General features: G+C 63.1%; 95 protein-coding genes and 2 pseudogenes (1 of these 97 cut by a window edge). 63 read left to right on the top strand and 34 right to left on the bottom strand.

Features of this window, described 5'->3' with window-relative positions; genetic code table 11:
* From AC3WPZ_RS00740 to AC3WPZ_RS00725, 4 genes are all read right to left on the bottom strand, one after another.
* Window positions 1–387, bottom strand: a 387-nt coding sequence (locus tag AC3WPZ_RS00740) for a non-canonical purine NTP pyrophosphatase (RefSeq protein ID WP_492437749.1), incomplete at its 3' end; no start/stop codon positions are given.
* Window positions 384–1064: a ribonuclease PH gene (rph, locus tag AC3WPZ_RS00735; protein ID WP_382325701.1), complete on the bottom strand. Its 681-nt coding sequence runs from the start codon at window positions 1062–1064 to the stop codon at window positions 384–386. The genes rph and AC3WPZ_RS00740, both read right to left, overlap by 4 nt.
* Before the next feature lie 67 nt (window positions 1065–1131).
* Window positions 1132–2031: a PP2C family protein-serine/threonine phosphatase gene (locus tag AC3WPZ_RS00730; RefSeq protein WP_204733641.1), complete on the bottom strand. Its 900-nt coding sequence runs from the start codon at window positions 2029–2031 to the stop codon at window positions 1132–1134.
* On the bottom strand, window positions 2028–3035 hold the full coding sequence (locus AC3WPZ_RS00725; RefSeq protein ID WP_066268004.1) for a serine/threonine protein kinase: 1008 nt from the start codon (window positions 3033–3035) through the stop codon (window positions 2028–2030). Before AC3WPZ_RS00725 ends, AC3WPZ_RS00730 begins: the two co-directional genes overlap by 4 nt.
* Before the next feature lie 60 nt (window positions 3036–3095).
* Between AC3WPZ_RS00725 and AC3WPZ_RS00720 the strand changes: the two genes are divergently transcribed.
* From AC3WPZ_RS00720 to AC3WPZ_RS00705, 4 genes are all read left to right on the top strand, one after another.
* Complete coding sequence (locus tag AC3WPZ_RS00720; RefSeq protein WP_492437747.1) at window positions 3096–4031, top strand: YicC/YloC family endoribonuclease; 936 nt, start codon at window positions 3096–3098, stop codon at window positions 4029–4031.
* 103 nt (window positions 4032–4134) lie between these two features.
* A complete protein-coding gene (gene gmk / locus AC3WPZ_RS00715) occupies window positions 4135–4755 on the top strand; it encodes a guanylate kinase (protein WP_382155690.1) in 621 nt (206 codons plus the stop codon).
* A gap of 28 nt (window positions 4756–4783) precedes the next feature.
* Window positions 4784–4987, top strand: a complete 204-nt coding sequence (rpoZ, locus tag AC3WPZ_RS00710; protein ID WP_066268010.1) for a DNA-directed RNA polymerase subunit omega — start codon at window positions 4784–4786, stop codon at window positions 4985–4987.
* A gap of 137 nt (window positions 4988–5124) precedes the next feature.
* Window positions 5125–7374: a RelA/SpoT family protein gene (locus AC3WPZ_RS00705; RefSeq protein WP_444687500.1), complete on the top strand. Its 2250-nt coding sequence runs from the start codon at window positions 5125–5127 to the stop codon at window positions 7372–7374.
* Between the two features lie 2 nt (window positions 7375–7376).
* Here the strand turns inward: AC3WPZ_RS00705 and greB are convergent, their stop codons facing one another.
* On the bottom strand, window positions 7377–7940 hold the full coding sequence (gene greB, locus AC3WPZ_RS00700; protein ID WP_382155687.1) for a transcription elongation factor GreB: 564 nt from the start codon (window positions 7938–7940) through the stop codon (window positions 7377–7379).
* A gap of 408 nt (window positions 7941–8348) precedes the next feature.
* Between greB and AC3WPZ_RS00695 the strand changes: the two genes are divergently transcribed.
* Window positions 8349–8501, top strand: coding sequence for a DNA-binding protein (locus tag AC3WPZ_RS00695; protein ID WP_159604300.1), 153 nt, complete (start codon window positions 8349–8351; stop codon window positions 8499–8501).
* A gap of 154 nt (window positions 8502–8655) precedes the next feature.
* On the opposite strand, the gene AC3WPZ_RS00690 is transcribed toward AC3WPZ_RS00695, so the two are convergent.
* Entirely contained in the window at window positions 8656–9426 is a 771-nt protein-coding gene (locus tag AC3WPZ_RS00690; RefSeq protein WP_056272060.1) for an IclR family transcriptional regulator domain-containing protein, read from the bottom strand.
* A 152-nt stretch (window positions 9427–9578) separates the two neighbouring features.
* Here AC3WPZ_RS00690 and AC3WPZ_RS00685 point away from each other — a divergent pair, with 152 nt between their 5' ends.
* The 10 genes from AC3WPZ_RS00685 to AC3WPZ_RS00640 all read left to right on the top strand — a co-directional run bounded on the left by AC3WPZ_RS00685 (window position 9579) and on the right by AC3WPZ_RS00640 (window position 19482).
* Window positions 9579–10838 (top strand): aromatic ring-hydroxylating oxygenase subunit alpha, encoded by a 1260-nt coding sequence (locus tag AC3WPZ_RS00685; protein WP_056272063.1) that lies wholly within the window; start codon window positions 9579–9581, stop codon window positions 10836–10838.
* Entirely contained in the window at window positions 10835–11311 is a 477-nt protein-coding gene (locus AC3WPZ_RS00680) for an aromatic-ring-hydroxylating dioxygenase subunit beta (protein ID WP_056272065.1), read from the top strand. The genes AC3WPZ_RS00685 and AC3WPZ_RS00680 overlap by 4 nt, the downstream gene beginning before the upstream one ends.
* 7 nt (window positions 11312–11318) lie before the next feature.
* Window positions 11319–12353: a 2Fe-2S iron-sulfur cluster-binding protein gene (locus tag AC3WPZ_RS00675; RefSeq protein ID WP_492437743.1), complete on the top strand. Its 1035-nt coding sequence runs from the start codon at window positions 11319–11321 to the stop codon at window positions 12351–12353.
* Between the two features lie 25 nt (window positions 12354–12378).
* Window positions 12379–13599, top strand: coding sequence for a cytochrome P450 (locus tag AC3WPZ_RS00670; protein WP_056272071.1), 1221 nt, complete (start codon window positions 12379–12381; stop codon window positions 13597–13599).
* A gap of 38 nt (window positions 13600–13637) precedes the next feature.
* Complete coding sequence (locus AC3WPZ_RS00665) at window positions 13638–13961, top strand: 2Fe-2S iron-sulfur cluster-binding protein (protein WP_056272074.1); 324 nt, start codon at window positions 13638–13640, stop codon at window positions 13959–13961.
* Complete coding sequence (locus AC3WPZ_RS00660; RefSeq protein ID WP_492437741.1) at window positions 13961–15136, top strand: NAD(P)/FAD-dependent oxidoreductase; 1176 nt, start codon at window positions 13961–13963, stop codon at window positions 15134–15136. The genes AC3WPZ_RS00665 and AC3WPZ_RS00660 overlap by 1 nt, the downstream gene beginning before the upstream one ends.
* A 52-nt stretch (window positions 15137–15188) precedes the next feature.
* Complete coding sequence (locus AC3WPZ_RS00655; protein WP_056272082.1) at window positions 15189–15944, top strand: SDR family NAD(P)-dependent oxidoreductase; 756 nt, start codon at window positions 15189–15191, stop codon at window positions 15942–15944.
* 14 nt (window positions 15945–15958) lie between these two features.
* Window positions 15959–17407 carry an NAD-dependent succinate-semialdehyde dehydrogenase gene (locus AC3WPZ_RS00650; RefSeq protein ID WP_492437740.1) on the top strand — a complete coding sequence of 483 codons (1449 nt, stop codon included), beginning with the start codon at window positions 15959–15961 and terminating at the stop codon, window positions 17405–17407.
* Between the two features lie 75 nt (window positions 17408–17482).
* The gene (locus AC3WPZ_RS00645; protein ID WP_056272088.1) at window positions 17483–18535 is read left to right on the top strand and encodes a TRAP transporter substrate-binding protein; all 1053 of its coding nucleotides are present in this window, start codon (window positions 17483–17485) and stop codon (window positions 18533–18535) included.
* Complete coding sequence (locus tag AC3WPZ_RS00640; protein WP_056272090.1) at window positions 18532–19482, top strand: PdxA family dehydrogenase; 951 nt, start codon at window positions 18532–18534, stop codon at window positions 19480–19482. Before AC3WPZ_RS00645 ends, AC3WPZ_RS00640 begins: the two co-directional genes overlap by 4 nt.
* A 45-nt stretch (window positions 19483–19527) precedes the next feature.
* On the opposite strand, the pseudogene AC3WPZ_RS00635 reads toward AC3WPZ_RS00640, so the two are convergent.
* Window positions 19528–19830 (bottom strand): annotated as a pseudogene (locus tag AC3WPZ_RS00635) (ATP-binding protein); the annotation flags it as partial.
* Between the two features lie 217 nt (window positions 19831–20047).
* On the opposite strand from AC3WPZ_RS00635, the gene AC3WPZ_RS00630 reads away from it, so the two are divergent.
* The 9 genes from AC3WPZ_RS00630 to AC3WPZ_RS00590 all read left to right on the top strand — a co-directional run bounded on the left by AC3WPZ_RS00630 (window position 20048) and on the right by AC3WPZ_RS00590 (window position 29185).
* Complete coding sequence (locus AC3WPZ_RS00630; RefSeq protein ID WP_492437737.1) at window positions 20048–21193, top strand: TRAP transporter substrate-binding protein; 1146 nt, start codon at window positions 20048–20050, stop codon at window positions 21191–21193.
* Window positions 21194–21202: 9 nt separating this feature from the next.
* Window positions 21203–21985, top strand: coding sequence for an SDR family NAD(P)-dependent oxidoreductase (locus AC3WPZ_RS00625; protein ID WP_056272093.1), 783 nt, complete (start codon window positions 21203–21205; stop codon window positions 21983–21985).
* 8 nt (window positions 21986–21993) lie between these two features.
* Window positions 21994–23460, top strand: a complete 1467-nt coding sequence (locus AC3WPZ_RS00620; RefSeq protein ID WP_492437735.1) for an aldehyde dehydrogenase family protein — start codon at window positions 21994–21996, stop codon at window positions 23458–23460.
* A 48-nt stretch (window positions 23461–23508) separates the two neighbouring features.
* On the top strand, window positions 23509–24543 hold the full coding sequence (locus AC3WPZ_RS00615) for an aromatic ring-hydroxylating dioxygenase subunit alpha (RefSeq protein WP_056272099.1): 1035 nt from the start codon (window positions 23509–23511) through the stop codon (window positions 24541–24543).
* A gap of 34 nt (window positions 24544–24577) precedes the next feature.
* The gene (locus AC3WPZ_RS00610) at window positions 24578–25765 is read left to right on the top strand and encodes an ABC transporter substrate-binding protein (RefSeq protein WP_056272102.1); all 1188 of its coding nucleotides are present in this window, start codon (window positions 24578–24580) and stop codon (window positions 25763–25765) included.
* 87 nt (window positions 25766–25852) lie between these two features.
* Window positions 25853–26716 carry a branched-chain amino acid ABC transporter permease gene (locus tag AC3WPZ_RS00605; protein ID WP_297397042.1) on the top strand — a complete coding sequence of 288 codons (864 nt, stop codon included), beginning with the start codon at window positions 25853–25855 and terminating at the stop codon, window positions 26714–26716.
* The gene (locus tag AC3WPZ_RS00600) at window positions 26713–27705 is read left to right on the top strand and encodes a branched-chain amino acid ABC transporter permease (RefSeq protein ID WP_056272109.1); all 993 of its coding nucleotides are present in this window, start codon (window positions 26713–26715) and stop codon (window positions 27703–27705) included. The genes AC3WPZ_RS00605 and AC3WPZ_RS00600 overlap by 4 nt, the downstream gene beginning before the upstream one ends.
* The gene (locus AC3WPZ_RS00595; protein WP_492437731.1) at window positions 27702–28463 is read left to right on the top strand and encodes an ABC transporter ATP-binding protein; all 762 of its coding nucleotides are present in this window, start codon (window positions 27702–27704) and stop codon (window positions 28461–28463) included. The genes AC3WPZ_RS00600 and AC3WPZ_RS00595 overlap by 4 nt, the downstream gene beginning before the upstream one ends.
* Window positions 28463–29185: an ABC transporter ATP-binding protein gene (locus AC3WPZ_RS00590; protein WP_492437729.1), complete on the top strand. Its 723-nt coding sequence runs from the start codon at window positions 28463–28465 to the stop codon at window positions 29183–29185. The genes AC3WPZ_RS00595 and AC3WPZ_RS00590 overlap by 1 nt, the downstream gene beginning before the upstream one ends.
* A gap of 36 nt (window positions 29186–29221) precedes the next feature.
* On the opposite strand, the gene AC3WPZ_RS00585 is transcribed toward AC3WPZ_RS00590, so the two are convergent.
* Window positions 29222–29971 carry an IclR family transcriptional regulator gene (locus AC3WPZ_RS00585; protein ID WP_056272116.1) on the bottom strand — a complete coding sequence of 250 codons (750 nt, stop codon included), beginning with the start codon at window positions 29969–29971 and terminating at the stop codon, window positions 29222–29224.
* A gap of 152 nt (window positions 29972–30123) precedes the next feature.
* On the opposite strand from AC3WPZ_RS00585, the gene AC3WPZ_RS00580 reads away from it, so the two are divergent.
* From AC3WPZ_RS00580 to AC3WPZ_RS00565, 4 genes are read left to right on the top strand one after another with little or no spacing between them, the layout of a single operon-like run.
* Window positions 30124–31398: an aromatic ring-hydroxylating oxygenase subunit alpha gene (locus AC3WPZ_RS00580; protein WP_056272119.1), complete on the top strand. Its 1275-nt coding sequence runs from the start codon at window positions 30124–30126 to the stop codon at window positions 31396–31398.
* A gap of 46 nt (window positions 31399–31444) precedes the next feature.
* Window positions 31445–32425 carry a Bug family tripartite tricarboxylate transporter substrate binding protein gene (locus AC3WPZ_RS00575; RefSeq protein WP_069047274.1) on the top strand — a complete coding sequence of 327 codons (981 nt, stop codon included), beginning with the start codon at window positions 31445–31447 and terminating at the stop codon, window positions 32423–32425.
* Window positions 32426–32431: 6 nt separating this feature from the next.
* Window positions 32432–33211 carry an SDR family NAD(P)-dependent oxidoreductase gene (locus AC3WPZ_RS00570; protein WP_056272130.1) on the top strand — a complete coding sequence of 260 codons (780 nt, stop codon included), beginning with the start codon at window positions 32432–32434 and terminating at the stop codon, window positions 33209–33211.
* A gap of 44 nt (window positions 33212–33255) precedes the next feature.
* The gene (locus AC3WPZ_RS00565; protein WP_492437751.1) at window positions 33256–34227 is read left to right on the top strand and encodes a PDR/VanB family oxidoreductase; all 972 of its coding nucleotides are present in this window, start codon (window positions 33256–33258) and stop codon (window positions 34225–34227) included.
* A gap of 319 nt (window positions 34228–34546) precedes the next feature.
* On the opposite strand, the gene AC3WPZ_RS00560 is transcribed toward AC3WPZ_RS00565, so the two are convergent.
* Together AC3WPZ_RS00560 and AC3WPZ_RS00555 are read right to left on the bottom strand one after the other, a co-directional pair.
* Window positions 34547–34672, bottom strand: coding sequence for a hypothetical protein (locus AC3WPZ_RS00560; RefSeq protein WP_256926968.1), 126 nt, complete (start codon window positions 34670–34672; stop codon window positions 34547–34549).
* A gap of 107 nt (window positions 34673–34779) precedes the next feature.
* Window positions 34780–36027, bottom strand: a complete 1248-nt coding sequence (locus tag AC3WPZ_RS00555) for a CaiB/BaiF CoA transferase family protein (RefSeq protein WP_069047275.1) — start codon at window positions 36025–36027, stop codon at window positions 34780–34782.
* A 143-nt stretch (window positions 36028–36170) separates the two neighbouring features.
* On the opposite strand from AC3WPZ_RS00555, the gene AC3WPZ_RS00550 reads away from it, so the two are divergent.
* From AC3WPZ_RS00550 to AC3WPZ_RS00540, 3 genes are read left to right on the top strand one after another with little or no spacing between them, the layout of a single operon-like run.
* Window positions 36171–37046, top strand: a complete 876-nt coding sequence (locus AC3WPZ_RS00550; protein WP_235501286.1) for an IclR family transcriptional regulator — start codon at window positions 36171–36173, stop codon at window positions 37044–37046.
* Window positions 37047–37076: 30 nt separating this feature from the next.
* Complete coding sequence (locus tag AC3WPZ_RS00545) at window positions 37077–37838, top strand: enoyl-CoA hydratase-related protein (protein WP_492437724.1); 762 nt, start codon at window positions 37077–37079, stop codon at window positions 37836–37838.
* Window positions 37839–37845: 7 nt separating this feature from the next.
* A complete protein-coding gene (locus AC3WPZ_RS00540) occupies window positions 37846–39252 on the top strand; it encodes an MmgE/PrpD family protein (protein WP_177134583.1) in 1407 nt (468 codons plus the stop codon).
* 59 nt (window positions 39253–39311) lie between these two features.
* Here the strand turns inward: AC3WPZ_RS00540 and AC3WPZ_RS00535 are convergent, their stop codons facing one another.
* From AC3WPZ_RS00535 to AC3WPZ_RS00515, 5 genes are all read right to left on the bottom strand, one after another.
* Window positions 39312–40139, bottom strand: a complete 828-nt coding sequence (locus AC3WPZ_RS00535; protein ID WP_082586005.1) for an alpha/beta fold hydrolase — start codon at window positions 40137–40139, stop codon at window positions 39312–39314.
* 44 nt (window positions 40140–40183) lie between these two features.
* Window positions 40184–41416 (bottom strand): acyl-CoA dehydrogenase family protein, encoded by a 1233-nt coding sequence (locus AC3WPZ_RS00530; RefSeq protein ID WP_056278144.1) that lies wholly within the window; start codon window positions 41414–41416, stop codon window positions 40184–40186.
* Between the two features lie 16 nt (window positions 41417–41432).
* Complete coding sequence (locus tag AC3WPZ_RS00525) at window positions 41433–41834, bottom strand: Zn-ribbon domain-containing OB-fold protein (RefSeq protein WP_034694630.1); 402 nt, start codon at window positions 41832–41834, stop codon at window positions 41433–41435.
* Window positions 41835–41839: 5 nt separating this feature from the next.
* Window positions 41840–43009, bottom strand: a complete 1170-nt coding sequence (locus AC3WPZ_RS00520; RefSeq protein WP_056278147.1) for an acetyl-CoA acetyltransferase — start codon at window positions 43007–43009, stop codon at window positions 41840–41842.
* A gap of 122 nt (window positions 43010–43131) precedes the next feature.
* Window positions 43132–43614: a MaoC family dehydratase gene (locus AC3WPZ_RS00515; protein WP_056278151.1), complete on the bottom strand. Its 483-nt coding sequence runs from the start codon at window positions 43612–43614 to the stop codon at window positions 43132–43134.
* A gap of 130 nt (window positions 43615–43744) precedes the next feature.
* Between AC3WPZ_RS00515 and AC3WPZ_RS00510 the strand changes: the two genes are divergently transcribed.
* On the top strand, window positions 43745–44554 hold the full coding sequence (locus AC3WPZ_RS00510; RefSeq protein ID WP_056278154.1) for an SDR family NAD(P)-dependent oxidoreductase: 810 nt from the start codon (window positions 43745–43747) through the stop codon (window positions 44552–44554).
* A gap of 8 nt (window positions 44555–44562) precedes the next feature.
* Here AC3WPZ_RS00510 and AC3WPZ_RS00505 read toward each other — a convergent pair whose 3' ends face one another.
* The 18 genes from AC3WPZ_RS00505 to AC3WPZ_RS00420 all read right to left on the bottom strand — a co-directional run bounded on the left by AC3WPZ_RS00505 (window position 44563) and on the right by AC3WPZ_RS00420 (window position 63422).
* Complete coding sequence (locus AC3WPZ_RS00505) at window positions 44563–46077, bottom strand: AMP-binding protein (protein ID WP_492437719.1); 1515 nt, start codon at window positions 46075–46077, stop codon at window positions 44563–44565.
* A gap of 14 nt (window positions 46078–46091) precedes the next feature.
* Window positions 46092–46958, bottom strand: a complete 867-nt coding sequence (locus AC3WPZ_RS00500) for an alpha/beta fold hydrolase (RefSeq protein WP_056278160.1) — start codon at window positions 46956–46958, stop codon at window positions 46092–46094.
* Window positions 46955–47650 (bottom strand): transglutaminase-like domain-containing protein, encoded by a 696-nt coding sequence (locus AC3WPZ_RS00495; RefSeq protein ID WP_235501454.1) that lies wholly within the window; start codon window positions 47648–47650, stop codon window positions 46955–46957. Before AC3WPZ_RS00495 ends, AC3WPZ_RS00500 begins: the two co-directional genes overlap by 4 nt.
* Window positions 47651–47663: 13 nt before the next feature.
* On the bottom strand, window positions 47664–48545 hold the full coding sequence (locus tag AC3WPZ_RS00490) for an SDR family oxidoreductase (RefSeq protein WP_056278584.1): 882 nt from the start codon (window positions 48543–48545) through the stop codon (window positions 47664–47666).
* A 24-nt stretch (window positions 48546–48569) separates the two neighbouring features.
* Entirely contained in the window at window positions 48570–49004 is a 435-nt protein-coding gene (locus AC3WPZ_RS00485; protein WP_056278166.1) for a PaaI family thioesterase, read from the bottom strand.
* Window positions 49001–49477: a PaaI family thioesterase gene (locus tag AC3WPZ_RS00480; protein WP_056278169.1), complete on the bottom strand. Its 477-nt coding sequence runs from the start codon at window positions 49475–49477 to the stop codon at window positions 49001–49003. Before AC3WPZ_RS00480 ends, AC3WPZ_RS00485 begins: the two co-directional genes overlap by 4 nt.
* A complete protein-coding gene (locus AC3WPZ_RS00475) occupies window positions 49474–50535 on the bottom strand; it encodes an MBL fold metallo-hydrolase (protein WP_056278172.1) in 1062 nt (353 codons plus the stop codon). Before AC3WPZ_RS00475 ends, AC3WPZ_RS00480 begins: the two co-directional genes overlap by 4 nt.
* A 2-nt stretch (window positions 50536–50537) precedes the next feature.
* Window positions 50538–51683, bottom strand: a complete 1146-nt coding sequence (locus AC3WPZ_RS00470; RefSeq protein WP_056278176.1) for an acyl-CoA dehydrogenase family protein — start codon at window positions 51681–51683, stop codon at window positions 50538–50540.
* Window positions 51680–53704 carry an ATP-binding protein gene (locus tag AC3WPZ_RS00465; RefSeq protein ID WP_056278178.1) on the bottom strand — a complete coding sequence of 675 codons (2025 nt, stop codon included), beginning with the start codon at window positions 53702–53704 and terminating at the stop codon, window positions 51680–51682. Before AC3WPZ_RS00465 ends, AC3WPZ_RS00470 begins: the two co-directional genes overlap by 4 nt.
* Window positions 53705–53729: 25 nt before the next feature.
* Complete coding sequence (locus tag AC3WPZ_RS00460) at window positions 53730–54527, bottom strand: crotonase/enoyl-CoA hydratase family protein (protein ID WP_069047281.1); 798 nt, start codon at window positions 54525–54527, stop codon at window positions 53730–53732.
* Window positions 54528–54537: 10 nt separating this feature from the next.
* Window positions 54538–56133: an acyl-CoA carboxylase subunit beta gene (locus tag AC3WPZ_RS00455; RefSeq protein ID WP_056278183.1), complete on the bottom strand. Its 1596-nt coding sequence runs from the start codon at window positions 56131–56133 to the stop codon at window positions 54538–54540.
* A gap of 82 nt (window positions 56134–56215) precedes the next feature.
* Window positions 56216–56413 (bottom strand): SDR family oxidoreductase, encoded by a 198-nt coding sequence (locus tag AC3WPZ_RS00450; RefSeq protein WP_056278186.1) that lies wholly within the window; start codon window positions 56411–56413, stop codon window positions 56216–56218.
* Between the two features lie 50 nt (window positions 56414–56463).
* On the bottom strand, window positions 56464–56577 hold the full coding sequence (locus tag AC3WPZ_RS00445; protein WP_250637255.1) for a hypothetical protein: 114 nt from the start codon (window positions 56575–56577) through the stop codon (window positions 56464–56466).
* Between the two features lie 173 nt (window positions 56578–56750).
* Window positions 56751–57740: a hydroxymethylglutaryl-CoA lyase gene (locus AC3WPZ_RS00440; RefSeq protein ID WP_056278190.1), complete on the bottom strand. Its 990-nt coding sequence runs from the start codon at window positions 57738–57740 to the stop codon at window positions 56751–56753.
* 18 nt (window positions 57741–57758) lie between these two features.
* Complete coding sequence (locus tag AC3WPZ_RS00435) at window positions 57759–59756, bottom strand: acetyl/propionyl/methylcrotonyl-CoA carboxylase subunit alpha (protein ID WP_056278193.1); 1998 nt, start codon at window positions 59754–59756, stop codon at window positions 57759–57761.
* Between the two features lie 66 nt (window positions 59757–59822).
* Window positions 59823–61430 carry a carboxyl transferase domain-containing protein gene (locus tag AC3WPZ_RS00430; RefSeq protein WP_056278196.1) on the bottom strand — a complete coding sequence of 536 codons (1608 nt, stop codon included), beginning with the start codon at window positions 61428–61430 and terminating at the stop codon, window positions 59823–59825.
* Window positions 61431–61470: 40 nt separating this feature from the next.
* Window positions 61471–62259, bottom strand: coding sequence for an enoyl-CoA hydratase/isomerase family protein (locus AC3WPZ_RS00425; RefSeq protein WP_056278198.1), 789 nt, complete (start codon window positions 62257–62259; stop codon window positions 61471–61473).
* Entirely contained in the window at window positions 62256–63422 is a 1167-nt protein-coding gene (locus AC3WPZ_RS00420) for an acyl-CoA dehydrogenase family protein (protein WP_056278202.1), read from the bottom strand. The genes AC3WPZ_RS00425 and AC3WPZ_RS00420 overlap by 4 nt, the downstream gene beginning before the upstream one ends.
* 156 nt (window positions 63423–63578) lie before the next feature.
* Here AC3WPZ_RS00420 and AC3WPZ_RS00415 point away from each other — a divergent pair, with 156 nt between their 5' ends.
* The 23 genes from AC3WPZ_RS00415 (at window position 63579) to AC3WPZ_RS00305 (ending at window position 89496) form a co-directional block, all read left to right on the top strand.
* Window positions 63579–65633: an NADPH-dependent 2,4-dienoyl-CoA reductase gene (locus tag AC3WPZ_RS00415; RefSeq protein WP_069047284.1), complete on the top strand. Its 2055-nt coding sequence runs from the start codon at window positions 63579–63581 to the stop codon at window positions 65631–65633.
* An 18-nt stretch (window positions 65634–65651) separates the two neighbouring features.
* A complete protein-coding gene (locus AC3WPZ_RS00410; RefSeq protein ID WP_056278207.1) occupies window positions 65652–66818 on the top strand; it encodes an acyl-CoA dehydrogenase family protein in 1167 nt (388 codons plus the stop codon).
* An 81-nt stretch (window positions 66819–66899) separates the two neighbouring features.
* Window positions 66900–68066, top strand: coding sequence for an acyl-CoA dehydrogenase family protein (locus AC3WPZ_RS00405; RefSeq protein WP_056278211.1), 1167 nt, complete (start codon window positions 66900–66902; stop codon window positions 68064–68066).
* On the top strand, window positions 68063–69232 hold the full coding sequence (locus tag AC3WPZ_RS00400; RefSeq protein WP_056278213.1) for an acyl-CoA dehydrogenase family protein: 1170 nt from the start codon (window positions 68063–68065) through the stop codon (window positions 69230–69232). The genes AC3WPZ_RS00405 and AC3WPZ_RS00400 overlap by 4 nt, the downstream gene beginning before the upstream one ends.
* Entirely contained in the window at window positions 69229–69636 is a 408-nt protein-coding gene (locus AC3WPZ_RS00395) for a Zn-ribbon domain-containing OB-fold protein (protein ID WP_056278216.1), read from the top strand. Before AC3WPZ_RS00400 ends, AC3WPZ_RS00395 begins: the two co-directional genes overlap by 4 nt.
* Before the next feature lie 61 nt (window positions 69637–69697).
* The gene (locus AC3WPZ_RS00390) at window positions 69698–70855 is read left to right on the top strand and encodes a thiolase family protein (protein WP_056278218.1); all 1158 of its coding nucleotides are present in this window, start codon (window positions 69698–69700) and stop codon (window positions 70853–70855) included.
* Between the two features lie 30 nt (window positions 70856–70885).
* Window positions 70886–71806, top strand: coding sequence for an SDR family oxidoreductase (locus AC3WPZ_RS00385; protein WP_297393868.1), 921 nt, complete (start codon window positions 70886–70888; stop codon window positions 71804–71806).
* 11 nt (window positions 71807–71817) lie between these two features.
* A complete protein-coding gene (locus AC3WPZ_RS00380) occupies window positions 71818–72675 on the top strand; it encodes a MaoC/PaaZ C-terminal domain-containing protein (protein WP_008905466.1) in 858 nt (285 codons plus the stop codon).
* 51 nt (window positions 72676–72726) lie between these two features.
* Entirely contained in the window at window positions 72727–73530 is an 804-nt protein-coding gene (locus AC3WPZ_RS00375) for an enoyl-CoA hydratase/isomerase family protein (RefSeq protein WP_056278228.1), read from the top strand.
* Between the two features lie 66 nt (window positions 73531–73596).
* A complete protein-coding gene (locus AC3WPZ_RS00370; RefSeq protein WP_056278231.1) occupies window positions 73597–74763 on the top strand; it encodes an acyl-CoA dehydrogenase family protein in 1167 nt (388 codons plus the stop codon).
* Window positions 74764–74772: 9 nt separating this feature from the next.
* Window positions 74773–75990 (top strand): CaiB/BaiF CoA transferase family protein, encoded by a 1218-nt coding sequence (locus AC3WPZ_RS00365; protein ID WP_297393880.1) that lies wholly within the window; start codon window positions 74773–74775, stop codon window positions 75988–75990.
* Window positions 75991–76178: 188 nt separating this feature from the next.
* Complete coding sequence (locus tag AC3WPZ_RS00360; protein WP_008905462.1) at window positions 76179–76976, top strand: ABC transporter ATP-binding protein; 798 nt, start codon at window positions 76179–76181, stop codon at window positions 76974–76976.
* A complete protein-coding gene (locus AC3WPZ_RS00355) occupies window positions 76963–78906 on the top strand; it encodes an AMP-dependent synthetase/ligase (protein ID WP_086124709.1) in 1944 nt (647 codons plus the stop codon). Before AC3WPZ_RS00360 ends, AC3WPZ_RS00355 begins: the two co-directional genes overlap by 14 nt.
* Window positions 78907–78909: 3 nt before the next feature.
* Window positions 78910–79797: a branched-chain amino acid ABC transporter permease gene (locus AC3WPZ_RS00350; RefSeq protein ID WP_056278238.1), complete on the top strand. Its 888-nt coding sequence runs from the start codon at window positions 78910–78912 to the stop codon at window positions 79795–79797.
* A 5-nt stretch (window positions 79798–79802) separates the two neighbouring features.
* The gene (locus tag AC3WPZ_RS00345; RefSeq protein ID WP_034694558.1) at window positions 79803–80876 is read left to right on the top strand and encodes a branched-chain amino acid ABC transporter permease; all 1074 of its coding nucleotides are present in this window, start codon (window positions 79803–79805) and stop codon (window positions 80874–80876) included.
* Between the two features lie 10 nt (window positions 80877–80886).
* Window positions 80887–81738 (top strand): ABC transporter ATP-binding protein, encoded by an 852-nt coding sequence (locus AC3WPZ_RS00340; protein ID WP_082586007.1) that lies wholly within the window; start codon window positions 80887–80889, stop codon window positions 81736–81738.
* Between the two features lie 126 nt (window positions 81739–81864).
* Window positions 81865–83121, top strand: a complete 1257-nt coding sequence (locus tag AC3WPZ_RS00335) for an ABC transporter substrate-binding protein (protein WP_297393893.1) — start codon at window positions 81865–81867, stop codon at window positions 83119–83121.
* A gap of 93 nt (window positions 83122–83214) precedes the next feature.
* Entirely contained in the window at window positions 83215–84471 is a 1257-nt protein-coding gene (locus AC3WPZ_RS00330; RefSeq protein WP_056278244.1) for an ABC transporter substrate-binding protein, read from the top strand.
* A 248-nt stretch (window positions 84472–84719) separates the two neighbouring features.
* Window positions 84720–85517 (top strand): SDR family NAD(P)-dependent oxidoreductase, encoded by a 798-nt coding sequence (locus AC3WPZ_RS00325; protein WP_008905455.1) that lies wholly within the window; start codon window positions 84720–84722, stop codon window positions 85515–85517.
* Window positions 85518–85576: 59 nt separating this feature from the next.
* Window positions 85577–86368, top strand: coding sequence for a 2-ketocyclohexanecarboxyl-CoA hydrolase (gene badI, locus AC3WPZ_RS00320; protein ID WP_056278247.1), 792 nt, complete (start codon window positions 85577–85579; stop codon window positions 86366–86368).
* Window positions 86369–86389: 21 nt separating this feature from the next.
* On the top strand, window positions 86390–87094 hold the full coding sequence (locus AC3WPZ_RS00315) for a TetR/AcrR family transcriptional regulator (RefSeq protein WP_492437704.1): 705 nt from the start codon (window positions 86390–86392) through the stop codon (window positions 87092–87094).
* 144 nt (window positions 87095–87238) lie between these two features.
* Complete coding sequence (locus tag AC3WPZ_RS00310; RefSeq protein ID WP_056278252.1) at window positions 87239–87748, top strand: MaoC family dehydratase; 510 nt, start codon at window positions 87239–87241, stop codon at window positions 87746–87748.
* Window positions 87749–87810: 62 nt separating this feature from the next.
* Window positions 87811–89496: an electron transfer flavoprotein-ubiquinone oxidoreductase gene (locus AC3WPZ_RS00305; RefSeq protein WP_069047294.1), complete on the top strand. Its 1686-nt coding sequence runs from the start codon at window positions 87811–87813 to the stop codon at window positions 89494–89496.
* Between the two features lie 120 nt (window positions 89497–89616).
* Here the strand turns inward: AC3WPZ_RS00305 and AC3WPZ_RS00300 are convergent.
* Window positions 89617–90082 (bottom strand): annotated as a pseudogene (locus tag AC3WPZ_RS00300) (IS30 family transposase); the annotation flags it as partial.
* A gap of 627 nt (window positions 90083–90709) precedes the next feature.
* Between AC3WPZ_RS00300 and AC3WPZ_RS00295 the strand changes: the two are divergent.
* The 8 genes in view from AC3WPZ_RS00295 to AC3WPZ_RS00260 are tightly spaced (at most 55 nt apart) and all read left to right on the top strand, a layout consistent with a single transcriptional unit that may run on beyond the window.
* Window positions 90710–91501, top strand: coding sequence for an ABC transporter ATP-binding protein (locus AC3WPZ_RS00295; protein WP_056278262.1), 792 nt, complete (start codon window positions 90710–90712; stop codon window positions 91499–91501).
* A gap of 10 nt (window positions 91502–91511) precedes the next feature.
* Window positions 91512–92294, top strand: a complete 783-nt coding sequence (locus AC3WPZ_RS00290) for an ABC transporter ATP-binding protein (RefSeq protein WP_056278265.1) — start codon at window positions 91512–91514, stop codon at window positions 92292–92294.
* Window positions 92291–94159 carry an AMP-dependent synthetase/ligase gene (locus AC3WPZ_RS00285; protein ID WP_056278268.1) on the top strand — a complete coding sequence of 623 codons (1869 nt, stop codon included), beginning with the start codon at window positions 92291–92293 and terminating at the stop codon, window positions 94157–94159. Before AC3WPZ_RS00290 ends, AC3WPZ_RS00285 begins: the two co-directional genes overlap by 4 nt.
* A complete protein-coding gene (locus AC3WPZ_RS00280; protein ID WP_056278272.1) occupies window positions 94159–95031 on the top strand; it encodes a branched-chain amino acid ABC transporter permease in 873 nt (290 codons plus the stop codon). The genes AC3WPZ_RS00285 and AC3WPZ_RS00280 overlap by 1 nt, the downstream gene beginning before the upstream one ends.
* Window positions 95031–96077 (top strand): branched-chain amino acid ABC transporter permease, encoded by a 1047-nt coding sequence (locus tag AC3WPZ_RS00275; protein ID WP_056278277.1) that lies wholly within the window; start codon window positions 95031–95033, stop codon window positions 96075–96077. Before AC3WPZ_RS00280 ends, AC3WPZ_RS00275 begins: the two co-directional genes overlap by 1 nt.
* 41 nt (window positions 96078–96118) lie before the next feature.
* On the top strand, window positions 96119–97321 hold the full coding sequence (locus tag AC3WPZ_RS00270; RefSeq protein ID WP_069047296.1) for an ABC transporter substrate-binding protein: 1203 nt from the start codon (window positions 96119–96121) through the stop codon (window positions 97319–97321).
* Between the two features lie 55 nt (window positions 97322–97376).
* Window positions 97377–98585, top strand: a complete 1209-nt coding sequence (locus AC3WPZ_RS00265; protein ID WP_056278283.1) for an ABC transporter substrate-binding protein — start codon at window positions 97377–97379, stop codon at window positions 98583–98585.
* A gap of 43 nt (window positions 98586–98628) precedes the next feature.
* Window positions 98629–98755: the 5' end (the start) of an acetyl-CoA carboxylase biotin carboxylase subunit gene (locus AC3WPZ_RS00260; protein ID WP_086124712.1), read on the top strand. 1343 nt of this gene lie beyond the right edge of the window; only the first 127 of its 1470 coding nucleotides appear in the window; its start codon is at window positions 98629–98631; the stop codon falls past the right edge of the window.

Raw genomic sequence — 98755 nt, 5'->3', positions numbered from 1 at the left:
GGCGGCGCTGCGCAGCGCCACCAGCGTGCTGACGAGGGCCGCGCGGCGGTCGGTCACGTTCGCCATTTGCTCGAGCAGCGCGCGCACGTTGTTGCCGTCGCCCTTGGCGTAGCCGAATTGCGTGGCGTAGTACGCCGTGTCCACGCCGGGCAGGCCACCGAAGGCCTCGACGCACAGGCCCGCATCGTCGGCCAGCGCGGGCAAGCCGCTCTCGCGCGCGGCATGGCGCGCCTTGGCCAGCGCATTCTCGATGAAGGTGCGGTGCGGCTCGGGCGCTTCCGGGATGTTGAGGTCGGCCTGGCGCACCAGTTCCACGCCCAGCGGCGCGAACAACGCCTGCAGCTCGGCGAGCTTGCCGTTGTTGTTGGACGCCAGCACCAGCTTCATGCCAGCCCCAGCGCCTCGCGCTGCGCCGCCACCAGGTCGGCGATGCCTTTTTCGGCCAGGGCCAGCAGCGTGTTCATCTCGTCGCGCGTGAAGGCCGCGCCCTCGGCCGTGCCCTGCACTTCCACGAAGTGCCCGGCGCCGGTCATGACGACGTTCATGTCGGTGTCGCAGGCCGCGTCTTCCACGTACTCCAGGTCGAGCAGCGGCTTGCCGCGCAGGATGCCGACCGAGATCGCCGCCACCTGGTCGCGGATCGGCGACACGGGCAGCTTGCCTTGCGCCATCAGCTTGGCCACCGCGTCGTGCGCGGCCACGTAGGCGCCCGTGATGCTCGCGGTGCGCGTGCCGCCGTCGGCCTGGATCACGTCGCAGTCCAGCGAGATGGTGCGCTCGCCCAGCGCCTTCAGGTCGAACACGGCGCGCAGCGAACGGCCGATCAGGCGCTGGATCTCCTGCGTGCGCCCGCTCTGCTTGCCCTTGGCCGCCTCGCGGTCGCTGCGGGTGTGGGTGGCGCGCGGCAACATGCCGTACTCGGCCGTCAACCAGCCCTCACCACTGCCGCGTTTGTGCGACGGCACTTTTTCTTCCACCGACGCGGTGCACAGCACCTTGGTGTTGCCGAACTCGATCAGCACCGAGCCCTCGGCGTGGATGGTGTAATGGCGCGTGATGCGCACCGGGCGCAACGCATCGGCGGCCCGTTGGCCGGGTCGGGTCATATCGCTCATGGGAAACCTCGGGAGTTCAGGAATTGCGCTCGGCCGTGCGGCGGATCGCGGCATTGATCTCGGCGATCGAGCGTTCGATCGCCGCGTCGTCCATGTCTTCGATGGAAGGGTCGGGAATGCCCGACTGGATGGTGGAAGCAAACACGCCGTCGTCGATGTCCTCGGTGGAGACGCGGGTGGACTGGAATTCGTCCGCCGTCTCCCACTCCATCGCCAGAACGGTCACATTGTCGCAGCGCGGGCCGCCGCGCTTGAGCGCCATCTCCACCAGCTCGGGCACGGCCTGCTCCAGCGGCCGCTTGGACAGCTCGGACGTGATTTCCTCGTCGCTGACCGTGCCCCACAGGCCGTCCGAGCACAGCAGCACGCGGTCGCCCTGCATCAGGTGGACCGGGCCGGAGAGGTCGAACACCGGCTTGGCGGGTGAGCCCAGGCAGGTGAAGAGGATGTTGCGGTTGATGTGGTCGGTGGCGCGGCCCAGGTGCTGCTGCTGCTCCATGTAGGAGTGGTCGCGCGTGCGCGTGAGCATCTCGCCGTGGCGCACGACGTACAGCCGCGAATCGCCGCAATGCACCCAGTGCACGTGGTTGCGCTCCATCACGGCCGCCACCAGCGTGGTGCGCGGGGTGTCGAGCATGCCTTTTTCGGCGGCGTAGCGGATGATCTGGTGGTGCGCCGCCATCAGGGCGCTGGAGAGGAACTCCGGCACTTCCCGCACCGTGGGGTTGGCGGCCTTCTGGAAATACGCCGAGAAAGTCTGCAGCGCGAGCTGTGCCGCCATCGCACCTTCGGGGTGGCCACCCATGCCGTCGGCCAGCACGAACAGACCCGACTCCCGGGTGTAGGCATAGCCCATTCGGTCTTCGTTGCGCTCCCGGCCCCCTTGGCGGCTGATCTGGTAGACCGAAAACTTCATCGAAACTTGGTCGCGGCGTTGGTGGACTTGCGCAGGGACTTCTTGTTGTCCGACACGATGTTGTCGAACTGCAGCCGCATCTTCTCGGCCACGGTGAGTTTGGTGTAGCTGCGCTCGGTCTCGCGGCTCAGCTCCTTTTGCAGCGCGAACACCGATTGCGGGCGCGACAAGGGGTCCAGCGACATGCACCACTCGACCACCTCGATGAGGTTGTCGGAGTACACGCCGCGCAGGCGCGAGAGCGCCAGCGAAAGGCGGTCCTTCTCCAGCCGCTGCGGCGCGTCGTTGGGCGGGTAGCCCTGCATGCTGGCGTAGATGCAGGCGCCGATCGCGTAGATGTCGGTCCACGGGCCCATGGAAGAGTCGCGCCGGTACATCTCGGGCGCGGCAAAGCCCGGCGTGTACATCGGGCGGATGAAATTGCCTTCCTTGCTCAACACCTCGCGGGCGGCGCCGAAGTCGATCAGCACCGAGCGGTTGTCGTCCGTCACGAAGATGTTGGCCGGCTTGATGTCCAGGTGCAGCATCTTGTGCTGGTGCACGATGCGCAGACCGCGCAGCACCTCGTCGTACAGCGAGCGGATGGTCGATTCGCGGAACACCTTCTGCTTCTTGAGCTCGCGCGCCGTGATGATGAATTCCTGCAGGGACGCGCCCTCCAGGAAGTTCATGACCATGTAGACGGTCTCGTTCTCGCGAAAGAAATTGAGCACGCTCACCACCGACTGGTGGGAGATCTGGGCCAGGGCCCGGCCCTCTTCGAAGAAGCTCTTGAGGCCCAGCCGGTACAGCGACAGCTTTTCCGGCTGCACCTGGGGCAGCAGCTCGCCGGGGCCGCGCGAAGCCAGCGACGAGGGCAGGTATTCCTTGACGGCGACCTGCTGGCCTTCCGTGTCCACGGCCAGGTACACCACGCCAAAACCACCGGCCGCCAGCTTGCGGACAATGCGGTAACCACCGATCACGGTGTCCGGCGGCAGCGGTGCGGGTTTGACCTTTGACATAATTCGGATGGTTTCCGGAACGCCTCGTTTTGGACCACTCACCCTGATGGGCAAAGTTCAATGGCAGTTTACAGCATGACCGGCTACGCCTCGGCCCACTCGGGCGGGTCTGCGGCCCCGGCCAGCGCCGAGTCCAGCCGCGAGTCCCAGGCCGGTGTGGGCGTCGAAATCCGCTCCGTCAACAGCCGCTTTCTCGACCTCACTTTCAAGCTGCCGGACGACCTGCGCGCCACCGAACCCGCGCTGCGCGAACTGCTGGACGCACGCCTCAAACGCGGCAAGGTGGAGGTGCGGGCCTGGATCGAAGGCCGCTCCGACACTGTGCCGCGCACGCCCAGCGCGCTCGACCTGCAGAAACTCGTGGGCCTGCAGGACAACGTGCGCGCCTGGCTGCCCACGGCCTCGCCCCTGTCGGTGGCCGAGGTGCTGCAGCTCACCTCGCGCCAACAGGGCAACCCCGGCGAGTTGAACGAGGCCCTGGTCACCCTCGCACAAACCGCGCTGGACGGCCTTACCAGCGCCCGTGAACGCGAAGGCAAACGCCTGGCCACCATGCTGCTCGACCGCCTGGGTCAGCTGCGCCAGCTTGCCAAGGACGCGCAACCCCTGATCCCGCAACTGGTCGCGCAGCAGCGCCAACGCTTCATCGACCGCTGGAACGAGGCCCTGGGCGCGGGTGCATCCGCCACGGCGCAAGGCAGCGCCATCACCTCCGACATGGCGCAGGACCGGGCCCTCACGGAAGCCACCGCCTTCGCCATCCGCATCGACGTGGCCGAAGAATTGACCCGGCTCGACTCCCACCTGACCGAGATCGAGCGCCTGTTGAAGAAGGGCGCCGAGGTCGGCAAGCGGCTCGATTTCCTGATCCAGGAACTGCACCGCGAGGCCAACACCCTGGGTTCGAAGTCGTCCAACCTCGAACTCACCCGCATCTCGGTGGACATGAAGGTGCTCATCGAACAGATGCGCGAGCAGGTCCAGAACATCGAATGACATACGGCCCCCACGCTCCACCGCTGCGCGGGTCGCTGCCCCCCAAGGGGGCGCGTTTCGCCTTGGGGCGGCCCGGCGGCGAAACCCAACTTCTTGTCTCGTAATGGAATACCCTGGAAACCTGTTTGTCGTCGCGGCCCCCAGCGGGGCCGGCAAGTCCAGCCTGGTCAAGGCCTTGATGGAGCTCGATTCGCGCGTCGTGCCCTCGGTCTCGCACACCACGCGCCCGCCCAGGGGCCAGGAGCTGCATGGCCGGGAGTACTACTTTGTAAGCAAAGAAACCTTCGACCAGATGGTCATCCAGGGGGCCTTCCTGGAGTGGGCCATGGTGCATGGGAATCGCTACGGCACCTCGAAAATGGCCATCGAGCAGCGCATCAACCAGGGCGCCGACGTGGTGCTGGAGATCGATTTCCAGGGGGCTATTCAGGTCAAGCGCATCTTTCCCAACGCCGTGCTGATCTTCATCCTGCCGCCAAGCTGGGAGGAATTGCGCTCGCGGCTGGAGCGCCGGGCGGAAGATACCGCCGAGGTGATCGAATTGCGCCTGCAGAACGCCGCCACCGAGATGGCCCATGCCAGGGAATTCGACTTCGTTATAATCAACGAGTTGTTCGAGCGGGCCTTGTTTGACCTCAAGGCCATCGTCCATGCCCAGCGGCTCAAGTTTTCCGCTCAGCGTATCGCCCGCGGCGATACCTTCCAAGCGCTCAACATCCTCTGATTCACCGCCCATTTCCCGGAGCCCGCCCATGGCACGCATCACCGTCGAAGACTGTCTGGAAAAGATCCCCAACCGCTTTCAGCTCGTGCTAGCCGCGACCTACCGCGCCCGCATGCTGAGCCAGGGCCATGCGCCCAAGATCGAGAGCAAGAACAAGCCCGGCGTGACCGCCCTGCGCGAGATCGCCGACGGCAAGGTCGGCCTGGAAATGCTCAAGAAAGTGCCCCTCTGAGGCCTTTCAGGTCCTTCGAAAGAAAACACCGCGCTGCGGTGTTTTTTTTCGCCCCTGCTCCGGACGTATTCATGCGCCTTGCACAGACTCTGTGCATGGACTCAGCGGGATCCATCGTCTCGCGCTAAAGTATGCAGATGATCACCGAGGCCGACAACGGCACCCTTCAGTCCCCAGCCGAGCAGGCGCATCCGGCCGCGAGCGCCGCTGCGGCGAGCTTTGCCGCGCTGCTGGGCAAGTTGGATTACCTCGGTCCGACCGACATTGAAAGCATCCGCCAGGCCTACCGGTTCGCCGACGAGGCCCACCTGGGCCAGTTGCGCAAGAACGGTGACCCGTACATCACCCACCCGATCGCGGTGGCCGCCCAGTGCGCCGAATGGAAGCTGGACGCCCAGGCGCTGATGGCGGCGCTGATGCACGACGCCATTGAAGACTGCGGCGTGACCAAGGAAGAACTGGTGGAGCGCTTCGGCGCGCCCGTGGCCGAGCTGGTGGACGGCCTCACCAAGCTGGAGAAGCTGGAATTCGACACGCGTGAGCAGAACCAGGCGGAGTCGTTCCGCAAAATGCTGCTGGCCATGGCCAAGGACGTGCGGGTCATCCTGATCAAGCTTGCCGACCGCACCCACAACATGCGCACCATGGGCGACATGCCGCGCTCGAAGTGGCAGCGCATCAGCAGCGAAACCCTGGAAATCTACGCACCCATCGCGCACCGGCTGGGCCTGAACTTCACCTATCGCGAACTGCAGGACCTGGCGTTCCGTTTCCTGCATCCCTGGCGCTACGAGGTGCTCTCCAAGGCCCTCAATAAATCGCGCAACCGCCGCCGCGACCTGATCGCCCGCGTCCAGCGCGAGGTGGAAGCAGACTTCGTGCGGCACGGCATGAGCGTGCGCATCATGGGTCGGGAGAAGACGCTGTATTCGGTCTACCGCAAGATGGACAACAAGCACCTGTCGTTCTCGCAGGTCACCGACATCTACGGCTTTCGCATCATCGTCCCCGAGCTGACCGACTGTTACACCGGGCTGGGCGTGCTGCACCAGCTCTACAAGCCGCTGCCGGGCAAGTTCCGCGACTACGTGGCCATTCCCAAGGTCAACGGCTACCAGTCGCTGCACACCACGCTGATCGGCCCCTTCGGCACCAACATCGAGTTCCAGCTGCGCACGCACGCCATGGACGTGGTGGCCGAATCGGGGGTGGCCGCGCATTGGCTCTACAAGGCCAGCGAACCCAACAGCGACACTTCGCAACGGCTGGGCACGCAATGGCTGCAGTCCTTGCTGGACATCCAGCAGGAAACGCGCGATGCGGCGGAGTTCTGGGACCACATCAAGATCGACCTCTTCCCCGATGCGGTCTATGTGTTCACACCCAAGAGCAAGATCATGGCGCTGCCGCGCGGCGCCACCGTGATGGACTTCGCCTACGCCATCCACAGCGACGTGGGCAACCACACGGTGTCGGCGCGCATCAACGGCGAGCAGCGACCGCTGCGCACCGAGTTGGCGAATGGCGACGTCGTCGAGATCGTCACGGCCGAGAAGGCCGAGCCCAACCCGACCTGGCTGTCCTTCGTCAAGACCGGCCGGGCGCGCTCGAAGATCCGGCACCACCTCAAGACGGTGGCACAGGAGAAGTCACACGAGCTGGGCGAACGCATGCTCGGCCAGGCCCTGCGCTCCGAAGGCATCGCGACCCTGCCGTCCGAAGTGGGCCCACACCACGCGACCTGGGAAAAACTGCTGCGCTTCACCGGGAACAAGTCGCGTGCGGAGCTGCTGTCGGACATCGGCATGGGCAAGCGCATCGCCAGCATGGTGGGCAAGAAGCTGGCCGTGCTGCTGGCCGAAACCGGCCTCAAGCCCGACGCCCTGCTGATCAGCACCGAGCGCTACGCCAGCGGCCGGGACGAATCGGTCTCGCAAGGTGTGGTCACGCTCGACGGCAGCGAGGGCCTGTCGGTGCAGTACGCGCCCTGCTGCAAGCCGATCCCGGGCGACCGCATCGTCGGTTACCTCGGTCGTGGCGAGGGCCTCGTGGTGCACGCGGACGACTGTCCCACCGGCAAACGCCTGCTCTTGCGCGATGGCGAACGCTTCCTGGAAGTCGAGTGGGCCGACGAACCCGTGCGCTCGTTCGACACCACGGTGATCGTGACCGTCACGAATGGCAAGGGGGTGCTCGCGCGCGTGGCGTCCAGCATCGCAGCGGCCGAAGCCGACATCACCCATGTGGACATGGGCGATGAACCCGCCCAGACCGCGACGGACATCCGTTTCTCGGTGGCAGTGCGCGACCGCCAGCACCTGGCCGATGTGTTGCGCAGCCTCAAACGCACCACCTCGGTCATCAAGGCGCAGCGCTACAAGCCCTGACTTCAGGCGCCCTCGCCTGGCGCCGGATACCGCACGCTCAGCACTTCGAGCTCCTGCACGCCGCCAGGCACCACGAGCTTCACCACATCGCCCACCCGCGCCTTGAGCAGGGAACGCGCCACGGGAGAGATCCAGCTGACCTGGGCCTGAGCGCTGTCGGCTTCGTCCACGCCCCGGATCGTCACGGTGGTCTCCTGCCCGTTGTCGTCGGCGTAGGTCACGGTGGCACCGAAGAACACCTGATCGCCACCAAAGTGCAGCGAAGCGTCGACGACTTCGGCGATCTCGAGCCGGCGGGTCAGGAAGCGGATGCGCCGGTCAATCTCGCGCAGGCGCTTCTTGCCGTAGAGGTAGTCACCGTTCTCCGAGCGGTCGCCATTGCTGGCCGCCCAGTGAACGATGTCCACGATCTTGGGACGTTCGTCGTCGATCAGCGAGAACAGTTCGGCGCGCAACCGGTCGTAGCCGGCGCGGGTGATGTAGTTCTTGCCACCGGGCACGGGCGCCGCGGCCGGCAGATCGTCTTCATCGTCCGAATCGGTTTCGCGGGTGAAGGCCTTGCTCATGGTGGGCGATTCCCAGGCAAAAAATGAAAAAGCCCGCAGCTTTTGGCTGCGGGCTTCCATATGGTGCGGCTGGCAGGAATTGAACCCACGACCCCTTGGTTCGTAGCTACCAGATCATCTGTAAGTTGTTGATTTATATAGATTCTGTGACCGCTCATTGTACCAAAACTACCCTGTTTAGACATGTATTTCAGAGCCCAGTCCCGCAAAAGTCCCGCAGAGAAATTGCGTGCGAAGTAGCATCGATCAGTTTCTGAGACCGGGGCGCAAACTTTTTCTGTAGCGTGAGCAGGCGCCCGGTGAGTGTTGTGAAGCGACAAAACTGCGCCCGCTCCTTCGGAGCTGTCAGGGAGATAGGTGTCGATAAATATATCTTATCGTGAGTAATTTACAGCACGGAGCAGGGCGATGCCAACGAAAAGTACGAGAGCCTCCCGGGGCGTCCAAGTCGATGACGTTTGGGCCGTGGCCGACGGCGTGCTCGCCCAACGCGAGCGGCCCACGATCGAGCGCGTGCGCACGCACCTCGGTCGCGGATCCGCGCCGGCGCCGCCACCTTGAAGACTTCACCATTCACGTGCCGCAAGGTCGGTCAGAGCCCCTTTCTGCGCAAGTTGATCATTCCATTTGGACGATCTGGATACGTCGTGTTGAGTTCGACTGATCTCTGCCGCTCTACAGGGCGTCAGTTTTCAACGGAAGCCAACAGGCGGCTCTACAACTGCAGTGCAAACGTCCTTCGTGCCACTTCAAGTTCTGGCATCAACTTGTTCACGACATCGTCGCGTGACATGCGCGAAGTGGCCACGGAAAGACTCATAGCCCCCAGCAACTCACCCTTTCCATTGCGCACCGGCACGGCAATGGAACGCAAGCCAATTTCCAGCTCTTCGTCACTCATCGAATAACCGCACTCGCGCGCAGCCTGCACCTCCTTCATCAGTGCCGCCACGTCAGTCTTTGTTTTCGGCGTAATCGCCTGGCGACTCATTCGCTGAAGGCGGAATTCAACCTCCTCGTCTGACATACCCGCGAGAAGCACTCGCCCGGTTGCAGAACAATAGGCGGGCAATCGCGCGCCGATACCGAGACCGAAAGACAAGCTGCGCCGCTGAGTTGAGCGTGCAACGAAAACGACAAACTGCGAGTCCAGCACCGCCAGCGACGCGGACTCGCGCGTGCGCTCACTCGTGATCTCCAGGATGGGCTGCGCCACCTTGGTCAGGGGCGTAGAGTTCACGTAGGCGTGCACCAGCCGCAAGGTGCGCGGCTCGAGAAAAAAATGCCGCCCCGATGCTCGCGCGTAGCCTAGCTTGACGAGGGTAAGCAGGGCGCGGCGAGTCGAGGCCTTGCTGTGGCCTGTGATATCGGCCGCTTCAGTCAGCGTCAGAGGCGAATTGCTGACGCCGAAGGCCTCGATCAGGAGTAGGCCCTTCTCCAGACCCATGACGTATTCCTTGTCAACTGCACGCGCTTCATCGTCCATTTGCGGCCCCACTCGAAGTTGAATAAGTTCGGTATTCGAACATTTTGCCGGATTTTGTTGTCCTTCATCAACTCAAAAAATACAGTCGCGGTTCACCAAACGGTCAAAAGTTCGTTATCCGAATTCTTCCAAGGCAAGAACCCCACTGCATCATGAGCGTCACCGCCCCTGCGAATAGCGCACCCCTCACCTTCTGGCCACCTGGGAACCTCACCCGCGTGCCATACCACCTGTACCAGGAACCGGCCGTGCTCGACGCCGAGCAACAGCGCATCTTCGAAGGCGCGACCTGGAACTACCTGTGTCTCGAAGCCGAGTTGCCACAACCCGGCGGCTACCGCACGACGTTCCTCGGCCGCATGCCGGTGGTGGTGGCGCGCGACAGCGACGGCGAGGTGTACGCGTTCGAGAACCGCTGCTCGCACCGCGGCGCACTGATCGTCCTGGACGACGGCGGCACCGCGCGTGACTTCCAGTGCGTGTACCACGCATGGCGTTATGACCGCCAGGGCAACCTCAAGGGCATCGCGTTCCAGAACGGCGTAAACGGAGAAGGCGGCATGGACCCTGCTTTCTGCATGAAGAGTCATGGTCCGCGCAAATTGAGAACGAGTGTGTTTTGTGGCCTGGTATTTGGCAGCCTGAGCGACGACGTGCCCGACCTGGAGGACTACCTCGGCCCGGAAATCGCACGCGGCATCTCGCGCGTGCTGCACAAGCCGGTGCAGATCCTCGGCCGCTTCAAGCAGACGCTGCCCAACAACTGGAAGCTCTACGTGGAGAACGTGCGCGACACGTACCACGCGAGCCTGCTGCACGTGTTCTTCACCACGTTCCGGCTCAACCGCCTTTCGCAGAAGGGCGGCGTGGTGGTGAGCGAATGTGGCGGCAACCACATCAGCTTCTCCGCCATCGACCCCATCGCCGAAAATAGCGAGGACTACAAGACCGAGGAACTGCGTTCGGAGAAGGACGACTTCAAGCTCGAGGACGCCACGCTGTTGAAAGGAATAGACGAGTTCGGCGATGGCGTGACGCTGCAGATCCTCTCGGTATTTCCGGGCTTCGTGCTGGCGCAGATACAGAACACCATCGCGGTACGCCAGGTGCTGCCCGAAGGCCTGGAGACCACCGCCCTGAATTGGGTGTACCTCGGCTTCCAGGACGACACACCCGAGCTGCGCACCATGCGTCACAAGCAGTCCAACCTGATCGGGCCGGCCGGCTTCGTATCGATGGAGGACGGCGCTGTGGGCGGCTTTGTGCAACGCGGCATTGCCTCCGCTGGCGCGCAGGAAGCCATCGTCGAGATGGGCGGCGACAGCGTGCGCTCGCAGAGCAGCCGCACCACGGAAGCGTCCGTGCGCGGCTTCTGGAAAGCCTACCGCCTGCACATGGGAGCGGATGCATGAACGCGGTGATCGACACCGCGAGCGCGTTGGCGCTCAACGCGCATTGCGCGCGCTGCATCGACAACGACGAGCTCGAAGCCTGGACGCAGTTCTTCACCGAACACTGCCTCTACCGCGTGACCACCGCCGACAACCATGCGCAAGGCATGGAAGCCAGCCTGATCTACGCCGACTCGCGCGCCATGCTCAACGACCGCGTGCTCTCACTGCGCACCGCCAACGTCTACGAGAAACAACGTTACCGCCACCTGGTGGGCCTGCCCTCCCTGCTGGAGGACACGCCGCGCGGGCGCCGCAGCGAAACCCCGTTTGTGGTGGTGCGCATCATGCGTGGCGGCGAGACCAGCCTCTTCGCCACCGGGCGCTACCTCGACGAGCTGGTGATCGATGGAGGCGATACCCTGCGCCTGGCCAGCCGTGTGGTGGTCTGCGACAGCCACAACATCGACACGCTGCTGGCCATTCCCCTGTGAGCAAGCCGTGAGCACCCCGCACCTCATACGCATCGCCGGGATGGCCACCGCCATCCCCTGCGCCGCTGGTCAGACAGTGCTCGACGCAGTGCGACAGGCCGGCTACGAGATGCCGTTCTCGTGCAACTCGGGCGTGTGCGCGAGCTGCAAGGGCCGCGTCGTCTCGGGCCGGGTGAACCCCGGCGCGGCGGGTGAGCATACGCTCACGGCGGACGAGATCGCGCACGGACAGGTGCTGTTCTGCCAGGCGCGCCCGCTCACCGACATCGAGATCGAACCGCGCCAGATCGAGAAAACCGATCCGAACGCGCGCCGCCAGCTCGCCGCCAGGGTCATGCGCATCGACTTTCTGGCCAGCGACGTGGCGCGCCTCAAGCTGCGTTTTCCGGCGGGCGAGAAGGTGAAGTTCAAGGCCGGCCAGTACCTGCAGGTGCTGCTGCCCGACGGCCAGCGCCGCAGCTTCTCCATGGCCAACCCGCCGCACCAGAACGATGGCGCCGAGCTGCATATCCGCATGCTGGAAGGCGGCGCGTTCTCGCATTGGCTCGCGCACGACCTCAAGGTGGGTGACCACCTCCGGGTCGAACTGCCGCATGGCGACTTTCACCTGCGCGAGGGCAGCACCGCGCCCATCGTGATGCTCGCCAGCGGCACCGGCTTCGCACCCATCAAGTCGATGGTCGAGGACGGCCTGCGCCGGGGCCAGGCACGCGAGATCGCACTCTACTGGGGCGCGCGCACCGAGAAGGACCTGTACCTGCTCGAGCTGGCGCGCGGCTGGGGAGAGCAGGCCGGCCTGCGCTTCGTGCCCGTGCTCTCCGAACCCGAGGCCGGCTGGAGCGGTCGCACCGGCTTCGTGCACCAGGCCGTGCTGCAAGACCACGACAGTCTTGCCGGCCACCAGGTCTACGCCTGCGGCGCGCCTGCCATGGTGAGCGCGGCGCGCAGCGATTTCGTCGAAACCCGCGGCCTGCCGCCCGATGCGTTCTTCTGCGACGCGTTCGTGGTGGCCCAGCCCCGCACCTCCGCGCTGACCGACTGAAGCACACCCGAAGAAGAGCCATTCCATGACCCATCCCAACCCCTACGACAACGTTCCCACCAGCGACTTCGACCCGTACGCCACCGAGGTGCTGGCCAACCCCTATCCCCACTACGAGCAGCTGCGCGAACTCGGCCCCTGGGCCTGGCTGGAGCGCTACGGCGTGCTTGCGGTCGCACGCCACGACGAAGTGCAGCGCATCCTGTCTCAGCCCGACATCTTCTGTTCCAGCGCGGGCGTGGGCCTTGCCAACTTCCACACCGAGACGCCCTGGCGCAAGCCCAGCATCATTCTCGAAGCAGACCCGCCCCACCACAGCCGCACCCGCAAGGTGGTGGCGCGCGTGCTCTCGCCCGCATCGATCGGACGCCTGCGCGCCACTTTCGAGGACGTGGCCGCGCGCATGGTCGACGAGCTCGTGGAACGCGGCTCGTTCGACGCCGCCAAAGAACTGTGCGAGGCCTTTCCCATTAAGGCCTTCGGCGACGCGGTGGGCCTGCCCGCCGAGGGGCGCGAGCACCTGCTGCCCTACGGTGACATGGTGTTCAATGGCTTCGGCCCGATCAACGAGCGTTTCCAAGACCGAATGAACAGCTCGGGCGAAGCGGTGAACTGGATCGCCAAGGTCTGCCAGCGCGACGCGCTCACGCCCGACGGCCTGGGCGCCCAGCTGTTCGCCGCCGCCGACGCGGGCGAGATAGGCCACGACGAGGCCGGCATGCTGGTTCGCACCCTGCTCTCCGCCGGGCTGGACACCACCGTGTTCACCCTGTGCAACGCCTTCACCAGCTTCGCGCGCAACCCCGGTCAATGGGCCCTGCTGCGCGACGACCCCTCGCTGGCGCGCCAGGCACTCGAAGAGGTACTGCGCTACGACAGCACCTTCCACTCTTTCTACCGCACCAGCACCCAGGACGTGGAACTCGGCGGCATCACCGTGAAGCAGGGCCAGAAGATCGTGGTGTTCATCGCCTCGGCCAACCGCGACCCGCGCCGCTGGCCCGAAGCCGACCGCTTCGACATCACCCGCCGCGCCACCGGCCACATGGCCTTCGGCACGGGCATTCATGGCTGCGCCGGCCAGATGATGGCGCGCCTCGAAGGCGAGATCGTGCTCACCGCACTGGCCCGCCGCGTGGCCTCGATCCGCCTCGACGGCGAACCGGTCCAGCACTTCAACAACACGGTGCGCGGGCTCAAGAGCATGCCCGTGACGGTCGAGCCGCTGCTGGCCGCCGTGCACTGACATCCCGCCCCATTCGAACTAGAAGAGAGAAACCCACGATGCCCCAGATCGTCTACGTACAACCCGACGGCTCCCGAGAAGCCGTGCCCGCCAGTCCCGGCGCTACCGTCATGATGACCGCTGTCGGCCACGGCATTCCCGGCATCGTCGCCGAGTGCGGCGGCTCCGCCATGTGCGCCACCTGCCACGTGTACGTGGACCCGGCCTCGATCGGCTTCCTGCCGCCCATCAGCGACGTCGAGGACGAAATGCTGGCCAGCGCCGCGGGCGAGCGCCGCGAACACAGCCGGTTGGGCTGCCAGCTCGCGCTGGCGCCCGGCGTGGACCAGCTGATCGTGCACATCCCGGAGCGGCAGGTCTGATGGCCCACGGCACCGTCATCGTCGGCACCGGGCAGGGCGGCTTCCAGCTCGCGGCCTCGCTGCGCGATTCGGGTTATGCCGATCCCATCACCCTGGTCGGCGACGAGCCCGGCCTGCCTTACCAGCGCCCCCCGCTGTCCAAGGCCTTCCTTCAAGGCAAGGTGGACGACACCGGCCTGCTGCTGCGCCCGCCCCCGTTCTACCAGCGCATCGATGCCCGCGTGCTCGGCGGCACGCGCGTGGCGCGCATCGACCGCGCGGCGCGTGGCGTGCACCTCTCCAGCGGCCAGACCCTGCCCTACGACCACCTGGTGCTGGCCACCGGCGCGACCGCGCGCACCCTGTGCGTGCCCGGAGCGGGGTTGTCCGGCGTGCACGTGCTGCGCGGTCTGGAGGACGCGCGGCGCATCCGAGAGCAACTGGCCCGCGCGCGCTCGGTGGCCGTGGTCGGCGCCGGCTTCATTGGCTTGGAACTCGCGGCCGTGGCGCGCGGCCAGGGCCTGCCGATGCACGTGATCGAGGCCACGGCACGGCCCCTGCTGCGCGCCCTCTCCGAGCCCATGGCGCGACACCTGCAAGCCTTCCACGAAGCCCAGGGCACGCAATTCCACCTGAACACGCAGCTCGACGCCATCGAAGGCGAGGACGGCCGCGCCACCGGCCTGCGCCTGCACGGCGGTGGCCGCATCGTCGCCGACCTCATCGTGATCGCGGTAGGCGTCACGCCCAACGACCAGCTGGCGCGCGACGCCGGGCTGGCGGTGGGCAATGGCATCGAGGTCGACGAGCTGCTGCTCACCAGCGACGCCGCCATCTCCGCGCTCGGCGACTGCGCGAACTTTCCGTTCGCGGCCGATGGCGGCTCCCGCGTGCGCATCGAGTCGGTACAGAACGCCGTTGACCAGGCGCGCTGCATCGCCGCGCGCCTGTGCGGTCAACCCCTGCCGTACGCCAAGGTGCCCTGGTTCTGGAGCGAGCAAGGCCCTTGCCGGCTGCAGATGGCCGGCCTGGCCGCGCCGGGCGACCGCAGCGACATCGAGGGCGATCCGGCCAGCGGCCGCTTTTCGGTGCTGCGCTACCGCGGCGATCAACTCAGCGCCGTCGAATCCCTCAACGACCCTGCCGCCTACATGCGCGCGCGCACGGCCCTCGCGCCGGTGCTAGCACCGACCTGAGCTCCCTCAGTCCCATTCGACATCCACACCTTCCCACAGAAAGAGACAACACATGACAGCAGCATCCCGGGTCATCGCGGTCACTGGCGGCGCCAGCGGCATCGGTTTCGCCTTCTCCGAAGCCCTCGCGCGCGCGGGCCACCAGGTCGTCATCGCCGACCTGCGCGGTGCCGTCGAAGCGGCCGAACGCCTCAGTGCCCAGGGCCTGAAGGCCATCGGCACGCAGACCGATGTGGTCAAGCCCGCCGACGTGGCGGGCATGGTCGAACAGGCCGTGAAGGCGTTCGGCCGGCTCGACGTGCTGGTGAACAACGCCGGCCTGTTCACCACGCTCACGCTCAAACCGTTCGACCAGATCAGCGACGCCGAGTGGATGCGGGTGATGGAGGTCAACACCCTGGGGCCTTTCGTGTGCGCCAAAGCGGTCGTGCCCGAAATGCGCAAGAACGGGTTCGGCCGCATCGTGAACATCGCGTCCACCACGCCGATCAAGGGCACGCCCAACATGCTGCACTACGTGGCCAGCAAGGGCGCGGTGATCGCGTTCACGCGCTCGCTAGCCCGCGAACTCGGCAAGGACGACATCACCGTCAACGCCATTGCCCCGGGCTTCACGCTGAGCGACGGTGTGCTCGACAACGACCTGCACAGCAAGATGGGCGACGTGGTGCGCAAGACCAGCCGCTCGCTGCAGCGCGACCAGGTGCCTGAAGACCTGGTGGGCGCCCTGCTCTTCCTAGCCAGCGACGGCGCGGGCTTCATCACCGGCCAGACCATCGCCGTCGACGGTGGCTCGGTATTCATCTGATCGGTTGACTCACCATGACCGACACCGCATACGGCAAGCCTTTCCTCTACATCGATGGCGAATTCATCGAAGGCGGCGACCGCCAACACCAGGACATCATCAACCCCGCCAACGGCGAGGTGATCGGCTCGTTGCCGCACGCGCGCCGCGACGACCTTGACCGCGCACTGAACGCGGCGCAACGCGCCTTCGAGAGCTGGCGCAAGAGTTCGCCGCTCGAGCGCTCGAAGGTGCTGCGCCGCGTGGCCGAGCTCACGCGCGAACGCGCACCGCAGGTCGCCCGCCAGATCACTCTCGACCAGGGCAAGCCGCTGAGCGAGGCGCTGCTGGAGGTGACCACCTGTGCCGAACACGCAGAGTGGCACGCCGAAGAATGCCGCCGCATCTATGGCCGCGTGATCCCCGCACGCCTGCCCCACGTGCGCCAGCTGGTGCTGCGCGAGCCCGTGGGCGTGTGCGTGGCCTTCACGCCCTGGAACTTTCCGTTTAACCAGGCCATCCGCAAGATGGTGGCGGCGATCGGCGCGGGTTGCACGCTTGTGCTGAAGGGGCCAGAGGATTCGCCGGGCGCGGTGATCGCGCTCGCGCGCATGTTCCACGACGCGGGTCTGCCCCCGGGCGTGCTCAACGTGGTGTGGGGTGTGCCGGCCGAGGTGTCGGACCACCTGATCCGCTCGCCGATCTCGCGCAAGGTATCGTTCACCGGCTCGGTGCCGGTGGGCAAGCAGCTGGCGTCGCTCGCCGGCCTGCACATGAAGCGCATCAGCATGGAGCTGGGCGGGCACTCGCCGGTGGTGGTGTTCGACGACGCCGACGTGGACGACGCGGCCCATCTGCTGGCGCGTTTCAAGGCGCGCAACGCGGGGCAGCTGTGCATTGCACCCAGCCGCTTCTTCGTGCAGGAGAAGGTGTACGACCGCTTTCTCGACACCTTCACGAAAGCCTACGGTGGCTTGAAGGTGGGCGACGGCATGGACAAGGACACGCAGATGGGCCCCCTGGCGCACCTGCGCAGGGTCGATGCCATGGAAGGCTTGGTGGCCGATGCGCTGGAGCGTGGCGCGAAGCTGGCCAGCGGCGGCACGCGGCTCGCTGGCCCTGGCTACTTCTACCCGCCCACCATCCTCACCGACATTCCCGACGACGCGCGCCTGATGGTCGAAGAACCCTTCGGTCCGGTCGCGCCGATCACGCGCTTCAAGGACACCGACGAGGTATTGAAGCGCGCCAACGCCCTGCCCTTCGGCCTCACCGGTTTCGTTTTCACCGGCTCCATCAACACCTCGGAGCGCATGGTCAACGGCCTCGAGGTGGGCATGGTCAACGTGAACCATTTCGGCATCACGCTGGCCGAGACGCCGTTCGGTGGCGTGAAGGACAGCGGCATCGGCAGCGAAGGCGGCAGCGAAACCTTCGACGGCTACCTCGTCACTAAATTCGTTTCGCAGGCAAGCCCTGCTTGATCACCAGTACTACAAGAAGCCAGCACCGCCCAGGGGGCCGGACCCGCCTTTCCCTTCAATCCAGGAGACAACCTCATGATGCAACGCAGAACCCTCATCAAATCGGCGGCGGCAGCCGCTTCCCTTGGAGCCCCCACCCTTGGCGTCTTCGCCCAGCAAGTGGTAACCCTGAAGTTCCATACCTTCATGGCGCCGACCTCGAATGTCTATCTCAATGCACACAAGGCATGGATGTCGAAAGTGGAGAACGACTCGGGCGGACGTATCCGCTTCGAGGGCTTTCCTGCCATGCAGCTGGGGGGCTCACCAAGTCAACTTTTCGACCAGGCACGGGATGGTGTTGTCGATATCGTATGGACTTTGGCTGGACTTACCCCCGGTCGATTCCCTCGGACCGAAGTGTTCGAACTGCCGTTCATGACCATGGACGGCATCGGAGCGTCGCGTGCCGCCTGGGAGTACCTCGAAACCCACGCCAGCGATGAGTTCAAGGACGTCCAACCACTCGCTTTTCATACCCATGGTCCAGGAGTGCTGCACTCGAAAAGCAAGGCCATCAACAGCGCTTCCGACCTGCGCGGCCTGAAGATGCGAGGGCCGACCCGCCAAGCGACTAAGTTGCTCGCAGCAGCAGGAGCATCCGCGGTAGGCATGCCGCTGCCACAGATTCCAGACGCGCTGTCCAAAGGCGTCATTGACGGCGCAGCCTTGCCTTGGGAAGTGATTCCTTCGGTCAAGGTGCATGAGCTTGTTCAGCACCACAGCGAGTTCGCGCCCGGCAAGCCAGCTCTTTACAACACGGCGTTTGTGATGGTGATGAACAAAAGAAAATATACATCGTTGCCTCCGGATATCAAAAAGGTGATCGACGACAACTCGGGCCTGGAAACCTCGGCTTGGTTCGGCAAGGTGCAACAAGATCATGACCCCATCAGTCGCAAGATGGCGACCGATCGAGGCAACAAGGTACACGTGTTCAGCGAATCGGAAACCAGCGAGTTTGTCAAACTGACTGGCACCATCGCCAGCGAATGGGTCCAGGAGATGGACAAGCGCGGGCAGGACGGTGCCAAGCTCTTGGCTGGCGCAAAGGCGCTCATTGCCAAACATAAACCAAAGGCTGCATGAGCGGCCTTGCGCGCCTGGCCATCTCGATCGGCGATCCGAACGGCATCGGACCGGAGATCACGCTAAAGGCACTTGCCACTCTGACAGAGTCTGAGCGCGACCGTATTACGCTGTTCGGCCCGAATTCGGTGCTGCGCCGCTGCGCCGAGCAATTGAACCTTAGCGGGATGCTAGATGGTGTTCGTTGCAACGAGGTAGGCGCCCTCGATCCGGCTGCAGCTGTACCTGGTCGCATCGACGCGGCCGCTGGCGCCTCGTCGGTGGCCAGCGCTACGGCGGCCATTCAGGCTGCGCAGGCTGGCGAGTTCGACGCCGTGATCGCCTGTCCTCACCACGAGACAGCGATCACGCAGGCAGGTATAGCGTTCAGCGGGTACCCCTCTCTTGTGGCGCGTGTGTGCGGCCAATCTGCCGACTCCGTTTTCTTGATGCTGGTGGGGGCGGGCTTACGCATCGTGCACGTCACGCTCCACGAGAGCGTTCAAACAGCACTTGATCGTCTGAGCACCGACCTGATCGTGCGCGCCACTCAGGCAGGCATCGTCGCGTGTCAGCGGCTGGGCGTGGAAACGCCTCGCATCGGCATGTTCGGTATCAATCCACACGCATCCGAAGGTGAGCTTTTCGGACCGGAGGACGCTCGCTTGATGGTGCCTGCGGTGGCGCAGCTGCGCTCAGCAGGCCACCATGTCAGTGGGCCCACAGGTGCAGACACGCTGTTGGCAAACAGGCAGCACGATCTCTATGTGGCCGTCTTCCACGACCAGGGTCACATTCCAATCAAGTTGCTGGCGCCCCACGCCGCAAGTGCCCTCAGCGTGGGAGGCAACGTCGTGCTGTCCAGTGTCGGGCATGGAAGTGCCATGGACATCGCCGGCAAGGGAATTGCCAGTCCCGAGGCCTTGCTTCGCACGATTTACCTGCTGAACTCCACGCTGAGCGAGTGACTTCCTAAATTTGACAGTCTCCTCCTATGGTCAACCCAAACTGCGCTAACAAAGTCGTTCGAATTCCGACTGTTCGGGTGCGATCGCGATTCGTGAGGCGGACTGCTTCAGACGGTAGCTCTTGCCTTCGAACCCCAGCGTCGAGCAGCGGTGTATCAGTCGATCAAGGATGGTGGTGGCCATGGTGACGTCGGCCAGGTACTTGCTCAGGTCCTGCACCAAAAGATTTGAGGTGATGACGATGGCGCGGCGCAGGTTGTAGCGCTGGTGAACGATGGCATAGAGGAGTTCGTCGCTGATGTCGGCGATGCGCCGGGCCAGAGACTGGTCATCTAGCACGAGCAGGTCCGAGGACTCCACACATCCCACGGCCTGCACGCTGGTGCTTGGCTGTGGCGAACATGAGGACTCGGTCCTTGCGGTTCTCGTCGTGATCTTGTGGATTTGGCGATAGCGCCGGATGTTTCGTGCCGACCCAGCCTAACAACATCGAAGGTCATTTAGGTAACCGCTCACGACGCCCCCAGTGTTTACCCTGATTTCGTGGAGTGAACATAACCGTAGAATGAACAACATAATCACCAGACGGACAATCCGGATTGCGAACTGGATCAAGTCTCACTTCCTAGGTACTCACGCCTTCTCCTCAATTCACCAAATGATCAACCGCAGAACCATCGTTCAGTTGGCAGTAGGGATGGCCTTGGGCGCTCCCTCGCTGACAGGCTTTGCTCAGCAGTCGATCACTTTGCGATTTCACACTTTCATGTCTCCCATGTCCAACGTATGGGTCAGCATGAACAAGGTATGGATGGAAAAGGTGCAACGGGAATCAGATGGGCGCATCCGGTTTGAGGCGTACCCCGCGATGCAGCTTGATGGCGCGCATGTGCAGCCATACGACCAGGCACGGGATGGCGTGGCTGACATCGTTTGGACACTGACCGGCTATTCACCTGGAGGCTTTCCTTGCAGCGAGGTGTTTGTCCTGCCGTTCATGACGACCAACGCCGAGGCTACTTCCAAGGCTTTCTGGGAGTTCATCAAGACAAAAGCGTCCAACGAACACAAGGAAGTGCATCCCATTGCAGTGCAGGTTCATAGGCCGGGGATGCTCCACACCCGCGACCGCCTCTTTGAGGCTCCGTACGACTTGCGCGGCCTGAAAATGCGCGGTCCAACCAGACAAACTACGAAGATGCTGGGATACCTCGGCGCCAATGCTTTGGGCATGCCGCTGCCCAAGATTCCCGACGCACTGCAAAAGGGGCCTCTCGACGGTTGCGTGATCCCTTGGGATGTCGTTCCCTCCGTAAAGGTGCACGAATTAACGAAGTTTCACAGTCAGTTCGATCCAGCCAGTGGCGCGCTCTACACCACGACATTCGTGACGGCAACAAACAAACGGAAGTACGAGTCCCTGCCGCCAGATGTCCGGAAGGTGCTGGACCCCAACTCGGGCATAACCGCTTCTGCGTCCTTGGGGCGCGCCCACCAATGTGGCGACGACCCTGCCCGCAAGTTGGTGGAGGCACGCGGCAACGTGACCCATAACTTCGGGCAGGTCGAAGCCCAAGAGTTCAGGCGCGCAGCAAGCCAGGTAGAGGTCGAATGGGTCAAGGACATGGAGAGCCGCGGCTTCGATGGTCGCGATCTTTTGTCAACAGCCCGGGCCTTGATCGAAAAACACACAAAAACTACCAAGACATAAAGACACTCCATGAATCAACTGCCCAAAGAAAACACCCCACGGCTGGCCAACCGGGTTGCGATCGTGACCGGCGCGGCGCAAGGTATCGGAGAGACATACGCTCGTGCATTGGCTCAAGAAGGTGCCTCCGTGGTCTGTGCCGATGTGCTGGACGCCACCGGGGTGGTCAACCAGATCATTGAGAAGGGTGGCCGGGCGGTGTTTGTCCACACAGACGTGACGTCCCGCGAATCGGTGGAGAAGATGGTTGGGTCCGCACTTCAGGCGTTCGGCCGCATTGACGTGCTGGTCAACAACGCCGCAATTTTCGGCAACCTTGCCCTCAAGCCGTTCGAGCAGATCGAGTCGACCGAGTGGGACAAGGTGATGTCCGTCAACGTGCGCGGCTCCTTCGAGTGCGCCAGAGCGGTCAGCCCCGTGATGCGTCAGCAGCGCTACGGCAAGATCATCAACATCGCCTCCGGCACGGTTTTCAAGGGCACGCCGCTCTTCCTGCACTACGTCACCTCCAAGGGCGCCGTGGTGGCGATGGCGCGCTGTCTGGCGCGTGAATTGGGTAACGACAATATCTGCGTCAATACACTGGCGCCGGGCCTGACCCTGAGCGCCAATGTCAGCGCAAATCCCGACTGGCAGGGCTCAATCGCTTCAGGCATCGTTTCGTCCCGCTGCATCAAGCGTGATCAGGTACCCGACGACCTGACCGGCACCTTGATCTACCTCGCCAGCGCCGACAGTGACTTTGTCACCGGTCAGGTGATTGTGGTTGATGGCGGATCGGTCACACATTGAGCACTCCTATGCACGCCACAGCAGAACTCTTGATCGATGGCCGGTGGATGCCCGCCAGCCAGGGCCTCGAAGTGCCCAGCCTGGACCCGGCCAACGGCAGCCAGATCGGTTGCTTCAGCGCTGCCACCCGGGCAGACGCAGAGGCGGCCATTTCGGCTGCACGCAGAGCCTTTGAAAAGCCCACGTGGGCCCAGTCGCCGCGGCTGCGGCAGAACGTGATGAACGAATGGGCAAGCCGGCTAGAGCACAAGGCTGAAGCACTGGCCCAACTGCTAACGCAAGAGAATGGCAAGGTGATCGCGCAATCGCGGGGTGAGCTGATGGGAGCCATCTCGGAGATCCGTTACTACGCGGGTCTGGCCCGGCACATACCAGGCCACGTGCTCGAGGTGGAACCCGGCGTATTTTCCACGATGCTGAAAGAGCCGGCCGGCGTCGCCGGCATCATCGTCCCTTGGAACGCTCCCGTGATCCTGCTTATCCGGTCGATCACCCCCGCGTTGGCCGCTGGCTGTACTTGCGTGATCAAGCCTGCACCGCAGTCCGCACTCATCACCGCTGCGGTGATCAGGGAACTGGCCGACGTGACTGGACTGCCGCCCGGTGTGGTGAACCTGGTGAGTGAGCAAGGCCACGACGTGGCGCAGTTGCTCACCTCCTCGCCAGAGGTGGATGTGGTCAGCTTCACGGGCTCCAACCTGACGGGGCAGCGCATCATGGCCGCCGCTGCTCCCACTATGAAGAAACTGTCGCTCGAACTGGGTGGCAAGTCATGCTGCCTGGTTTTTGAAGATGCCGATATCGACCACATCGCGCCTCAACTGGCTGCCGCTGCGACGGTCATCTCTGGTCAGCAATGCACGGCGGCGCGCCGGGTGTTGGTTCACGCGTCACGCTATGAGGCGATGAAAAAAGCGCTGGCCAATGCACTGGCGGCAATCAAAGTGGCGCCCGGAAATACCCCGGGCGCCCAGATGGGTCCCTTGATCGATCTCTCTACCACTGAGTTGGTGCAACGTCGCATCGAGCAGGCGATGGACGACGCAGACGAAGTGATCCTGCGCGGTCAGCGTATCGGCGGAAACCTGCGGCTTGGCGGGTTTGTCTCGCCCACCTTGGTCGCGCACCGGGATGCCAGTGCATCTTTTGTCCAAGAGGAGATTTTCGGCCCCTTGGTCGTGCTGGAAAAGTTTGAAACCGAAACCGAAGCGGTGGCGCGGGCCAATCACACCGAGTTCGGGTTGTCCGCGAGTGTCTGGACCGAGCAGGGCGCGCGCGCCTGGCGTATCGCTCGAGCGCTGCGCAACGGCACCGTTTGGATCAACGACCACAACAAGCTGTGCGCTGAAGCGGAGACCGGCGGCTATCGCCGCAGTGGCTTGGGCCGTCTCCACGGCTTTGACGCGTTGATCGATTTCACCGAGATCAAACACATCTATCAGAACGTAGGTGTGCTTGATCCACCCAAGGGCTGACTCCACAAGCCTGCCCGAATCCTTAGTACTTATAGGAGAGAACGAATCATGTTTCCCAAAAACACGTGGTATGTAGGCGCTACGCCCAGCGAACTCGATGGAAAGCCCCTTGGCCGCAAGATTTGCGGCGAGTCCATCGTGTTTTTCCGTGGCCCCGACAACAAGGTGGCCGCTGTCGAAGACTTTTGCCCCCACCGCGGTGCTCCGTTGTCGCTGGGCAAGGTTGAAAACGGCAAACTGGTTTGTGGCTACCACGGTCTGGAAATGGGTTGCGATGGCAAGACGGTTGCCATGCCATGCCAACGCGTGGGCGGCTTCCCCGCCGTGCGGACGTATCCCGTAGTGGAGCGCTACGGGTTCATCTGGGTCTGGCCTGGCGATGCGCAAGAGGCCGACCCCTCCAAGATCCACCATCTGGCCTGGGCCGATGACCCCGAGTGGGCCTACAGCGGTGGGCTGTACCACGTCAAATGCGATTACCGGCTCATGATCGACAACCTCATGGACCTGACTCACGAGACTTACTTGCACCCGAACTCAATTGGTCAAAAGGAAATCGATGAGTCGCCGCCCAAGACGCGGATGGATGGAGACTGCGCCATCACCGAGCGTTACATGGAGGGCATCATGGCGCCGCCATTCTGGCGTGCGGGCTTGCGCGGAAACAACCTGGCCGACGATGTTCCAGTGGACCGGTGGCAAATCTGCCGCTTCTATCCGCCAAGCCATGTGCTGATCGATGTGGGTGTGGCGCACGCGGGCAAGGGCGGCTTCAATGCAGACCCCAAGGTCAAAGCCTCCAGCACAGTCATCGACTTCATCACACCTGAAACCGAGTCCTCGACCTGGTACTTTTGGGGCATGGCCAGGAACTTCAATGCGCAGGACCAGGCGTTGAGCGAGCAGATCCGCACCAGCCTGAGCAAAGTTTTCTCCGAGGACCTCCAGATGCTGGAGATGCAGCAGCAGAACCTGGAGCGCAACGCCGGGCGCAAGCTACTGAGCCTGAACATCGATGGCGGTGGCGTGCAAGCCCGCCGCATCATCGATCGGTTGCTGGTTGCGGAAAAATCCGCTGCCTGATGTTTTCCCGATCCCACCACAACAGGAGACACAGATGAACTCACGGCGCTTTGTTTTGACACGAGGAGCCGCGCTGATCGGCGCGGCCTCCAGCGGAATTTTGTTGCCCCGGTGGGCGCAGGCGCAAACCAGCAATCTGCGGGTTGGCCTGATGCTGCCGTTCACAGGTACCTTTGCCCAGCCCGGTATCGCCGTCGAAAACGGCTTCCGGCTGGCGCTGGCGCAAAACGGCGGCAAGCTCGGTGGCCGCGAGGTGGAGTTCTTCAAGGTCGATGACGAATCCAATCCGGCCAAGGGCATCGAGAACGCGACCCGCCTGGTAATGCGTGACAAGGTCGACGTGCTGGTGGGTTCGGTGCACTCGGGCGTGCAGATGGGCATTCACAAGGTCGCACGCGATACAGGAGTTCTCAACATCATTCCCAATGCCGGCGTGCACGTGGCCACCCGGGCCCAGTGTGCGCCCAATGTGTTTCGAACCAGCTTCACCAACGCCCAGCCTACCCTGGCTTTGGGCAAGGCCATGGTCGACCGAGGCCACAAGAAGGCGGTGTGGATCACCTGGAACTACGCCGCAGGCGACGAGGCCTTTGAGGGTTTCGAAAAGAGCTACACCGAAGCCGGTGGCACCATCATCAAGAAGCTCGGCCTGCCCTTTCCCAACGTGGAGTTTCAGTCGCTGTTGACCGAGATTGCGTCTTACAAGCCCGACGCCGTGGCTTGCTTCTTCGCCGGTGGCGGTGCAGCCAAGTTCCTGCGCGACTACGCTGCGGCCGGCCTGAACAAGACGATCCCACTGTACGGCTCGGGCTTCCTGACCGAGGGCGTGCTCGATGCAGCAGGCGAAGCTGCCGAGGGCGTTCTCACCACGCTGCACTACAGCGACTCGCTGGATATCCCGCGCAACAAGCAGTTCCGCCTCGACTATGTAAAGGCGTTCAAGGCGCAGCCCGATGTGTATGCCGTTCAGGGATACGACGCGGGCTTGCTGCTCGTCAAGGGTGCCAACGCAGTCAAAGGCGACTTGTCGAACAAACCGGCACTGTACGCAGCGCTGGAAGGCGCCACCATCGACAGTCCGCGCGGGAAATGGACCATGAGCAAGGCCCACAACCCGATCCAGGACATCTACCTGCGCCAGGTGGTCAACAAGGACAACAAGGTGATCGGCATTGCTCAGAAGGCTGTGGCCGATCCCGCCACGGGTTGCCGCATGGGTTGAGTCTTTCGCGCCCCGGTTGTCCTCCAGCGGCGGAGTTCGTCCAAAAGATGTTCCGCCGCTTTTCTTCGTCCTTTTGTTCCTTAACTCATGGATTTCGCCAACTTCCTCATCCAGTTGCTCAACAGCCTGCAGTACGGCCTGTTGCTGTTCATGCTGGCCGCGGGCCTCACGCTGATCTTCGGGATCATGGGTGTGGTCAACCTGGCGCACGGCAGCTTCTACATGCTGGGCGCTTACCTGGCCTGGTTTCTGGTGGGCCAGTTCGACAGTCTGGTGCTCGCCATCGTGGTGGGCACGGTGATCGCCGTGGCGCTGGGCTGGGTGCTGGAGTGGACCCTGTTCCGGCACTTCTACCACCGCGACCACCTCGACCAGGTGCTGCTGACCTTCGGTCTGATCTACATCTTTGAAGAGGTGCGCTCCATCCTCTGGGGCGACGACGTGCACGCGGTGCAGGTGCCCGAGGTGCTGAACTGGTCGATCCCGCTGACCGAGAACCTCTCCTACCCGGTCTACCGGCTGGTGATGTCGGGCGTGTGCATCGCGCTGGCGCTCGGTCTGTACCTGCTCATTTCCAAGACCCGCCTGGGCATGAAGATCCGCGCCGGTGCGTTCAACCGCGAGATGACCGAATCGCTGGGCATCAACATCCGCCTGATCCACGGCGTGGTGTTCGCGCTGGGCGTGGCGCTGGCCGCCATCGCCGGCATGATCGCCTCGCCCATCGCGAGCGTTTACCCCGGCATGGGCAGTTCGGTGCTGATCATGTGTTTTGTGGTGGTGGTCATCGGTGGCATCGGCTCAGTGCGTGGCGCGCTCGTGGCCGCCCTGCTCGTGGGCCTGGTCGATACCTTCGGCAAGGTGCTGGTGCCGCAGATTGCCGGCATGGCCGTCTACATGCTCATGGCCGCCGTGCTGCTCTACAAGCCCGAAGGGCTCTTCAAACAATGAGCTCCCCCAAAGCCCAACTCGAAAAGCTGCCGCGCAGCATCCAGGCCATCCTGGTGCTGGGAGCCATCGCGCTCGCCGCGTTTCCACTCATCCCCGTCACCGGTAGCGACTTCTACCTGCAGATGCTCTCGCAGATGATGATCCTGGCGATCTTCGCCATGAGCCTGGATCTGCTGCAGGGCGTTACCGGTCTTGTGTCGCTCGGACACGCGGCTTACTTTGGTCTTGCCGGCTACGCGCTGGCTTTCCTCACCCCGGCGGACACTCCCATCAGCCTGTGGTGGTCCCTGCCCGCCTCGGCGCTGGGCGCGGGACTGGCCGCGCTCGTCATCGGCTTCTTCTTGGTTCGCACCCACGGTATTTACTTCATCATGGTCACCATGGCCTTCGCGCAGATGGTGTTCTTCCTGTTCTTCGACAACAAGGCGCTCGGGGGGTCGGACGGCGTGTACGTGAACTTCCGCCCCACCGCCTCGGTGTTCGGCTGGAGCGGCATCGACCTCGAGAACAAGACAACCTTCTTCTACTTCACGCTCCTGCTGCTCGTGCTGGTCTATGCCTTCCTGCGCCGCCTGTTGTTCTCTCCTTTTGGCCGGGTGCTCGCGGGCATTCGCGTGAACGAGCACCGCATGCGCGCGGTGGGCTTTGGGACCTTCGGCTACAAACTCACGGCCTTCACGCTAGCAGGGGCGCTGGCCGGCGTGGCGGGCTTCCTGTGGGCCGCGCAGACCGGTTATGTGAACCCCGAGTTGATGGGTTTCCACATGAGTGCACACGCCATCATGATGGTCATCCTCGGGGGCATGGGCAATTTCGCTGGCGCCATCGTGGGGGCCTTCGCGTTCGAGTACGTGATGCACTTCTTCAAGGACCTCACCAAACACTGGCAGCTGCTCATGGGCACGTTCATCGTGCTGGTGGTGGTGCTGGCGCCGCGCGGCTTGCTGGGTCTGGTGCAGCGCTTCGCCAGCCCGAAGGAGCGCCCATGAACGAACTGCTGCTCTCCGCCCGCAACCTGACCAAGCGCTTCGGGGGTCTGGCCGCGGTCAACGATGTGTCGGTGGACCTGCACCGCGGTCGCATCCACGCGGTGATCGGCCCCAACGGCGCGGGCAAGTCCACGCTGACCAACCTGCTCTCGGGCGACCTGCCTCCCACCTCGGGCCGCATCACGCTCAACGGGGTCGAGACGGCGGGCAAAAGCCCCGAAAAAATCTCGCGCCTGGGCCTGGGCCGCAGCTACCAGAAAACCAACATCTTCCTGCCCTTCACCGTGTGGGACAACGTGCGACTGGCGGCCCAATCGCGCGAACGGCATGTGCCGTGGAACCCGCTGCGCTGGGTGTCCTCGGCCAGCGCCATGGGTGCCGTGAACCAGCGCTGCGAACGTGCGCTGGAACTCGCCGGCCTCACAGAGCGCGCCGACGTGGTGGCCGGCACCACCAGCCACGGCGAACAGCGCCAACTGGAGATCGCCATGACCCTGGCCACCGAACCCACCGTGCTGTTGCTCGACGAACCGCTGGCCGGCATGGGCCAAGCCGAGGCCGAGAGCATGGTGGCGCTGCTGCTGCGGTTGAAAAAGGACCACGCCATCATGCTGGTGGAGCACGACATGGACGCCGTGTTCACCCTGGCCGACCAGCTCACCGTGATGGTGAACGGCCAGGTGATCGCCAGCGGCACGCCGGCTCAGGTGCGCGGTGATGCGTCGGTGCAAGCGGCTTACCTGGGTGAGGAACACTGATGAGCGCTTTGACGAACGCATTGGTTGAGGCCACCGGCCTGCACACCCACTACGGCGCCAGCCACATCCTGCGCGGCATCGACTTCACCGTGGGCCAGGGCCAGACGATCGGCCTCATGGGGCGCAACGGCATGGGCAAGTCCACGCTGCTCAAATCCATCATGGGCATCGTCAAGCCCAGTGGCGGCCAGGTGCATGTGAAAGGCCGCGACATGACCGGCGCACCCACGTTCGAGATCGCCCGCATGGGCCTGGCCTACGTGCCCGAGGGCCGTGGCATCTTCGGCAACCTGAGCGTGAGGGAAAACCTGGTGATGTCGGCGCGTGCCGGCACCAAGGGTCAACGCGACTGGACCTATGACAGGGTGCTCGAAACCTTTCCGCGCCTGGCCGAACGCCTCAACCACGGCGGGCAACAACTCAGCGGCGGCGAGCAGCAGATGCTCACCATCGGCCGTGCGCTCATGACCAACCCCGACCTGCTGATCCTCGACGAAGCCACCGAAGGCCTTGCGCCGCTGATCGCGCGCGAGATCTGGCGCATTTGCGGCCTGATCCGCGAGAGCGGCATCAGCAGCATCATCGTGGACAAGAACTGGAAACACGTCACCCAGATCACCGACCGCAACGTGATCCTGGTCAAGGGCGAGGTGGTTTTTGAAGGCAGTTCCGAAGAGCTCCTGTCGAAGCCCGAACTGCTGGAGCAGCACTTGGGTGTATGAGAATCAGTGTCGCCCCGGCCGGCCCCTTGAAGCTAGCTAGCGCTGCCCAAGTGCTTGCGAGAGTTTCCGTGCTTCTTCCTTGAGGAGCGTAACAAATACGCTGACACGCGCTTGGTCCACGCGCACACCAGGACCGAAAACGGCCAAAGACCCCATGACTTTGTCGTTCCCCAGAAAAAACGGCACAGCAACCGCCACCGCGCCCTGGATCAATTCGTCCCGGCTTATCGCATACCCCTGTTCCCGGATCTGCTGCAGCCTGTCGAGATAGGCCGATACATTGACGGCTTCTCCGCTCTTGTTCAGATAGCTTTCGGGTGTGGGAACATGGGCAAGGATGGCACGCCCGCTAGCGCCCAACGTCACGTCTTCCCGATAGCCCAAGCCGCGTTTGAAACTGAGCGGCTGTGCGCTGGGCAATTCGGCCACACAGATTCGACTGTTGCCCTGGTGAACAAGCAAGGCAACAGTCTCGCCCGTCTGGTCCCACAAGCGGCGCAGCATCGGTTGCGCCAGGGTCGCTATGTCAAGACTGGAGCTCCACACGTGTGCAAGGTGCGCCACCGAGGGACCTAATTCGAAGCGCTGAGGATCACCGGACGACACGATGAACCCGCTGTGTTCCAGCGTGCGCAACAGCCTGTACAGGGTTGGACGGCTCAGGTCCACCCGCTTGAGCAGCTCACCCGCTGTCAGTTGGTGGTCGGTTGCCGTGAACGCCATGAGGATTTCCAGCGCTCTGTCCACGGCCCGGACACTCTCGCCCGGTTTTTCAGTTGGTCCCATAACTCCACCCAAGGTTGCACTTCTATCATGGTACCCGCCAACCAGTCCACTTGATGGACTGACTATTCAAAACTTGACAGAGCTCAATCGGTCCGTAAAATGGACTGTAATGTCATGCAGTGGACATGCCGATCAATTTTGGAGACCTGTCTATGAACAAGGAAATGTCTGAAGCGCTCACCCGCGTCGGTCCCGGCACGCGCATGGGCAACCTGATGCGCCGCTACTGGGTGCCGGCACTGGCATCGAGCGAAATCCCCGAAGCCGACGGGCCGCAGGTGCGCGTGCAACTGCTGGGCGAGAAGCTGCTCGCCTTTCGCAATAGCGATGGCAAGGCTTGCCTGATCGGCGAATTCTGCTCGCACCGAGGCGTGTCGCTGTACTTCGGCCGCAACGAGCACAACGGCATCCGCTGCGCCTACCACGGCGTGAAGTTCGACGGCATGGGGCAATGTGTGGACGTGCCGTCCGCGCCTCAGGCTTGCGCGCGCATGCACATAAAGGGCTACCCTTGCGTGGAGCGCGGTGGCATCGTGTGGACCTATATGGGCCCGGCCGATCAGCAGCCCGCACCGCCCGAGCTGGAGTGGTGCACGCTGCCGCCCGAACATGTGTATGTCTCCAAGCGCCTGCAGTACAGCAACTGGCTGCAGGCCATGGAAGGCGGCATCGACACCGCACACGTCTCTTACGTGCACCGCTACGAGGTGGATACCGACCCGATGCACCAGGGAGTGAAGGCGCTGGACTACATCAAGGCCGACGGCAACGTGAAGTTCGAGATCGAGCAGACGCCCTTCGGCCTGAGTCTGTTCGGCCGCCGCAACGGCGAACCCGATTCGTATTACTGGCGCATCACGCAGTGGCTGTTCCCCTGGTTCACGCTGATCGCGCCGTTTGGCGAGCATGCGCTGGGCGGGCATGTGTGGGTGCCGATCGACGACCATAGCTGCTGGGCTTGGAGCATCAACTGGCAGCCTGCCCATCCCCTCACCGACGAAGAACGCACCGCGATGGAAGAAGGTAAGGGCATTCATGTCGAATACGAAGCGCCCGGCAGCTTCATCCCCAAGCAAAACCGCGACAACGACTACTGCATGGACCGCGTGGCGCAACGCGAAGACCGCTCTTACAGCGGCGTGTTCGGCTTCTCCGCGCAGGACTATTCGCTGCAGGAAAGCATGGGCACGATCCAGAATCACGAGGCCGAAAAGCTACTGCCCACTGACAAGGCTATCGTGATGGCGCGCCGCATGTTGCATGAGGCCGCGCTCGGCTTGGCAGATGGCCAGACCCCGCCCGCGCTGGACCCAAGCGCACAGCACGTGCGCCCCGCCGGAGTGCTGCTGCCCAAGGAACAGGACCCCGTTGCGTGGGCACGCGAGCAGCTCGCCGACGCGACGAAAAAACCGGTCTTCAGCCTTTGAGCGACTTCACTTTTCCACCCCACGACAGACAGCACCGGAGACACCTATGAAAACCCACCTGAAACTCGCGGCGGCTGTCGCGCTCGCGGCCTGCGCGGCCACTGCCGCCTGGGCGCAAGGCGCGTCCGACTGGAAGCCCAGCAAGCCGGTGCGCATCATCGTGCCCATCGTCGGCAGCACCAACGACGTGCTCGCTCGCCTGATCGGGCCGAAGCTGCAGGAGGCGCTCGGCCAGCCATTTGTGGTCGAGAACAAACCTGGTGCGGGGGGCAACATCGGTGCATACGAGGTGAGCCGCGCCGCGCCGGACGGCCACACCCTGCTGATCGGCTACAACGGGCCGCTGGCGATCAACGTCACCCTGTTCGACAAGATGCCGTACGACCCTACCAAGGATCTCGCGCCCATCACGCTGGCGGTGAAGTCGCCGCAATACCTGGTGGTGAACCCGGCCACCGGCATCACCGATGTGAAGGACTTCATCGCCAAGGCCAGGGCCAACCCGACCAAGTATGCCTACGGCTCGGTGGCCATGGGCAGCGCCTCGCACCTCACCATGGAAATGATGAAGTCGGGGGCGAACTTCCGCATGACGCACATTCCCTACCGCGGCGCCGGGCCAGCCGTGGCCGATCTGATCGCGGGCAACATCCAGGCCGGCTTCTTCGTGCCCGGCAACGTGCAGGGCTTCGTGAAGGAGGGGCGTCTCAAGCTGCTGGCCTCCACCGGCCCGAAACGTTTTCCGAGTACACCGGACATCCCGACTCTCAGCGAGTCGGGGCTGAAGGACTTCGAGGCCACCTCGTGGATCGGTCTGCTCGCGCCGGCCGGCACGCCGCCGGCCATCATCAACCGCTACCACGAGGAGATGGTGCGCATTCTCAACTCGCCCGACATCCAGAAGCGCCTGCACGAGATGGAGTTCGAAATCGTCGCGAGCTCGCCCAAGCAGTTCAGCGACTGGATCGGCACCGAGATCGTGCGCTGGGGCAAGGTCATCAAGGACACCGGCGCCAAGGCGGAGTGAGCCGACATGAGCGCACCCCGACTCGCTGAGAAGACCGCGCTGATCACGGGCGGCGGTGCCGGCATTGGCGCCGCGGCGGCCACGCTGTTCTGTCGCGAAGGCGCGGCCGTGCTGCTGGTGGATGCCGACGCCCAGGCGCTGGAGCGCACCCGCCAAGCCATCGTGCAGGCCCTGCCCGGCGCGCGCGTGCTGTGCGTGGCGGCCAACGTGGCCGACGAGGTCGCCGCGCGCGCCGCCGTGCAGCAATGCAACGCGCAGCTCGGTGGCCTGGACATCCTGGTAAACAACGCCGCCATGCGCAACTACTCGGCCGCCGCCGACGCCACGCCCGCCGAGTGGCAGGCCATGGTGGGCGTGAACCTGGTGGGCATGTCCAACTACTGCGCCGCGGCCTTGCCGGCGCTGCGGCAATCGGGCGCGGGCAGCATCGTCAACGTCTCGTCGTGTTACGCGGTCACCGGCCGCAAGGGCATGGCGCTGTACGACGCGACCAAGGCCGCGCAACTGGCCTACACGCGCAGCCTCGCGTTTGAGGAGTCGTCGCACGGCGTGCGCGCCAACGCGGTGTGCCCCGGTTCCACGCTGACGGATTTTCACGTCGGCCGCGCGCAGGGCTCGGGCAAGAGCGTCGAGCAGCTCAGGACCGAGCGCAAGGATACTTCGCTGATCGGGCGCTGGGCCTCGCCGGAAGAGATTGCCTGGCCCATCGTGTGGCTAGCGTCCAGCGAGGCCTCCTTCATCACCGGTACCACGCTGATGGTCGACGGTGGCTTGCACATCATGTAGCTATTGGGGACATGTTCCCCAAGGTTCTTGTCTACAACTCCGCAATGTCAGCATCCAAGCTTTCTGCACTTGTCTACAACATGAGGCTTGAAGCCCCCGGCGTTGTTAGTGTCGAATTTAGGCCAGCCACACCAGACACTGTCTTCCCACCTCATGCCGCTGGCTCACATATCGACCTTCATCTGGGAAACGGCTTGGTTCGCAGCTACTCGCTGATGAACCCGATCACCGATAAGCAACGCTACGTGGTGGGCGTTCTCAAGGATCGTCAGAGCCGTGGGGGGTCGAAGTATGTCCACGAGAAGGTTCGCGTGGGCGATGTTCTGGACATCTCGGTGCCTCGCAACAATTTTCCGATGGAAGAACGTGCTCAGCAGTCCGTGCTGGTTGCAGGTGGCATCGGCATCACACCTATGCTGTGCATGCTCAATCGACTGGCTTCGCTGGGTCGATCTGCCGAGCTGCTCTATTTCGCTCGTTCCCGCCGGGATGCTGCGTTCTTGCAAGTGCTGGAATCGATGGAGTCAGGCCAGCTCAAAGTGCGGTACCACTTCGATGACGAAGTCGGTGCGTCTCCCGACCTGCCAACACTGCTGGCAGCGTATCCGGCCGATACCCATTTCTATGGCTGCGGCCCCGGCCCCATGCTGGACGCGTTCCAGAAGGCGTGCGACGGTCTGGGATACACCCACGTGCATCTGGAACGGTTCGCCGCCGTGGAACCTGTGGGGACGCCGCCCTTCAACGCCAATGGCTGCACCGTAGAACTGCGCCGAAGTCAGAGGATCATTCAAGTGCCGGCTGGTTCGACCATTCTCGACGCCATGATGGATGCGGGCATCATTCCTAGCTACAGCTGCAAGGAGGGGATCTGCGGTGCCTGCGAAACCAAAGTTCTGGCTGGCGAGGTGGATCACCGGGACAGCATCCTGACACAGCAAGAGCGAGCAGCCAACAAGTCGATGATGATCTGTGTGTCGGGTTGTCGTTCCAATTTGTTGGTACTGGATCTCTAAGACCGGTGTTGTTTGGATAGGTTGCGCGCTTGGCCGGTTTGAACACACCGCCGAGCAGGTCACGAAATCGGGTCAACTCCAACTCCAAGGTGCCAGTTGTGGTGGTGATTCCAATGGTCCGACGCAGCGGTGTGCTCGCTGGAGTTCTGGTAAGCGAAGCCATAGGCCCATTCGCTCAGATCCGACTGGATGAAGCGCTCGACCTTGCCGCTGGTTTGGGACCGCCACGAGCTGGGAATCGGTCACAAATACCCAAATCTTGGCAGGCCTGTGCGAAGTCTCTTAAGCGGAAGGCCGCTCCGTTGTCGATGAGCGGGAGCTAGATGCGCACACCCAGACTGGCGTAGTAGGCGTGGGCGTTGCACGAGAACTGCACCGCGTTGAGCGCCTTCTGGTCGGGGTGGATGTCGATGAACGCGATACGGGCAGGGTCATCAATGGTCAAAAAAACATCTTCCAGCCCGCTTCATCAACGCTATCCATGCATTTGCCCATCCACGGAATTGGGGCCCAACGCGCTGACCAGTCGAGTCGCGTTTGATGCCGGAAGCCTCATTCTGACACCTCCGCATCGGCGAGGAGTGGAACCGCTGCGCCACCGACCAGCAAGGACGCCAGCGCAACTGCATCAAAGCCGCATTCGCGCAGCACCGATTCGGTGTGCTCCCCCAATCGCGGCGCGGGCGCCAGCTTGCTGACGTCGTAACCCACCCAGCGCGCTGGCGCGCCAAAGGTACGCATCGCTCCTTCGCTCGGGTGCTCGACCTGACGGAAGAAGCCCACCGCCGCCAAGTGTGGGTCATCCAACAGTGATTCGACGGTGTTCAGAGGCACCGCCGGCACGTCGATGTCTTCGAACAGCTCCAACCAGTGCGCGGTGCTTTGCACGCATAGCGTCTGGCCCAGAAAGCCGTACACCTCGTCAATGTGGCGGGTGCGGCTGGCCAAGTCGGCGAAGCGCGGATCGACCCGCAAATCGTCGCGCTCGATGGCATGCAGAAAACGCTGCCAGTGGCCGTCGTTGTATACCAGCGCGCAGATGTAGCCGTCGCTGGTTTCGTATGGCCGGCGCCCGGGCGACAACAGCCGCACGTAGCCAGCGTCACCACTGGGCGGCTCGAAGGTGCGCCCATATAGGTGGTCCGAAAGCACCACGCTGGCCATGGTTTCGAACATCGGCACATCGATACGGCAGCCGCGTCCGTTGCGCTCGCGCCCGTACAGCGCCATGGCCACGCTGTGCGCTGCATGCAGGCCGACCATGCGGTCGGCAATCGTCAGCGGCACGTAGCGCGGCTCGCTCGCCCCGCTTTGCTGCTGTAAGGCGGCGATGCCGACCGCGCCCTGGATCAGGTCGTCATAGGCCGGGCGGCCGGCGTAGGGACCGTCCTCGCCGTAACCGTACACGCCGCACCAGATGATGCGTGGATTGATCATCGAGATGCTCTCGTAGTCCAGCCCGAGCCGGGCGATGGAGGCCGGGCGGAGGTTGTGCACGAAGACATCGGCGCCTTCGATCAGGCGCCGCATCGCAGCCGCGCCCTCCGGCGATTTGAGGTCAAGCGCCACGCTGCGCTTGTTGCGGTTCAGGTGCAGGAACAGCGGACCCATGCCGGGATGGCGTCCGGGGCCGATCCAGCGTGTCGAGTCGCCCTCAGGGGATTCAATCTTGATCACGTCCGCGCCATGGTCGCCAAAGATCTGGGTGGCGTAGGGCCCCATCAGCACCGCGCTGAGGTCGATCACCCGCACGCCCTCGAGTGGCCCGGCGGGTGCTGCCTGCTTGTGTTGGCTTGTCATCTGTGTCTCCTCTGATTTCTCGATGCCAGGCTGCCTCAGCGCCGAGTGCTGAGGAAAAACCGGATTGACGACCGTCCATCCTAACGATATTCTGATTACCAAACAAATGTTCCCATATCAGAACACAAGGAGGCTTCGATTCTATGAACATGCCCACGGCCAGCTTGCGCGAATGCACAGGCATCAATACCCGCGCGGAGGCTTCTCCCATGGCCGTGACCCGCGTGCTGCGGCTGCTGCGGATACTGGCCGACCGCCCTGCTGGCTTGGCCCTGACCCCGTTGTGCTTGGCGTTGAATGCACCAAAAACCAGCGTACTCTCGCTGTTGCGCGGCCTCACGGCGCATGGCTACCTGCAGCGCAGCAATGACCTGTATGAACTGGGCCCCGAGGCGTTCTCACTAGGGGCATCTCTGGTGTCGGCCCGCTCGCTCGACGTTGTGGCCCTGCCCTTCCTGCGGGAGGCAGTGGCGCGATCCGGCGAGACCGCCCTGATCGCCAGAATCGACCGCACCGCAGATCGGCTCGTCTACAACCCGATCTTCGAGAGCACCCGGACGATTCGATACGCCGTGCCAGTCGGCACGACACGGCCGCTGTTTGCCTCGTCCGCCGGGCGCGTGCTGCTCGCGTTCCAGGAAGAGGCATGGCGGCGTGACTACCTGCGCCGGGCCGATCTGCGGGCCATGACCGAGCACTCGGTCACCGACCCGGCGCAACTGGCGCGGATCATCGAGGAAGCCCGGGTGAGAGGGGTGGCGGTCACATTCGGAGAAGTGACACCTGACGTTGCCGGCTTTTCGGCCCCGATCTTCGAACCTGACGGGCGCGTGAACGCAGCGCTGATCATCGCCGCGCCGATCGAGCGCGGTCGCGCCGTCGCCGATGCGCTGCAGCACCTGGTGATGGAACTCGCCGCAAGCATCTCGGGGGCACTCGGCTACCGTGCGGGACCGGAATCGCGTGAGGTGGCAACGAATCAAGCCAGACCAATGCCCCAGACCCGCCGCTCGCGGTAACAGGCACAAACTTCAAAAGGAGACACCCCCATGAACAATGAACTGCTTTACGAAGTGAACGACGGCATTGCCGTCATCACCATCAACCGGCCCGAGCGCCGCAATGCGCTGAATCGCGCCGTGCGCGAAGGCTTTTTTGAGGTCTGGCGCCGCTTCGAAGCTGACGGGCAGGCGCAGGTGGCCATCCTCACCGGCGCCGGTGACAATTTCTGCGCCGGCATGGACCTGGTGGAAGCCGCAGACACTCAACTGCGCATCCCGCCAGCGGGCTTCATCGCCGTGCTCGGCGACAACATCGAGGTCACCAAGCCCGTCATCGCTGCCGTGCAGGGCTATGCCTATGCAGGCGGTTGGCTGCTCTCGCAGATGTGCGACCTGTGCGTGGCCGACCAAACCGCCAAATTCGCCATCACGGAGGCCAAGGTCGGGCGCGGCATGCCGTGGGCCTCGCCGGTCATCCACATGCTGCCGCAGCGCATTCTGATGGAAGTCGCGATGACCGGCGACCCGCTGTCAGCGCAGCGCGCCTACGAACTCGGCTACATCAACCGCCTGATGCCCAAGGGGCAAGCATTGCAAGGGGCCAAAGAGCTGGCGACCCGGCTCATGGCCAATGCGCCACTGACGGTGCGCGCGGCCAAAGAAATGGTGCGCCTGTCCACCGAGATGGGCCGCACCGCCGCGCTGCGCGCCTCCAACCGAGCGTTTGATGCCGTCTACCTCAGTGAAGATGCCCTGGAAGGCCCGCAATCTTTCCGGGAAAAGCGCAAACCGGTCTGGAAGGGGCACTGAAATGAGCATGACCACAACCAGAAAACCCGCACCGTCGTCCGCTATCCAAATCGCTGACATCACGCGGGAACTGGCCGCGCGCTGCGCTGACCTGTGCTACACCGATCTCCCGGAGGACGTGCGCCTGCGGGTCCGGCAATGCCTGCTCGACTGGATCGGGGTGACGCTGGCTGGCGCGTGCGAGCCACTGGTTCACATGCTGGCCGAAGAAGCCCGTGAACAGGGTGGGCATGCCCAGGCCACCGTCGTCGGGCACGCCATGACGACCTCCAGCCGGCAGGCGGCATTGATCAATGGCTCGGCCTCGCACGCACTCGACTATGACGACGTCAACATGGCCTGCACCGGCCACCCCTCGGTGGTCCTGATCCCGGCCTTGCTCGCCCTGGCCGAATCGCGCGGCGCCAGCGGACGCGACTTCATGACGGCCTTCGCCGCCGGCTACGAAACCATGTGCCAGTTGGGGTTGGTGTGCGGCGACGCACAGTATTCCAACGGCTTCCACACCACAGCCACGCTAGGCACGCTCGGTGCGGCCGCCGCCTGCGCACGCTTGCTGCAACTCGATGCCGACGACACCGCGACCGCGCTGGGCATCGCCAGCACCATGGCGGCTGGGCTGAAATCGATGTTCGGCACCATGTGCAAACCCTTGCATGCCGGGCGGGCCAGTGCCGACGGCCTGCAGGCGGCCCAGTTGGCCGCACGCGGCTTCACCAGCCGTGCCGATGCGATTGAATGTCCGCAAGGCCTCATCGCCACGCACGGTGGTACCGCGTCGCTGGGAGCTGCGGTGGCCACGCCGAACGGCGGCTGGCATCTGCGCCACAACCTGTTCAAGTTCCACGCCGCCTGTTATGGCACACATGCCGCCATTGAGGCCGCGAGCCACTTGCGCCTGCAACACGCACTGCGGGTTGATGACGTGTGCCGCGTGACGGTGCGTGCCAGTTCCGCCTGCGAGGGTGTATGCAACATCGCGGAGCCGCGCACCGGGCTGGAGGCCAAGTTCAGTCTCCGTCACACGGTAGCGATGGCGCTGGCCGGGGTCGACACCGCCGGATTGGACGCGTTCAGTGACGAAGCCGTATACGCGCCCGAGGTGGTGGCGCTGCGTGATCGGGTGCAGGTTTTGCTCGCACCTCAATGCCCGGACCTCACCCTCAGCGAGGTGGTGATCGAGACTCAGAGCGGCACAGTGCTGCGCCAACGCTACGACAGTGGGCGCCCAGCCAGCGACCTGCTGGAGCAGCAGCAGCGCCTGGAGGAAAAGTTTCGCCTGCTGGTCAAGTCTGTGCTCATACCTGACGAGTGCGACGAGCTGATAGACCTGGTGGCACGGCTCGACGAACTGACCGACCTCTCGCCGCTGGCAGGCATGCTGGCTCGCCAAGCGTGCGCTGATCGACACTAACAGCGTTTATTGGTGCGGGCAGGCTGGCGTGCGGAAAAAAAAGAGACGTGCAATACCCCTCATTGGTCGGCGTTTTTGCTCTCCGCGGAAGGGCTGCGCCCAATGCGGCAAAACAAGCGCTGCAACATGCTCCTGGTCTCCCCACGGGCCAGCTGCTGCGGATGGTGACCAACTCCAGGCAGCGCCGTCACTTCAAGCGGCATCAGACCGTGGCGAAACAATGCAATCGCGCTGGGCCGCCAGCCATATTCATCGTCATTGCCGAACAACACGGAGACCGGACAACGCACTGCGGCAAGCTCGACGCTCATGTCCCATTGAAGTGCCTGCGGGCTGGCCCAGGGCTCGTACCAGCCCCAGAACATGGTGTCGGTGTTGTCGCCATGGTGGCGACGAAGTTTTTCGCGCAAGCCGTCTTGCTCAAACGCGCGCCGCGCGACGGCCATGGCGTCCACCATGAACTGATCCACAGCCATGGTTGGCGAGCAGGCAAAAACGCCGCATACCAGCTCAGGATGCGCCGCCGCAGCCAGCACCGACATGGCTCCTCCATCACTGTGGCCGAACATCAACGCCTTGTGGATTCCAAAGTGGCGCAACACCTCGCCAAGCACCGGCCCAGCCTCTTCACGCCGGTAGCTGGGCTCGCGCCCACCCACCAGACTCTCGGATCGCCCATAACCATACCGGTCATAGGCCAGCACCGGCCAGCCGCTGGCTTCGGCCAACACCTGAGGCAGGTCTTTCCAGGTGGTGATGCAGTCCAGACCGCCATGCATCATCACGATGGTCGGCTGCCCGTTGCCCACATCACCCCAGGTGGTGGCGGCCAGCCGATGGCCTCCCGCAAACAGTTCGTGTTCCTTCATTTCGTTCTTTTTCATCATGTCAATCTGCCTCCGGGTTGGGCATTGCAGAGGATCCACACAGCCTACAGGTCGGCCTGTCCAGTCAGCAGTTGGCGCGCGACGGTGCGGCGCTGGATTTCGCCCGTACCGTCGGGTATACGCATCACGCGGGCGAAGCGGTAGCCCTCTTCCAGGCGCAGTTCGTTGGTCAGGCCCATGCCGCCGTGGATCTGGATGCTGCGGTCCATCACGCGCCCCAGCATCTCGGTCGAAAATGCCTTGACCATACTGACCTGTGCGTTGGCTGAGCGGCCGCTGTCCAGGCGCCAGGCACAGTTCTGAATCATGGTCTTGGCAGCGTAGATGTCCATCGCGCTGTCGGCCAGCATGAGCTGGATGGCCTGGTGCTCGGCAATGGGCACGCCAAAGGTTTTTCGCACCTTGGCGTAGTCCACCGCCTGGTCCAGCGCCCAGCGGGCCAAGCCCAGGCAGGATGCAGCCATGCCCATGCGCCCGGCGTTGACGCCGTCCATGGCCACCGCCAAGCCGTGCCCGACGTCGCCGAGCCGGTGGTCGTCGCGCACACGCACGCCGTCGAGCACGATGACGCCGGTGTCGCCGCCTAGGTGACCCATGGTGTTGATGATGCGCGGCACTGAAAAACCTGACGCGCGCGTGTCGACGAAGAAACCGGTGACACCACCCTTGTGGCGCGCTGCGGCTTCGGGGTCGGTCAGCGCGAACACCATGGCGTAATCGGCGTAGGGCGAGTTGGTTATCCACTGCTTGGTGCCGGTGAGCACCCATTCGTCACCGTCGCGCACGGCGCGGGTTTGCATGCCGAATACATCGGAGCCCGCATCGGGCTCGCTCAGACCAAAACACAGGGTCTTGTCGCCGCTGGCGATGTCGTCGCGGTACTGCGCGAAGATGTCCGGCTTCAGATGCCGCAGCACAGGCGACAGACCGTTGGTGAAGGGCGAGGGCAGCACCACCGTCTGCACCAGCGGCTGGGCCGGACCCACGCAGTGGTTGAGGCTCTCCTGCACATGGGCCATGACCTGCGCGCCCTGCCCGCCACCACCCAGTTTTTCGTCGCCGAACAAGGTGTAGAAGCCCAGTTCCGCGGAGCGCTTGCGCACCTGCTGGCGCAGCGCCAGCGCCTCGGGCACATAACGGCCGCTGGCGTCGAACAAAGTGCGTTCGCTGCCCAGCAGATCGTGGTGGCGCTGCTGCAGTGGCAGCACTTCGCGCTCCACGAAGCGCAGCACTGCCTCGGCAATCGCCACGGTATCGGGATCGATGGTGAAGTCCATATGGGAAACCTCGGCGCTACAACAGCCGGAACTTCGGCAGCGTGACCTCGTCGGTCACGTCGTCGTACTGCACCGTCACACGCTGGCCGATGCGCACCGCCTCCACATCGTCGGTGACGATGTTGGTCATCATGCGCGCGCCCTCGTCGAGGTCGATCACCGCCACCACGTAGGGGGTGTCGGCCTTGAAGGCCGGACCGGCCGGCCGGCGCGCGATGGTGTAGCTGTAAATGGTGCCGGTGCCGCGCGCATCGACCCATTCGACGGCGTCGGAATGGCAGTGCGGGCACAGGACGCGCGGATAGAAATGGTGCTTGCCACAGTCATGGCAGCGCTTGAGTGTCAGGCGATGTTGTTTCAGGGCGTCCCAATAGGAGCGGCTCTCGCCATCGATGACGGGCAGGGGTTTGTCGTACATGGTGTTCACCGGGTGGAGAGAATGCAAGTGGCACCGCTGGAGAGCGTGCCGCCGGTGCCGTGGACCAGCGCGGTCACGGCGTCCTGGATCTGGCGCGGGCCGCATTCACCGCGCAACTGGCGCACCGCCTCGATCAGCAGGAAGATGCCGTACATGCCGGGGTGTGCGTAAGACAGACCGCCGCCGTTGGTGTTAAGCGGGAATACACCGCCCGGCGCGGTGCGCTGGTTGGCGACAAAGGCTCCACCCTCGCCACGCTTGCAAAAGCCCAGCGCTTCGAGCGTCAGCAGCACGGTGATGGTGAACGAGTCATAGACCTCAACCACGTCAATGGCGTCATGCCGGATGCCCGCCATGGCAAAGGCGTCCCGACCGGCCACTTCGGCGGCCGTCAGGCGCGCTAGGTCGGGCATGGCGGCGATGGTCCAGTGGGTGTGTGATTCGCCGTAACCGCGCACGAACACCGGCTTGCGACCGAGCGCCTTGGCGTGCTCGGCGGTGGTCATGACCAACGCGCCACCACCGTCGGTGACCAGACAGATATCGAGCAGGTGCAGCGGGTCGGAGATCATCGTGCTCTGGAGCACATCCTCGATCGACAGCGGCTCGCGCATGGTGGCCGCCGGATTGAGCGCCGCCCACTTGCGCGTGGCCACCGCGATCTCGGCCAGGTTCTCGGAGGTGGTGCCATATTCGTGCATGTGGCGCTTGGCCGCCATCGCATAGCCGCCCACCGGCGTGGGCATGCCCCAAGGCGTCTCGTACTGCATGGTCAGCACCGCCGGGCGCCCGGCGAGGTTGCGGCTCATCTCGCTCTTCTGCAGGCTACCGTAAGTGATCAGCGCCACCTCGCAGCGGCCAGCCTCGATGGCGGTGGCGGCATGCGCCACATGCGCCTCGAAGGCCGAGCCGCCGATGTTGGTGCCGTCGACGAAGCGCGGCGTAATCCCCAGGTACTCCGACAGCGTCACGGTCGGCAACTGGCCCGGACCGGGCACCCCCCACATACCGGCGGTCAGCAACCCATCGACTTCGTGCATGGCGATGCCGGCGTCCTTCAAGGCGTCGCGGGCGACCAGCGCCTGGGCCTGCAGGACCGACATGGGCGCAAGGACCTTGCCGTCCTTCAGTGGCAGGTCGGCAACGCCGACGATCACAGCTTCTCGTTTTGTCATAGTTGGAAGTTTCCTAGTGTTGAATATCCCGGTCCACCCGGTCTGTACTGTTGATCCGGCCCTTTGACGTCGCGAGTCGTAGACGGGCTGCCACAGGCAAACGACTCACGAAAGTTCAAAATTCATGGAGCCGGAGCAGCAGGCAAAAAAGTAATGGTTTCAGTGAAGTCGGCAATGGTCTCGCCACGCTGATTGATCACCAAATGTTGCAACTCCATCAGGGTGTAGCCGCGCGAGGTCGTGGGGAGCAACCGGGCCTCCCCTTCGACATGAATGGTGTCGCCCGGAAACAGCGCACCGCGCAGGCGCGCCTGTACGCCGGTCATACCGCCGAACGGGCCGACTTCGTGGCCTTTGAGCGTGCCCTTGATGATGCCCGCCACGTAAGTCGCCAGCAGCCCCATGCCTAGCGAGATGACCATCGGGCCGGGCGCAAAGCGGCTGCGATGCGATCCGGTCATGTTCTCCCGGATGTACTCCATGTCGATGAAAAATGGTTCATGCAAGCCGACCACATTGACGAAGGTGACGATGTCGGTTTCGCTGATGGTGCGCCGGTGCGTCTTGAAATGATGCGACTTGGCACTGTCGGTCAGCTTGGTCATTTTGAAGTCCGGTGATGGATGGGGGGTGGTGATGGATGAAAGTGGTCCTCTGCGGGCAATCCCTCGATCGGCCTGTCCCGCTGTTTTGACAAAGTCGGGTTTTTATGTATCCAGCGCCGGAGAACAGCGGATGAACCCAGCACCCTTGACTGGCGGTCCACTTCAGGGCCAGATCGCCCTCGTCACCGGTGCCACGGCCTTCATCGGTCGTGCCATAGCGCTGGAGTTGGCGCGGCGCGGCGCGCACGTGGTCGTCAACGGCCGCAATCCCGAAGCCGGGCAGGCGGTGATCAACGAGATCGCTGCGAACGGCTACAGCGCCACGTTTGAACAAGCCGACCTGACCAATAGCGATGCGGTTCATGCCATGGTGGATCGAGTTGCCGAGCGCCACGGTCGCCTTGACATCCTGGTGGCCAGCGGCGCAGATGCCAGTGCCGACTTGCCGTTCTTTCGCCTTTTCAAGGAAATGCGCGACGGCGGCTTCGACAACTACATCCGCGCCCACTGGCTCACCCGCGTGTATGCGATCCAGGCGGCCGCCCGCGTCATGGCACTGCACGGTCGCGGCAAGATCGTCGCGGTGGGTACCGCCGCGGGCCGCGTGGCCACGGTCGGCGAATCTTTCATTGGCGGTGCCACAGGCGGCATGATGCAAATGTGCCGCGTGCTGGCACGTGAACAGGGGCGCGACGGCATTCGCGTCAACGCGGTGGCGATGAGCTACATCTGGGATGCCGAGCCGCGCTGGGGTCCGGGCTCGCCAGCGCTCGAAGACGGCCATGGTGCGGGCATGATCGAGAACCCGCGCAAGCGCATGCTGTTTCCAGTGCATTGCCAGAACATCGCCAACTCGGCGGCGTTCTTGGCCGGACCGGAGTCCGATGCCATCACCGGCCAGACGCTCAGCGTCAACGGCGGTTTGAGCACACCGGGCTGACATGGCCATCAGGCGCCACCGTGCGCGGCCTTGACGGCCGCGCGGTCAATGCTATCGGCACCGCCCAAGGGGAGTGCCGATACAAACACCACGTGCTTGGGTTTTTTGTAGCGTGCGATGCGACCGCCCACAAACTCGATCAACTCCTCGGCACTCAGCGTGCACCCCGCCTTCAGCACGCAGACAGCCTTGACCGCCTCGCCCCACTGAACGTCCGGCACACCGAGGACCACCACCTGCGCCAGCGCCGGGTGCTCCATAATGACCCGCTCGACTTCAGCCGGATAAACGTTCTCGCCCCCCGGCTTGATCAACTCCTTGGCCGGTGAACGCCCGCTGTACCAGAGGTAGCCCTCGGCATCGACGCGCCCCATGTCGCCCGTGTGGTGCCAGCCGTTGCGCAGCGTGAAGGCGTTGTCTGCTTCACAGCGCCAGTAGCCCTGGAACACCATCGGCCCCCGCACCACAATTTCGCCGGTGGCGCCTGTGGGCAACGGGCGGTCCAGTTCGTCCACCACCGCGACCATGTTCAGCGCGGTGGGACGCCCGGCGCTGCCGGGGCGCTCGTCAAATGGCGCCAGGCTGACCGAGCCCGAGGTCTCGGTCTGGCCGTAGGCACTCCAGAAGGTCGCCTGGGGACAGGTGGTGCGCAAGCGCGCGATGGTCTCGGGCACATCGATCCCCGACACCACGCGCAACCTGGCCAGTGAAGAGCCTTGGGCGGCTGCGGCGTCCAGCAGGGCACCCAGCATCGGTGGAAAGGTGCCGATCAGGCTGCCCCCGTCCTCGTCGATATGTTTGACCAGACTGGGCGGATCGAAACGTGTCAACAGCAGCGTCGCCCCGCCCGCCTGCTGCGTGGCCAGCATGAAGCCGATGGCGGCCACGTGAAACAGCGGCAAAACGCCCAGATTGACGTCCGTCGGCGTCAGGTGCCAGGCCAGTTGCGTCTGCAGGCTGGCGGCAATCAGGCCGCGGTGCGAGAGCAGCGCGCCGCGCGGCCGACCGCCCACGGCGGCGGTGTGGATGATGAGCAAACCGCTGTCGTCGGCCAGACCGGGCAGATCCGCCGCCTGCGTATCGCACTCCCGATACAGCTCACTGACGGGTTGCCATGGCGCTGGCGCGGCGCCCAGCGTGTAGCGCAGCGTGTCGTCCAAACCGCGCTGCGGCAGCAGGGCCTGGAATTCATCGGCCACGATCAGCACCCGCGGTGCCACGTCCTCGATGACATAGGCGACCTCCTCGGCCGACAGCCGCCAGTTGATCGGCACCACGATCGCGCCCAACTGGGCTGCGGCGCCGAACAGATCGACGTATTCCAGGCAGTTGGGGGCCAGTATCGCCAGCCGGTCACCCTGGCCCACGCCTGCGTCCGCCAGACCGGCTGCCAGGCGCGCTGTGCGCCCGGCGTACTGGGCGTGCGTGATCCGCTGATTGCCGAACACCAGAGCGGTGTTCGATCTGTACAACCGCGCGTTGCGGTTGATGAGATCGTGCAGCGTAAAAGATCGCAAACTCATTTCAGGCTCCTGGTTCAGATTTCACCCGACGGGGACTGTGTCGACGGCATCACTTCGTGCAGAAACGCCGCCACGCTGGCGGCGAAGGCGTCGTTGGCATCACCAGCGATCATGTGACCAGCACCCTTCAGATCGATAAAACGCGCCCGCGGCAGGGTTTGCACCAGGGCGCGCGCATCTTCTTCGCTGATGACGTCGCTGCGCTGGCCGCGCAGCAGCAAAGTGGGCGCCTGCAGGCCGCGCAAAGCGCGCTCGTAGCCGTCCGCATCGCGCCGGTGGTTGTGGTTGGCCTCGCTCATCAGTTGCGGGTCCCAATGCCAATTCCAGAGACCTTGCGCATTCATGCGCAGGTTTTTCTTCAGCCCCTCAACCGGTCCTTCCATGGGTCGGCCCCGGTAGGCGGCGATATGCTGGGCGGCCTCTTCAAGTGACGCAAAACCATCGGGCCGAGCCCGCATGAAGCGCACGATGCGCTCGACACCGACTTCTTCCATGCGCGGCGCAATGTCCACCAGCACCAGCGCGTTGATCGGCGGCGCATCGGCGCGGCCCACGGTGGCCATGCTGATGAGGCCACCCAGCGAGGCACCGACCACCGCCAGCGGTGTGCCCAGTTCGCGCCAGATGCAGCACATGGTGTCGGCCAGCGTCTCGATGCGGTAATCGCCATCCTTGGCCCAGGCGCTGTCGCCGTGGCCCGGCAAGTCCAGCGCCACGGTGTACCAACCCGCATCGCCCAGCACCTGTGCCGCCTTGCCCCATGCATGGCGGGTTTGCCCGCCACCGTGCAGCAGCAACACCGTGGGCGCGCCGACTGGGCCATAGACGTCGGCCACCAGAGAGCCACCGGCAAAGCCGGGAAATTCCCGGCGCGTCGTCATGATGACGGCCCCACTTCCTGGGCGAAGTCGGCCCCGCTGTCCGCGGTCTGTCCCCAGTCGGCGAAGGTTTTGTAATGTGCGCGCCAAGAGGCCAGCAGTTCATCGCGCGGCAAGTCGGCGTAAGTGCCGTGGTCGTGCACATACTCCATGTGCCTGCGGCCGCTGACATCGAATTCATGAAAGACCGAATCGGCGCGGCCATCGAATTCCAGTGGATGGATACCGGCCTTCTCGCACAAGGAGCGGTTGAAGGCGGGCGTGGCCTTGAGCCACTGCCCGTCAACCCACAGCTCGGTGTAACCGTGAAAGACGAACAGATCGGTGCCCATCATGTCTTGCAGGCGCTTGCTGCTCAGGTGGTTGCGAACGTCGGCATAGCCCAGCCGTGCCGGCACGCCCAGGACGCGGGCTGCCGCTGCCAGCAGCGCCGCCTTGGGCACGCAAAAGCCACGCCCGGCCTCGATCACGCGACTGCCCTTCAAACCCTCGACCGTGGTGTCAAAGCAGTAGGGGTCGTAGAGAAACTCGTCACGCACGGCGTAATAGAGCTTGACTGCGATCTCGCGCGGCGCCATGGCAGGGTCGGCCACCCGGTGCGCGAACGCGATCACCGCCGAGTGATCGCTGTCCACGTAGCGGCCGGGCGCGAGATAAGCCGACGGATCGTTCGAAGGGGTGATTGGGGTTTGCATAGTCACTTCCATGTCATTGATCCTTGACGCTCAGGCACTTTGGCGGTTCGGCCAGCGCAAAGCCATTGAAGGGTTTGGATCGATCATGAGCCTGCAATTTCCAGGTCGGTCGGGCATTGGGCACGCCACCATCGACCCGAATGCAAGAACCCGTGATGAAAGCCGCCGCCTCGCACAGCAAAAACACAATCGCCGCCGAAATCTCGGCCTCGGTGCCATAACGTTGCAGCGGCACCTTGGTCTTCAGGCTGCGCAGTTCGGCCTGCATCTCGGGGCTGTAGGTATCAAAGCCGCTGCTGGCAATCCAGCCCGGTGCCACGGCGTTGACACGCACGCCGGCGCAGGCCCATTCGCAAGCCGCCGTCTCGGTGAACGACAGCATGCCGGCACGCGCCGCACCGCTGTGCGCCATGGTCGGCATGCCGCCCCAGATGTCGGCGATGATGTTGACAATGGCGCCGCCATGGAACTCCATGGACTGGTTGAAGGCTTCGCGCGCCACCAGGAAGCCGCCGGTGAGGTTGCTGCGCACCACCGCATCCCAGCCCTTCAGGCTGATGTCCTTGACCGGCTGCGGGTACTGGCCACCCGCGTTGTTGACGAGACCATCGATCTTGCCGTGCTGTGCGATCACGTCGGCGATCATGGCCTTGACGCCCGCCTCGTCGCGAATGTCGCAAGCGTGGATACTGGCCCGGCCGCCGGCCTGCGTGATTTCAGCTTGCACAGCTTCCAGCTTCTCGACGCGGCGACCGACAAGCGCGACGCTGGCCCCTAGGTTGGCCAGTTCGTGCGCGGTGCAGCGGCCAATGCCACTGCCACCACCGGTGACGATAACGGTTTGACCAACAAACAGGCCAGGGCGGAACACGGAACGGTAGGTAGATTGAGACATGATGGACATTTCCTTTCTGCACCCTCAGGCTCGCAGCATGAAATTGCCGTGGCCAAGGGCGATGGGCTTATCGGGGCTGGATTGCCATGCCTGGATGCGCAGGTTCGCCACACGCTGGCCCAGCTTGACCATCACGACGTTGGCATAGGTGTCCTGCGGACGGCCCGAGCGCAGGTAATCAATGTTGAAATCGATGGTCTTGGGCAAGTCCCGGCTGTCCATGTGCCACAGCAGGTAGAACAATCCGGCGCATTCCAGAAACCCTCCGGTGGCACCGCCATGCAGAGCCGGCAGCATGGGGTTGCCTATCAGTTTTTCCTGGAAAGGCAAGACGCAGGTGAACTCCTCGCCCTTGACATCAATGCGCAGGTCCAGAAAACGCGCAAAGGGCACCGCCTGGATCACTTCGCTCCAGTCACCCTGGGCGCGCGCATGGTCAATTTGTTCGGTCCATTTCATCGTGGCACATCCTCGTTGCGCAATACCGGTCGCCCGGAAGTAAACATGTAAATGCCGACTGCGGTGGCTATTGGGTCGTCCAACGTGTCGTGGTAAGCGGCGCCACGGACGAACGCCAGTTCTGCAGTCAACTTGTAGCAAACGGCTCCCCCCAGAATCGCCCGCCCGGGCGTCGCGGGCTTGAGGTAGTCGATGCGCAAGTCCAGCGTGGCCATCGGCCGTATCTCCGGCAGCTTGACGAAAATCGCGAATCCGAGCGCGGCGTCGAGCAGCGCAGTGATGACTCCGCCATGCAAAACCCTGGTCTGCGGATCGCCCACCAGTGCTTCCTGGTACTCGACTTTGAGCACGCACCAGTCGGTGTGCACCGCGTGCGGCAGGAAGCCCAGTTCGCGGTTATACGGCGACACATGGGCGAACTTTTGCCATCGCTTGGCGATTTCTTCTTCTTTGATGATGTGTGTTTCTGTCATCTCGACATGTCTCCAGACAAGGTGAGGGTGGGCTCTTCGCTGGCCGCCGTCACCGGATACCAGCGGGTCGCGGCTGGCGTTTCTTCATGGCGCACATGGCCGGCACGCTGCAGCCACAGCAGGTGCGCCAGGGTTTCGCCCATGGCCAGGTAAGCATGCAGCGGGTCGCTCTGCGCGCCATAAACGGCGTAGCCGAGTTCGGTGGCATTCATGCCCCCCTCGCCCAGACGCGCCAAGAACTTGCGCAGTGCCCTCTGGTGGTGCGCCACCAGTCCATGCGCGCGCTCGACCCCGGCGTGGTAGACGCCGTGGTGGGCTGGCAAGACGTACTCGATGTCCAGTCCCGCAATGGTGCGCAGGCTATCCAGGTAACGTGGCAGCGGATCGGTTTCGCCATAGGGCCAGACACCAATGTTGGGTGTGATGCGCTCGAGCAACTGGTCGCCCGTGAGCAGCAATTTCAGCTTGGGCTCGTACAAGCAGATTTGGGCAATGCTGTGTCCACCAAGCACCAGCACGTCGAAAGCATGATCGCCGATGTGCAAGGTCTGGCCGGCTTCGAGCGGCTCGACGCGAGTCGGCACGGCACAGGCCATATTGCTTTGCAACACCCCGCCCACCACCTGATGCGCATCTTCCGGCGCCACCCCATGGCGGCACATGAAGTCGATACAGTAAGCGCGGTCATCGATGCTGACCACGTGCGTCTGCCGCGCCACCGCCACCTCCTCCTCGCGCATCAGGATCGGAGCCCCGGTGCGCTCGTGCAGCCACACCGCCAGCCCGAGGTGGTCGGGGTGGTGGTGCGAGACGATGATGCGCGTCAAGCCAGCCGCCAGCGGGCCTTCCAATGCGCGCAGCCACAAGGCCCGCGCCGCCTCGCAATCGGCACCCGTGTCGAATAGGCACCAACCCTCGCTGTCGCGAATCAGGTAGATGTTGACGTGGTCGATGCCATAGTCCACCGGCAGCGTGAACATCAGGATGCCGGGCAGGACCTCCTTCAGAGGCAGCTCGACCAACCCGTCAATGACTGAAGTAGCTCGAGAGGTGCTCATGTTCACAACCGTTTCGCCACTTCTTCGAGCATGACCTCGGTGGCACCGCCACCGATAGCTTGGACGCGTGCGTCGCGCACCATACGCTCGATCGCGGCCTCGCGCATGTAGCCGAAGCCGCCGTGGAACTGCTGGCAGTCATAGACCACATCGTTGACCAGCTCGCCGCACAGCGCCTTGACCATCGACACCTCCTTGACGCAGTCGCGCCCCTGCGCGTCCAGCCAGGCCGCGTGGTAAACCAACTGGCGGGCCGCCGCCACCTGCGCTGCCCGCATGGCCATGCGCTGGCGAATCGCCTGCTTGTCCCACAGCGTGGCGCCGAAGGCCTTGCGCTCGCGCACATAGGCCAGCGTCAGCTCGATCGCGCGTGCGGCCTCGCCCATCACCTGCGCACCTAGCACCATGCGCTCGTTCTGGAAGTTGCGCATGATCTGGTAGAAGCCCTTGTTCTCTTCGCCCAGCAGGTTGGCGGACGGCACGCGGCAGTCCTCGAACACCAGCTCGGCGGTGTCGCTGCACAGCCAGCCGCTCTTGTTGAGCGCACGCCCGACCCGAAAACCCGGGGTGCCCTTCTCGACGATGAAGATCGAGATACCGCGCGAACCCTTGGCGCTCGGATCGGTCTTGGCGGCGACAAAGTACACGTCGCCATGCACGCCGTTGGTGATGAACATCTTGCTTCCGTTGATGACCCAGTGCTCACCGTCGCGCACCGCGCGTGTGCGGATGCCGGCCACGTCGGAGCCGGCATCGGGCTCGGTGACCGCCACAGCGCAGATCTTCTCGCCACCGATGATGGGCGGCAGGTAGCGTGCGAGCTGCTCTGGCGTGCCAAAGTTGGCCAGGTGCGGCGAGGCCATGTCGGTGTGCACCATCACCGTCACGGCGAAGCCGCCGTAAGTGGAACGGCCGAGTTCTTCGGCCAGGATGGCGCTGTACACGGTGTCGAGTTTCGAGCCGCCGTACTTTTCGTCGTAGCGTATGCCCAGATAGCCCAGTTCGCCCATCTTGCGCAGCAGCGCGCGCGGCACCATGCCCTGATCTTCCCAGAGCGCGGCGTGCGGCACTACTTCCTGCTCGACAAAGCGGCGCAGGTTGTCCCGGAACTGCCGGTGTTGCTCGTCAAAATAAATCGGCTCGTTCATTGCTTTTCCTCGGATTCGATTGTTTCCATGATCGCCAGCACATCACCACCGCGCACCGCGTCGCCGACGCGGCAACGCAGCTCGGCCACACGTCCCGGCGCTACCGCGCTCAGCGTATGCACCATCTTCATAGCTTCCATCTGCACCAGCGTGTCGCCCGCGTTCACACTCATGCCTACACTGACCTGCACCTGCGTCACCAGACCGGGCATGGGGGCGAGCAGGAGATTGCCGCCCAGCTCATCGGCACCCGCCGCGCCCTTGAGTGCGCGCTGCCAGCGATCGAGCCGGCGCCAGGCCCACGTACCGCTCAGGCCAGAGAGCCACACGCGTTCGCCTTGCTTGGCGTGCTGCTCCACCGCCACCGTGAAGCGAACCGTCAGGCCGTCGCACTGCAACGCCAGGGTGTCGCCGACCAATACCGCCGCCAGGGTCAACTCCCGATCGCCGACGCACACACGCCAGCTGTCACCCTGCGGCGAGACGCTGACTTCATGCACGCAGCGCTGCTCGTCTTCGAGCAGCACCTGTGTGCTGCCAGTGCCACTCCCAGCGCCGGCCGCGCGCCAGGCCCCGAGCGACTGCCAGGCCGAGCGCCCGGCCGTCGCCTGTTTGATCAGCACGCCGTGCACGGCGGCAGCCGCGATGGCCAGCCCATCGTCCGTGCGCGGCTGCCAGCCTGTGGGAAAGGCGCGTTCGATGTAATGTGTGGTGAGTACTTGCGCGAAGTGGTCATGGCGCAGCAGATCGGCCAGAAAACCGAGGTTGCTGTGCACGCCGAGCAGCACCGTGTCGTCCAATGCCGTGGCGAGCCGCCGTGCGGCGGTCGGCCGGTCGTCGGCATGGGCAATTACCTTGGCCAGCATGGAGTCGTAATAAGGCGTAACGTGACTGCCGTTGCGCATGCCGCTGTCGACCCGAACGCCCTCGCCGCGCGGCTCGCGGTAGTCGATCAGGGCGCCGATCTCGGGCGCGAAACCCGCCGCCGGATTCTCCGCGCAGACACGCGCCTCGATCGCGCAGCCGCGCTGCGTCAGGTCCGGCTGGGCGAAGCCGAGCGGCTCACCAGTGGCCACCCGCAGCTGCCATTCGACCAAATCGATACCGACCGTCAACTCGGTCACCGGGTGCTCGACCTGCAGCCGGGTGTTCATTTCCAGGAAGAAGGTGTCGCCGCTGCGGCTGTCGTGGATGAACTCGATGGTGCCGGTGCTGTCGTAGCCGATGGCGTGCCCGATCGTCAGCGCGTGCGAAAACAGGGCCTCGCGCACGGCGGGAGGCAGGTGTGGCGCGGGCGCTTCCTCAATCACTTTCTGGTGGTTGCGCTGGATCGAACATTCGCGCTCGAACAAATGGACCAGATGCCCGTGCTTGTCGCCCAGCAACTGCACTTCGAGGTGGCGTGGCTCGTCGAGGTAGCGTTCCAGCAGCACGCGGTCGTCGCCGAACGAAGCCTTCGCTTCGCGTCGCACGGTATCCAGCGCGGCCGAGAAGTCAGCCGCGCTGCGCACCACCCGCATGCCCTTGCCGCCGCCGCCGGCCGAGGCCTTGATCAGCACCGGGTAGCCGATGCCCCCGGCCGCCGCCTGCAAGACCGCAGAGTCCTGGTCGTCGGCGTGGTAGCCCGGCACCACCGGCACGCCGGCTCCGAGCGCGATGCGCTTGGATTCGATCTTCGAGCCCATGCGCCGAATCGCTTCGCGCGAGGGGCCCACAAAAATGAGCCCGACGGCTTCGCAGGCGTCAATCAGGGCCAGGCTTTCCGACAAAAAGCCGTAGCCCGGATGGATGGCCTGCGCACCGGCGGCACGCGCCGCGGCCACGATGGCAGCGGCATCAAGGTAGCTGCGCGCGGCCTCCGGCGCTCCGATGCGCACGGCCGTATCGCACAGGGCCACGTGCAGCGCCTCGCGGTCGGCGTCGGAATAGACCGCCACCGTGCGCAAGCCCATGCGGCGCGCGGTGCGGGCGATGCGGCAGGCGATCTCCCCGCGATTGGCAATCAGGAGGGTGTTAAACATCAGTCGCACGCCTTCATGCCAACACTCAGACCTGCCGCCACACCGGCAGCCGCTTGCCAAAAAAGGCTGCAATGCCGTCGCGCCCTTCTTCGGTTTCCCAGGCGTCGGCCAGCTTGTCAGCGGTGTAGATCATGTTGGTGGGCAGATCGTGCGCCTGCACATAGGCCACCAGCTTCTTGGTGGCCGCCACCGCGCCGGGCGCGCACTGCAGCAGGTCGGCGAGTTCGCGTTCAATGGCCGCGTCGAGCTGATCGGCCGCCACCACTTCTGAGAGCAGGCCCAGGCGCTGCGCCTCTGCCGCGCTCATGCGGCGCGCCGTCAGAAAGGTGCGCCGGGCGTTGGCTTCACCCATGCGCGCCACAACGTAGGGCGCGATGTTGGCCGGCAGCAGGCCCAGGCGCACCTCGGTCAGCGAGTAGATGCCGGTATCGACCGCGATCGTGATGTCACAGACAGAGATCATGCCGACGCCGCCGCCATACGCGGGGCCATTGATGCGGCCAATGACGGGCATAGGCAGCTCGTTCAGGGCGCGCAGCATGAGCGCCAGATCGCCGCTTTCGCCCACGCGCTCGGTCCGGCTCTTTTTCATGTTGTCCTGCATCCAGCCCAGGTCACCACCGGCGCAAAAGGTCTTGCCGGTGCCGGTGAGCACCACCGCGCGCACGCCCGGCGCTACGGCCAGCCAATCGACGGCACGGCGCAACTCGCTGATCAGGGTGGCGTTGAGCGCGTTATGAGTGTCGGGGCGGTTGAGCGTGAGGCGGGCCACGCCGCGCGCGTCGACGACCAGTTGCAGGGTCTCGTAGGTGGGGGTGTTCATAGAGGTTCTCTTACATGCGGTAAACAGGGGTTGCCGTACTCGGCAACGCACGGCGCGCCGCCAGCGCCAGCGCCAGGCCCAGCACGTCGCGCGAGGCCGAGGGTTCGATCAGACCGTCGTCCCACAGCCGGGAGGTGGCGTAATAGGGATCGCTCTGGCGCGCGTACTGCTCGCGTACCTTGCGTTCGATATCCAGCAGCCGCGCCTCATCAGCCGGGCCGCGCAGGTTAGAGCGCGCCAGCTCGACCATCACGTTGCTGGCAATGTCGGCGCTCATCGTGGCAACTCTGGCACTGGGCCAGGCGAACAGGAATTCGGGCTCAAAGCCGCGGCCGCACATGCCGTAGTTGCCGGCGCCATAAGAGCCGCCAACCACCAACGTGAGCTTGGGCACGCGCGCGCAAGCCATGGCATACACCATCTTGGCGCTGTGCTTGGCAATACCGCCACGCTCGGCCTCGGTGCCAACCATGAAGCCGGGGATGTTCTGCAAAAACAGCAGCGGTACTCCGCGCTGGTTGGCCAGCTCGATGAAATGCGCGCCCTTCAGGGCCGACTCGGACAGCAGCGCGCCGTTGTTGGCGAGGATGGCGACCGGCTGGCCGTGGATCGCGCCAAAGCCGGTCACCAGCGTATCTCCCCACAACGGTTTGAACTCGTGGAAAGCGCTGCCGTCGAGCAGCCGCGCAATGATTTCGCGCGCGTCGTAGGGCTGTTTGGGGTCGACCGGTACGACGCCATCGAGCTCAACCGGGTCGTAACGTGGTGCGCTGGGCGGCAGCGGCGGCACCATGGGCGGCTCGGGCGGCAGGCTGGCGACGATCTGACGCAGCATGGCCAGCGCCTGATGCTCGTCCTCGGCCAGGTGGTCGCTGACACCGGAGACACGGCTGTGCATCTCCGCGCCGCCCAGGGTTTCGCCGTCTACCACTTCGTTGATCGCGATCTTGACGATGGACGGGCCACCCAGATGAATGCGTGCGTTACCGCGCACCATCACCACTTCGTCCGACAGCGCGGGAATGTAGGCGCCGCCCGCGGTGCAACCGCCGAACACGGCCGAGAGCTGCGGCAGGCCAGCCTGCGACATGCGGCACTGGCGGTGGAAGCTGTTGCCGAAGTGGTCCTTGTCGGGAAACACGCGGTCCTGCTCCGGCAAAAAGGCGCCGCCGCAATCCACCAGGTACAGGCAAGGCAGGCGCAGGCGCTGGGCAATCTCCTGCGCCCGTATGTGTTTTTTAACGGTTTCATGGAAGAACGAGCCGCCCTTGACGGTGGCATCGTTGGCAATGAACATGCAGGGCCGCCCGGCCACCATCCCGACGCCGGTGACGATGCCCGCACCCGGCACCTCGTTGCCATACTGATCCCAGGCCGCCAGCGGCGAGAGTTCCAGGAAGGCGCTACCGTCATCGACGATGAAGTCGATGCGCTCGCGCACCAGCAGCTTGCCGCGCTCGCGGTGGCGCTGGATGTGCGCGTCGCGCCCGCCGGTGGCCACCTCGGCCAGGCGTGCGCGCAGAAGAGCGATCTGGCCCGCGTGGTGTGCAAGGTTGTCGCGGAAGCTCGGACCTTGCACATCGACCAGCGTTTGAATCACGGACATCCTGTTTCGTCCTTTGAAGCGCGGTCAGACCGCGGCGTAGCCACCATCGACCACCAACTCGGCACCCATGACGGTGGACGACTCATCGGAGGCCCCGGAACAGCACCACCGCCGACACTTCCTGATGCTGCACCGCCCGCCCAATTGGAGTGGTGCCGAGCAGCGATTTGTGATCGGCCGGATCGCTCAACAAGTCCTTGGTCATCGGCGTCTCGATGGCGCCAAGGTGAACCGAATTGACACGAATATTGAAAGGGGCGAGATAGGGCGCGCTGGCCATACTGAACAGCCGTACCTCGCCCTTGGAAGCCCCATAGGCACAGGGTGCGCCTAACGGCCGTAGATAGACAGGATGTTGATGATCGAGCCACCACCTGCCTGCTTCATCGTCGGCACCCCCGTCCGCGTGCCGAAAAAGGGGTAGCGCACGTTGACGTTGAACATGCGGTCCCACTCCGCCGCGCTGGCGAACGCCCGCCGCGACGGTTTCGCCAATCCCGGCGTTCATGTCCGCGACAGGCAGCTCGCAGTGGACCTGGCCCATGCCCATCGCACTGCCCGTCACAAGAATGACCTTGTCCTGTACTCGACCAATGACCTTCTCCTTGTCATGTGATTCAGCGCACCGCCCCACAAATCTCTTGCATTCGCTGGCCGGCGCGAAATCCCTTGAGCGAGCCGCTGTGCATCACATGGCCCGACAGGGTGCGGCCGATGACGCGTTCGGCCAGAAGGGACGCCTCGATCAGCGCCTCTAAATCGATGCCGGTCTCGATGCCCAGTTCCTGGCACATGAACACCATGTCTTCGGTGCAGATATTGCCGGCCGCGCCACCGTGCGTGTGACCCGCGAACGGACAGCCGCCCAGACCGGCGACCGAACTGTCGAACAGCCGCACGCCCATTTGCAAGGCGGCATAAACGTTGGCACCGCCGACGCCGCGCGTGTCGTGCAGGTGCAGGCCGATCTGAGCCTCCGGCACGATCGCGCGCACCGCGCCGACGCGGCGCTTGATCTCCTCGGGATTTGCCCAGCCCATGGTGTCGGCCAAGTAGACCGCCGGCAGCGGCACACGCCGGTCGGCGCAGGCATCGACCAGCCAGCGGACCTGATCGGTGAGGACCGACAGCGGCACGGCGCCACCGAGATTGCAGCCAAAGGCCGTGATCACGTAGGCCTTTTCCACCGGAATGCCCAGGGCGATGTAGCGGTCCAGCCAGCCGAGCTGGCGTTCACGCATCTCGGCCACGCTGCAATTGTTGTTGCGCTGCGAAAACGGCTCGGTTGTGTAGAACATCAGCTTGCCGTCCAGATCCACCTGTTCACAGGCGCGCGCCCGCTCGAAGCCGTTGTCGTTGAGCCAAAGCGCCGTGTAGCGGGTACCAGGGCGCTTGATGATGGCGGCGAACAATTCGGACGTGTCGGCCATCTGCGGCACCGCGCGCGCACTGACAAAGGACGCAACCTGGATCTGCCTCAGACCCGAGAGGCTCAAGGCATCAATCAGCGCGGCGCGGTCCGCCAGCGGATAGGTTTTTGGCTCCATCTGGAAGCCCTCGCGCGGTCCCTCCTCATGGAACTCGACGGAGGTAGGCAAGTTGCTCATCGCTTGTACCTCCTTCGATCAAGCCGGGCTGACTTCGGCCAGCACTTGGTGGCGCTCAACCATGTCGCCGACCCGGCAGCGCAGGCTGCTCAGGCTGCCTTCGAATGGCGCCATGACGTGCAGCTCCATCTTCATCGATTCGAGCACGATCACGGTCTGGCCGATGGAAACCTTCTCACCGACCGCCGACTTGACCGCCACCACCTTGCCCATCATTGGCGCGCCCAATTGACCGCTGGCGGCAGCGTCACCGGCGCCCCCCCCCAGATAGGGTCGTGCCGTGAACAAGCTGCTGCCCAACGCGCTGGCGAGCTCGGCCTGCCACGCGTCGCCCCGGATCGTCAGTTCCAGCGCCCGCCCACCACATTGCAGCAGGAAGCGTCCGCCCGCGAGCGGCTGCAGCGTAGCGCGCACCTTTTGCTCGCCAATGACCAGCGCACTGCTGCCCTGGTCATCGCGCATCGAAAACCGCACGGGCCATTCCGCCGCGCCCGCCTTCAACACAAGGACCGGCTGGGGTGCGGCCTGAATCGGCCCACTGCTCAGGCGCCAGCCCGTGAAACCGTCCCAGAGGGTCCAGCAGCCCAGCGCGGACGACTCGGCACGCCGTTGCGCCAGCCAGTGCAGCGCGGCAGCAGCCAGATGCTCAAGAGGCGGCGCGGCGGGAGCCACCACGCCGCGCTGCGCGTGGCGCTCGTCGATCAGGCGGGTGTGAAATGTGGCATCGCGGGTCTCCGGCCATTCCAGCAGTTCATGCAGAAATTCCAGGTTGGTGACCAGGCCGATCACCGTGCTTTCGCGCAATCCGGCCACCAGCGCCCGGCGCGCCGACTCGCGGTCGGGCCCGTGCGCGATGAGCTTGGCGATCATCGAGTCGTAGTGCGGCGAGATTTCGTCGCCACTGTCTACCCCGGACTCGACGCGCACGCCCGCGCGCGAAAAATCGACCACCTGCAACCGCCCGGTAGCCGGCAAAAATCCCGCAGCGGCGTCTTCAGCGCACAGCCTGGCCTCGAAGGCGTGACCGGTGCACCGCACGTCGGCTTGCGCCAGCGGCAGGCTGTCCGTGTCGGCAATGCGCAGTTGCAGTTCGACCAGATCGAGGCCGGTGACTTCTTCGGTCACCGGGTGTTCGACCTGCAAGCGAGGATTGACCTCCAGGAAATAATATTCTTCACCCGTGACGACAAACTCAACCGTGCCCAGGCCGCGGTAATTCACGCCAGAGGCCAGCTTGACCGCATCGGCCAGGATAGCTTCACGCAGACGCGGGCTCAGACCGCTTGACGGCGCTTCTTCGATCACTTTTTGATGGCGTCGCTGCAAGGTGCACTCGCGCTCGAACAGGTGAATGGCGTGGCCCTGGCCGTCACCGGCCACCTGCACCTCCAGGTGGCGCACATGCGGCAGGTAGCGCTCGACGATCAGTTCGCCGTTGCCGAAGGCTTTTTCGGCCTCACGCATGGCACTCTCGATGCGCGACTCCAGCCCCTCCAGCGTCTCGACCACCGCCATGCCACGGCCACCGCCACCAGCCACGGCCTTGAGCAGCACGGGCAGCTTCATACCGCGCACCAGATTCAACACCTCGGCTGGGTCGGTCATGCCGCTTTCGCTGCCGGGAATGACCGGCACGCCGAGACGGGCTGCCTCGCGCTTGGCACTGGCTTTGCCGCCGACGCGCTCGATGGTGTCGGCCCGGGGTCCAATGAAGGTCAAGCCAGCCGCATCCAGTGCGCGCACAAAGGCCGGATTTTCCGAGACAAAACCGTAGCCCGGATGAACGGCGTCGGCGCCCACACGCCGGGCCGCCGCGATGATGGCATCGATGTTCAGATAACTCTCGCTGGGCGCTGCACCCCCGAGTTCGACCGATTCACCGATCTCACGCACATGGCGGGCAAACCGGTCGGCACTGGAGTGCACGGTGGCCACTTCCAGGCCGAGCTTGCGGCAGGTGCGGGCAATGCGGCAGGCGATCTCGCCGCGGTTGGCAATGAGGACTTTCTTAAGCATGCCCAACTCCTGCGGCGAAGTGGGTCATCAAGACGGTGTGGATGCGTTGCATGGCTGGCGTCCTGGTTAAAAACGGAAGACACCGAACGGCGTCGGTTTGGCGGCAGTCCGGGATGCGAGGTCGAGCAGCAGTCCCATGGCGTCGCGTGTTTCCACCGGATCGATGATGCCGTCCACCCACAAATTCGAGGAGAAGTTCGCAGCAGGCTGGAAGTCTTCGTAAATCTTGCGTACCGGCGCCTTGAACGCCTCTTCTTCCTCGGGCGTCCACTCTTTTCCCTCGGTCTTGTTGATCTGTCTGCGCACCAGTGCCATCACCGTGGCGGCCTGATCCGGACCCATGATGGCCGCGCGGCCGGTCGGCCAAGCAAACATCGCGGTCGGGTTGAACGGGCGGCCACACATCGCCAGGTAACCTGCACCGTAAGAGGCGCCCATGATGATGGTGTACTTGGGCACGTTGGCCGAGGCCATCGCCGTGATCATCTTGGCCCCGGCTTTGGCAATGCCAGCCTGCTCGGCGGCGCGCCCGACCATGAAGCCGGTCACGTCGGCCATGAACAGCAGAGGGATGTCTCGCTGGCAGCACAGATCGATGAAGTGCGCCGCCTTCATCGCGCTTTCCGGGAACAGCACGCCCTGGTTGGCCAGGATGCCAACCTCGTGGCCATGGATGCGAGCAAAGCCGGTCAGCAGGGTGTCGCCGTACATCGGCTTGAATTCCTGGAACCGGCTGTCATCGACGAAACGCGCCAGAATCTCGCGCGTGTCGGTCGGGATTTTGGTGTCGCGGCTGATGATGCCGTAAATCTCGCGCGGATCGAAGCGCGGAGGCACCGACGGCTGACGCGTCCAGCGTGGCTTGGGCTGCTCACCCAGGTCCCGTACGATTTCACGCGTGATGGCCAGCGCGTGGCGGTCATCTTCGGCAATATGATCAGTGACACCGCTGACGCTGCAGTGCATCTTGGCGCCGCCCAGCGACTCTGCATCCACCGTCTCGCCGGTGGCGGCAAAGGTCAACTCGGGGCCACCGAGGTACATATAGCCTTGTTCCTTGACAATCACCGCCTCGTCGCACAGCGCCGGGATGTAGGCGCCACCCGCCGTGCAAGGCCCCATCACCACGGCAATCTGCTGGATACCCTCGGCCGACATGCGTACCTGGTTGTTGAAAATGCTGCCGAACTGCCCCACATCGGGAAAGATGTTGGCCATCTCAGGCAGGAAGGCGCCACCGCTGTCCACCAGCGTGATGCAGGGCAAGCGGTGTGCCCAGGCAATTTGCTGCGCCCGCACATGCTTCTTGCAGGTCATGCCGTAGTAGGTGCCACCCTTCACGGTGGCGTCGTTGGCAATGATCATGCACGGACGGCCCTGCACCAGACCGATGCCGGTGATGATGCTGGCACCCGGCGGCACGCCGTCGTACATGCCCTCGCCGGCAAGCATGCCGACCTCTAGGAAAGGCGAACCTGGATCGAGCAGCACTTCGACGCGATGGCGCGGCAGGATCTTGTTGCGCGCCAGGTGTTTTTCCCGCGCTTTCGGGGGGCCTCCGGCCAGCGCCAGTTGGCGACGGCTTTGCAGGTCCGCAATCACGGCCTGGTAGGCTTTTTGGTTGAGCCGAAATTCGTCGTCGGAAGTCGATATGCGGGAGGAAAGGATGGTCATATGTGATTGCGCCTATTCGCGAGACAAAGCATTCAGCCGCTCAGGCCTTGAACACCGGTGTACGGCGTGCCTCGAAGGCCGCCAGACCTTCGCTGACGTCGTCATCGAGCAGAGCCGCGCTGGCCAGGTCTTCCTCAAGCTGGAGACCGACCTCCGACGAACCCTCCATGCCTTGCCGTGCCAAACGTTTCATGGTGGCCATGCCGATGCGGCTGCGCGTGGCGATCTTGCTGCAATACGCCAGCGCCGCTTCACCCAACTGCTCAGGCTCGACCACATAGTTCACCAGCCCCCACTGCTCGGCGGTGGCGGCATCGATCCAGCGCGCCGAAAAGAACAGGTCCAGGCCACGGCGCAGACCCGCAATGCGTGGCATGCGCTGGCTGCCGCCCCACCCGGGAATCAGGCCGAACTGGGCATGCTGGTCGCCAAAGCGCGCGTCCTTGGCCGCAAAGATGATGTCGCAGGCCAGCATCAGTTCGCTGCCACCGGCCAGGGTCAGACCCTGGCAGGCCGCCACCACCGGCAAATCGCTGCGTTCCAGGCGCTTGAGCACGCTGTGACCATAGCTGATGAAGTGCTTGAGCCTGGCTGGATCGCCACGCAGCGACTTCACCTCATCCAGATCGGCGCCGGTGCAGAAGTGCTTGCCTTGCGCCCGGATCAGAATGGCGCGCACACCGGAGTCGGATTTCTCGAATCCGTCGATGGCGGCCTCGATGGCCGCATGAACGGACATCGACAGGCAATTGAATTTTTCGGGGCGGGCTAACTCGATAATTCCAACGGCGCCGGCACGGCTGATCTCCACTGGGGATGTCTGAATCATTTCTTGCTCTCCTTGGCGTACTGCACGGCGGCGCGTCCCACGCGCTCGCGGGCAACGATCAGCTTCATGATTTGCGCCGTTCCGTCGCCGATTTCCAGGCCCATCACGTCGCGCAGGCGCTGCTGGTGAGGCAGGTCCATCGACCAGCCATAGTGCCCAAAGGTCAGCAGGCACTGGTGAATCGCGTCAAAAGCGGTCTTGGGGCCCATCCACTTGACCATGGCCGCTTCCGCGGTGTGCGGCTGACCGGCATCGCGCAGGGCCAGGCCGTGGTAGCAGAGCTGGCGGCAAGCGGCGATCAGGGTCTCGAACTCGACAAGGGGAAAGCTCACGCCCTGGTACTGCGCCAGCGGCGCGCCAAAGGTCTGGCGTTCCTTCACGTATTCCCAGGCTTCGTCGATCGAGGCCTGCGCGGCGGCCACGCACTGCAGCGCGATCAGGATGCGGCTGAAGTCAAAGCCCTGCATCACCTGCGTGAAGCCTTTGCCCTCCTCGCCCAGCCGGTTCTCGACCGGCACCCGCACATCGTCGAAAAACACCGAACCACGGCCGATGATCTTGCTACCAACATCGTTGAAGCGCGTGCGTTGCACGCCGGGCTGATTCAGATCGACCAGGAAGGCGCTGATGCCTCGTGCGACATCCTCGGGCTTTCCGGTGCGTGCGAACAACACCATGGCATCGGCCTGGTCGGCAAAAGTGATGGAGGTTTTCTCGCCGGAAAGCACGTACTCGTCGCCCACGCGACGCGCCTTGAGTTGCAGATTGGCGGCATCCGAGCCGCCCCGTGGTTCGGTCAGACCCAGCGCGACGATGGCCTCGCCCGCCACGATCCGGCTGTTCCAGGTGCGCGCCAGCTCGGGGGACGCATTGGCATGGATGATGGCGCCCATCAGCGAACTGAGCAGCTGCATGTAGCTGACGTTGAAGTCACCATAGGCAATTTCCTCGGTGATCATGCCGGCCGTGACGCCACTGAGGCCCAAGCCGCCATATTCCTCGGGCAGATCAACACCGATCAGACCGAGCGAACCCATTTCCTTGAACAAGGCCCGGTCGATGCCAGGTTGCGATTCGCGCTTCTGGTAATCGGGCCTGAGCTTCTCTCGTGCAAAGCGGCGCGCCACGTCACGCAGCGCAATCTGGTCATCGTCGAACATCATGGGTAAATCTCCTGACTGACTGTTGTCGAAATCGCCGCCTGCATCACACCGTCAATCCGGACGAAGAATTTGAGGTGCTCGCCAATTGCATGGCTGGTCGTTGTCGCATGATATCATCGAACAGGTGTTAGTTAGATTTTTAAAGAGGCGTTCCCCATGTCCACCGAAGCCACTGTTTTCTTTCCGACGCTACTCTCCGTCCTGAAGGTAGGCGCGCACACCCTTCGCAACCGAACGCTGATGGGATCGATGCACACACGTCTGGAGTCGCTGGACCGGTCGATCGACCGGCTGTCCCTGTTCTATGCCGAGCGCGCACGCGGCGGCGCGGGCCTGATTGTCACGGGCGGCTATGCCCCCTGCCAGGATGGCCTGCTGGATGAAACGGGTCCCCTGCTTATCACGACGGCACAAGCCGATGTGCTCAGACCGATCCCTCAGGCGGTGCACGCCGAGGGCGGCAAGATCATTCTGCAAATCCTGCACACAGGGCGCTACGCAAAAGTCGCCAGGCCAGTGGGCGCTTCTGACATCCCCTCCCCGATCAACTCCCGCGCGCCTCGCGCCTTGAGCACGGCCGAAGTCTGGCAAACGGTGGAAGACTATGTACGCTGTGCCGAACTGGCGCAACGCGCCGGCTTCGACGGCGTCGAGATCATGGGCTCGGAGGGCTACCTGCTCAACCAGTTCACCGTCACGCGCACGAACAACCGCAGCGACGAATTTGGCGGCAGCATGGAAAATCGTCATCGCCTGCCGGTGGAGATCGTGCGGCGCACGCGCGAACGCCTGGGGTCGCAGTTTCTGCTCATGTATCGGGTTTCGGCGCTCGATCTGGTCGAGGGCGGTGCCCCGGCTGACGACATCATCCAGCTCGCCCAGGCGGTGCAGGCCGCAGGCGCTGACATCCTCAATACAGGCATCGGCTGGCACGAAGCGCGCATCCCGACCATTGCCTACGTGGTGCCGCGCGCGGCGTGGCGCTTTGCGGCGGCCCGCATCAAACAAGCAGTGACGATTCCTGTCATCGTCTCCAACCGGATCAACACGCCCGATCTGGCCGAAGAAATCCTGGCCAGCGGTGACGCCGATATGGTGTCGATGGCGCGCCCCTTCCTGGCCGATGCCGACTTCGTACGCAAGGCGGCGCAGGGCCGCGCCGATGAGATCAACACCTGCATCGCCTGCAACCAAGCCTGTCTCGACTACATCTTCGCCGACCGCCCCGCCACCTGTCTGGTCAATCCACGCGCCGGGCGCGAGCTGGAGTTCTCGCTGATGCCGTCACGGGCCATGCAGCGCAAGGTGGCGGTGATCGGTGCCGGCGCGGCCGGACTGGCCTGCGCGCTGACTGCGGCGGAACGCGGTCATGCGGTCACCCTGTTCGAGGCTGGACCCGAGATTGGCGGCCAGTTAAACCTGGCCCGGGCCGTGCCGGGCAAGCAGGAGTTCAACGAACTGTTGCGCTATTTCAGGCAAGGCGTGGCTCGGCATGGCGTGACGCTCAGGCTCAACAGCCGGGCGGATGCCCCATCTCTAGCTGCCGGTCACTACGACCGCATCGTGATAGCCACCGGCGTGCGCCCGCGCCTGCCGCAGCTCCTGGGCATGGCTCACCCGAAAGTGATGAGCTATGCCGATCTGCTGTCGGGTCGGGTGCAGGCAGGCCGCCGGGTCGCGGTGATCGGCGCCGGTGGCATCGGTTTCGATGTAGCCACCTTCCTGCTGCATGACGAGCATGAGGGTAATGCTGCCAACGCGCCTCAGGCGCTTGAGCAGTTTTACGCTGAATGGGGCGTCGATACCTCGCCCGCAGCTGCGGGTGGCCTCAAACCGGCACAGCCAATCAGCGCGCCACGCGAAGTCACCCTGTTGCAGAGAAAACCTGAAAAGCCTGGACGCAGTCTGGGTATGTCCACTGGCTGGGCACTCAAGGCCGAGCTGGCGCGGCGCGGCCTGCGCACGCTGCCAGGATGCGTCTATGAACACATCGATGACGCCGGGCTGCACCTGCGCGTCAACGGTGTACCGCAGACGCTGAACGTGGACACCATCGTGATTTGCGCCGGCCAGGACAGCGAGAACGCGCTGGTCGCCGAATTGCGCGCGCTCGGCCTGGCGCCCGATGTCATCGGCGGCGCCGAGCTGGCCGCCGAACTCGACGCCTTGCGCGCCATTGACCAAGGCACACGCCTCGGTCTGGCGATTTGAGTCCACTGGAACACCACCATGGATTTCGCCCACAACCAGGAACATGAAGCGATACGCGAAGCAATCGGCAAAATCTGCGCTCGCTTTGACGACAGCTACTGGCTCGAACGGGACCGGCTGGGCGGCTTTCCGCATGAGCTGCACCGCGCTCTAGCCGACGGCGGCTGGCTCGGCGTTTGTCTGCCACAGGAATATGGCGGCGTCGGACTGGGCATCAGTGAAGCGACCGTGATGATGCAGACCATCTCACAGTCGGGTGCGGGGCTGTCTGGCGCATCGGCGGTGCACATGAACATTTTCGGCTTGCAGCCCGTGGCGGTGTTTGGCAACGAGGAGCAGAAACGCCGCATGCTGCCTCCGCTGATCCAGGGCAAGGAGAAGGCCTGCTTCGCCGTCACCGAGCCCAACACCGGCCTGAACACCACCCGTCTGAAAACCCGCGCCGAACGGGCAGGCGACCACTATGTGCTGTCTGGCCAGAAGGTCTGGATATCGACCGCCCAGGTGGCAGAGAAGATGCTCATTCTGGCGCGCACCACTCCGATCGAGGACTGCAAGAAACCGACCTTCGGCCTGAGCCTGTTCTACACCGACCTCGACCGCAGTTTTGTCGAGGTGCGCGAAATCGAAAAGATGGGACGCAAATCGGTCGACTCGAACGAACTCTTCATCGACGGCTTGCGCGTGCCGGTAGGAGACCGCATCGGCGAAGAAGGCCGCGGCTTTGAGTACATCCTGCATGGCATGAACCCGGAGCGGGTGCTGATCGCGGGCGAGGCCGTCGGCCTGGGTCGGGCGGCGCTGCAGGTAGCCGTCAAGTACGCCCGCGAGCGCGTGGTCTTTGACCGGCCCATCGGGCAGAACCAGTCTATCCAGCATCCGCTGGCGCAATCATGGATGGAGCTTGAGGCCGCTGAAATGATGGCGATGCGCGCGGCCTGGAAATACGACAACAGCCTGCCCTGCGGCGCCGACGCAAATGCTGCCAAGTACATGGCGGCCGAGGCTGGTTTCAACGCCTGCCAGCGCGCCATGGCCACGCTGGGCGGCTATGGCTATGCCAAGGAATACCACGTCGAGCGTTATCTGCGCGAAATGATGATTCCGCGCATCGCGCCGATCAGCCCGCAACTCATCCTGTGCTTCATCGCTGAGAAGGTGCTGGGCCTGCCTAAATCCTATTGACATTCACGAGCTCGCGACCGATTTTCTTCCCGCTGAGGCCAGCAATACCCAATTTTTACCCAGGCCAGCACCCACCCCATCATGACTACCACCCACGACAGCGAACGCGCTGAACAACTGACCATGCTGCGCGAAAGCGCGCTAAGTTTCGTCACCAAAGAATCACCACTCAACCGTGCCCGCGCCCTGCGCCAACAGGTGCCGGGCTACGACCGCCGCTTCTGGAGCGCCCTGGCCGAGCAGGGCTGGACCGGGCTGCTGGTGCCCGAACAATTGGGCGGCTACGCCCAGGGTTTCGCTGAGATGGCCGAGGTGGCGGCCGCCCTGGCTTCTCAGGTCGCGCCCGAACCGGTGGTGCCGGTGCTGGTGTTTGCCGGCCGGCTGCTGTCCCATGTGGGTGCCACCGAGCTATCGATGCGTCTCTTGACCGAACTCGCCGAGGGTCGCACGCTACCCGCCGTGGCCTGGCAGGAAGATGTAACCGGCGCGAAAGACCAGCCCGGTCTGGCCGCGACCCGGCTGGAGCGCCAGGGCGACTCCCTGCTGATACATGGCTACAAGCGCCATGTACGCCCCGGTGCCGGGGCCGACGGCTACATCGTCAGCGCCACCAACCCACAAGGTCTGGTCCTGGTGTGGGTGCCGGCAGATGCATCCGGCCTTACCCTGTCGAGCCAGCCGCTGGCCGACGGCAGCTATGCAGCACAGCTCAACTTGAACAGCGTTCGCCTGCCCGCCAGCCACCTGCTGGCCGAAGGGGCCGCCGCCGCGGCCGCGCTGACCCGCGCCTACGACGAAACCCTGGTACTGGCCAGCGTTGAACTGCTGGCCCTTGTGCGCAGCATGCTGACCATGACACAAGACTACCTGCGAACGCGGATCCAGTTCGGCAAGCCGATAGGCAGCTTCCAGTCACTGCAGCACCGCACTGTGGACCTGTTGATTCAGCAGGAACTGACTGCCAGCGTGGTGACGCAGGCTCTGGCCCTGCTAGATGACCCGGCCGCCGACGCCAGCGCGCGCTCTGCCCTGGCAAGCCGCGTCAAGTCGCGCGCGTCGGATGCGGGGCTGCAGGTGGCGCGGGAGGCGGTGCAACTGCACGGCGCCATCGGCGTCACCGACGAATACGACCTGGGCCTGTATCTGCAGCGTGCTCTGGTGTTGGCCGCCTGGCTGGGCAATGGCAACCAGCAGCGCCGCCGCTACGCCAACCTCACCCAAAACGCCACCGCGCAGGAGCACGCATGAACACCACCGCCTCCACTTCCACTGACTGGAATGCGTTCGACAACGCCAGCTTTCGCGCCACACTGCGCGAATTCTTTGAAGAACATTTCCCCAGCGAATGGCGCTACCCGCAACGGCGCCTGCGCTGGTCCGAAATCGGCCCTTGGTACCTGAGGCTTTCAGAAAAAGGCTGGGTCGCGCCGAGTTGGCCCACGCAGTACGGCGGCATGGGACTCTCACCCGAGAAACTCATCATCTTCATTGAAGAGCAGGAGCGCTGGGGCGTGGCGCGCGCGCCCGACATGGGCATCACCATGGTCGGCCCGCTGCTGATCAACCATGGCAACGACGCCCAGCGCGCCTACTACCTGCCCAAGATCATTTCCGGTGAGCACATCTGGTGCCAGGGTTACTCGGAACCCAATTCGGGCTCCGACCTGGCCAGTCTGCGCACCGAGGCGGTGGTCGATGGCAACGATTTTATCGTCAACGGGCAAAAGACCTGGACCACGCTGGCACAGGACGCCACCCACTTTTTCCTGCTGGTGCGCACCGACAAATCGGCCAAGAAGCAGGAAGGCATCAGCTTTTTGCTGGTCGACATGAACACGCCGGGCATCACGGTGCGCCCCATCCGCAACATCGCGGGCAGCGAAGACTTCTGCGAGGTCTTCCTGGAAAACGTGCGCGTGCCGCGCACCAGCATCGTCGGCGAGCTTAACAAGGGCTGGACCATCGCCAAGGCGCTGCTCGGATTCGAGCGCATCTTCCTGGGCAGCCCCAAACAAAGCCAGTACGCGCTGGCGCGCGTGCAGGAAGCCGCGCAGCGCCTCGGCCTGTTCGAAGACACCGGCTTCGTGGACCGCTACACCAAGCTGGCGCTGGACGTGTCCGACCTGGGCGCGCTCTATGGCCGTTTCATCGATCAAGTCAAGCGCGGCGAAACCCTGGGACCCGATGTCTCGATGCTCAAGCTGTTCGCCACCGAAACCTATTCGCGGCTGGCCGACCTGCTGGTCGATGTCATGGGATCGAGTGGCGGCACGCCCGGCTCCACAGCCCTGCCCGGTGGCAAAACCGATGCGTTGACCACCTTCTACAATGCGCGCCCGGCCACCATCTACGGCGGCAGCAACGAAGTGCAACGCAACATCCTGGCTTCCAGCGTGCTGAAGTTGCCGTCATGAGCGCATCGGGCTATCCGGCATTTGACGGCTGCGGCCCGGACGCGCTGTTCGCGCAAGGGTTGGCGCAAGGTCGCTTTAAAATCCAATGTTGCAGCGCCTGCGGTCAGCATGTGTTTTATCCGCGCGCGCTGTGCACCCATTGCGGCTCGGCCCAGCTCGACTGGATTGAACCCAGCGGGGTCGGCTGCGTCTATTCCAGCACCACGGTGCGCCGCAAGCCGCAAGCCGGTGGCGACTACAACGTGGCGCTGGTGGACCTAGCCGAAGGGCCGCGGCTGATGTCGCGCATCGATGGCATTGCACCCGACCAGGTGCGCATCGGCATGCGGGTGCAGGCGCGCGTGATCGACGATCCTGCCAAGGGCAAGTTGCTGGTCTTCATCCCCGAGGGCGCCACACCATGAGCGCCGCGTCGGGCCGTTCCCAAGCAAGCTCGCACCGCAGTGCGCAGCACGAAGGTCCTCCATGAGCACCATCTCTCCCCTGCGCGGCGCGGCCGCCATCGTGGGTGCCAGCCTGGGCGGCGTGCCCATGGCCCCCGGTCGCAGCGCGCTCGAAATTCTGGGCGAAGCGGTGCACGGCGCGCTGGCCGATGCAGGCTTGAAGCTGTCCGATGTCGATGGCCTGTTCACCGGCTCGTCCTATCACTTCCTTGCAGGTTTATCGGTGGCCGAATATCTGGGTATCCATCCCAAGTTCTGCGAAGCCACGATGGTCGGCGGCTCGTCTTATGTGGGCCACCTGCTCACTGCGGCCATGGCGCTGCACACCGGCCAGTGCGACGTGGCGCTCATTTGCTACGGCAGCAACCAGGGCTCGGGCTTCGGCAAGCTCAAGTCGATGGCCGAAACGCCCTTGTACGAGGCGCCATACGAGCCACGCTACCCGATCTCCAGCTACGCCCTGGCCGCAGCGCGCCACATGCACCAATACGGCACCACGCGCGAGGACCTGGCGCACATCGCGGTGGCAGCGCGCCAGTGGGCACAACTCAATCCGCTGGCCCACACGCGAGATCCACTCAGCATCGGACAGGTGCTGGCTTCGCGGCTGGTGAGCGATCCGCTGTCGGTGCTCGATTGCTGCCTGGTCACCGACGGCGGCGGCGCCCTGGTGCTGGTGCGCAGCGAGCGGGCACGCGACTTTCCCAAACCGCCGGTCTATGTCCTAGGCACGGCTGCGGCCACCTGGCACCGCCAGATCGGCTCCATGCCCGACCTGACTGTCACCGCAGCCGCCGAGTCCGGGCCGCGCGCCTTTGCCATGGCCGGTCTGGCACCGAAGGACGTGGACGTGCTGGGGTTGTACGACGCCTTCACCATCAACACGCTGCTGTTCCTCGAAGACCTGGGCTTTTGCGCCAAGGGAGAAGGTGGCGCTTTCGTGCGCAACGGGCGCATCGCACCGGGGGGCGATTTGCCGGTCAATACCAATGGCGGCGGTCTGTCGTGCTGTCACCCTGGCATGTACGGCATGTTCCTGCTGATCGAGGCCGTGCAGCAACTGCGCGCCGAGGCCGGCGACCGCCAGGTACCGGGCGCAGAGATCGCCCTGTGTCACGGCAACGGCGGCGTTCTCTCCAGCCAGGTGACGGCCCTGCTGGGCACGGCCGCCACCGTCTGATTTTTCAAATCAACAACCAGGAGTCATTTCATGAGCAAGGGCAACATGCTGCAAGACAAAGTCGCCGTGGTCACCGGCGCGGGCCGGGGCATCGGCCGCGACATCGCACTGATGATGGCGGCGCAAGGCGCCAAGGTGGTGGTCAACGACATCGGCGCCTCGGTCGGCGGCGAAGGCAATGACGCCAGCCACGGCCAGCAGGTGGTCAACGAGATCAAGGCCGCTGGCGGCCAGGCCGTTCTCAGCACCGACAGCGTCTCGACCTGGCCCACGGCCAACCGCATCATCGAATGCGCGGCCGACACCTTCGGGCGCATCGACATCGTCGTCAACAACGCCGGCATCCTGCGCGACCGCCTGTTCTTCAACATGTCGCCCGAGGAGTGGAGCGCCGTCATCGACGTGCACCTCAACGGCAGCTTCTTCACTTCGCGCGCCGCCGCCCCGCACTTCAAGACGCAGAAGTCGGGTGCCTATGTGCACATGACTTCCACGTCCGGCCTGATCGGCAACCTGGGCCAGGCCAACTACGCCGCTGCCAAGCTGGGCATCGTGGCCATGTCGCGCCACATCGCCGGCGACATGCAACGCTACAACGTGCGTTCCAACTGCATCTCGCCGTTCGCCTGGAGCCGCATGATCGGCGCCATCCCCACCGACACACCCGAGCAGCAGGCACGCGTGGAAAAACTAAAAAAACTCGGTACCGAGCAGATTGCGCCCATGGCCACCTTCCTGGCCAGCGATGCCGCAGCCGACGTCACGGCCCAGATCTTCGCCGTGCGCGGCAACGAGATTTTCCTCATGAGCCAGTCGCGCCCGATCCGCGGCATGCACACCGCCGAGGGCTGGACACCCAAGACCATCGCCGAGCGCGTGTTGCCCGCCATGAAGCAGAACTTCTATCCGCTGGAGAGCTCGAACATCGTGTTCTCCTGGGATCCCGTCTGACGTCATCTGCCATGGCGATCAACTACGAGAAACTGATGGCATGGCCGTTCGAGGACGTTCGCCATCGCTACACCCAGCGCGACACCATGCTCTACGCACTGGGCGTGGGCCTGGGCACCGACCCGACCAACGAGACCGAGCTGCGCTTTGTCTATGAAAAGAACCTGCTGGCGCTGCCCACGCTGCCGGTGGTGCTGGGCTATCCCGGCATGTGGCTCAAGGACCCGGCCACCGGCGTTGACTGGGTGCGGCTGGTGCATGGCGAACAGGGCTTGCGCCTGCACCGGCCGGTGCCGCCCGAGGGTGAAGTGATCGGGCGCACGCGGGTGAGCCAGATCATCGACAAGGGGCCGGACAAGGGGGCTCTGATCTACACCGAGCGCACGGTGACGGACGCCACCAGCGGCGAACTGCTGGCCACGCTGACCTCGACCACCTTCTGCCGCGCCGACGGTGGCTTTGGCGGCCCGGCCGGGCCGGTCAAAACCGTGCATGAGCTGCCCACGCGCGCGCCTGATCACAGCGACGATTTCGCCACCCAGCCGCGTGCCGCGCTGATCTACCGCCTCTCGGGCGACTACAACCCGCTGCACGCCGAACCCGCGGTGGCAAGCGCCGCTGGTTTCAAGCAGCCCATCCTGCACGGCCTGGCCACCTACGGCATCGCCGGCTGGGCACTCACCCAGCGCGTCTGCGGCGGCGACCCGAGCGCCCTGCAGTCGCTGGATGTGCGTTTTTCGTCACCCGTTTACCCCGGCGAAACGATACGCACCGAGCTCTGGGTGGATGGCAAGGTCGTTTCCTTTCGCGCCCGCGCCGTCGAACGCGACATCGTCGTGCTGAACAACGGACGCGCCGAGCTGCGCTGACCGTCCTTTGCCTTTCATTTTCGTTTTCAATTTTTTTCAAGGAGCCTCAACATGAACTACGCTGACTTTCAATTCCTCAAGTTCGACCACAAGCCCAACGGCGTGCTGGTCATCACCATCAACCGCCCCGAGGTCATGAATGCCACCAATGGCCGGCTGCACTGGGAGCTGACCAAGATCTGGGGCGTGGTCACTGACGATGCCAAGACCAAGGTGGCGGTCATCACCGGCGCGGGCGACCAGGCCTTCTCGGCCGGCGGCGACCTGGAATGGGTGGCCGGCATGGTCGGCAACCCGAAGGAAATCGCCAACACCATGACCGAGGCTTCGGACGTGGTCTACAACATGATGGCCTGCGACAAGCCCATCATCTCGGCCATCAACGGCGTGGCCGTCGGTGCCGGTCTGGCAGTCGCCTTCCTGGCCGACATCAGCATCATGGCCGAGGAGGCCAAGATTACCGACGGCCATGTCAAGATCGGCGTCGCCGCCGGCGACCACGCAGCCATTCTGTGGCCGCTGCTGTGCGGCATGGCCAAGGCCAAGTACTACCTGATGACGGCCGAGTTCGTGAACGGCAAGGAAGCCGAGCGCATCGGTCTGGTCAGCCTGTGCGTGCCGCGCGCCGAGCTGATGGACAAGGCCATGGCCGTGGCCAACAAACTGGCCAATGGCAGCCAGCAGGCGATCCGCTTCACCAAGCGCTCGCTCAACGGCTGGATGAACGTGGCGCGCCCGATCTTCGAGAGCTCGCTGGCGATGGAAATGCTGTGCTTCCTGGGCGAAGACGCCAAGGAGGGCGTGGCCTCGGTGCGCGAGAAGCGCGCGCCCAAGTTCCCCTCGGCCCAGGTCTGATTGAGTTCGCTCCTTCTCCCGCTGGGGGAAGGAGCCAAAACGCCCCACCACACAGGAGAACACCCCATGGATTTCGCACTGACCCAAGAACAACGGATGATCTACGAGTACGGCGACCGTATCTCGAAGCAGTTCGACCACAATTACTGGCGCGGCTACGCCGACAAGAACGAGCGCCCCACCGAGCTGTACCAGCAGATCACCAACGACGGTTTTCTCGGCATCATGGTGCCCGAGGCCTATGGCGGTGCCGGCCAGGGCATGACCGAGATGCTGCTGTTCATGGAGGGACTGGCCAACAACGGCATTCCGCTGCTGAACCTGGTGGTCGGCCCGACCATGACCATGGGTCTGCTGGCCAAGCACGCCAGCGAGGACATGAAGCGCCGCTTTCTGCCGGGCGGCTGCTCCGGCGACATCAAGTTCTGCTTCGCCATCACCGAACCGAACGCCGGCTCCAACTCGATCGAGATCACCAGCATCGCCAAGTCCGATGGCCAGGGCGGCTTCAAGCTCAACGGCCAGAAGGTCTACATCACCGACGCCAACTGCGCCGACTACGCCATGGTCGTGACCCGCACCACAGCGCGCGCTGACGTGAAGAAAAAGACCGACGGCTTCACCATCTTCATGGTCGACATGAAGAAAAAAGGCATCAGCAAGACACTGATTCCGATTGCCTTCCCGGTGCCAGAAACGCAGTGGCAGCTGTTCTTTGACAACGTGGAGCTCACCGAGGCCGATGTGCTGGGCGAAGTCGGCAAAGGCTTCAACATCCTGTTCGACACGCTCAACCCCGAGCGCATCATCCTGTCGGGCTTGTGTACCGGCGTCGGACGCTTTGCCTTGAAGAAGGCCGTGGCCTATGCCAACGACCGCAAGGTGTTCAACAACACCCCCATCGGCGCCTACCAGGGCGTGCAGCACCCGCTGGCGATTGCCCGCTGCGAGATCGAGATGGCCTCACTGATGGCGCTAAAGGCCGCCTGGGCCTTCGACCAGGGCCTGCCTGCCGGGGAGTTTTCCAACATCGCCAAGTACGCGGGTGCCGAAGCCGGCATCCACGCCGTTGACGCGGCGATCCAGACCCATGGCGGCAACGGTTTCACCAAGGAATACGGCATTTACGACCTGTACGGTCTGGTGCGGTTGCTGCGCACGGCCCCGTTGAACCGCGAGCTGGTGTTGAACTACATCGCGGAGCATGTGATGGGCCTGCCGCGCTCCTATTGACAGGCCACCATGGGTAACAACGCTCCCCTGCCCGCCTTTGGTGCCCTGGCCGGCCTGAAGGTGATTGACCTCTCACGCGTGCTCGGTGGCCCGTACTGCGGACAGATTTTGGCCGACCACGGCGCGCAGGTCATCAAGGTCGAGCCGCCCGCTGGCGACGAGACCCGCGCCTGGGGCCCACCCTTTGCCGACGACGGCACGGCGGCCTACTACAACGGCCTGAACCGCAACAAGCGCGACATCGTGATCGACCTGTCCAAGCCCGAAGGGCGCGAGATTGTGCTCAAGATGCTGGCAGACGCTGACGTGCTGATCGAGAACTTCAAGATCGGCACGCTGGAGCGCTGGGGCATCGGCTATGAACAGACGCTGCGCGAGCGCTTCCCGCGCCTGATCCACTGCCGGGTCAGCGGCTTCGGCGCCGATGGGCCGCTCGGCGGCGCGCCTGGCTACGACGCGGTGGCACAGGCACTGGGCGGCCTGATGAGCGTCAACGGCACGCCGGACACCGGCCCGCTGCGGGTCGGTGTCCCGGTGGTCGACATCACCACCGGCCTGTCGGCCGTGATAGGCGTGCTACTGGCGGTGATCGAGCGGCAGCGCTCCGGGCGCGGGCAGTTCGTCGAGGCCACGCTGTACGACACCGCCGTGTCGCTGCTGCATCCGCAAAGTGCAAACTGGTTGCAGTCGGGCCAGACACCCAGGCTCAGCGGCAATGCGCACTCCAACATCGTGCCCTACGACAAGTTTCCGACCCGGACCTGCGAGGTCTTCCTGGGCATCGGCAACAACGGGCAGTGGAAAAAACTGTGCGAGTTCCTCGGCCATCCCGACATGGCCAGCGAGCCGCGCTTTGCCACCAACGCCGAGCGTTTTCGCCATCGCGACGAACTGCGCGCCTTGCTAGAGGCGCAGTTGCAAGAGGTGGATGGCGAACAGCTGTGCCGTGACCTACTGGCCGCCGGTATTCCGGCCGGCGCCGTCAGGGCCATTCCGCAGGTATTGACGGACCCCCACACCCTGCATCGGGACATGGTGGTGCAGGTCGAGGGTGTGCCTGGCATCGGCATCCCGGTCAAGCTGTCACGCACACCGGGGCGCGCCCACAGCGCGCCGCCGCGCTTCGGCCAACACACACGTGAGCTGCTGACGGAGCACGGCTACGGCGCCGCCACCATTGATGCCCTGATCGCACGGGGAAGCATCGTAGAACACGTTGCGACATGAACTCTGCCTGCCAGAGACAAGGGGAAACCCCATATACCTAACTAATGTTAGGTGAGAAAATGAAAGCCTTTATGCAGAACAGAAAATCGGATCGGCAAGCTGCGCACAGGCAGGTGGTCGACCGTGCTATGTCATAGGCACCCTCAGTGATAAACACCATCAGTACCAAAGAGCAGCGGCCAACTCCGATGAAAGCCAGCAACGCGGCGGCAGTGCCCGCCCTCGAATGCCGAGGGCTGGAGCGGCGATTCGGCGGCCTCGTCGCGTTGAAGGATGCCAATTTGCGCATTGAGCGTGGGGAGATCTTCGGCTTGGTCGGCCCCAACGGCAGCGGCAAGACGACCATGACCAACGCCATCACCGGCTTCTTTCCACCCCAGGTAGGCAGCATATGGCTCAATGGCCGCGACATCACCGGCATGGCGCCGCACAAGGTCGCAGCTCTGGGCGTCGCGCGCACGTTCCAGAACCTGGCGCTCTTCAACGGCATGAGCGTGCTTGACAACATCCTGCTGGGGCGTCACATCCACATGAAGCCCGGCGTGGCAAAAACCGCCCTCTACTGGTGGCTGGGTCGCAAGGATGAGATGGCGAGCCGGCTCAAGGTCGAAGAGATTATCGATTTCCTGCAGCTGCAGAGCGTGCGCGACGAGCTGGTGGACAGCATTCCGATCGGGCTGAAAAAGCGCGTCGAACTGGCACGCGCGTTGGTGGCCGAACCCAGCTTTCTGGTTCTTGACGAACCGATGGCTGGCATGAACCAGGAGGAAAAGGAATACATGGCCCGTTTTATCCTCGATGCGCGTGCCGAGCGCAATGTCACTGTGCTGCTGATCGAGCACCACATGGATGTGATCACCGGTATCTGCGACCGCATGATGGTGCTCAGCTATGGTGAAACCATCGGAACCGGTATTCCTGCCGACGTGATGAAGGATGAACGTGTGATCAAGGCCTACCTGGGGGGTGCGCATGCAAAGCACTGAAACCGATGCTGCCAAGGGCAGCAACACCACATGGGATATGGGCACCGACACCACCCTCATCCACATTCTGGCTCGCAACGCCGAGTTACTGGGCAATCGCGTGGCCATGCGCGAAAAGCACCTGGGAATATGGCAGGAGACCACCTGGTCGCAGATGCTGGACACCACGCTCGCCTACGCGGCCGGCATGGAAAGCCTGGGTTTTAGCGCAGAGGATGCCTTGCTGGTCCTGGGCGACAACCGACCCCGGCTCTACATGGGCATGCTCGCGGCCGGCGTGCTGGGCGGCTACGCGATGCCCGTCTACTCTACTGCAACACCCGACGAAATCCGTCACTTCATGCATGAGACGCATGTCCGCTTTGTCCTGGCCGAAGACCAGGAGCAAGTCGACAAGGTGCTTGATCTGGGCGATCAGGGTGCAACGATCAAGAACATCATTTACGACGAGCCACGCGGCTTGACCAACTATTCGAATCCCGGACTGATTTCGTGGGAAAAGTTGCAGGCCATCGGTGCAGATCGCTTGCGTGCCGAGCCGAAACTGCGAAATGCCTTGATCGAACGGGCGCTGCCCGACGGACCGGCGGTGTTCGTGCACTCGTCGGGGACCACGGGCAAGCCGAAGGGCGTGGTACTGAGCCACCGCAATTTCCTCGCGGGGGTGCGTAACGCCCATCGCGGGGGCGCCTTCACATTTGGCGAGACCATCCTCGCCTATCTGCCCATGGCCTGGGTGGGCGACTTTGCCATCACGGTCGGCGCCGGTGTTGCGCTGCACTTCACCATCAATATCCCCGAACGCCAGGAAACGGTGCTGCACGACCTGCGCGAGGTGGCTCCCACTTTCTATCTGGCCGCACCCCGCAGCTGGGACAACATGCTGACCACCATCCAGGTTCGCATGGAGGATTCGACGCCGCTCAAGAAATGGCTCTACGATGTTTTCATGAACTCGGCGCTGGCGTCCGAACGACGCAAGCTCGAGGGAAAACAGCCCAGCCTGACAGAGCGTCTGATGCGGCAACTGGGAGAGTGGTTGATCTTCGGACCGATCAAGGACCAGTTGGGCCTCACCCGCCTGCGAGGTGCTTTCACCGGCGGCGAGGCCATTGGCGAAGACACTTTTGTTTTTTACCGCGCACTGGGCGTGAAATTGCGACAGTTTTATGGTCAAACTGAAAGCAGCGCCTTCACTGCCTTGCAGGACACCGAAGAAGTACGCCTGCACACGGTCGGCAAACCGCTGCCCGGTGTGGAAGTCAAGATCGGCGACAACGGAGAGGTCTTGATTCGCTCCGGGAGCGTGTTTTCCGGTTACTACAAACTTGAAAATGCCACCCGTGAAGCACTTGAGGACGGCTGGCTGTACACGGGCGATGCAGGTTATATCGAGCCTGATGGACACATGGTGGTGCTCGGACGGTTGTCGGAGGTGGTGTATACCTCCAAAGGCGAACGCTACATTCCGAACTACATTGAGAACCGCCTCAAATTCAGTCCGTACATCAAGGATGTGGCCGTGCTCGGGAGCGGCCGCGACACGCTGGCGGCCATCATCTGCATCGACATGGAGCCGGTGGGCCATTGGGCTGAGGTACGGGGCATTTCCTACATGTCCTATGCCGACCTGTCGCAAAAACCCGAGGTGATCGAACTCGTCACGGCAGCGGTCAAGCGCGTCAACAGCATCCTGCCAGACGGGTTGAAACTGCATCACTTCGTGTCCTTACACAAGGAGTTCGACCCCGACGACGGAGAGGTCACGCGAACCCGCAAGCTGCGCCGCAACGTGGTCGAGGAGCGTTATGCGCCCATCATTGATGCGATCTACGGCGGCCAGCAGACGGTCACGATGAAGGCGCAGATCACGTATGAATCCGGTGAAGTCGGCACCATCGAGCGCCAACTCTCGGTGCAGGAGATTTAAATTATGGATTTTTCACTGTTTGCCGAATTGGCCATCAATGGCGCGCTGTCGGGGCTCATGTATTCACTGGTCGCCATGGGCATCGTGATCATCTACAAGTCATCCTCGGTGCCTAACCTGGCGCAAGGTGCGATGACCATGCTGGGTGCCTATGTCGTGCTGGCCATCGCCAATGGATTGGGCGTGTCGATGTGGGTCGCCATCCCGCTGGCCATGGGAACGATGTTCTTTGTCGGAATGGGCATCGAGCGGGTGGCGTTGCGCCGGCTGGCGGGCCGCCCCATCATCATGATCCTGATGATGACACTGGGGCTGGACATCTTTATACGCGCGACAACAATGGCCATCTGGGGCGGCTCTGGCCTTCCGCTGTCCATTGGCATCAGCGACGACCCGCTGTTTCTGGGGCCGGTGCTGCTCAGTCGGGCTTATGTGGTGGGCGCCGTGGTGGCCATCGCGCTGTTTTTGGTCTTGATGTTCTTCTTTCGCACGCGCAGGGGCATTGTTCTGCGCGCCATCTCCGACGATTACATCGCATCGTGGTCGATCGGTATTTCGGTTGAACGCGGGGTGGCGTTTTCCTGGGCCATGTCCTCGGTTCTGGCCACCACGGCCGGCGTGTTGTGGGGCTCGGTTCAAGGGGTCAGCCAGGCGCTGGCGCTGCTTTTGCTCAAGGGCTTGACCGTCGCCGTTTTGGGCGGTCTTGACAGCATCGGCGGCGCCATTCTGGCCGGCTTGCTGCTGGGCCTTCTTGAAGGCGTTGCATCTGGCTATCTCGACCCCTTGGTTGGCGGTGGTAGCCGCGACCTGGTGGTTGCCACAATACTGATTCTGACCATCCTGATTCGGCCGCATGGCCTGTTCGGGCGCCACGACATTGAAAGGATCTGAAGGTCATGCTATTTCGTCAATCAGGAATTTTCCATACCAATTACGCCAACGCGCGCTCGCTTTTTCCGCTCCCCGCGGATCGCTGGATGATCGGCTTGTTGCTGGCCTTTGCGTTAACTGCGCCATTCACCATGAGCACGCTCGTCCTCAGCACCCAGTTGTTACCGTGGCTGGTGTGGACTGCGGCCGTGCTCGGCTTGAACCTGATCCTGGGCTGGACCGGACAGTTCCACTTCGGCTATGCCGCCATCATGGGCATCGGCGCCTACACGGCGGTGCACGGCGTACGCAACGGCATTCCCTGGGAGATCGCGATGGTGCTCGGCGGCGTGATGGCCGCTGTGATCGGCATCGTTTTCGCTTTCGCGGCGCTGCGCGTGAAAGGCCTGTATCTGGCGCTCAGCACGCTGGCCCTGCAGTTCGTGATGGACTGGGTGATCTCCCACGTGCCGGCCATCAGCGGCGGCACCCAGGCCACACTGCAGGCACCTGACATCAGCCTGCTCGGCCAGGCCATCACCTCGGATACCGGACTCTATTACGTGGCGCTGGGCTGGTGCCTGATCGTCACCGTGTTCATGCTCAACTTGCGCCGCACCGGGCTTGGCCGCGCGCTCATTGCGGTGCGTGAAAAGGACTTCGCTGCGGCGGTCATTGGCGTGCACAGCCTGTATTACAAGCTGGTGGCGTTCGCCACCTCGTCCTTCATTGGCGGCATCAGCGGCGCCATCCTGATCTTCACCTTCTACCGAGCAGCCACACCGGAGCAATTTGCCGTCAATGTCTCCATCGAGTTGCTGGCCATGGTGATCGTCGGCGGACTGGGCAGCATCATCGGCAGCTATTTTGGGGCCGCCTTCATTCTGTTGATGCCCGGCCTGATGAACAGTCTGATCGGCTGGCTGGCGCAGCTCCTGGGCATCTCGCTCGGGATCGAAACGCTGGCCCACATTCCACATGCGGTTTATGGCGCGCTGATCATTATTTTCCTGCTGGTTGAGCCTATGGGGCTGGGCAAGATGTACACCAATCTGCGCAACTACCTGCTGGTCTGGCCCTTCGGCTACGCCCGAAAGTAAAAACGACATCATGGCGACTGACAACTTGACTTCCAACCCAACGCTGATGCAAAACCAGACTGCGGAACCTGCATTGATATTGTCACTGAACAATGTCGAGGTCATCTACGATCATGTATCGCTCGCCATCAAGGGCGTTTCGATCGATGTGCCGCAAGGCGCCATGGTGGCACTGCTGGGCGCCAACGGCGCTGGCAAAAGCACGACGCTGAAGTCGATCAGCGGCCTGCTGCGCCCTGAGCGCGGCCTGGTAACCCGCGGTGAGGTGCAATTCCTGGGTCAGAACATCGATGCACTGGCGCCGCAGGAGCGCGTCAAGCTCGGTATCGTGCATGTGCTGGAAGGGCGGCGTGTGTTCGAACACATGACGCCTGACGAAAACCTGGTGGCGGCCTCGGCGGTTCGTGGCACCCGCCAAGACATGCTGCGTAACAAGGATATGGTTTACAGCTATTTCCCGCGCTTGCATCAGCGGCGCACCGCGCAGTCCGGCTACCTGTCAGGCGGCGAGCAGCAGATGCTGGCCATTGGCCGTGCCTTGATGACGCAACCCAAGCTGCTGATGCTTGACGAGCCGAGTCTTGGTCTCGCGCCTTTTCTGGTGGCCGAGATTTTCGACATTGTTCGGCGCATCAACAAGGAAGAAGGCCTGTCCGTTCTGCTGGTGGAACAAAACGCAATTGCAGCTTTAGAGGTCGTCTCGCATGGCTATCTGATCGAGAACGGACGCGTGGTGATGCATGACAGCGCAGAAGCCATGAAGAAAAACCCGGACATCCAGGAGTTCTATCTAGGAGGCACCGAAGGGCGAAGCTTCCATGACATCAAACACTATAGTCGGCGCAAACGCTGGCTCACCTGAAACTAGTTTCTCGTAGCATGGACACCTCCACATCGCGTCGAGCTCTCGCATTAAGTCTTGGGCACGACCGGCATTCCTACTACAGACTGCATTTCACCCCGTGCTAGCTAAACAGGAGACATCACCATGAAAATCAAACTGCTTTCAATTCTTGCTGGCGTGGGGATGGCGATGTCCAACGTCCAGCCCGCGCTGGCCCAAGCCCAGACCGAACCGATTAAATTTGCGCTATGTTACGACCTGAGCAAGGTTTACGCCTTCGCCGTACCGCAAGTTGCCCAGGCCGCGCGCGACTATGCGCAGATACTCAACCAGAAAGGCGGCATCGAAGGCCATCAGGTCGAGATTCTGGTTCAAGACCATGGCAACGAACCGCAGCGGGGCATCGAGTGCTATGAAAAGATGAAGCGCGAGGGTGCGATCACCTTCGACTTCTTTTCCACGCCGGTCGGGCGCGCGCTGCTGCCGCGCGCAATGCAGGACAACAATGTGATGATTTCATCCTTTACTGGCCGCAGCGATGCAGTCGACGGCGATGTGTTCAAGTGGATATTCCCCATCGGGCCCACCTATTGGAGCCAAGCAGCCAATAACATCCAGTACATCAAGTCCAAGTCGAACAACAACCTCAAGGGGGTGAAGATCGCATTCTTTTACCTGGACACCGCGTTTGGGTTGGAACCCATCGGCGTGTTGAAGACACTCGCGGCCAAGGAAGGCTTCGACCTCCAATTGTTCCCGAACCCGCTGCCTGGTAACAATCAGTCAGGGGCGTGGTCCCAGATCCGCCGCTTCAACCCCGATTGGGTCATCAGCTGGAATCTGGGCAACATGCACGTCGTTGCCTCGCGCGAAATGAAACGCAACGCCATGCCGATGGACAAGTACATCGCCGTCAATTGGTTCAACGAAGTGGACATCGCGAACATTGGCGCCGACGCAGCCAAGGGCATCAAGCGCGGCACTAATGTGGTGGGCGGTCAGGAGCACCCGCTGATCCAGCAGATCCTGAAGGATCTGTATGACAAGGGAAAGGGCAACGGCGACCGCAAGCATACCAATGACATCTTCTACAACACTGGGCTGGCCACCTACGCTCCTGTTTTCGAAGGCGCGCGTCTGGCAATCAAGCAGTATGGCTGGCCTCTGACATCCGACAAGATGAAGCGCGGGCTGGAGAGCCTGCGCAACTTCGACGCTAACGGCCTCATCGCCCCTGTAACTGTGACGGCCAAGGACCATGGCGGCGGCGGCAAGACGCGCATCGACATGTGGGATGGCGCGAAGTGGGTGCCAGAGACTGGCTGGTTCTCCGCATACGACGATGTAGTCCAGGAAAGCGCCAAGAAGGAATCGGCGGAGTTCGCCAAGTCGAAGCAGTAGCGATACGCCTCGGTCAGGCCTCGGGCACGACTGTACGGCGTGCCTTCTACAGACTGCATTTCACCCCGTACTAACTAAACAGGAAACATCATCATGAAAATCAAACAGCTTTCCATTCTTGCTGGCCTGGGATTGGCGCTGGCCGGTCTGCAGTCCGCGCAGGCGCAGGCACCAGCCCAGCCCGTCAAATTCGCGCTTTGTTATGACCTGAGTAAATCCTACGGCTTTGTGACGCCACAAATTGCCCAGGCGGCGAATGACTATGCCAAGATATTGAATCAGAAAGGCGGCATTGAAGGCCACCCAATCGAGATACTGGTTCAAGACCATGGCAACGAGCCGCAGCGTGGCATTGAGTGCTACGAAAAGATGAAACGCGAAGGCGCCGTTGCCTTTGATTTCCTGTCCACGCCGGTTTCCCGCGCCGTTCTGCCGCGCGCCATGGCGGATGGCAATGTGATGGTGCAATCCTTTGTAGGTCGTGGCGATGCGGTCGATGGTGATGTGTTCAAGTGGATTTTCCCCATTGGGCCCACCTACTGGGGTCAAATGGCCAACAATATCCACTACATCAAAACCAAGTCCAACAACAACCTCAAGGGCGTGAAGATTTCGTTCATCTACCCCGACTATCCGTTCGGGCAGGAACCGATCGGCGTGTTGACGACACTTGCGGCCAAAGAGGGCTTTGACCTGCAGTTGGTTCCCAACCCGATGCCGGGCAATGACCAGGCCGCCGCTTGGTCCCAGATCCGCCGCAACAACCCCGACTGGGTGATCAGCTGGAACCTGGCCGGCATGCACGTCGTCGCCTCGCGCGAAATGAAGCGCAACGGCATCCCGATGGACAAGTACATTTCCGTCAATTGGCTCAACGAAGTTGACCTTGCCAACATTGGTCTGGAAAACGCAAAAGGCCTCAAGCGCGGCACCAACGTGACGGGTGGACAGAGCCACCCGCTGATTCAGCAGATCATCAAGGACCTGTATGAGAAAAACAAGGGCAGCGGTGACCGCAAGCATCTCAACGATGTTTACTACAACACCGGTCTGGCCATCTATGCCAGCGTTTTCGAAGGCGCTCGCCTAGCCATCAAACAAAGTGGCTGGCCCCTCAACCCTGACAAAATGAAGCGCGGACTGGAAAGCTTGAAAAACTTTGATGCCGAAGGCCTGATCGCCCCCGTGACGGTGACCGCCAAAGACCATGGCGGCGGCGGCAAAACCCGCATCGACATGTGGGACGGCGCCAAGTGGGTGCCCCAGACTGACTGGTTCTCGGCGTATGACGATGTGGTCCAGGACATCGTGAAGAAAGAATCTGGCGAGTTCGCCAAGAACAAACAGTAATTGCCTTCCCTTGGGATGGATCACGGTCAGACGCGTTGCGCACTGATAGTGAACCATCCCATCTTGTTTCTCGGATTTTCATCCCTCTCTTGAATCGACAGGTGGCAGCCTATGCCACAGTGGATTGCAGTGGTAGCTGCCAGGCGCACCATCCAACACAGGAAATCTCGCCCGCTATCTAACTATCGTTAGATAGTCATAATTTCATCCTCACCAATGTGGCGCCTAAAGCGCAAGGAGCAATCAGTATGGATCTCGAACTAAAAGGAAAATCGGTCATCGTCACGGGTGGCGGCTCGAACATTGGCCGCGGCATCGTGCTCGGCTTCGCCGCGGAAGGCGCCAACATCACCATCGGCGACATCGACGAAAGTCAGGCGCAAAAGACGGCAGAACTCGCGCTGGCGAGCGGCGCGGCGTCGGCGCAGGTTGTCAAGACCGATGTCACCCAACTTGACCAGGTGCAAGCCATGTTCAAGGCAGCCTCGGACAAGTTCGGCGGCGTCGATGTCCTCGTCAACAACGTCGGCTGGGACCAGTTGATGTTCTTCACGCAGACGACCCCCGATCTGTGGCAAAAGATCATCAACATCAACTACCTCGGCGTTCTCAACTGCACCAAGACCGCGCTTGAAGTCATGGTTCCTCGCAACGCCGGCTCAATCGTCTCCATCAGCTCTGATGCCAGTCGGCAAGGTGAGCCACGTGAAGCGGTGTATGGCGGCGTCAAGGCTGCCATCAACAGCTTCATGAAAACGATCGCCAAGGAAAACGGGCGTTACGGCATCCGCTGCAACGTGGTATGCCCCGGCGTCACTATCCCCAGTACCACCGACGAAGTGGGCGGAAGCAGCATGTGGATTGATGCCGACAGTATGTTCACGCCGGAGCAACTGGAAAAAGTCGCCAAGGCGCTGCCGTTGCGCAAGGTGGGACGGCCGCAGGATATTGCCAATGCCGTCGTCTTCCTGTCTTCAGCGAAGGCTGCGGGCCATGTCACCGGGCAGGTTCTTTCAGTGTCTGGTGGTTACAGCATGATTGGGTAAACGCCCGGGCACGGTCGAAAGACATGCGGCATTGAAATAACAGACAAAAAGGAAAACCCATGGAATTCAAGGACATCCTCTACGAAGAACTCGACTCGGTGGCCTACATCGCGATCAACCGCCCCGAAGTGATGAATGCGTTTCGCGGCCAGACCGTCGAGGAACTGCTGCAGGCATTCATGAAAGCAGGCTGGGACAAGCGAATCGCCGCCATTGTGCTCACCGGGACGGGTGACCGTGCTTTCTGCACCGGCGGCGATCAGTCGGCTCATGCCGGCCAGTACGACGGCCGGGGCACCATCGGTATCCCGGTGGAAGAGTTTCACAGCGCCATTCGTGACGTGCCCAAGCCCGTGATCGCCCGCGTGCAGGGTTACGCCATTGGCGGCGGCAATGTCCTGGCCACCTTGTGCGACATGACCATTGCCTCGGAAAAGGCCGTGTTTGGCCAAGTCGGCCCGAAAGTAGGCTCGGTCGACCCTGGCTGGGGCACAGCTTACCTGAGCCATGTGGTTGGCGAAAAGAAAGCCCGCGAGATCTGGTACATGTGCCGCCGCTACAGTGCACAGGAGGCCTTGGCCATGGGTCTGTGCAACACCGTCGTGCCCCACGACCAGCTCGACGCCGAAGTCGCCCGCTGGTGCAAGGAAATTGTCGAAAAAAGTCCGACGGCTCTGGCGATCGCGAAACGTTCGTTCAATGCATCCACCGAGCACATTCGCGGGATCGGCAGCCTGGGACTTCAAGCGCTGAGCCTGTACTACGACACGGCAGAGTCCAAAGAAGGCGTGAGCGCTTTCCTGGAAAAACGCCGGCCTGATTTCAGGCAGTGGGCGAATGGTCGCAAGTGAGCAACCCCGCGCGACGAGACGTTGCTCAAGGCCGCCCCTTCGACCAAAGCTAGGTTTGATACGATTCGAAATTTGGATCTACCAAACGGTCAAATGATGTCAAATACAGACGCAAAACCCAGCAAAAATGAGGTGGATGGTCCCGCCACACGCGAACGCGTGCTGCTCGAAGCTGCAAGGCTATTCAGGCATCATGGTTATGCAGCAACTACTTTGCGCGAGATTGCGGATGCTGCCGGCGTCAAAGCCGGCAGTATCTACTATCACTTCGAATCGAAAGAGCAGATCCTGGGCGAGGTATTGGACAAAGGCATCACCATCGTCGCAGATGCCGTACGCACCCGTGTTGCGGCTCTTCCCGAAAGTGCACCCTGGCGAGATCGAATCGCCGCTGGCATCGAAGGCCATCTCTGGGGAATGCTGCATTATGGCGACTTCACGTCAGCCAACATCCGCATCTACGGCCAAATCCCGACCAGCGCAAAAAATCGCCACCGGGTCGTGCGGCGGGCTTACGCAGACTATTGGGATCAGCTTCTCGAATCAGCGCTCGCCAGTGGCGAATTGCGCGACGACACCAGCACGGCCATGATTCGGCTTTTCGTGATTGGGGCATTGAACTGGACCGTCGAATGGTACAACCCCCAACGCGGCTCTTTTCGTGACTTCTCGCGTCAAATAACGGGGATCGTGTTCGATGGAATTCTCACGCATGACAAAGCATAGTCGCGATGCATTGCCGGCAACTTCAACAAGCCGGGCCGAGAAACTGACAGCAATAGTCCACATGTCGCCTACATTGCGCAGTGGCACGCTGACCGGCTGCGTCTGGGGACTCCCAAATTGGACAACCCGCCGCAGGAGCAGCAAATGACCATCAAAGAAGGCTGGCGCGGCCGATTCTATGAAGACTTCGAGGTCGGCGACGAGTATCGGCATGGCCTCGGTCGCACACTGACCCAGAACGACAACATCTGGTTCACGTTGCTGACGCAAAACACGGCTCCGCTGCACTTCGATGCCCACTACGCCGCGCAGACGGAGTTCGGCCGTCCGCTCATCAATTCCTGCCTCACGCTGGCCCTCGTGACGGGGCAGACGGTGAGCGATGTCTCGCAAAACGTCATGGCCAACCTGGGGTGGGACGAAGTTCGACTTCCGAATCCGGTGTTTGAAGGCGACACGCTCTATTCACGTTCCACGGTGCTGGACAGGCGCGAGTCGCGGTCGCGAACCAATGTCGGCGTCGTCACGGTGCGCACCGAAGGCTATAACCAGAGCGGCGTCATTGTCTGCACCTTCAAACGCACGGTGATGGTCTACAAACGTGACGGCGCACCGCGCACCGCACCGCCGCTGCCGGTCGACAACCGACCCTGACCCCCCCCCCTTTTTTTCGTCAACTTCGGCCCCAGGGTCGCCACCTTTTTGACCCTCTCCGCATGAAGCCCACCTCCCTGCTCGAACAATACGGTCCCCGCGAAGCGATGGAGTATGACGTGGTGGTGGTGGGCGCCGGCCCCGGAGGTTTGGCCACGGCCATCCACCTCAAGCAGCTCGCGGCTGAAAAGGGCGAGGACGTCTCGGTGGTGCTGCTGGAAAAAGGCTCCGCGCCCGGCGCTCACATTCTTTCCGGCGCGGTCATGGACCCAATCGCACTGAACGAACTATTCCCCAACTGGAAGGATCTGGGCGCACCGCTGAACCAACCCGTTACCGGCGACGACGTGCTTTTCCTGAGCGAAACCGGTGCCAGGCGCACACCCAACTTCCTGGTGCCCGACTGCTTCCACAACGAGGGCAACTACGTCATCAGCCTGGGCGCCCTGACCCAATGGCTGGGCGAGCAGGCTGAAGGCTTGGGCGTGGAAATCTTCCCGGGCTTCACAGCCACCGAGGTTCTGTACGACGACAACGATTCGGTCAAAGGAGTAGCTACCGGCAACCTTGGCATTGGCAAGGACGGCCTGCCGCACGACGGCTTCCAGCTCGGCATGGAGTTGCATGCCAAATACACCATCTTTGCCGAAGGCGCGCGCGGCCACCTGGGCAAGCAACTCATCGCTAAATACAAGCTTGACGAAGGCCGCGATCCGCAAAGCCATGCCATCGGCATCAAGGAACTTTGGGAGATCGACCCGACCCGCGCCCAACCCGGCCGTGTGGTACACACGGCCGGCTGGCCAATGGACACCCAGACCTACGGCGGCGGTTTTCTCTACCACTTGGAAGGAAACAAGGTCACGCTTGGCTTCGTCACCGGGCTCGACTACAAGAACCCATGGCTCAGCCCCTTTGAGGAAATGCAGCGCTGGAAGGCCCACCCCGCCATTCGCGCCCACATCGAAGGCGGCAAGCGCATCGGCTACGGCGCGCGCGCCATCACCGCCGGTGGCCTGCTCAGCCTGCCCAAGACCGTGTTCCCGGGCGGCGCGCTGATCGGCTGTGATGCCGGCTACCTGAACGCCGCACGCATCAAAGGCAGCCACGCCGCCATCAAGAGCGGCATGCTGGCCGCCGAAGCCGCGTTTGAAGCCCTGGCCGCCGGACGCAGCGGCGACGAACTCAGCGCCTACCCCGCTGCGTTCGAAAACAGCTGGCTGCACACCGAACTCGACCAGTCGCGCAACTTCAAACAGTGGTTCAAGAAGGGCAGCCTCGTCGGAGCCCTGATGACCGGCATTGAACAGTGGCTGCTGCCCAGGCTTGGCATCAAGCGTCCGCCCTGGACGATCCACCGCACCCAGGCCGACCACGCCAGCCTGCGCCCGGCCGCCGAGATGCCGCAGATCAGCTACCCCAAGCCCGACGGCAAGCTCACCTTCGACCGGCTCTCCAGCGTGTTCGTCAGCAACACCAACCACGAAGAAAACCAGCCCGCGCACCTGACGCTCAAGGACGCCAGCGTGCCGGTGCAGATCAATCTGGCGAAATACGCCGGCCCCGAGAGCCGTTACTGCCCGGCCGGCGTTTACGAATTCGTAAAGAACGACGACGGCTCGGACCGGCTGCAGATCAACGCGCAGAACTGCGTGCACTGCAAAACCTGCGACATCAAGGATCCGACGCAGAACATCGTCTGGGTGACGCCCGAAGGCGGCGGCGGGCCGAACTACGCGGGAATGTAGCCGAGAGTGATTCAAATCTAAAGTGCAATACCCTGGGTTTCAATGAACGAGGGTGGGTGTTGCGTGCTATTGAGCAGGAGGTCCCGATAGACTGCCAGAGGGGGATCGTGCGCCCTACCCCTTCCAGGGCGGGTTGTTGATCTGATCGGCAATCGCATCGAGCTGCTCCTGGCTGTACCCTGAGAGGTGCGAGCCCTTGGGCTGGTACTGGCGCACCAGCTCGTTGGAGTTCTCGTTAGAGCCTCGCTGCCAAGGGCTGTGGGGGTAACAGAAGTACACCGCAATGTCCGTGCGTCGGCTCAGTTCCCTGCGCATCGCCTTCTCCCGGCACTGGTCGTACGTCATGCTCTGGCACATAGGCTCAGCGAGCCTCAGCAGCTTGTCAGAAAAGGCCTGCAGGACATTGACCGCGCTGGCGGGCTTGAACCCGTGCAGCTTGATGAGCATGAGCAGCCCGACTGGTGCACTCCACCAGGGTGCCCACCGCGCTGGCGTTCGCAGCACCCTTGATCAGGTCACCCTCCCCGTGCCCGGGCAACTGCCGGTCTTCAATCTCGGGCGGACGCACATGGATGCTCACCATGTCCATCTATTGTTCCGGCCCTTTGAAGTCGCGAGTCGTGGACCGACTGCCACAGGCAAACGATCCACGAAAGTTCAAAATTCATGGGGCCGGAGCAATAGTATCTGAGCTCTTCGGCCTTTTCCTTTGTTGCGAGGTAGTCGTTTGCGCTTGGGTGGGCTGCTTTGCATCTGCGGACCGTACTCGGGGGCAGGTGTTGCACTTCAGTCTTGAATCCGCTGACGGTGAATCACCGGCATTCATGCTGAAGCGAACCTGGCCAGAAGTTCCCGCCCGCACTCGCACCCGGACTTGATGGCACCTGCATAGGGATTTCCCGAGTTGAAGCCAGACTAACTACCGTTAGATTAACGCCATGCAAACAAGGCATCGCGCCTACCGAACGGCAAGGCACATGGCAGGCACGCTGCCCAACACGGCCAACACGAGACAACCTTTGAGAAAATTAACTGCCCCCTCGAACGGCACCCTGGCAACCAGAGACCATGGTCGCGCCCATGCACCCGGCCCATCCGAGCCGAAGGTCTGCACGACTGCGGCTGCCATCCTGGCGCACCCCTCCACTACGCTCGACCGGCAAACCCGTTCAATGGTTAAGTCGCCGCAGCACAGCGCAAGTAGCGGCCTGTCATGCTGAATCTCACCAATGTCCAGATCGTTTACGACAACACCATCGAGGCGGTGCGAGAGGTCTCATTGGCCGTCGGCAAAGGTCGCATAGTCGCCCTGCTCGGTTCCAACGGGGCCGGGAAATCAACCACGCTCAAAGGCATTTCGGGCGTTCTGTATCCGGAAGACGGTGAGATCAAGGGTGGCCAGATCACGTTTGAAAACCGCCAGCTGACCGGCCTGGCGCCGGACGAAATCGTGCGCGCCGGCGTGGTCATGGTGCCCGAGGGGCGCCGCCTGTTCGACCAGTTGACGGTCGAGGAAAACCTCGTGATGGGCGGCTACACACGCAGTCTGACCGACGCCAGGCGCCAGATGGAGATGGTGTATGGGCTGTTCCCGCGTCTGGTGCAAAAACGCAGCACGGTGTCGGGCTACCTGTCGGGCGGCGAACAGCAGATGGTGGCCATCGGCCGCGCGCTGATGTCGTCCCCGAAACTGCTGATGCTCGACGAGCCCACGCTCGGTCTGGCGCCACAGATCAGCGAAGAGATTTTCGACATCATCACCCGCCTGTGCCGCCAGGAAGGCATGGGCATTCTCCTGGTGGAGCAGAACGCACAGATGGCGCTGGCCATTGCCGACTATGGCTACATCATGGAAAACGGCCGCGTGGTGCTCGACGGTGAGGCCGACAAGATGCTGCGCAACGACGACGTGCGCGAGTTCTACCTAGGCTTCGGCGAAGGTGGATCGCGCAAGAACATGCGCGAGGTGAAGCATTACAAGCGGCGCAAACGCTGGCTGTCCTGAGAAAAAAAACATGAACGACACATTGTTAAGGGTCGAAACCCTGTCCAAGCGCTTCGGCGGCGTCGAAGCCGTTGCCGGTGTCAGTTTTCACGTTCGGCGCGGTGAAATCTATTCCCTGATCGGCCCCAACGGGGCCGGCAAGACGACCACCTTCAACATGATCAGCGGCGTCGTCAAGCCCAGCAGCGGCACCGTGCATTTCGATGGCAGCGACATCACCGGCATGCCGGCACACCGCCTGGCCGCCATCGGCATCGGTCGGACCTTCCAGAATCTGGCGGTGTTCAAACATGCCAGCGTGGTGGACAACCTGCTGGTCGGCCGCCACTGCCACATGGCCACCAACGTGCTGGATGCCTCGTGGTTCTTCGGACGGGCGCGGCGCGAGGAGCTCGAACACCGTCGCAAGGTGGAAGAGATCATCGATTTTCTCGAAATCGAGGAAATTCGCGACATGCCGGTGGGCACCCTGTCCTATGGCCTGCAAAAGCGGGTCGAGTTGGGACGCGCACTGGCCACCGAGCCCAAGTTGCTGCTGCTGGACGAAATGGTGTCGGGCATGAACAGCGAGGAGACCGAAGACATTGCCCGCTTCGTGCTGGACATCCGCGACGAACTCGGCATTTCGGTCCTCATGGTCGAGCATGACATGGGCATCGTGATGGACATCTCCGACCGCGTCTGCGTGCTCAACTTCGGCCGCAAGATCGGCGAGGGCACGCCGGCCGAGATATCGGCCAACCCGGCCGTGATCGACGCCTACCTGGGCAGCAAAACCAAGGAGGCCGCGTGATCGACAACCTGGACGCGTTACTGCGCGACGGCAACACCACATTCCCCAAGCTGCTCCAGCACTGGGCACAGCGCTTTCCGGATGCGCTCGCGTTTCGCGAGAAAGATTACGGCATCTGGAACCGGATGACCTGGCAGCACTATTTCGAAACGGCGCGCCGCTTCGCCCTCGGTCTCAAGTCTCTGGGCTTCGACAAGGGCGACCGGCTGGCGATTGCCAGCGAGGACAGTCCGCAGTGGATGTTCACCGACCTGGCCACGCAAGCCATCGGCGGTGTCGTGGTGGGCATCTACCCCACCAACCCGTGGCCGGAACTGCAGTACATCGTGCACCACTCGAACAGCAAGTTCGTGGTCTGCGGCGATCAGGAACAGGTCGACAAGGTGCTCGACGCCATGGCCAAGCACGACACCGGCCTGCCCGACCTGGTGAAGATCATCTGCGTCGACATGAAGGGGATGCGCGGCTACAAACACGACAAGCTGATGTCGTTCGAGGACGTGCTTGAGCTAGGAGACCAAAACGCCGCGGCATCGCCCCAGCACGCGAGCGCCTTTGATCGTGCCATCGAGGACACCCAGCCCGATGACACCTGCATGCTGGTCTACACCTCGGGCACCACCGGGCCGCCCAAGGGCGCGATGCTGTCGCACCGCAACCTGATCGTCACCGTTGACAAGCTCAAAACCCATTTCAAGCTCGACCGGCACAACTACGAAGTGGTCTGCTACCTGCCGTTGTGCCACGTGGCCGAGCGTGCCTTCTCGACGGTCATGCACCTGCTCACCGGTGGCGTGGTCAATTACGCCGAATCGATCGACACGGTAGCCGTCAATCTGCGCGAGATCGCACCCACGGTGTTTTTGGGCGTGCCGCGCATCTGGGAGAAGCTGCAGCAAGGCATTTTGATCCGCATGCAGGACGCCTCGCGCTTTCAGCGCTGGGCTTTCCAGCGCTGCTTCGATGCCGGGCGCCGTCTGTTCGAAAAGGTCGAGGCGCAAGGGGGCCAGCGCAGTCTGTCGGATCGCCTGCACTTCTTCGTTCTGTGGTTGCTGATGTTTCGCAATCTGCAGAAATTCGTCGGCCTGGACCGCATGCAGTGCGGCTTCTGTGGCGGCGCCAGCGTCTCGCCCGAGGTACTGAAGTTCTTCCGCATCCTCGGCATTCCGGTGTACCAGGTCTACGGCATGACCGAGTCCGGCGGGGTGATCTTCTTCCAGCATGAAAAAGCGATCAAACTGGGCGCCACCGGCCTGCCCATCGACGGCCTGAACTGGAAGATCGCGGAGGACGGCGAGCTCGTCGTCAAGCACCCCGCCGTGTTCAAGGGCTACATCCACGACGAAGGCGCCACCGCCAAGACCGTGGTGGACGGCTGGCTGCACACGGGCGACATCGTGGCGCTGGCTGACAACGGCGAGCTGATGATCGTTGACCGCAAGAAGGCCATCATCATCACCAGCGGCGGCAAGAACATCGCGCCCTCGGAGATCGAAAACGCGCTCAAGGACAGCCTGTATGTGCGCGAGGCGATCATCCTGGGCGACGGACGCCACTATTTGGCGGCGCTGATCCAGGTCGACTACGAAACGGTCGGCAAGTGGGCACAAGAACGCAAACTGGCCTACACCACCTACAAGAGCCTGGCCGCGCTGCCCGAGGTGCGCGAACTGATCGACGAGGACGTCAAGCGTGTGAACAAGCTGTTTGCCCGGGTCGAGAACATCCGCAAGTTCCTGATCCTGGAAAAAGAACTCGACCACGACGACGGCGAACTCACCGCCACCCAGAAGGTGCGCCGCAACGTCATCGAAAAAACCTTCGCGAAAGAGATCGCGATCATCTACGGCGCAGGAGCGGGCTGATGGACTATTTTCTGCAACTGGTCATTTCCGGCATCGCCGTGGGCCTGCTCTACGGCTTCATCGGCATGGGCTTTGCGATGATTTACCGCGCCACCGGCGTGGTGAACTTCGCCCAGGGCGAGCTGATGATGCTGGTGTCCTACATCGCCTTCACCCTGGCCGGCACCTTCCAATTTGGCTTCTGGCTCATGCTGGCAGCAACTGTCGCGGCCTCGGTGCTGATTGGCCTTCTGATCGAGGTCTTGCTGATCCGTCCGATGCTTGGTCAGCCGGTGTTTTCCACGGTGATGGTGACCATTGGCCTGGCCGTGATCCTGCGCTCGGTGGTGGTGCTGATCTGGGGCGCAGACCCCATGCCGCTCAATGCCGGCCTGCCAACGGAGGTCATCAAGATCGGCCCGGCCGGCCTGTACCCGGCGCAGCTGTATTCCGTTGGGCTGATGGCGGCCGTACTGCTCGGCCTGTGGACCTTCTTTCGCTATTCGCGGGTCGGTATCGCCATGCGTGCCACCGCCAACGTGCAAACTGCAGCCCTGCTGATGGGCATCAATGTCAAGCGCATTTTCGCCTTGTCCTGGGCCCTGTCGGCGGGGCTCGCCGCCATTGCGGGCGTGTTGATCGGCGTGATCTACGACGTGAATCCCGGCATGTGGACGACAGGTCTGCGCAGCTTTCCCGCGGTCATCTTGGGCGGGCTGGACTCGGTGTTCGGCGCCGCACTCGGCGGCATCCTGATCGGGGTGGTCGAGAATCTGTCGGAAGGCTATATCGGCCGCGGCATGAAGGAGATCGCCGGTTTTGTTTTGATCCTCGTCGTCCTTATGGTCAGACCCTATGGCCTGTTCGGCAAACCTGAAATCGAGCGTGTCTGATGCGTAGCGGAAACTTCAAACAAAACTATCGTCAGCTGCTGGCACTGACCGACTCGGTTCCTGTCATCGTCTGGTCGTGTCTGCTGGTGGCGCTGCTGGCGGCCGCGCCACTGCTGCTGGCCAAGTACTATGTCTCCGTCATTCTGCTGCTGCTGATCACAGCGGTGGGGGTGTTGGGCCTTAACCTGCTGACCGGGACCACCGGGCTGATCTCGCTCGGGCACTCGGGGTTTCTGGCGGTCGGCGCCTACACGGCCGGCATCGTGGCCAGCAAACTTGGCTGGCCAATGCTGGCGTCCATCTTTGCCGGTGGCGTGAGCGCGGCCATCGCCGGGATCATCGTGGGCATACCCTCGCTGCGTCTCAAAGGGCTGTACCTGGCCATCACGACGATGGCATTTGCCGTGATCATCAACCACCTGATCCTCAACGGTGGCGACCTGACCGGAGGCTCGGAAGGCTTGACGGTGCCGCAACCCTCGCTGTTCGGTCAGGCGCTGGGGGCAGAACGTGGCTACTACTACGTGGTGCTGTGCTTTGTGGTGGTGTTCACCTTCATCACCCTGAACATCCTGCGCAGCCGCATTGGCCGGGCGTTCCAGGCGATTCGGGAGCACGACATCGCAGCCAAGGCCATGGGCGTCAACCTGGTGCGCTACAAGTTGCTGGCGTTCATGGTCAGCGCCTTCTACACCGGCATCGCCGGGGGCTTGCTGGCCTACTACACACGCTACCTGAATGTCGACAGCTTCAGCCTGCTGATATCGATCGAGGCGCTCTCCATGCTCATCGTCGGCGGCCTGGGTTCTGTAGCCGGCGCCTTGCTCGGAACGGCTTTCATCGTCCTGCTCAACGAAAGCCTGGGCTTCGTGTTCGGCATGATCGGCGCCAGCTTCGGCGGGTCGGGCTCCACTGCCGCCTATGAGATCAAAGGCGTCATTTATGGACTCGCGATTGTGTTGTTCCTGCGTTTTGAGCCCGATGGCCTGATGGGGCGATGGCGCGACATCAAGCATTACTGGACCCATTGGCCCTTCCGATTCTGACCCCGCAGCACACGCGCTGCTTATTCCATAGGAGACCTGCGATGCGAACACTACAGAAGCTGACCCAGCGCTTTTGCCTCGGCGCCCTCGCCGCACTGACCTTCGGCAGCGCACTGGCGGCAGATCCCGGGGTCACGAACGAGAAACTCGTGCTTGGCGCGGTCATCCCGCTGAGCGGCCCGCCCAGCATCATTGGCAAGGCCATTGCCACGACCCTGAAAGTTTGGGAGCAGGACGTCAATTCGCGCGGCGGCATCGGCGGACGCAAAGTCGACATTCGCATTGAGGACGACGGCTATGTGCCGCAGCGCGCTGTCCAGGGTCTGAAAAAACTGATTGATGTCGAACAGATCTTTGCATTGATCGGCACCTCCGGCTCGTCGCAGTTGCTGGCCATGCTGCCCATCATCGACGAGCAGAAAATTCCCGCCATCAACCATATCGCCGTCAACAGCGCCCACTTCAACCCACCGCACAAGACGCTGTTCAATATCGGGGCAACTTACTGCCAGGAGGTCTCTGCCAGCATGAAGCATCTGGTCACATCCCAGAAGCTGCAGGGATCGAAGTTCGGCCTGATCTTCCAGGAAGACGATTACGGCACCGACGTCAAATGCGGCTACGAACAGGCCCTGAAAGAGCTCGGCTTGAAAAGCAGCATCGAAGTTGCCTACAAACGCGGGGCGAAGGATTTTTCCGCCGAGGTGTTGAGCGTGCAGCGCGCCGGCGCCACCTTCGTGCTGACCGGCGGCATCATCACCGAAACCGCCGCCATGCTCAAAGAGATCGCGAAGAACCAGATGCAAGCCGTGCGCCTGGCCGCTCACCCTTCGCATCTGCCTGCGGTACTGGCCCTGGCCGGCCCGGCAGCAGACGGCGTGTACGTCGCCGAGTATGTGCCTCCAGTGACCGACATACAAACACAGGGCATTGGCAAACTCACCGCACTGACCTACAAATATTTTTCAGCCAATGAGGTCAAGGACATGAACCGGTATTCATTGACCGCCTATGTAGGTGTCCAGTTGCTCGAATCAGCGCTCAACGCATGTGCCAAAAACCTCACACGTGCCTGCGTGGTCGAAAAGCTCGAGCAGACCAAAAATTTCACCAGCGACGGCATCATGGCCCCATTGACCTTCGGGCCCAATATTCGACAGTCGGGGACCCGCCCCATTTTGCTCAAGGCGAATGCCAGCGCCGGGAAATTCGAGCGAGCCTCTGAATTTCTGAGTTCCAAGTAATCAAGACGACGTGCCACCAGCCCCTCCCCCATTACTCAACCAGGAGTGCCTTTTCATGACACGCAAATACTTTCGATATGCCGCCACCAGTCTGCTCAGCATGGTTATCAGCCTGACGGCCACGACCGCCGCTGCTGCCGACCCCGGTGTGACCGACGCCAAAATCGTCCTCGGCTCGGTGACGCCCGTCAGCGGCCCCCCTAGCCTGCTGGGCAAGGCCCACATGCTTGCCTTGCGGGTATGGGAGCAGGATGTCAACGCCCGTGGTGGCATCAACGGCCGCAAGGTGGAAATTCGCCAGGAAGATGACGGCTATGTGCCTCAGCGTGCTGTGCAAGGCGTCAAGCGACTGGTCGACGTGGAAGGCATCTTCGGCCTCATCGGCACCTCGGGCTCAGCGATGCTGCAAGCCATGCTGCCCTACATCAACGAGCAAGGCTTGCCAACTATCAACGCGATGGCCGTGGCAGCAGCGCACTTCACCCCACCGAACAAAACGGTATTTGTGATCGGGCCAACCTATTGTCAGGAGTTGAGCTCCGCCATGAAAAACATGGTCGCTAGCAAGAAGTTGCAAAAGGAGAAGTTTGCGCTGGTCTATCAGGATGACGAGTTTGGCAGCGACGTGCGTTGCGGCTACCAGAAGGCGATCAAGGATCTGGGGCTTAACAGCGTGTCCGAGATCTCCTTCAAGCGTGGCACCAAGGACTTCTCGGCTGAGATGCTGAGTCTGAAGCAGGTGGGAGCGACCTTTCTCGCGTCGGGCGGCGTGGTAGCCGAGCATTCGATGCTGATGAAGGAATCCGCTAAAAACCAGATGTCGCTGACCTTCCTTGCCGTGCATTCGGCCCACCTGACCCCTGTTCAGGCGCTCGCCGGTGCCGCGGGCGACGGCTACTTCGTCGCAGACTATGTCCCGCCTCTGACCGACCTGTCGGTGCCAGGCATGGCCAAGTTCATGGGGTTGGCACAGAAATATCTGTCAGCCGACGAGTTGAAGTCGCTCAACCGCTATTCGATCACAGCCTACGTCGGTGCGCTGCTAATGGAAGACGCGATCCGCCGCTGTGGCAAGGCGCTGACCCGCGCCTGTGTCGTCGAGAAGCTGGAGACAACCAAGAACTTCAGCACCGATGGGCTGGCTTCTCCCATCAGTTTCGGCCCCAATGACCGGCACTCGCCGAGCAGCGTGCTCGTGTTGCGCTCGGACGCCAAAAACTCCCGCTTCGAGCGCGTGTCCGAACCCATCCCCGTGCTCGATTGACACCAGACGCCGTTCGTCACCCGCCGTACAACTGGTTCCGCCCGTGTTTCAAAAAGTTCTGATCGCCAACCGTGGCGAGATCGCGCTGCGGATCCTGCACACACTCAAGGGCATGGGGCTCGCCACCGTGGTGGCCCACCACGCGGTGGACGCCGATAGCCCGGCCGTGC

It is taken from the genome of Hydrogenophaga sp. FW305-3-2-15-A-LB1 (genome assembly GCF_058787875.1).
This window is presented reverse-complemented; position numbering and strand designations above follow the sequence as displayed.

Bases quoted from the DNA above. Each gene is read 5' to 3' on its own strand.
- AC3WPZ_RS00455 (WP_056278183.1), bottom strand. From the start codon at position 56,133: ATGTCCGTGATTCAAACGCTGGTCGATGTGCAAGGTCCGAGCTTCCGC.
- AC3WPZ_RS00280 (WP_056278272.1), top strand. From the start codon at position 94,159: ATGGACTATTTTCTGCAACTGGTCATTTCCGGCATCGCCGTGGGCCTG.
- AC3WPZ_RS00640 (WP_056272090.1), top strand. From the start codon at position 18,532: ATGAGCGGCCTTGCGCGCCTGGCCATCTCGATCGGCGATCCGAACGGC.
- AC3WPZ_RS00600 (WP_056272109.1), top strand. From the start codon at position 26,713: ATGAGCTCCCCCAAAGCCCAACTCGAAAAGCTGCCGCGCAGCATCCAG.
- AC3WPZ_RS00650 (WP_492437740.1), top strand. From the start codon at position 15,959: ATGACCGACACCGCATACGGCAAGCCTTTCCTCTACATCGATGGCGAA.
- AC3WPZ_RS00725 (WP_066268004.1), bottom strand. From the start codon at position 3,035: ATGTCAAAGGTCAAACCCGCACCGCTGCCGCCGGACACCGTGATCGGT.
- AC3WPZ_RS00430 (WP_056278196.1), bottom strand. From the start codon at position 61,430: ATGACCATCCTTTCCTCCCGCATATCGACTTCCGACGACGAATTTCGG.
- AC3WPZ_RS00570 (WP_056272130.1), top strand. From the start codon at position 32,432: ATGAGCGCACCCCGACTCGCTGAGAAGACCGCGCTGATCACGGGCGGC.
- AC3WPZ_RS00390 (WP_056278218.1), top strand. From the start codon at position 69,698: ATGAGCACCATCTCTCCCCTGCGCGGCGCGGCCGCCATCGTGGGTGCC.
- AC3WPZ_RS00405 (WP_056278211.1), top strand. From the start codon at position 66,900: ATGACTACCACCCACGACAGCGAACGCGCTGAACAACTGACCATGCTG.
- AC3WPZ_RS00370 (WP_056278231.1), top strand. From the start codon at position 73,597: ATGGATTTCGCACTGACCCAAGAACAACGGATGATCTACGAGTACGGC.
- AC3WPZ_RS00540 (WP_177134583.1), top strand. From the start codon at position 37,846: ATGACCACAACCAGAAAACCCGCACCGTCGTCCGCTATCCAAATCGCT.
- AC3WPZ_RS00380 (WP_008905466.1), top strand. From the start codon at position 71,818: ATGGCGATCAACTACGAGAAACTGATGGCATGGCCGTTCGAGGACGTT.
- AC3WPZ_RS00395 (WP_056278216.1), top strand. From the start codon at position 69,229: ATGAGCGCATCGGGCTATCCGGCATTTGACGGCTGCGGCCCGGACGCG.
- AC3WPZ_RS00340 (WP_082586007.1), top strand. From the start codon at position 80,887: ATGGCGACTGACAACTTGACTTCCAACCCAACGCTGATGCAAAACCAG.
- AC3WPZ_RS00355 (WP_086124709.1), top strand. From the start codon at position 76,963: ATGCAAAGCACTGAAACCGATGCTGCCAAGGGCAGCAACACCACATGG.
- AC3WPZ_RS00555 (WP_069047275.1), bottom strand. From the start codon at position 36,027: ATGACAAGCCAACACAAGCAGGCAGCACCCGCCGGGCCACTCGAGGGC.
- AC3WPZ_RS00360 (WP_008905462.1), top strand. From the start codon at position 76,179: ATGAAAGCCAGCAACGCGGCGGCAGTGCCCGCCCTCGAATGCCGAGGG.
- AC3WPZ_RS00450 (WP_056278186.1), bottom strand. From the start codon at position 56,413: ATGGCCAGCGCGCCCTATCTCGCCCCTTTCAATATTCGTGTCAATTCG.
- AC3WPZ_RS00665 (WP_056272074.1), top strand. From the start codon at position 13,638: ATGCCCCAGATCGTCTACGTACAACCCGACGGCTCCCGAGAAGCCGTG.
- AC3WPZ_RS00345 (WP_034694558.1), top strand. From the start codon at position 79,803: ATGCTATTTCGTCAATCAGGAATTTTCCATACCAATTACGCCAACGCG.
- AC3WPZ_RS00685 (WP_056272063.1), top strand. From the start codon at position 9,579: ATGAGCGTCACCGCCCCTGCGAATAGCGCACCCCTCACCTTCTGGCCA.
- AC3WPZ_RS00670 (WP_056272071.1), top strand. From the start codon at position 12,379: ATGACCCATCCCAACCCCTACGACAACGTTCCCACCAGCGACTTCGAC.
- AC3WPZ_RS00505 (WP_492437719.1), bottom strand. From the start codon at position 46,077: ATGAGTTTGCGATCTTTTACGCTGCACGATCTCATCAACCGCAACGCG.
- AC3WPZ_RS00425 (WP_056278198.1), bottom strand. From the start codon at position 62,259: ATGATTCAGACATCCCCAGTGGAGATCAGCCGTGCCGGCGCCGTTGGA.
- AC3WPZ_RS00435 (WP_056278193.1), bottom strand. From the start codon at position 59,756: ATGCTTAAGAAAGTCCTCATTGCCAACCGCGGCGAGATCGCCTGCCGC.
- AC3WPZ_RS00445 (WP_250637255.1), bottom strand. From the start codon at position 56,577: ATGTTCAACGTCAACGTGCGCTACCCCTTTTTCGGCACGCGGACGGGG.
- AC3WPZ_RS00690 (WP_056272060.1), bottom strand. From the start codon at position 9,426: ATGGACGATGAAGCGCGTGCAGTTGACAAGGAATACGTCATGGGTCTG.
- AC3WPZ_RS00385 (WP_297393868.1), top strand. From the start codon at position 70,886: ATGAGCAAGGGCAACATGCTGCAAGACAAAGTCGCCGTGGTCACCGGC.
- AC3WPZ_RS00275 (WP_056278277.1), top strand. From the start codon at position 95,031: ATGCGTAGCGGAAACTTCAAACAAAACTATCGTCAGCTGCTGGCACTG.
- AC3WPZ_RS00375 (WP_056278228.1), top strand. From the start codon at position 72,727: ATGAACTACGCTGACTTTCAATTCCTCAAGTTCGACCACAAGCCCAAC.
- AC3WPZ_RS00415 (WP_069047284.1), top strand. From the start codon at position 63,579: ATGTCCACCGAAGCCACTGTTTTCTTTCCGACGCTACTCTCCGTCCTG.
- AC3WPZ_RS00270 (WP_069047296.1), top strand. From the start codon at position 96,119: ATGCGAACACTACAGAAGCTGACCCAGCGCTTTTGCCTCGGCGCCCTC.
- AC3WPZ_RS00475 (WP_056278172.1), bottom strand. From the start codon at position 50,535: ATGAGCACCTCTCGAGCTACTTCAGTCATTGACGGGTTGGTCGAGCTG.
- AC3WPZ_RS00515 (WP_056278151.1), bottom strand. From the start codon at position 43,614: ATGACCAAGCTGACCGACAGTGCCAAGTCGCATCATTTCAAGACGCAC.
- AC3WPZ_RS00410 (WP_056278207.1), top strand. From the start codon at position 65,652: ATGGATTTCGCCCACAACCAGGAACATGAAGCGATACGCGAAGCAATC.
- AC3WPZ_RS00295 (WP_056278262.1), top strand. From the start codon at position 90,710: ATGCTGAATCTCACCAATGTCCAGATCGTTTACGACAACACCATCGAG.
- AC3WPZ_RS00400 (WP_056278213.1), top strand. From the start codon at position 68,063: ATGAACACCACCGCCTCCACTTCCACTGACTGGAATGCGTTCGACAAC.
- AC3WPZ_RS00495 (WP_235501454.1), bottom strand. From the start codon at position 47,650: ATGCAAACCCCAATCACCCCTTCGAACGATCCGTCGGCTTATCTCGCG.
- AC3WPZ_RS00615 (WP_056272099.1), top strand. From the start codon at position 23,509: ATGTTTCCCAAAAACACGTGGTATGTAGGCGCTACGCCCAGCGAACTC.
- AC3WPZ_RS00625 (WP_056272093.1), top strand. From the start codon at position 21,203: ATGAATCAACTGCCCAAAGAAAACACCCCACGGCTGGCCAACCGGGTT.
- AC3WPZ_RS00590 (WP_492437729.1), top strand. From the start codon at position 28,463: ATGAGCGCTTTGACGAACGCATTGGTTGAGGCCACCGGCCTGCACACC.
- AC3WPZ_RS00595 (WP_492437731.1), top strand. From the start codon at position 27,702: ATGAACGAACTGCTGCTCTCCGCCCGCAACCTGACCAAGCGCTTCGGG.
- AC3WPZ_RS00705 (WP_444687500.1), top strand. From the start codon at position 5,125: ATGATCACCGAGGCCGACAACGGCACCCTTCAGTCCCCAGCCGAGCAG.
- AC3WPZ_RS00350 (WP_056278238.1), top strand. From the start codon at position 78,910: ATGGATTTTTCACTGTTTGCCGAATTGGCCATCAATGGCGCGCTGTCG.
- AC3WPZ_RS00680 (WP_056272065.1), top strand. From the start codon at position 10,835: ATGAACGCGGTGATCGACACCGCGAGCGCGTTGGCGCTCAACGCGCAT.
- AC3WPZ_RS00585 (WP_056272116.1), bottom strand. From the start codon at position 29,971: ATGGGACCAACTGAAAAACCGGGCGAGAGTGTCCGGGCCGTGGACAGA.
- AC3WPZ_RS00605 (WP_297397042.1), top strand. From the start codon at position 25,853: ATGGATTTCGCCAACTTCCTCATCCAGTTGCTCAACAGCCTGCAGTAC.
- gmk (WP_382155690.1), top strand. From the start codon at position 4,135: ATGGAATACCCTGGAAACCTGTTTGTCGTCGCGGCCCCCAGCGGGGCC.
- AC3WPZ_RS00500 (WP_056278160.1), bottom strand. From the start codon at position 46,958: ATGACGACGCGCCGGGAATTTCCCGGCTTTGCCGGTGGCTCTCTGGTG.
- AC3WPZ_RS00440 (WP_056278190.1), bottom strand. From the start codon at position 57,740: ATGAGCAACTTGCCTACCTCCGTCGAGTTCCATGAGGAGGGACCGCGC.
- AC3WPZ_RS00730 (WP_204733641.1), bottom strand. From the start codon at position 2,031: ATGAAGTTTTCGGTCTACCAGATCAGCCGCCAAGGGGGCCGGGAGCGC.
- AC3WPZ_RS00660 (WP_492437741.1), top strand. From the start codon at position 13,961: ATGGCCCACGGCACCGTCATCGTCGGCACCGGGCAGGGCGGCTTCCAG.
- AC3WPZ_RS00565 (WP_492437751.1), top strand. From the start codon at position 33,256: ATGTCAGCATCCAAGCTTTCTGCACTTGTCTACAACATGAGGCTTGAA.
- AC3WPZ_RS00510 (WP_056278154.1), top strand. From the start codon at position 43,745: ATGAACCCAGCACCCTTGACTGGCGGTCCACTTCAGGGCCAGATCGCC.
- AC3WPZ_RS00645 (WP_056272088.1), top strand. From the start codon at position 17,483: ATGATGCAACGCAGAACCCTCATCAAATCGGCGGCGGCAGCCGCTTCC.
- AC3WPZ_RS00460 (WP_069047281.1), bottom strand. From the start codon at position 54,527: ATGAACACCCCCACCTACGAGACCCTGCAACTGGTCGTCGACGCGCGC.
- AC3WPZ_RS00465 (WP_056278178.1), bottom strand. From the start codon at position 53,704: ATGTTTAACACCCTCCTGATTGCCAATCGCGGGGAGATCGCCTGCCGC.
- AC3WPZ_RS00520 (WP_056278147.1), bottom strand. From the start codon at position 43,009: ATGACAAAACGAGAAGCTGTGATCGTCGGCGTTGCCGACCTGCCACTG.
- AC3WPZ_RS00335 (WP_297393893.1), top strand. From the start codon at position 81,865: ATGAAAATCAAACTGCTTTCAATTCTTGCTGGCGTGGGGATGGCGATG.
- AC3WPZ_RS00490 (WP_056278584.1), bottom strand. From the start codon at position 48,545: ATGTCTCAATCTACCTACCGTTCCGTGTTCCGCCCTGGCCTGTTTGTT.
- AC3WPZ_RS00365 (WP_297393880.1), top strand. From the start codon at position 74,773: ATGGGTAACAACGCTCCCCTGCCCGCCTTTGGTGCCCTGGCCGGCCTG.
- badI (WP_056278247.1), top strand. From the start codon at position 85,577: ATGGAATTCAAGGACATCCTCTACGAAGAACTCGACTCGGTGGCCTAC.
- AC3WPZ_RS00575 (WP_069047274.1), top strand. From the start codon at position 31,445: ATGAAAACCCACCTGAAACTCGCGGCGGCTGTCGCGCTCGCGGCCTGC.
- AC3WPZ_RS00535 (WP_082586005.1), bottom strand. From the start codon at position 40,139: ATGATGAAAAAGAACGAAATGAAGGAACACGAACTGTTTGCGGGAGGC.
- AC3WPZ_RS00480 (WP_056278169.1), bottom strand. From the start codon at position 49,477: ATGACAGAAACACACATCATCAAAGAAGAAGAAATCGCCAAGCGATGG.
- AC3WPZ_RS00310 (WP_056278252.1), top strand. From the start codon at position 87,239: ATGACCATCAAAGAAGGCTGGCGCGGCCGATTCTATGAAGACTTCGAG.
- AC3WPZ_RS00325 (WP_008905455.1), top strand. From the start codon at position 84,720: ATGGATCTCGAACTAAAAGGAAAATCGGTCATCGTCACGGGTGGCGGC.
- AC3WPZ_RS00550 (WP_235501286.1), top strand. From the start codon at position 36,171: ATGAACATGCCCACGGCCAGCTTGCGCGAATGCACAGGCATCAATACC.
- AC3WPZ_RS00720 (WP_492437747.1), top strand. From the start codon at position 3,096: ATGGCAGTTTACAGCATGACCGGCTACGCCTCGGCCCACTCGGGCGGG.
- AC3WPZ_RS00695 (WP_159604300.1), top strand. From the start codon at position 8,349: ATGCCAACGAAAAGTACGAGAGCCTCCCGGGGCGTCCAAGTCGATGAC.
- AC3WPZ_RS00265 (WP_056278283.1), top strand. From the start codon at position 97,377: ATGACACGCAAATACTTTCGATATGCCGCCACCAGTCTGCTCAGCATG.
- rpoZ (WP_066268010.1), top strand. From the start codon at position 4,784: ATGGCACGCATCACCGTCGAAGACTGTCTGGAAAAGATCCCCAACCGC.
- AC3WPZ_RS00420 (WP_056278202.1), bottom strand. From the start codon at position 63,422: ATGATGTTCGACGATGACCAGATTGCGCTGCGTGACGTGGCGCGCCGC.
- AC3WPZ_RS00330 (WP_056278244.1), top strand. From the start codon at position 83,215: ATGAAAATCAAACAGCTTTCCATTCTTGCTGGCCTGGGATTGGCGCTG.
- AC3WPZ_RS00620 (WP_492437735.1), top strand. From the start codon at position 21,994: ATGCACGCCACAGCAGAACTCTTGATCGATGGCCGGTGGATGCCCGCC.
- AC3WPZ_RS00485 (WP_056278166.1), bottom strand. From the start codon at position 49,004: ATGAAATGGACCGAACAAATTGACCATGCGCGCGCCCAGGGTGACTGG.
- AC3WPZ_RS00470 (WP_056278176.1), bottom strand. From the start codon at position 51,683: ATGAACGAGCCGATTTATTTTGACGAGCAACACCGGCAGTTCCGGGAC.
- AC3WPZ_RS00545 (WP_492437724.1), top strand. From the start codon at position 37,077: ATGAACAATGAACTGCTTTACGAAGTGAACGACGGCATTGCCGTCATC.
- AC3WPZ_RS00610 (WP_056272102.1), top strand. From the start codon at position 24,578: ATGAACTCACGGCGCTTTGTTTTGACACGAGGAGCCGCGCTGATCGGC.
- AC3WPZ_RS00580 (WP_056272119.1), top strand. From the start codon at position 30,124: ATGAACAAGGAAATGTCTGAAGCGCTCACCCGCGTCGGTCCCGGCACG.
- greB (WP_382155687.1), bottom strand. From the start codon at position 7,940: ATGAGCAAGGCCTTCACCCGCGAAACCGATTCGGACGATGAAGACGAT.
- AC3WPZ_RS00305 (WP_069047294.1), top strand. From the start codon at position 87,811: ATGAAGCCCACCTCCCTGCTCGAACAATACGGTCCCCGCGAAGCGATG.
- AC3WPZ_RS00290 (WP_056278265.1), top strand. From the start codon at position 91,512: ATGAACGACACATTGTTAAGGGTCGAAACCCTGTCCAAGCGCTTCGGC.
- AC3WPZ_RS00655 (WP_056272082.1), top strand. From the start codon at position 15,189: ATGACAGCAGCATCCCGGGTCATCGCGGTCACTGGCGGCGCCAGCGGC.
- AC3WPZ_RS00525 (WP_034694630.1), bottom strand. From the start codon at position 41,834: ATGTACGACAAACCCCTGCCCGTCATCGATGGCGAGAGCCGCTCCTAT.
- AC3WPZ_RS00530 (WP_056278144.1), bottom strand. From the start codon at position 41,416: ATGGACTTCACCATCGATCCCGATACCGTGGCGATTGCCGAGGCAGTG.
- AC3WPZ_RS00630 (WP_492437737.1), top strand. From the start codon at position 20,048: ATGAACAACATAATCACCAGACGGACAATCCGGATTGCGAACTGGATC.